General features: G+C 65.0%; 111 protein-coding genes and 3 pseudogenes (1 of these 114 cut by a window edge). 57 read left to right on the top strand and 57 right to left on the bottom strand.

The window, feature by feature from the left end; all coding sequences use genetic code 11:
• The 3 genes from ACVMIH_RS05475 to ACVMIH_RS05465 all read right to left on the bottom strand — a co-directional run.
• Positions 1 to 246: the 5' end (the start) of a penicillin-binding protein 1A gene (locus ACVMIH_RS05475; protein WP_456860954.1), read on the bottom strand. The gene continues 2256 nt to the left of window position 1, outside the view; 246 of the gene's 2502 nt are visible here — the first part of the coding sequence; it begins with the start codon at positions 244 to 246; its stop codon lies off the left edge, out of view.
• Positions 247 to 483: 237 nt separating this feature from the next.
• The gene (locus ACVMIH_RS05470) at positions 484 to 1794 is read right to left on the bottom strand and encodes an N-acetylmuramoyl-L-alanine amidase (protein ID WP_057020002.1); all 1311 of its coding nucleotides are present in this window, start codon (positions 1792 to 1794) and stop codon (positions 484 to 486) included.
• Positions 1795 to 2409: 615 nt separating this feature from the next.
• On the bottom strand, positions 2410 to 3141 hold the full coding sequence (locus ACVMIH_RS05465; RefSeq protein ID WP_199805339.1) for a hypothetical protein: 732 nt from the start codon (positions 3139 to 3141) through the stop codon (positions 2410 to 2412).
• Between the two features lie 21 nt (positions 3142 to 3162).
• Here ACVMIH_RS05465 and ACVMIH_RS05460 point away from each other — a divergent pair, with 21 nt between their 5' ends.
• The gene (locus tag ACVMIH_RS05460) at positions 3163 to 5694 is read left to right on the top strand and encodes an Rne/Rng family ribonuclease (protein ID WP_456860952.1); all 2532 of its coding nucleotides are present in this window, start codon (positions 3163 to 3165) and stop codon (positions 5692 to 5694) included.
• Between the two features lie 106 nt (positions 5695 to 5800).
• A complete protein-coding gene (locus ACVMIH_RS05455; RefSeq protein ID WP_050386559.1) occupies positions 5801 to 7033 on the top strand; it encodes an NAD(P)/FAD-dependent oxidoreductase in 1233 nt (410 codons plus the stop codon).
• Positions 7034 to 7043: 10 nt separating this feature from the next.
• On the opposite strand, the gene ACVMIH_RS05450 is transcribed toward ACVMIH_RS05455, so the two are convergent.
• Both ACVMIH_RS05450 and ACVMIH_RS05445 read right to left on the bottom strand, forming a co-directional pair.
• A complete protein-coding gene (locus tag ACVMIH_RS05450) occupies positions 7044 to 8378 on the bottom strand; it encodes a dicarboxylate/amino acid:cation symporter (protein WP_057020000.1) in 1335 nt (444 codons plus the stop codon).
• A 219-nt stretch (positions 8379 to 8597) separates the two neighbouring features.
• Complete coding sequence (locus ACVMIH_RS05445; protein WP_456860950.1) at positions 8598 to 9785, bottom strand: pyridoxal phosphate-dependent aminotransferase; 1188 nt, start codon at positions 9783 to 9785, stop codon at positions 8598 to 8600.
• A gap of 227 nt (positions 9786 to 10012) precedes the next feature.
• Here ACVMIH_RS05445 and ACVMIH_RS05440 point away from each other — a divergent pair, with 227 nt between their 5' ends.
• Both ACVMIH_RS05440 and ACVMIH_RS05435 read left to right on the top strand, forming a co-directional pair.
• Entirely contained in the window at positions 10013 to 11419 is a 1407-nt protein-coding gene (locus ACVMIH_RS05440; RefSeq protein ID WP_057019998.1) for a M48 family metalloprotease, read from the top strand.
• Positions 11420 to 11506: 87 nt separating this feature from the next.
• Positions 11507 to 12274, top strand: coding sequence for a DsbA family protein (locus ACVMIH_RS05435; protein ID WP_456860948.1), 768 nt, complete (start codon positions 11507 to 11509; stop codon positions 12272 to 12274).
• A gap of 18 nt (positions 12275 to 12292) precedes the next feature.
• Here the strand turns inward: ACVMIH_RS05435 and ACVMIH_RS05430 are convergent, their stop codons facing one another.
• Positions 12293 to 12556 carry a hypothetical protein gene (locus ACVMIH_RS05430; protein WP_456860946.1) on the bottom strand — a complete coding sequence of 88 codons (264 nt, stop codon included), beginning with the start codon at positions 12554 to 12556 and terminating at the stop codon, positions 12293 to 12295.
• A gap of 110 nt (positions 12557 to 12666) precedes the next feature.
• On the opposite strand from ACVMIH_RS05430, the gene ACVMIH_RS05425 reads away from it, so the two are divergent.
• From ACVMIH_RS05425 to ACVMIH_RS05390, 8 genes are all read left to right on the top strand, one after another.
• On the top strand, positions 12667 to 13485 hold the full coding sequence (locus ACVMIH_RS05425; RefSeq protein ID WP_057019995.1) for a DUF1236 domain-containing protein: 819 nt from the start codon (positions 12667 to 12669) through the stop codon (positions 13483 to 13485).
• 337 nt (positions 13486 to 13822) lie between these two features.
• A complete protein-coding gene (gene aroQ, locus ACVMIH_RS05420) occupies positions 13823 to 14296 on the top strand; it encodes a type II 3-dehydroquinate dehydratase (RefSeq protein ID WP_057019994.1) in 474 nt (157 codons plus the stop codon).
• Positions 14297 to 14348: 52 nt separating this feature from the next.
• Positions 14349 to 14846: an acetyl-CoA carboxylase biotin carboxyl carrier protein gene (accB, locus tag ACVMIH_RS05415; RefSeq protein ID WP_057019993.1), complete on the top strand. Its 498-nt coding sequence runs from the start codon at positions 14349 to 14351 to the stop codon at positions 14844 to 14846.
• Between the two features lie 24 nt (positions 14847 to 14870).
• The gene (gene accC / locus ACVMIH_RS05410) at positions 14871 to 16229 is read left to right on the top strand and encodes an acetyl-CoA carboxylase biotin carboxylase subunit (RefSeq protein WP_456860944.1); all 1359 of its coding nucleotides are present in this window, start codon (positions 14871 to 14873) and stop codon (positions 16227 to 16229) included.
• A 99-nt stretch (positions 16230 to 16328) separates the two neighbouring features.
• Positions 16329 to 17858 (top strand): sensor histidine kinase, encoded by a 1530-nt coding sequence (locus ACVMIH_RS05405; protein ID WP_456860942.1) that lies wholly within the window; start codon positions 16329 to 16331, stop codon positions 17856 to 17858.
• Positions 17855 to 18295, top strand: coding sequence for a response regulator (locus ACVMIH_RS05400; protein WP_057019991.1), 441 nt, complete (start codon positions 17855 to 17857; stop codon positions 18293 to 18295). The genes ACVMIH_RS05405 and ACVMIH_RS05400 overlap by 4 nt, the downstream gene beginning before the upstream one ends.
• Positions 18292 to 19383, top strand: a complete 1092-nt coding sequence (locus tag ACVMIH_RS05395) for a sensor histidine kinase (RefSeq protein WP_057019990.1) — start codon at positions 18292 to 18294, stop codon at positions 19381 to 19383. The genes ACVMIH_RS05400 and ACVMIH_RS05395 overlap by 4 nt, the downstream gene beginning before the upstream one ends.
• Positions 19384 to 19610: 227 nt before the next feature.
• Positions 19611 to 20246, top strand: a complete 636-nt coding sequence (locus ACVMIH_RS05390) for a hypothetical protein (protein ID WP_057019989.1) — start codon at positions 19611 to 19613, stop codon at positions 20244 to 20246.
• A gap of 25 nt (positions 20247 to 20271) precedes the next feature.
• Here ACVMIH_RS05390 and ACVMIH_RS05385 read toward each other — a convergent pair whose 3' ends face one another.
• From ACVMIH_RS05385 to ACVMIH_RS05355, 7 genes are all read right to left on the bottom strand, one after another.
• The gene (locus ACVMIH_RS05385; protein ID WP_245311740.1) at positions 20272 to 20598 is read right to left on the bottom strand and encodes a BA14K family protein; all 327 of its coding nucleotides are present in this window, start codon (positions 20596 to 20598) and stop codon (positions 20272 to 20274) included.
• Positions 20599 to 20609: 11 nt separating this feature from the next.
• Complete coding sequence (locus tag ACVMIH_RS05380; RefSeq protein WP_057019987.1) at positions 20610 to 20918, bottom strand: hypothetical protein; 309 nt, start codon at positions 20916 to 20918, stop codon at positions 20610 to 20612.
• 8 nt (positions 20919 to 20926) lie between these two features.
• Entirely contained in the window at positions 20927 to 22399 is a 1473-nt protein-coding gene (locus ACVMIH_RS05375) for an efflux transporter outer membrane subunit (RefSeq protein WP_057019986.1), read from the bottom strand.
• A complete protein-coding gene (locus tag ACVMIH_RS05370; protein ID WP_057019985.1) occupies positions 22400 to 25684 on the bottom strand; it encodes an efflux RND transporter permease subunit in 3285 nt (1094 codons plus the stop codon).
• Between the two features lie 3 nt (positions 25685 to 25687).
• Positions 25688 to 28795 carry an MdtB/MuxB family multidrug efflux RND transporter permease subunit gene (locus ACVMIH_RS05365; protein ID WP_057019984.1) on the bottom strand — a complete coding sequence of 1036 codons (3108 nt, stop codon included), beginning with the start codon at positions 28793 to 28795 and terminating at the stop codon, positions 25688 to 25690.
• A complete protein-coding gene (locus ACVMIH_RS05360) occupies positions 28792 to 30111 on the bottom strand; it encodes an MdtA/MuxA family multidrug efflux RND transporter periplasmic adaptor subunit (RefSeq protein ID WP_456860938.1) in 1320 nt (439 codons plus the stop codon). The genes ACVMIH_RS05365 and ACVMIH_RS05360 overlap by 4 nt, the downstream gene beginning before the upstream one ends.
• A gap of 177 nt (positions 30112 to 30288) precedes the next feature.
• Positions 30289 to 31734, bottom strand: coding sequence for a DASS family sodium-coupled anion symporter (locus tag ACVMIH_RS05355; RefSeq protein ID WP_229191249.1), 1446 nt, complete (start codon positions 31732 to 31734; stop codon positions 30289 to 30291).
• A gap of 223 nt (positions 31735 to 31957) precedes the next feature.
• On the opposite strand from ACVMIH_RS05355, the gene aat reads away from it, so the two are divergent.
• Positions 31958 to 32638: a leucyl/phenylalanyl-tRNA--protein transferase gene (aat, locus tag ACVMIH_RS05350; protein WP_076832236.1), complete on the top strand. Its 681-nt coding sequence runs from the start codon at positions 31958 to 31960 to the stop codon at positions 32636 to 32638.
• 383 nt (positions 32639 to 33021) lie between these two features.
• Here the strand turns inward: aat and ACVMIH_RS05345 are convergent, their stop codons facing one another.
• A complete protein-coding gene (locus ACVMIH_RS05345; RefSeq protein WP_057016162.1) occupies positions 33022 to 34050 on the bottom strand; it encodes an IS110 family RNA-guided transposase in 1029 nt (342 codons plus the stop codon).
• Positions 34051 to 34214: 164 nt separating this feature from the next.
• The gene (locus ACVMIH_RS05340; protein WP_253608831.1) at positions 34215 to 35213 is read right to left on the bottom strand and encodes a DUF2155 domain-containing protein; all 999 of its coding nucleotides are present in this window, start codon (positions 35211 to 35213) and stop codon (positions 34215 to 34217) included.
• A 246-nt stretch (positions 35214 to 35459) separates the two neighbouring features.
• On the opposite strand from ACVMIH_RS05340, the gene ACVMIH_RS05335 reads away from it, so the two are divergent.
• From ACVMIH_RS05335 to ACVMIH_RS05320, 4 genes are all read left to right on the top strand, one after another.
• Positions 35460 to 36239, top strand: a complete 780-nt coding sequence (locus ACVMIH_RS05335; protein ID WP_456860936.1) for an SDR family NAD(P)-dependent oxidoreductase — start codon at positions 35460 to 35462, stop codon at positions 36237 to 36239.
• Between the two features lie 111 nt (positions 36240 to 36350).
• A complete protein-coding gene (locus tag ACVMIH_RS05330; RefSeq protein WP_456860934.1) occupies positions 36351 to 37292 on the top strand; it encodes an alpha/beta hydrolase in 942 nt (313 codons plus the stop codon).
• A gap of 164 nt (positions 37293 to 37456) precedes the next feature.
• Positions 37457 to 38680, top strand: a complete 1224-nt coding sequence (locus tag ACVMIH_RS05325; protein ID WP_456860932.1) for a citrate transporter — start codon at positions 37457 to 37459, stop codon at positions 38678 to 38680.
• A 114-nt stretch (positions 38681 to 38794) separates the two neighbouring features.
• Positions 38795 to 39229 carry a hypothetical protein gene (locus ACVMIH_RS05320; RefSeq protein WP_229193149.1) on the top strand — a complete coding sequence of 145 codons (435 nt, stop codon included), beginning with the start codon at positions 38795 to 38797 and terminating at the stop codon, positions 39227 to 39229.
• A gap of 245 nt (positions 39230 to 39474) precedes the next feature.
• Here ACVMIH_RS05320 and ACVMIH_RS05315 read toward each other — a convergent pair whose 3' ends face one another.
• Together ACVMIH_RS05315 and ACVMIH_RS05310 are read right to left on the bottom strand one after the other, a co-directional pair.
• Positions 39475 to 39693, bottom strand: a complete 219-nt coding sequence (locus ACVMIH_RS05315; RefSeq protein ID WP_229193148.1) for a hypothetical protein — start codon at positions 39691 to 39693, stop codon at positions 39475 to 39477.
• Between the two features lie 122 nt (positions 39694 to 39815).
• Positions 39816 to 40754 (bottom strand): GlxA family transcriptional regulator, encoded by a 939-nt coding sequence (locus ACVMIH_RS05310; protein ID WP_057019977.1) that lies wholly within the window; start codon positions 40752 to 40754, stop codon positions 39816 to 39818.
• Positions 40755 to 40894: 140 nt separating this feature from the next.
• Between ACVMIH_RS05310 and ACVMIH_RS05305 the strand changes: the two genes are divergently transcribed.
• On the top strand, positions 40895 to 41581 hold the full coding sequence (locus ACVMIH_RS05305) for a DJ-1/PfpI family protein (protein ID WP_057019976.1): 687 nt from the start codon (positions 40895 to 40897) through the stop codon (positions 41579 to 41581).
• Between the two features lie 373 nt (positions 41582 to 41954).
• Here the strand turns inward: ACVMIH_RS05305 and ACVMIH_RS05300 are convergent, their stop codons facing one another.
• Positions 41955 to 42365, bottom strand: a complete 411-nt coding sequence (locus ACVMIH_RS05300) for an NADH:ubiquinone oxidoreductase subunit NDUFA12 (protein WP_057019975.1) — start codon at positions 42363 to 42365, stop codon at positions 41955 to 41957.
• A gap of 269 nt (positions 42366 to 42634) precedes the next feature.
• On the opposite strand from ACVMIH_RS05300, the gene ACVMIH_RS05295 reads away from it, so the two are divergent.
• Entirely contained in the window at positions 42635 to 43189 is a 555-nt protein-coding gene (locus tag ACVMIH_RS05295; RefSeq protein ID WP_253590373.1) for a BA14K family protein, read from the top strand.
• Between the two features lie 67 nt (positions 43190 to 43256).
• Here ACVMIH_RS05295 and ACVMIH_RS05290 read toward each other — a convergent pair.
• A pseudogene (locus tag ACVMIH_RS05290) lies at positions 43257 to 44118 on the bottom strand (DMT family transporter).
• 180 nt (positions 44119 to 44298) lie between these two features.
• Here ACVMIH_RS05290 and ACVMIH_RS05285 point away from each other — a divergent pair.
• Complete coding sequence (locus tag ACVMIH_RS05285; RefSeq protein ID WP_026192708.1) at positions 44299 to 44703, top strand: response regulator; 405 nt, start codon at positions 44299 to 44301, stop codon at positions 44701 to 44703.
• Between the two features lie 19 nt (positions 44704 to 44722).
• On the top strand, positions 44723 to 46960 hold the full coding sequence (locus tag ACVMIH_RS05280) for a CHASE3 domain-containing protein (RefSeq protein ID WP_141342640.1): 2238 nt from the start codon (positions 44723 to 44725) through the stop codon (positions 46958 to 46960).
• A 6-nt stretch (positions 46961 to 46966) separates the two neighbouring features.
• Here the strand turns inward: ACVMIH_RS05280 and ACVMIH_RS05275 are convergent, their stop codons facing one another.
• The gene (locus ACVMIH_RS05275; RefSeq protein WP_456860929.1) at positions 46967 to 47860 is read right to left on the bottom strand and encodes a DMT family transporter; all 894 of its coding nucleotides are present in this window, start codon (positions 47858 to 47860) and stop codon (positions 46967 to 46969) included.
• Between the two features lie 803 nt (positions 47861 to 48663).
• Between ACVMIH_RS05275 and ACVMIH_RS05270 the strand changes: the two genes are divergently transcribed.
• Together ACVMIH_RS05270 and ACVMIH_RS05265 are read left to right on the top strand one after the other, a co-directional pair.
• Positions 48664 to 52437, top strand: a complete 3774-nt coding sequence (locus ACVMIH_RS05270; RefSeq protein ID WP_456860928.1) for a vitamin B12-dependent ribonucleotide reductase — start codon at positions 48664 to 48666, stop codon at positions 52435 to 52437.
• Between the two features lie 571 nt (positions 52438 to 53008).
• Complete coding sequence (locus tag ACVMIH_RS05265) at positions 53009 to 53857, top strand: SDR family NAD(P)-dependent oxidoreductase (RefSeq protein WP_456860926.1); 849 nt, start codon at positions 53009 to 53011, stop codon at positions 53855 to 53857.
• 130 nt (positions 53858 to 53987) lie between these two features.
• Here the strand turns inward: ACVMIH_RS05265 and ACVMIH_RS05260 are convergent, their stop codons facing one another.
• A complete protein-coding gene (locus tag ACVMIH_RS05260; RefSeq protein ID WP_456866389.1) occupies positions 53988 to 54383 on the bottom strand; it encodes a lysozyme inhibitor LprI family protein in 396 nt (131 codons plus the stop codon).
• 86 nt (positions 54384 to 54469) lie between these two features.
• Positions 54470 to 55177, bottom strand: coding sequence for a L,D-transpeptidase (locus tag ACVMIH_RS05255; RefSeq protein ID WP_456866387.1), 708 nt, complete (start codon positions 55175 to 55177; stop codon positions 54470 to 54472).
• Between the two features lie 352 nt (positions 55178 to 55529).
• Here ACVMIH_RS05255 and ACVMIH_RS05250 point away from each other — a divergent pair, with 352 nt between their 5' ends.
• Together ACVMIH_RS05250 and ACVMIH_RS05245 are read left to right on the top strand one after the other, a co-directional pair.
• On the top strand, positions 55530 to 56225 hold the full coding sequence (locus ACVMIH_RS05250; RefSeq protein ID WP_456860924.1) for a hypothetical protein: 696 nt from the start codon (positions 55530 to 55532) through the stop codon (positions 56223 to 56225).
• 283 nt (positions 56226 to 56508) lie between these two features.
• Positions 56509 to 56763, top strand: coding sequence for a hypothetical protein (locus tag ACVMIH_RS05245; RefSeq protein ID WP_456860923.1), 255 nt, complete (start codon positions 56509 to 56511; stop codon positions 56761 to 56763).
• Between the two features lie 205 nt (positions 56764 to 56968).
• Here ACVMIH_RS05245 and ACVMIH_RS05240 read toward each other — a convergent pair whose 3' ends face one another.
• Complete coding sequence (locus tag ACVMIH_RS05240; RefSeq protein ID WP_456866385.1) at positions 56969 to 58093, bottom strand: metallophosphoesterase; 1125 nt, start codon at positions 58091 to 58093, stop codon at positions 56969 to 56971.
• A gap of 501 nt (positions 58094 to 58594) precedes the next feature.
• Between ACVMIH_RS05240 and ACVMIH_RS05235 the strand changes: the two genes are divergently transcribed.
• On the top strand, positions 58595 to 59383 hold the full coding sequence (locus ACVMIH_RS05235) for a hypothetical protein (RefSeq protein ID WP_456860921.1): 789 nt from the start codon (positions 58595 to 58597) through the stop codon (positions 59381 to 59383).
• A gap of 13 nt (positions 59384 to 59396) precedes the next feature.
• Here the strand turns inward: ACVMIH_RS05235 and ACVMIH_RS05230 are convergent, their stop codons facing one another.
• Positions 59397 to 59537 carry a hypothetical protein gene (locus ACVMIH_RS05230; protein ID WP_456860920.1) on the bottom strand — a complete coding sequence of 47 codons (141 nt, stop codon included), beginning with the start codon at positions 59535 to 59537 and terminating at the stop codon, positions 59397 to 59399.
• A gap of 84 nt (positions 59538 to 59621) precedes the next feature.
• On the opposite strand from ACVMIH_RS05230, the gene ACVMIH_RS05225 reads away from it, so the two are divergent.
• Complete coding sequence (locus ACVMIH_RS05225; RefSeq protein WP_456860918.1) at positions 59622 to 60617, top strand: LLM class flavin-dependent oxidoreductase; 996 nt, start codon at positions 59622 to 59624, stop codon at positions 60615 to 60617.
• A 38-nt stretch (positions 60618 to 60655) separates the two neighbouring features.
• On the opposite strand, the gene ACVMIH_RS05220 is transcribed toward ACVMIH_RS05225, so the two are convergent.
• Positions 60656 to 61873, bottom strand: coding sequence for a S1C family serine protease (locus ACVMIH_RS05220; RefSeq protein ID WP_456860916.1), 1218 nt, complete (start codon positions 61871 to 61873; stop codon positions 60656 to 60658).
• Positions 61874 to 62147: 274 nt separating this feature from the next.
• On the opposite strand from ACVMIH_RS05220, the gene ACVMIH_RS05215 reads away from it, so the two are divergent.
• Positions 62148 to 62498, top strand: coding sequence for a zinc ribbon domain-containing protein YjdM (locus tag ACVMIH_RS05215; RefSeq protein ID WP_076832150.1), 351 nt, complete (start codon positions 62148 to 62150; stop codon positions 62496 to 62498).
• Between the two features lie 11 nt (positions 62499 to 62509).
• On the opposite strand, the gene panD is transcribed toward ACVMIH_RS05215, so the two are convergent.
• From panD to ACVMIH_RS05180, 7 genes are all read right to left on the bottom strand, one after another.
• A complete protein-coding gene (gene panD / locus ACVMIH_RS05210; protein WP_456784779.1) occupies positions 62510 to 62899 on the bottom strand; it encodes an aspartate 1-decarboxylase in 390 nt (129 codons plus the stop codon).
• 242 nt (positions 62900 to 63141) lie between these two features.
• A complete protein-coding gene (locus ACVMIH_RS05205; protein ID WP_057019963.1) occupies positions 63142 to 63444 on the bottom strand; it encodes a putative quinol monooxygenase in 303 nt (100 codons plus the stop codon).
• Between the two features lie 112 nt (positions 63445 to 63556).
• Positions 63557 to 64840 carry a cystathionine gamma-synthase family protein gene (locus tag ACVMIH_RS05200; protein ID WP_076832148.1) on the bottom strand — a complete coding sequence of 428 codons (1284 nt, stop codon included), beginning with the start codon at positions 64838 to 64840 and terminating at the stop codon, positions 63557 to 63559.
• Between the two features lie 183 nt (positions 64841 to 65023).
• A complete protein-coding gene (locus ACVMIH_RS05195; protein WP_057019961.1) occupies positions 65024 to 65284 on the bottom strand; it encodes a PepSY domain-containing protein in 261 nt (86 codons plus the stop codon).
• 128 nt (positions 65285 to 65412) lie between these two features.
• The gene (locus ACVMIH_RS05190; RefSeq protein ID WP_456784778.1) at positions 65413 to 66150 is read right to left on the bottom strand and encodes an ROK family protein; all 738 of its coding nucleotides are present in this window, start codon (positions 66148 to 66150) and stop codon (positions 65413 to 65415) included.
• Between the two features lie 228 nt (positions 66151 to 66378).
• The gene (locus tag ACVMIH_RS05185; protein WP_456784777.1) at positions 66379 to 67116 is read right to left on the bottom strand and encodes a DUF6065 family protein; all 738 of its coding nucleotides are present in this window, start codon (positions 67114 to 67116) and stop codon (positions 66379 to 66381) included.
• A 9-nt stretch (positions 67117 to 67125) separates the two neighbouring features.
• On the bottom strand, positions 67126 to 68838 hold the full coding sequence (locus ACVMIH_RS05180; RefSeq protein WP_456860914.1) for an autotransporter domain-containing protein: 1713 nt from the start codon (positions 68836 to 68838) through the stop codon (positions 67126 to 67128).
• Positions 68839 to 68843: 5 nt separating this feature from the next.
• On the opposite strand from ACVMIH_RS05180, the gene ACVMIH_RS05175 reads away from it, so the two are divergent.
• Positions 68844 to 69029, top strand: coding sequence for a hypothetical protein (locus tag ACVMIH_RS05175; protein WP_456860912.1), 186 nt, complete (start codon positions 68844 to 68846; stop codon positions 69027 to 69029).
• A gap of 1095 nt (positions 69030 to 70124) precedes the next feature.
• Here the strand turns inward: ACVMIH_RS05175 and ACVMIH_RS05170 are convergent.
• Positions 70125 to 71063, bottom strand: a complete 939-nt coding sequence (locus tag ACVMIH_RS05170) for a LysR family transcriptional regulator (RefSeq protein ID WP_456860911.1) — start codon at positions 71061 to 71063, stop codon at positions 70125 to 70127.
• Between the two features lie 116 nt (positions 71064 to 71179).
• On the opposite strand from ACVMIH_RS05170, the gene ACVMIH_RS05165 reads away from it, so the two are divergent.
• Positions 71180 to 71986 carry an alpha/beta fold hydrolase gene (locus tag ACVMIH_RS05165; RefSeq protein WP_456860909.1) on the top strand — a complete coding sequence of 269 codons (807 nt, stop codon included), beginning with the start codon at positions 71180 to 71182 and terminating at the stop codon, positions 71984 to 71986.
• A 272-nt stretch (positions 71987 to 72258) separates the two neighbouring features.
• On the opposite strand, the gene ACVMIH_RS05160 is transcribed toward ACVMIH_RS05165, so the two are convergent.
• Together ACVMIH_RS05160 and ACVMIH_RS05155 are read right to left on the bottom strand one after the other, a co-directional pair.
• Positions 72259 to 72927 (bottom strand): FMN-binding negative transcriptional regulator, encoded by a 669-nt coding sequence (locus tag ACVMIH_RS05160; protein ID WP_456860907.1) that lies wholly within the window; start codon positions 72925 to 72927, stop codon positions 72259 to 72261.
• A gap of 86 nt (positions 72928 to 73013) precedes the next feature.
• Positions 73014 to 73256, bottom strand: a complete 243-nt coding sequence (locus tag ACVMIH_RS05155) for a hypothetical protein (protein ID WP_057019953.1) — start codon at positions 73254 to 73256, stop codon at positions 73014 to 73016.
• A 589-nt stretch (positions 73257 to 73845) separates the two neighbouring features.
• Here ACVMIH_RS05155 and ACVMIH_RS05150 point away from each other — a divergent pair.
• The 7 genes from ACVMIH_RS05150 (at position 73846) to ACVMIH_RS05120 (ending at position 77003) form a co-directional block, all read left to right on the top strand.
• Positions 73846 to 74019: a hypothetical protein gene (locus tag ACVMIH_RS05150; protein ID WP_016840760.1), complete on the top strand. Its 174-nt coding sequence runs from the start codon at positions 73846 to 73848 to the stop codon at positions 74017 to 74019.
• A gap of 10 nt (positions 74020 to 74029) precedes the next feature.
• On the top strand, positions 74030 to 74902 hold the full coding sequence (gene pdxY, locus ACVMIH_RS05145) for a pyridoxal kinase PdxY (protein WP_456860905.1): 873 nt from the start codon (positions 74030 to 74032) through the stop codon (positions 74900 to 74902).
• 18 nt (positions 74903 to 74920) lie between these two features.
• Positions 74921 to 75547 carry a LysE family translocator gene (locus tag ACVMIH_RS05140; RefSeq protein ID WP_076832123.1) on the top strand — a complete coding sequence of 209 codons (627 nt, stop codon included), beginning with the start codon at positions 74921 to 74923 and terminating at the stop codon, positions 75545 to 75547.
• Positions 75548 to 75595: 48 nt separating this feature from the next.
• On the top strand, positions 75596 to 75889 hold the full coding sequence (locus ACVMIH_RS05135; protein WP_456866383.1) for a tRNA-binding protein: 294 nt from the start codon (positions 75596 to 75598) through the stop codon (positions 75887 to 75889).
• 140 nt (positions 75890 to 76029) lie between these two features.
• Positions 76030 to 76260: a DUF6894 family protein gene (locus ACVMIH_RS05130; protein WP_028332292.1), complete on the top strand. Its 231-nt coding sequence runs from the start codon at positions 76030 to 76032 to the stop codon at positions 76258 to 76260.
• A 9-nt stretch (positions 76261 to 76269) separates the two neighbouring features.
• A complete protein-coding gene (locus ACVMIH_RS05125) occupies positions 76270 to 76443 on the top strand; it encodes a hypothetical protein (protein WP_229193178.1) in 174 nt (57 codons plus the stop codon).
• Between the two features lie 323 nt (positions 76444 to 76766).
• Positions 76767 to 77003, top strand: coding sequence for a hypothetical protein (locus tag ACVMIH_RS05120; protein ID WP_016840755.1), 237 nt, complete (start codon positions 76767 to 76769; stop codon positions 77001 to 77003).
• 89 nt (positions 77004 to 77092) lie between these two features.
• On the opposite strand, the gene ACVMIH_RS05115 is transcribed toward ACVMIH_RS05120, so the two are convergent.
• Entirely contained in the window at positions 77093 to 77278 is a 186-nt protein-coding gene (locus ACVMIH_RS05115) for a hypothetical protein (RefSeq protein WP_016840754.1), read from the bottom strand.
• Between the two features lie 128 nt (positions 77279 to 77406).
• Here ACVMIH_RS05115 and ACVMIH_RS05110 point away from each other — a divergent pair, with 128 nt between their 5' ends.
• Positions 77407 to 78135 (top strand): class I SAM-dependent methyltransferase, encoded by a 729-nt coding sequence (locus ACVMIH_RS05110; protein WP_456814344.1) that lies wholly within the window; start codon positions 77407 to 77409, stop codon positions 78133 to 78135.
• A 104-nt stretch (positions 78136 to 78239) separates the two neighbouring features.
• On the opposite strand, the gene ACVMIH_RS05105 is transcribed toward ACVMIH_RS05110, so the two are convergent.
• The 3 genes from ACVMIH_RS05105 to ACVMIH_RS05095 all read right to left on the bottom strand — a co-directional run bounded on the left by ACVMIH_RS05105 (position 78240) and on the right by ACVMIH_RS05095 (position 79742).
• Positions 78240 to 78446, bottom strand: coding sequence for a hypothetical protein (locus ACVMIH_RS05105; RefSeq protein ID WP_057019948.1), 207 nt, complete (start codon positions 78444 to 78446; stop codon positions 78240 to 78242).
• A gap of 104 nt (positions 78447 to 78550) precedes the next feature.
• Positions 78551 to 78727, bottom strand: coding sequence for a hypothetical protein (locus ACVMIH_RS05100; protein WP_456814343.1), 177 nt, complete (start codon positions 78725 to 78727; stop codon positions 78551 to 78553).
• A gap of 433 nt (positions 78728 to 79160) precedes the next feature.
• The gene (locus tag ACVMIH_RS05095; RefSeq protein ID WP_141343298.1) at positions 79161 to 79742 is read right to left on the bottom strand and encodes a septal ring lytic transglycosylase RlpA family protein; all 582 of its coding nucleotides are present in this window, start codon (positions 79740 to 79742) and stop codon (positions 79161 to 79163) included.
• Between the two features lie 381 nt (positions 79743 to 80123).
• Here ACVMIH_RS05095 and ACVMIH_RS05090 point away from each other — a divergent pair, with 381 nt between their 5' ends.
• Positions 80124 to 81200 carry a hypothetical protein gene (locus ACVMIH_RS05090; protein ID WP_310884733.1) on the top strand — a complete coding sequence of 359 codons (1077 nt, stop codon included), beginning with the start codon at positions 80124 to 80126 and terminating at the stop codon, positions 81198 to 81200.
• 74 nt (positions 81201 to 81274) lie between these two features.
• Here the strand turns inward: ACVMIH_RS05090 and ACVMIH_RS05085 are convergent, their stop codons facing one another.
• Entirely contained in the window at positions 81275 to 81904 is a 630-nt protein-coding gene (locus ACVMIH_RS05085) for a L,D-transpeptidase (RefSeq protein ID WP_016843930.1), read from the bottom strand.
• Positions 81905 to 82079: 175 nt separating this feature from the next.
• On the opposite strand from ACVMIH_RS05085, the gene ACVMIH_RS05080 reads away from it, so the two are divergent.
• Positions 82080 to 82463 (top strand): hypothetical protein, encoded by a 384-nt coding sequence (locus tag ACVMIH_RS05080; protein ID WP_016843931.1) that lies wholly within the window; start codon positions 82080 to 82082, stop codon positions 82461 to 82463.
• Between the two features lie 85 nt (positions 82464 to 82548).
• On the opposite strand, the gene ACVMIH_RS05075 is transcribed toward ACVMIH_RS05080, so the two are convergent.
• Together ACVMIH_RS05075 and ACVMIH_RS05070 are read right to left on the bottom strand one after the other, a co-directional pair.
• A complete protein-coding gene (locus ACVMIH_RS05075; protein WP_141340489.1) occupies positions 82549 to 83331 on the bottom strand; it encodes an SDR family NAD(P)-dependent oxidoreductase in 783 nt (260 codons plus the stop codon).
• 34 nt (positions 83332 to 83365) lie between these two features.
• A pseudogene (locus ACVMIH_RS05070) lies at positions 83366 to 83957 on the bottom strand (NADPH-dependent FMN reductase).
• Positions 83958 to 84149: 192 nt separating this feature from the next.
• Between ACVMIH_RS05070 and ACVMIH_RS05065 the strand changes: the two are divergent.
• Positions 84150 to 84401: a hypothetical protein gene (locus tag ACVMIH_RS05065; protein ID WP_057019943.1), complete on the top strand. Its 252-nt coding sequence runs from the start codon at positions 84150 to 84152 to the stop codon at positions 84399 to 84401.
• Positions 84402 to 84566: 165 nt separating this feature from the next.
• Complete coding sequence (locus tag ACVMIH_RS05060; protein WP_456860903.1) at positions 84567 to 86648, top strand: methyl-accepting chemotaxis protein; 2082 nt, start codon at positions 84567 to 84569, stop codon at positions 86646 to 86648.
• A 149-nt stretch (positions 86649 to 86797) separates the two neighbouring features.
• On the opposite strand, the gene ACVMIH_RS05055 is transcribed toward ACVMIH_RS05060, so the two are convergent.
• Complete coding sequence (locus tag ACVMIH_RS05055) at positions 86798 to 87961, bottom strand: acyl-CoA dehydrogenase family protein (RefSeq protein ID WP_016843936.1); 1164 nt, start codon at positions 87959 to 87961, stop codon at positions 86798 to 86800.
• A 236-nt stretch (positions 87962 to 88197) separates the two neighbouring features.
• Positions 88198 to 88875 (bottom strand): nitroreductase, encoded by a 678-nt coding sequence (locus ACVMIH_RS05050; protein ID WP_141340487.1) that lies wholly within the window; start codon positions 88873 to 88875, stop codon positions 88198 to 88200.
• A gap of 150 nt (positions 88876 to 89025) precedes the next feature.
• Between ACVMIH_RS05050 and ACVMIH_RS05045 the strand changes: the two genes are divergently transcribed.
• Positions 89026 to 89274 (top strand): hypothetical protein, encoded by a 249-nt coding sequence (locus ACVMIH_RS05045; protein ID WP_021079659.1) that lies wholly within the window; start codon positions 89026 to 89028, stop codon positions 89272 to 89274.
• A 125-nt stretch (positions 89275 to 89399) separates the two neighbouring features.
• Here the strand turns inward: ACVMIH_RS05045 and ACVMIH_RS05040 are convergent, their stop codons facing one another.
• On the bottom strand, positions 89400 to 89645 hold the full coding sequence (locus ACVMIH_RS05040; protein ID WP_076832093.1) for a hypothetical protein: 246 nt from the start codon (positions 89643 to 89645) through the stop codon (positions 89400 to 89402).
• A gap of 71 nt (positions 89646 to 89716) precedes the next feature.
• Positions 89717 to 90550, bottom strand: coding sequence for a helix-turn-helix domain-containing protein (locus ACVMIH_RS05035; RefSeq protein ID WP_456827521.1), 834 nt, complete (start codon positions 90548 to 90550; stop codon positions 89717 to 89719).
• Positions 90551 to 90997: 447 nt separating this feature from the next.
• Between ACVMIH_RS05035 and ACVMIH_RS05030 the strand changes: the two genes are divergently transcribed.
• From ACVMIH_RS05030 to ACVMIH_RS05020, 3 genes are read left to right on the top strand one after another with little or no spacing between them, the layout of a single operon-like run.
• Complete coding sequence (locus tag ACVMIH_RS05030) at positions 90998 to 91792, top strand: DUF2336 domain-containing protein (protein WP_456860901.1); 795 nt, start codon at positions 90998 to 91000, stop codon at positions 91790 to 91792.
• A gap of 4 nt (positions 91793 to 91796) precedes the next feature.
• Entirely contained in the window at positions 91797 to 92099 is a 303-nt protein-coding gene (locus ACVMIH_RS05025; RefSeq protein WP_057019938.1) for a PilZ domain-containing protein, read from the top strand.
• Between the two features lie 50 nt (positions 92100 to 92149).
• Complete coding sequence (locus ACVMIH_RS05020; RefSeq protein WP_057019937.1) at positions 92150 to 92341, top strand: hypothetical protein; 192 nt, start codon at positions 92150 to 92152, stop codon at positions 92339 to 92341.
• A 25-nt stretch (positions 92342 to 92366) separates the two neighbouring features.
• Here the strand turns inward: ACVMIH_RS05020 and ACVMIH_RS05015 are convergent, their stop codons facing one another.
• Positions 92367 to 93242: an MBL fold metallo-hydrolase gene (locus ACVMIH_RS05015; RefSeq protein ID WP_057019936.1), complete on the bottom strand. Its 876-nt coding sequence runs from the start codon at positions 93240 to 93242 to the stop codon at positions 92367 to 92369.
• Between the two features lie 110 nt (positions 93243 to 93352).
• Between ACVMIH_RS05015 and ACVMIH_RS05010 the strand changes: the two genes are divergently transcribed.
• From ACVMIH_RS05010 to ACVMIH_RS05000, 3 genes are all read left to right on the top strand, one after another.
• Positions 93353 to 94264: a dienelactone hydrolase family protein gene (locus ACVMIH_RS05010; protein ID WP_082653994.1), complete on the top strand. Its 912-nt coding sequence runs from the start codon at positions 93353 to 93355 to the stop codon at positions 94262 to 94264.
• A 65-nt stretch (positions 94265 to 94329) separates the two neighbouring features.
• A complete protein-coding gene (locus ACVMIH_RS05005; RefSeq protein WP_168857004.1) occupies positions 94330 to 95304 on the top strand; it encodes a glycerophosphodiester phosphodiesterase family protein in 975 nt (324 codons plus the stop codon).
• A 76-nt stretch (positions 95305 to 95380) separates the two neighbouring features.
• A complete protein-coding gene (locus tag ACVMIH_RS05000; RefSeq protein ID WP_057019935.1) occupies positions 95381 to 96013 on the top strand; it encodes a DapH/DapD/GlmU-related protein in 633 nt (210 codons plus the stop codon).
• A 1-nt stretch (position 96014) separates the two neighbouring features.
• Here the strand turns inward: ACVMIH_RS05000 and ACVMIH_RS04995 are convergent, their stop codons facing one another.
• A complete protein-coding gene (locus ACVMIH_RS04995) occupies positions 96015 to 97637 on the bottom strand; it encodes an ABC-F family ATP-binding cassette domain-containing protein (protein WP_057019934.1) in 1623 nt (540 codons plus the stop codon).
• Positions 97638 to 97796: 159 nt separating this feature from the next.
• On the opposite strand from ACVMIH_RS04995, the gene ACVMIH_RS04990 reads away from it, so the two are divergent.
• Positions 97797 to 98240 (top strand): DMT family transporter, encoded by a 444-nt coding sequence (locus tag ACVMIH_RS04990; protein ID WP_016843015.1) that lies wholly within the window; start codon positions 97797 to 97799, stop codon positions 98238 to 98240.
• A gap of 10 nt (positions 98241 to 98250) precedes the next feature.
• Here ACVMIH_RS04990 and ACVMIH_RS04985 read toward each other — a convergent pair whose 3' ends face one another.
• Positions 98251 to 98955, bottom strand: a complete 705-nt coding sequence (locus ACVMIH_RS04985; RefSeq protein ID WP_057019933.1) for a GrlR family regulatory protein — start codon at positions 98953 to 98955, stop codon at positions 98251 to 98253.
• 285 nt (positions 98956 to 99240) lie between these two features.
• Between ACVMIH_RS04985 and ACVMIH_RS04980 the strand changes: the two genes are divergently transcribed.
• From ACVMIH_RS04980 to ACVMIH_RS04965, 4 genes are all read left to right on the top strand, one after another.
• On the top strand, positions 99241 to 100332 hold the full coding sequence (locus ACVMIH_RS04980; RefSeq protein WP_057019932.1) for a hypothetical protein: 1092 nt from the start codon (positions 99241 to 99243) through the stop codon (positions 100330 to 100332).
• Positions 100333 to 100477: 145 nt separating this feature from the next.
• Positions 100478 to 103252 (top strand): xanthine dehydrogenase family protein molybdopterin-binding subunit, encoded by a 2775-nt coding sequence (locus ACVMIH_RS04975; protein WP_057020063.1) that lies wholly within the window; start codon positions 100478 to 100480, stop codon positions 103250 to 103252.
• Complete coding sequence (locus ACVMIH_RS04970) at positions 103249 to 103773, top strand: (2Fe-2S)-binding protein (RefSeq protein ID WP_028332318.1); 525 nt, start codon at positions 103249 to 103251, stop codon at positions 103771 to 103773. Before ACVMIH_RS04975 ends, ACVMIH_RS04970 begins: the two co-directional genes overlap by 4 nt.
• 11 nt (positions 103774 to 103784) lie before the next feature.
• Complete coding sequence (locus tag ACVMIH_RS04965; protein WP_456860898.1) at positions 103785 to 104402, top strand: Isoquinoline 1-oxidoreductase subunit; 618 nt, start codon at positions 103785 to 103787, stop codon at positions 104400 to 104402.
• 16 nt (positions 104403 to 104418) lie between these two features.
• On the opposite strand, the gene ACVMIH_RS04960 is transcribed toward ACVMIH_RS04965, so the two are convergent.
• From ACVMIH_RS04960 to ACVMIH_RS04940, 5 genes are all read right to left on the bottom strand, one after another.
• The gene (locus ACVMIH_RS04960; protein WP_092086355.1) at positions 104419 to 104568 is read right to left on the bottom strand and encodes a hypothetical protein; all 150 of its coding nucleotides are present in this window, start codon (positions 104566 to 104568) and stop codon (positions 104419 to 104421) included.
• 63 nt (positions 104569 to 104631) lie between these two features.
• Positions 104632 to 105453, bottom strand: coding sequence for a tetratricopeptide repeat protein (locus tag ACVMIH_RS04955; RefSeq protein WP_141340479.1), 822 nt, complete (start codon positions 105451 to 105453; stop codon positions 104632 to 104634).
• Positions 105454 to 105485: 32 nt separating this feature from the next.
• Entirely contained in the window at positions 105486 to 106172 is a 687-nt protein-coding gene (locus tag ACVMIH_RS04950; RefSeq protein WP_456860896.1) for a substrate-binding domain-containing protein, read from the bottom strand.
• A gap of 5 nt (positions 106173 to 106177) precedes the next feature.
• Positions 106178 to 106882, bottom strand: a complete 705-nt coding sequence (locus ACVMIH_RS04945; RefSeq protein ID WP_057020062.1) for a hypothetical protein — start codon at positions 106880 to 106882, stop codon at positions 106178 to 106180.
• A 182-nt stretch (positions 106883 to 107064) separates the two neighbouring features.
• Positions 107065 to 108099 carry a glutamine synthetase beta-grasp domain-containing protein gene (locus ACVMIH_RS04940; RefSeq protein WP_024581543.1) on the bottom strand — a complete coding sequence of 345 codons (1035 nt, stop codon included), beginning with the start codon at positions 108097 to 108099 and terminating at the stop codon, positions 107065 to 107067.
• A gap of 539 nt (positions 108100 to 108638) precedes the next feature.
• Between ACVMIH_RS04940 and ACVMIH_RS04935 the strand changes: the two genes are divergently transcribed.
• Positions 108639 to 108845, top strand: coding sequence for a DUF2735 domain-containing protein (locus ACVMIH_RS04935; protein WP_456860894.1), 207 nt, complete (start codon positions 108639 to 108641; stop codon positions 108843 to 108845).
• 90 nt (positions 108846 to 108935) lie between these two features.
• On the opposite strand, the gene ACVMIH_RS04930 is transcribed toward ACVMIH_RS04935, so the two are convergent.
• Positions 108936 to 109247, bottom strand: coding sequence for an MliC family protein (locus tag ACVMIH_RS04930; protein WP_057019926.1), 312 nt, complete (start codon positions 109245 to 109247; stop codon positions 108936 to 108938).
• 85 nt (positions 109248 to 109332) lie between these two features.
• Here ACVMIH_RS04930 and ACVMIH_RS04925 point away from each other — a divergent pair, with 85 nt between their 5' ends.
• Positions 109333 to 110076 (top strand): tyrosine-protein phosphatase, encoded by a 744-nt coding sequence (locus ACVMIH_RS04925; RefSeq protein ID WP_076832061.1) that lies wholly within the window; start codon positions 109333 to 109335, stop codon positions 110074 to 110076.
• Between the two features lie 84 nt (positions 110077 to 110160).
• On the opposite strand, the gene ACVMIH_RS04920 is transcribed toward ACVMIH_RS04925, so the two are convergent.
• The gene (locus ACVMIH_RS04920) at positions 110161 to 110367 is read right to left on the bottom strand and encodes a hypothetical protein (RefSeq protein ID WP_035634033.1); all 207 of its coding nucleotides are present in this window, start codon (positions 110365 to 110367) and stop codon (positions 110161 to 110163) included.
• 134 nt (positions 110368 to 110501) lie between these two features.
• Positions 110502 to 111191: an SGNH/GDSL hydrolase family protein gene (locus tag ACVMIH_RS04915; RefSeq protein ID WP_057019924.1), complete on the bottom strand. Its 690-nt coding sequence runs from the start codon at positions 111189 to 111191 to the stop codon at positions 110502 to 110504.
• A 125-nt stretch (positions 111192 to 111316) separates the two neighbouring features.
• Between ACVMIH_RS04915 and fabG the strand changes: the two are divergent.
• Positions 111317 to 111998: pseudogene (gene fabG / locus ACVMIH_RS04910) on the top strand (3-oxoacyl-ACP reductase FabG).
• Positions 111999 to 112032 lie beyond the last annotated feature (34 nt).

Genomic DNA, 112032 nt, shown 5'->3' with positions numbered 1-112032 from the left:
CACGAGCTTCGGCACCGCCTGGATCGGCAGATAGAGCCGGCGCTCCTTGGAGTATTCGCCAAGCAGCGCGCCGTCGGCGGCATGCACGCGGGTCATCACCGGCGGCTCATAGTCCTGCAGCTGCGAGTAGTCGGGCAGATCCTTGGAGAAATGCCAGATGGCGCCAGCGACGGCGGCGACACCGACCAGGAACACGACGGTTCCGGCGGCGAACAAGAAACCCATAAACCGCACGAGCAGGCGCATTATCGACGTTCCGTTCCTACCCTCCGGCGCTCAGTCGTCAGAAGCGCCTGTCCAAAAGTGCGAAAGCCTCACACAACGAAGCTTTGGCCCAGCGAGCCACCTTGCGCACGCGAGTATACAAGAGCCGCCGGACAATATGGTCGATTCTGCGGACCTGCGGTCCATTGTCTATACCGTCGCGGCTGTGGCCAAACTAGGGCTTCGGCGCAACGGCCCCGGCTTTTCAGCGAGCCGATTTCACTTTGCCGACCCGGCAGTTGCCAGCCGTTTGGCGAAGAACGTGTCGATCGCCTGCACCATCGAGCCGACCGCCTTGTTCCGCCAGCTCTCCGAGACCAGGTGCTCGAGGTCCCCCTTGTTGGAGACGTAGCCGATCTCGACCAGCACGGACGGCACGTCGGGCGCCTTCAGCACCCGGAAGCCGGCCGATTTGAGCGGATGCTTGTGCATCCGCACCGTGGTCTTCATCTCGTCCATCAGAAGACGGGCGAAGCGATTGGAAAACGTCTTGGTTTCACGCTGCGCGAGGTCGATCAGGATGTCGGCGACCTCGGTCGGTTCGTCGGTCAGGTTCACCCCGCCGATGGCGTCGGCCTTGTTTTCCGCCTCCGCCAGCCGTTCGGCCTCGGCGTCGGAGGCCTTGTCCGACACCGTATAGATCGTGGCGCCCTGGGCATCGCCCTCGCGGCGCGGCAGGGCGTCGGCGTGGATCGAGACGAACAGCGCCGCGGACTGGGAGCGCGCGATCTTCACCCGATCGTTGAGCGGGATGAAGGTGTCGTCGGACCGCGTCATGACCACCCGATACTTGCCCGACTTCTCGATCCGGTCGCGCAGGGCAAGGCCAAAGCCGAGCACCAGGTTCTTCTCGGTCTGGTCGCCGGATTGCGTGCCGTTGTCGATGCCGCCGTGACCGGGATCGATCACGATCAGCGGGCGCGCGTCGGTGACCGCGACCGGCGGCAGCGCCGCCGAGGTGACGGCCGGAATGGTGGCGGTGGTGGATTCGGAAATCGCCGGTTTCGATTCGGGCCGGCTCGCGGGCGCCAGCGACTGCACGAAGCTGGTGCGGTCGACCTCCTCGAAGTCCAGCACAAGCCGCGGCGGCTGGCCGTTGGCGGCGTCGAGCACGTAGGAATTCGCGATCTTCACCGGTCCGGTCAGGTCGAACACGATCCGCGAGCCGCCGGGCATCACGAGGCCATAGCGGAACGCCTTCACCAGGCCCCGCCCCGCCGAGCCGGTGCCGGCCGCGAGCTGGAAGTCGACCTGCGGGATATCGACCACGACGCGGTAGGGGTCAGCCAGCGGGAAGGCGCGAAATTCGATCTTGCGGTCGAGGTCGAGGATGAATCGGGTCTGCTTGGCGTCGCCGGCGAGCCTGGCGCCGGATGCGACCGGGAAATTCGGGGAGCTCGCGGCCGGCGCAGGCGGGCTGTTCTGCGGGCCCTCAGCGGCGCTCGGGGCGCCGGCAATGGCAAACACCGATGTTGCGGCGCAAAATAGCCCGCATCCCAGAAAAACAAGGTGTTTTGCGCGGTTCGCCACCCGATTCGTAGCCTCCCAGCTGCTTCTTACCGCATTAGAACCACACGGTTAATCGCCCCCTAATGACGCTCCGGCGAAAAGAACCGAGTGTTGCGGCGGCGTGACGCTTCCCTTGCACGCGGCGGTCAATCCACGTATGTACGGGGTGCTGACGGCTAGTACTCCCGGTTGTGTCGCGTTCAGCCTCCCGGTGCAGCGGTGGAACCTTCCCGATCGAAGATCCCGCCGTGTTTTTCCGGTCCCTCCCCAGCCAGCGCCGCGCGCGGCTGACACGGAGTGGCGGATTCAAGCCCGAGCGGCGTCCGGTCCCAGGCACACTCCCTCGCCAGAGGGACGGTTTGAGACACGGCATAACCGATTATCCGGTCCCTTGGGGCCTCGATATGCGATGGCCGGCAGGCGCTTCGGCGCCAGACGGGGCTTTCAGCAAAAGATACGGCGGTATTTTTCGCCGCCAACATGTTTAGACGGGCCGACGCTTAATGCGCCAGACTGCATTGCCGACCAGGATCCCCCGAATGATCGCGCTGACGCGAGGTGAAAACTTCGCCCGTCGCATCATCCCGGTGAGTTCCCGTCCGGCGCTGCGCCGCGAGATGCGTTTCGGCCTTCCCCTCACCCCCGAATCAGGTGGACCGTCGCGTCACCGGGCGGCGCAGTTTGCGCGCGCCATGATCCGCGCCCGCCGCCGTCAAGAGCTCCAAAATGCCCAACAAGATGTTGATCGATGCCACCCACCCGGAAGAGACCCGGGTCGTTGTGGTCCGTGGCAATCGCGTCGAAGAGTTTGATTTCGAGACCGCCCAGCGCAAACAGCTGCGCGGCAACATTTATCTCGCCAAGGTTACGCGCGTAGAGCCGTCGCTGCAGGCCGCCTTCATCGAGTATGGCGGCAACCGGCATGGCTTCCTGGCCTTCAGCGAAATCCATCCCGACTATTACCAGATCCCGGTCGCCGACCGTCAGGCGCTGATCGAGGCCGACGAGCGCGCCCATCGCGAGGCCGAGGAAGAGCACGAGAACCGCGGCCATCGCCGCCGGTCGCGCCATCGCAATGCCCGTCGCCGCGGCCATGGCGAGCGCGTCCAGAGCGAGGTGATCGAGGGCGCGAACGACACCCAGGCGCTGCCCACCATCGAGGCCCACGAACATCCCGTCGATGCCGAGCATCATGAACATGATGCCGGGCACCACGATCACGGCGTGGTCGCCCACGAAGGCCACGAGCATGAGGCGCATGATCATGCGCATCACGAGGACCATGAGCATCACCATGATCATGACTACGACGATCATGGCCACCACGATCATGGTCACGACGACCATCACGACCACGATCATGCCCATGATCACGACCACGCCCCCGAGGTGAGCGAGGCGGCGGTTGCCGACGCCCCCTCCGACCCCGTCGTTGCGGTGGTCGAAGCCTCCGCCGCGTCGGCCGCGCCTGAGACCGTCGAGACGATCGAGGTCAATCACGAGCCCGAGCGCGCCCATGAGGAGCAGATCGAGGAAAACGCCGCGCATGCCGACGACGCGCCGCGCGTGGCTTCCGACGAGCTTCACGCCGCCGCGGATGAACACGCGGTCGCCGAATATGGCGCGCTCGCCGAGGTGGTCGCGCCCGAGACCGGGCCTGGCGACGAGGCCGGCGAAGATGACGAAGAGGATGAGGGCGAGGAAGGCGAGGAAGAGGACGTCGTCGAGTCGGTCGGCGGCGACGACGTGCTCGAGGAGGTTCCGGAGCGCCCGTTCCGCCCGCGCCGCCAGTACAAGATCCAGGAAGTGATCAAGCGCCGGCAGGTGATGCTGGTGCAGGTCGTCAAGGAAGAGCGCGGCAACAAGGGCGCCGCGCTGACCACCTATCTGTCGCTCGCCGGCCGCTACGCCGTGCTGATGCCCAACACCGCGCGCGGCGGCGGCATCAGCCGCAAGATCACCTCCGCCCAGGACCGTTCGCGGCTGAAGGAAGTGGTGCAGGATCTCGACGTGCCCGAGGGCATGGGGATCATCCTGCGCACCGCCGGCGCCTCCCGCAGCAAGCCGGAGATCAAGCGCGACTTCGAATATCTGATCCGGATGTGGGAAACGGTGCGCGACCTGACGCTGAAGTCGCAGGCGCCGACGCTGGTCTACGAGGAAGGTTCGCTGATCAAGCGCTCGCTCCGCGACCTCTACAACAAGGAGATCGACGAGATCCAGGTGGCCGGCGAAGCCGGCTACCGTGAAGCGCGCGACTTCATGAAGATGCTGATGCCGGCCAATGTGCGCGCGGTGAAGCAGTATCGCGACGGTCAGCCGCTGTTCTCGCGCATGGGCGTCGAGAGCCAGCTCGACGCAATGTTCTCGCCGACCGTGCAATTGCGCTCCGGCGGCTACATCGTGATCAACCAGACCGAGGCGCTGGTCTCGATCGACGTCAACTCCGGCCGCGCCACGCGCGAGCACCATATCGAGGACACCGCGCTCAAGACCAATCTGGAAGCGGCGGAAGAAGTCGCGCGCCAATTGCGCCTGCGTGACCTCGCCGGCCTGATCGTCATCGACTTCATCGACATGGACGAGAAGCGCAACAACCGCGCGGTCGAGCGCAAGCTGTCCGACTGCCTGCGCCAGGACCGTGCGCGGATCCAAGTCGGCCGCATCTCGCATTTCGGCCTCTTGGAAATGTCGCGCCAGCGCATCCGCGCCAGCGTGCTCGAAAGCTCGACGGAGCCCTGCCCGCAATGCGGCGGAAGCGGTCACGTCCGTTCGGTCTCGTCGGTGGCGCTGCAGCTGTTGCGCGGCATCGAGGAAATCCTGATGAAGGGCGCGACCCACAATCTGGTAGTCCGCACCCGCACCGACGTCGCGCTCTACGTGCTCAACCACAAGCGCGGCCATCTGCGCGACCTCGAAGACTCCTTCCGGGTTTCGCTGTCGATCGTCGCGGACGCCACGGTGCATGGCCAGCAGTCCTACATCATCGACCGCGGCGAGCAGGTGCATACGCTCGAAGCCGCCAAGGCGCTGCTCGCTGCGCAGGCTGCCGCTGCGCCGGCCCAGGCCGAAGAGGCCGATGACGAGGAAGAACTGTTCGAATACGAGGCCGAGCTCGAAACCGACGAGACCGAGGGCCTCGCCGATGAGCGGGCGGCCGGCGATGAATCGGGCTCCGCCGAGGGCGAAGGCGACGGTCAGCGCCGCAAGCGGCGCCGCCGGCGCCGCGGCCGCGGTGGCGGCAGCGAGGCGCGTGAAGGCGCCCAGCAGCCGCGCGAGGACGGCGATCTCATGCATGTCCTGCCCGAAGGCACCGAGGCGGTTGCGGCCGCCGATGCCGAAGGTGATGAGGACGAAGGCGACGAGCAGCAGAGCGCTGCCCGCGACGACCAGGCCGGCAATGGCGATCGCCGTCCGCGGCGCCGCGGACGCCGTGGCGGCCGGCGCCGGCGCGGCAGTGGCGGACCGGATGACGGTCTCGCCGGATCGATCTCCGATGAGTTGAGCCCGGCGGCGACGTCGGAGGCCTCCGACGCAGTCGCCGATTTCGATAGCCATGATATGGAGCCGGCTCCCTCGCTGGCGCAGCCCGAACTGGTCGCCGAGCCGCCGGAGTGGCAGCCGACCGAGGTCGCGCCTGTCGAGCCGGTCGCGGCACCCGAGCCCGAAACCCCCGCGGCGTCTGCCGCCGAGGACACTGCCGAAGGTGACCGCGCGCAGCGTCGCCGCTCGACGGTGCGCGAAAAGGTCAACTTCGCATCGACCCCTCAGCCCGAGGCATCAGCGGCGCTGGTTCAAAGCCCGCCGGAGGAAGCTGCCCCTGAGCCGGCCGCGGCTGCTCCGGAGCCGGCACCGGCCGCTGCGGCCGAGGCTCCGGCCCGCAAGGGCTGGTGGTCGCGCCGCTTCGGCGGCGGCAACTAGCACCACCTGCAAGTCAAAACGCCCGGCTCACGCCGGGCGTTTTTATTGAACAGGCAATCCGTTCGTCAGATGCCGGCGCAACGGAGCCTGACGGAGACGGATCCCAATGCAAAGCGCGATCGTTCTTGGCGGCGGCATGGTGGGTGTCAGCACGGCGCTGCATCTGCAGCGCCGCGGCTGGTCGGTGACGCTCGTCGACCGCAAGGAACCGGGCCGCGAAACCAGCTACGGCAATGCCGGCATCATTCAGAGCGAAGCGGTTCGGCCCTACCCGATGCCGCGCGATCCCGCCATCCTCGCCCGGATCGCGATGGGGCGCACCAACGACGTGCGCTACCGCCTGGCGTCGCTGCCGCAGCATGCCGGCCCGCTGCTGCGCTATTGGTGGAACTCGACGCCCGAGCGGCACCGCGAAGCCACCATCGCGTGGGCGCGCCTGATCGCCTACGCCACCGCGGAGCACGACACGCTGATCCGCGATGCCCATGCCGACAATTTGATCCGCCGCGCCGGCTATCGCCTGCTGCATCGCGACCCGGCCGCGCTCGAACAGGCCATTGCGATCGCCGAGGAGAACCAGCGCGACTTCGGCGTGACGTTTCGCGTGCTTGATGGCCGCGAGCTCGCCAAGGCGGAGCCGTTGCTGCGCGACGACCTGCCCGGCGCCATTCACTGGCTTGGGCCCTGGACCGTGTCGGACCCCGGCGGGCTTGTTTCCGCCTATGCCGGACTGTTCGAACGTCTCGGCGGCACGCTGCTGCGCGGCGATGCGCAGACGCTGACGCAGACGACGTCCGGCTGGTCGGTCGACACCAGTGGCGGCCGGATCGATGCCGCCCACGTTGTGGTCACGCTCGGCCCGTGGTCACCGCAATTGCTGCGCAAGTTCGGCTACCGGATCCCGCTAGTACGCAAGCGCGGCTACCACATGCACTACCAGGGCGGCCGCTCGCTCGACCTGCCGCTGGTCGACACTGCAAATGGCTACGCGATGGCGCCGATGGCCAAGGGCATCCGCATCACCACCGGCGCGGAGCTGACCAGTCCCGACGCACCGGCGACGCCGATCCAGCTCGGCTACGCCGAAGCGGCGGCGCGCGAGCTGATCGAGATCGGCAGCCGCGTCGAGCCCGAACCGTGGTTCGGCACCCGCCCCTGCACAACCGACATGCTGCCGGTGCTCGGGCCGGTGCCGCGGCATCGCGGGCTGTGGGTGAATTTCGGCCACGGCCATCAGGGCTTCACGCTCGGCCCCGCGACCGCGCGGGTGCTGGCCGAAACGATGAACGGCGAGGCATCCGCGGTGGACACCTCGCCGTATCGGCTGGACCGGTTCTAACTAAGGAGAACTAGTCCGTCGTCAACGCGGTCTCCATGTCGGTTGGGTCGACCTGTTTGGCGAGATTGGCATTGAGCTTGTCGCGGTCGAGCTCACCCTCCCACCAGGCGACGATCACGCAAGCCACGCCGTTGCCGCACAGATTGGTCAGCGCGCGGCACTCGCTCATGAACTTGTCGATGCCGAGCACGATCGCCATGCCCGGCACCAGCCGCGGATCGACCACCGCAAGCGTCGCCGCCAAGGTGATGAAGCCGGCGCCGGTGATGCCGGAGGCGCCCTTCGAGGTCAGCATCGCCACGATCAGGATGGTGATCTGCTGGCTGAAGGTGAGATCGAAGCCCAGCGCCTGTGCGATGAACAGGGTCGCCAGCGTCATGTAGATGTTGGTGCCGTCGAGGTTGAACGAATAGCCCGTGGGCACCACGAGGCCGACCACCGATTTCGAGCAGCCGAGCCGTTCGAGCTTCTCCATCAATGACGGCAGCGCGCTCTCGGAGGACGAGGTGCCGAGCACGATCAATAGCTCGTCCTTGATGTAGGCCAGGAACTTGAAGATCGAGAACCCCGCGATCCGCGCGATGATGCCGAGCACCACGAACACGAACAGCGCGGCGGTCAGATAGAATGTCGCGATCAGCCCCATCAGGTTGAGGATCGCGCCGGTGCCGAACTTGCCGATGGTGAAGGCCATCGCGCCGAACGCGCCGATCGGCGCCGCCCGCATCACGATCGAGATGACGCCGAACACGGCGTGCGCGGCGTCGTCGATGAACGAGCGGATGGTGTGGCCGCGCTCGCCGAGGCCCATGATCGCGAAGCCGAACAGCACCGAGAACAGCAGCACCTGCAGGATCTCGCCCTGCGCGAATGCACCGACCACGGTGTCGGGAATGATGTGCAGCACGAAGTCGACGCTCTTCTGCGCCTCCGCCTGCTTGGCATAGCCGGCAACCGCCTGCGCATTCGCCGCCGCATTGCCGAAGCCGGCACCCGGCCTGACCAGATTGCCGACGAGCAATCCGATCACCAGCGCGAAGGTCGAGACGACCTCGAAATACACCAGCGCCTTGACGCCGATGCGGCCGACCTTCTTGGCATCTTGTATATGGGCGATGCCCGACACCACGGTGCAGAAGATGATCGGCGCGATCACCATCTTGATCAGCTTGATGAAGCCGTCGCCGAGTGCCTTGATCCACTCGTTGGTGGCAAGGCCCGGCCACAACCAGCCGACCAATGCGCCGAGCACGATCGCGATCAGGACCTGGACATAGAGAACTTTATACCACGGCTTGCTGCCGGCGCTCGCCGGCGCAGCCGTGACAACGGTTGCCGTTGCCATGTGTCACTCCCCCTCAGAAATGGCGGAAACAGCCAAGATCAACTTGGCGGTTCAAGTCAAATGGAACTGTGTGGGCCCTGCCGCTTATCCGCGATGATCCGCCCGCCACAGTGCCGGCGAAACCACGGCACTGCGCTGCGAAACCGATCCGAAAGGCAAAGCGAACGCCGGAAGGCTCTTGATGGCTCTTGGAGTTTGAAGGCTCCTGGAGTTCGCGGGCTATTTAAGCCAATGCGCGATCCGTGCAACTGCTTCCTGCATCTCTGCCGCCGAGCGTGCATAGGAAAGACGGATGAAGGCGCGGCCGTGGATCGGATCGAAATCGACGCCGGGGGTCGCTGCGACATGCGCCTTCTCGAGCATCTCGCTGGCGAAGGCGAAGCTGTCGGAGGTGAAGTCGGAGACGTCGGCATAGAGGTAGAACGCGCCGTCAGCGGGGAGGAATTTGGTCAGGCCGGCCTTCGGCAGCCCTTCGATCAGGATGCGGCGGTTCTCCTGATAGCCGCGCTTGATCGCCTCCATCTCCTCACGGCCTTCGAACGCCGCTTCGGCCGCGATCTGCGACAGGGTCGGCACCGAGATCGACAGGTTCTGCTGCAGCCGCTCGATCGGCCGCACCAGCACGTCGGGCACCACCATCCAGCCGACACGCCAGCCGGTCATGCAGAAGTACTTCGAGAACGAGTTGATCACGAGCGCGTTCGACGACAGCTCTGCGGCCGTCACCGCAGGGAAGGCGTAGTCGAGCCCGTGATAGATCTCGTCGGAGATGAAGCGGATGCCGGCGCTGTCGGCGGCCGCCATCAGGCTCGACAGCGCCTCGCGCGGCATCATGGTGCCGGTCGGGTTGGCAGGGCTGCCGACCAGCACGCCCTTCAGCGGCGCCTTGCGATGGGCGGCGAGCAGCGCCTCGCCGGTCAGGGCATGGCGGGTGTCGCCGGAGGTTTCGATCAGCACCGGCTCGCAGCCCAGCGCGGTCAGGATATGCCGGTACGGCGGATAACCCGGCACGGTCACGGCGACCCGGTCGCCCGGCTCGAACATCGCAAGAAACGCCAGGATGAATCCACCCGACGAGCCGGTCGTGACGATGATGCGCTCAGCGTCTACCGCGCAACCATACGTGTCGCTGTAGTGCCGGGCGATGCGTGCGCGCAGCGAGGGAATGCCGAGCGCCGAGGTGTAGTCGATCCGCCCGTCCGCAAGCGCGGCCTGCGCGGCCGCGATCGCCGGCTTCGGCGCGCCTGCGGCAGGCTGCCCCACCTCCATATGGATGACATGGCCGCCGGCGGCCTCGATTCGCGCGGCCGCCGCCATCACGTCCATCACCATGAACGGCGGAACATCGCTCCGTCCGGACGCTGTCAACAGGCTGCCTACACGGTCTCTCGGTGTCGCTTCACGCATGGATTTCTGCTATTGCACGGCCGCTGCCGAATTCGGGTTCCCGTTACCGGCTGCCGCCCCAGACTGGCCGCATTCGGTGGCTCCTTATAACGCTTTCAGGCCTAGTGAATACCCGGTTCGCGTGAAGAAGAACTGCAAAAACAACAGACTGCGCCACGCGCCTGATCCGGTCGGGCCCGGAACACGGACTTGTGCCGGCGCGTCCAGTCATCGCCGATAGATCGCCAATGCTGTTCCGCCTCGCGCTTCGCACCAGGACCTTCAAGCTGACCGCGCTCATGACCGCGGTTGCGCTCGCGGTCGGCCCCGTGGTCCCTGCGCGAGCCCAGCAAAAAGGCCCGCCGGTGCTGCGCGACACCGAGTCCGAGCAGCTGTTGCGCGAATACACAAGGCCGATCCTGCGCGCCGCCGGTCTGGAGAAGCAGAACATCCAGATCGTGATCATCAACGACGGCTCGTTCAACGCCTTCGTCGCCGACGGCCGGCGCATCTTCGTCAATTACGGCGCGCTGCTGCAATCGGAGACGCCGAACCAGATCATCGGCGTGCTGGCGCACGAGACCGGCCACCTCGCCGGCGGCCATCTCGCCAAGATGCGCGAGCAGCTGGCGCAGGCCCAGACCCAGATGATCATCGCGATGCTGCTCGGCGTCGGCGCGCTTGCCGCGGGTGCGGGCGGCCGCGGCGGCGGCAATGGTCTCTCCAGCGCCGGCGCCGCGGCGATCTCGGCGCCGCAAGCGGTCATTCAGCGCACGCTATTGTCCTATCAACGCCAGCAGGAAGAGAACGCCGACCGCGCCGGCGTCAAGTTCCTGAATGCGACCGGACAATCCGCCAAGGGCATGTACGAGACGTTCAAGCGCTTCACCGACGAGAGCCTGTTCGCCTCGCGCGGGGCTGACCCTTATCTGCAGTCGCATCCGATGCCGGTCGATCGCGTCTCCGCGCTACAGGAACTGGCGCGCTCCAGCCCCTATTGGGACAAGAAGGACGATCCGGCGCTGCAGCTGCGCCACGACATGATGCGCGCCAAGATCTCGGGCTTCATGGAGCGGCAGGACACGGTCTACCGCCGCTATCCGCTGTCCAACACCAGCCTGCCGGCGCGCTATGCACGCGCGATCACGACCTATCTGCACGGCGATCTGCGCTCGGCGATCGCGCAGATCGACGGCTTGATCCAGGTGCAGCCCAACAATCCCTATTTCCATGAATTGCGCGGCCAGGCGCTGCTCGAAGGCGGCCGGCCGGCCGAAGCCATCGCGCCGCTGCGCCGCGCAGTGCAGCTCTCCAGCAATTCGCCGTTGATCGAGATGCTGCTCGGCCAGGCGCTGGTCGCCTCGGACAACAAGGCCTACACCGACGAGGCGATCAACATGCTGCGTGCCGCGGTGGCGCGCGAGCCCGAGGCGCCGCTCGGCTATACCCAGCTCGCGATGGCCTATGGCCGCAAGGGCGACTATGCCCAGGCCGACCTCGCCTCGGCGCAGGCCGCCTATCTCCGCGGCGACACCAAGACCGCCCGCGATCTTGCGTCACGCGCCAAGACGCGGTTCGCGATCGGCACGCCCGGCTGGGTCAAAGCTGACGACATTGTGAGCGCCAAGCCCATGCCGGGTCAGAAAAACAACTAGAAATAAACCGTAGTTCCATAGAACGATCACCTAAACCGGCTCACGGCCCCGCCGTTTTTTTGAGCCACCGCGAACAAGGATTTTGTCATGCCAGCGCTTCGTTTTCTTGCCCCTGCCCTGCTCGCGCTCGGCGTTTGCGCCGTGCCGCTTCCGGCGTCCGCGCAGAGCTTCACCGACACCCAGCGCGGCGACATCGAGACCATCGTGCGCAACTATCTGATCGCGCACCCGGAGGTGCTCGAGGAGGCGATGAACGAGCTGAGCAAGCGGCAGGCCGCCGCCGAAGCCGAGAAGCATGAGCAGAGCGTCGCCAAGAACGCCGACACCATCTTCAATTCGCCGCGCGGCGTCATGCTCGGCAACAAGGACGGCGACGTCACCTTCGTCGAGTTCTTCGATTACAATTGCGGCTACTGCAAGCGCGCGATGTCCGACATGCTCGATTTGATGAAGGCGGATCCGAAGCTGAAGGTCGTGCTGAAGGAATTCCCGGTGCTGAGCCAGGGCTCGGTCGAGGCCGCGCAGGTCGCGGTCGCCGTGCGCATGCAGGATCCGACCGGCAAGAAGTATCTCGATTTCCACCAGAAGCTGCTCGGCGGCCGCGGCGCCGCCGACAAGGCGCGCGCGCTGGCGGTCGCCAAGGAGGTCGGTCTCGACATGGCGAAACTCGAGAAGGATATGGCGAGCCCCGAGGTGAAGGCGACCATCGAGGAGAACTTCCGCCTCGCCGAATCCATGGGCATGAATGGCACGCCGAGCTACGTGATCGGCAAGCAGGTCGTGATCGGCGCCGTCGGCGTCGACAACCTCAAGGAAAAGATCGGCATCGCCCGCTGCGGCAAGGCGACCTGCTGATCGCCGCTCCGACAGCGCTCATCGCGTACAAGATCCGGCTGCGATGCAGCCGGATTTTTTGTTGCCTTCACCCGAACCGATTCCGCGCGGGTCGCAACCAAGGGCCGTCACCAACGACGCAAGTCGCGCGAAGCCGAAAATATAGCGCGACCTAATCTCGAGATCGAAGAGCATTTCGGCGGCTTCAATTTCGGCGGCGGCAACGGCCAGCTCGATCATGCGGGCGCGGAGTTCGACTGGGCCTGCGGTTGAAGCAGCCGCGCATTCATCTCGCGCGTTCATCGCGCATTCACCTCAAGAACAAACCGCAAGGAACCGCAAATCAACAGGAACATCGCACATGCTCTCCCGTTGTCGGCGCGGGCAATGCTGAAAAACGAGGAGGAATTGCGATGTCTAACCGCTTTCTGATTTCGGTCGCGGCGGCGGCTTTGATCGCCGGCACCGGTTTCGCGAACGCACAGGGCGCCGGCGGCGCCAACAAGGAAACCGGGGCCGGTGGTGGTGCGACCACGCAGCAGTCTGCACCGTCCGGTGGTGCGTCATCGGGCACCATGCAGCATGACAAGAGCGGCATGAAGGGTTCCGAGCATTCGACGACCGGTGAGTCGAGCACCAAGGGTGCGGAGTCCGACAAGTCCGGCACGGCCACCAAGGGCGCGCAGGACAGTACCCAAAAGTCGAAGGGCATGAGCTCGGAGAACGAAGCGACCAAGGGCTCCAAGGAGGGCTCGAAGGACATGAAGGCCGAAGGTCGCGACAAGAGCGGCAACATGAAAGCCGAGGAGCGTGACAAGAGCGGCAAGATGAACGCCGAGGGCCGCGACAAGAGCGGTGCCGGTGCCACGACCAACCAGAACGCTCAGACCAAGAGCCCGGCCGACCCCAACCGCGCGCAGACCAACGACACGAGCCGCACGCAGACCACGACCGGTAACGCGGCAACGTCGGCCACCGCGGCTCCGCCGGCCGAGAAGCGCAGCCAGATCACGACCGCGATCAAGTCGGAGCACGTGACCGAAGCCACCAACGTCAACTTTAACGTGTCGGTCGGCACCCGCGTTCCGGCTGACGTTCACTTCTACCCGGTGCCGGAGCGGGTCGTGACGATCTACCCGCAGTGGCGCGGCTATCAGTTCATCCTGGTCAAGGGCCGCTACGTGATCGTGCAGCCTGAGACCCATGAGATCGTCTACATCATCGAGGGCTAAACCGGCCTCGGTGCGAGGGCGCCCAAACGGGCCCTCGCCTTCATCTCGACCCCGCCCCCTTCGGGGCGGGGTCTTGCTTTCGGCCGCACCCCGCATCACGCAGTGGATGGCGGGCCGGAGCGCCCGCCAAGGGCAGCTTCCGCAAGATTTGGTTAATCAGCATTTTCCGCAGGTTAGGACAGTCATCTAACAGGGTGGAGGAAGTTGTTGAAGACGTTCTGATTTCACCTAAAGACTTCCCCTTCGGCCGGTTGTTACCTATAACCCGGCCCACTCCACCCCTTGTCGGACCCCCTCTCGGAACCTTTGGCCGGAACTCTTGGCAGGAAACTCTGGAATGGCTGCTGCCGGAACGATCTATGTGCTGAACGGCCCGAACCTCAATCTGCTGGGGACGCGCGAGCCGGAGACCTACGGCCATGCCACCCTCGCCGATGTCGAGAAGCTGTGCGCGGACACCGCGCGCCAGTTCGGGCTGAGCGCCGACTGCCGGCAGTCCAACCGCGAGGGCGAACTGATCGACTTCATCCATGAGGCCCACGCCAAGAAGGCGGTCGGCATCATCATCAACGCCGGTGGCTACTCTCATACCTCGATCGCGCTGCATGACGCGCTGATCGCGGTCAAGATCCCCGCGGTCGAAGTTCACGTCAGCAACATCCACGCCCGCGAAAGCTTCCGACACCACTCGTTCACTGCTAAAGCCGCCTTCGCGTCACTTTGCGGCTTCGGCATCGACGGCTACCGGCTTGCGATCATCGGCCTCGCCACCAGGATCGGCGTCAAGATCGACGCCAAGCCAAAGACTTAATCGTCAATCCTGACGTTCCCCGTCACCAGACAAAGATTTTGGATCACAGAGCATGGCGCGCCAGCCAGACGACAAATCAACCGCAAAAAAGAACGACTCCAAGAGCGACGACAGCGCCCTCATTCGCGAACTCGCGCTGCTGCTTGCGGAAACCAATCTGACCGAGATCGAGATCGAGCGTGCCGGCCTGCGTGTCCGCGTCGCGCGCAACATCAGCATCGCGGCCTCGGTGCCCGCCGCCTCCGTGGCGGGCGTTGCCGCACCGGCCGCCATTGCCGTCCCGGTGGCTGCGGCTGCGACCGATCTCGCCAAGCACCCGGGCGCCGTGCCGTCGCCGATGGTCGGCACCGCCTATTGGGCGCCCGAGCCGGGCGCCAAGCCGTTCATTGAAGTCGGCACCAAGGTCTCCGCCGGCCAGACGCTTCTGATCATCGAGGCGATGAAGACGATGAACCAGATCCCGTCGCCGCGCGCGGGCACCGTGACGCAGATTCTCGTCGAGGACGGCCAGCCGGTCGAATTCGGCGAGCCGCTCGTCATCATTGAATAGCTTCCGTCAACACCAGGCGCTGCGATGTTCGACAAGATCCTCATAGCCAATCGCGGCGAGATCGCGCTTCGCGTGCTGCGCGCCTGCAAGGAGCTCGGCATCTCGACCGTCGCGGTGCATTCCACCGCCGACGCCGACGCCATGCATGTGCGGCTCGCCGACGAGAGCGTGTGCATTGGCCCGCCGCCGTCGAAGGATTCCTATCTCAACGTGCCGGCGCTGCTCGCGGCCTGCGAGATCACCGGCGCCGACGCCGTGCATCCCGGCTACGGCTTCCTGTCTGAGAACGCGCGCTTCGCCGAGATCCTCGCCGACCACAATCTGGGCTTCATCGGACCGAAGGCCGAGCACATCCGACTGATGGGCGACAAGATCGAAGCCAAGAAGACCGCCAAGCGCCTCGGCATTCCCGTGGTGCCCGGCTCGGACGGCGCGGTGACCTCGGACGCCGACGCGCTCGCGATCGGCAGAGACATCGGATTCCCGGTGCTGGTCAAGGCGGCGGCCGGCGGCGGCGGCCGCGGCATGAAGGTCGCCCATACCGAGGCTGACCTCGCGCTCGCGCTCTCGACCGCGGCCAACGAGGCCAAGTCGGCGTTCGGCGACGCCTCGGTCTACCTGGAGAAATACCTGCAGAAGCCGCGCCACATCGAGATCCAGATTCTCGGCGACGGCCGCGGCGGCGCCATCCATCTCGGCGAGCGCGACTGCTCGCTGCAACGCCGTCACCAGAAGGTCTGGGAGGAAGGCCCCTCGCCCGTGCTCGCGGCGGCGGCGCGCGCCAGGATCGGCGAGACCTGCGCCAAGGCGATGCGGGACATGAAATATCTCGGCGTCGGCACCATCGAATTCCTCTACGAGGACGGCGAGTTCTATTTCATCGAAATGAACACGCGCATCCAGGTCGAGCATCCCGTCACCGAAAGCATCACCGATATCGATCTCGTGCTGGAGCAGATCCGGATCGCCGCCGGCGGCGACCTTCCGGCCAAGCAGGACGACATCGCGATCATCGGCCACGCCATCGAGTGTCGCATCAATGCGGAGAACCCGCAGACCTTCCGTCCCTCGCCCGGACGGATCACGCAATTCCATCCGCCCGGCGGCCTCGGCGTGCGGATCGATTCCGCCGTCTATCAGGGCTATGTGATCCCGCCCTATTACGACTCGCTGGTCGGCAAGCTGATCGTGCACGGCAAGACCCGCGGCGAGTGCCTGATGCGGCTGCGCCGGGCGCTGGACGAGATGGTGGTCGACGGGATCGAGACGACGCTGCCGCTGTTCCGCGCGCTGGTGCGCGAGCCCGACATCATCGAGGGCGACTACCACATTCACTGGCTGGAGCAGTACCTCGCCGGTCAGCCGTCCGACGCCGCAAAATAGTTCGGAACTCCGTGGAACCCAGCCCTTCCTCAGACGTACTATAGGGTTATTGGCTTTCCACGGGGACGCGTTGAATCCCACTCCCATAGCGAGATCGTCGTGACGGTCGTTTCACGACGCCGGTCGACGTTACAGATCCTCCTGCTGTCGGCGGGATTTTTCGTGCTGGTCGCGGTCAGCGTGGCGTCCGTCCTGCTGGTCAACAAGGCGCGCGAGGACAACGCCTGGGTGATTCACACCGTCGAGACCGACAGCCAGATTGCCAACCTGCTGCTCGACGTCAGGCGCGCCGAAAGCGCGACCAGGGCATATCTGCTGACGTCAGCACCACAATACCTGTCCGAGTACCAGTCCGCGGCAGCGGGAGTCCCGGCCGCGCTCAACCATCTCCAGATGATGACCGTGGATAATCCGGCGCAGGTCGCCAATGCCGCGAAGCTCAAGGCCGCCGTCGAGCAACGGCTAGCCGAGTTCGCGCTCAGCATCGAGCGCGTCAAGAACAACGACACGGCGACCAGCATCGACGTCCTGCGCAAGGCCACGTCGACCGATGCAATCGAGGCGATCGCCCGGATCGGCCGCGACATCCGCACCGAGGAGGATCGTCTGCTGGTGCTGCGCACCGCGACGGCGGACAAGACCCAGGTGCTGGCCTCCTCCGTCACGATCGCCGGCTCCTGCATGGTGCTGGCGCTCGCCGCTCTCTCGGTGGTGCTGCTGCGGCGATCGTCGCGGGCGCGCGACGAGGCTGAGGCCAGGTTGCGCGACAGCAACGTCAATCTCGAAACCATCGTTGACGAGCGCACCTCCGACCTGCGCGAGGCCAACGAGGAAATCCAGCGCTTCGCCTATATCGTCAGCCACGATCTGCGCTCGCCGCTGGTCAACATCATGGGCTTCACCAGCGAGCTCGAGGAACTGCGCGGCGACATCTTCAAGCGGATCGCCACGCTCAATCGCGCCGCCTCGCTGGCGCCGGCGATGCCGGAAGACGCGACCGATGTGGCCGAGCCAGAGCTCGAAGGCTCCGACAAGCAGCTATCCGACGACTTCAATGAATCGCTCGGCTTCATCAAATCGTCGATCGCCAAGATGGATCGCCTGATCAGTGCGATCCTCAATCTCACCCGCGAGGGCCGCCGCGAGTTCAAGCCCGAACGCATCGATCTGCGCGAGCTGATCGACGGCATCGTCAAGACGATGGCTCACCAGGCCGTCGAGGCCAACGCGACCGTCGAGGTCGGCGCGCTGCCCAATATCGTCAGCGACCGCCTCGCGCTGGAGCAGATTTTCTCCAATCTGATCGACAACGCCCTCAAGTACCTCAGGAACGGCGTTCCCGGCGAGATTTCGATCGAGGGCCGCACCAAGCTCGGCTTCGCGATCTTCGAGGTCACCGACAACGGCCGCGGCATCGATCCGAAGGACCACCAGCGCATCTTCGATTTGTTCCGTCGGGCCGGAACCCAGGACAAGCCCGGTCAGGGCATCGGGCTTGCCCATGTCCGCGCACTTGTGCGCAGACTGGGCGGCACCATGTCGGTAGCATCGGAACTTCACAACGGCAGCACCTTCACGATCACGCTGCCTATCAATTGGTCAGGCAAGAACCGGGACAAAGTGACATGAGTGATCCAGTCACCATCATCATGATCGAAGACGACGAGGGCCATGCCCGCCTGATTGAGCGGAATATCCGGCGCTCGGGTGTCAACAATGAGATCATCCCGTTCACCAACGGTACAGAGGCGGTCAACTACCTGTTCGGCAAGGATGGCAGCGCCGTCGAGCGCAAGGGCCAGGCCCTGCTGATCCTGCTCGATCTCAATCTGCCCGACATGACCGGCATCGATATTCTGAGGCGGGTCAAGGAGAACAAATATCTCAAGTCGACGCCGGTGGTCGTGCTGACCACGACCGACGACTCCCAGGAGATCAAGCGTTGCTACGAGCTGGGTTGCAACGTCTACATCACCAAGCCGGTGAACTACGAAAGCTTCGCCAACGCCATTCGTCAGCTTGGCCTGTTCTTTTCCGTGATTCAGGTGCCGCCGGCTGCCGTATGACCAGCGCAACGCCGACACTGCTCTACATCGACGACGACGCGGCGCTGGCGCGCCTCGTCGAACGCGGGCTGACGCGCGCAGGCTACAAGGTCGTGCACGCCGCAAGCGGCCAGGAAGGCCTCGATCGGCTCGCCCAGGGCGGCATCGACGTCGTCGCGCTCGATCAGTATATGCCCGGCCTCGACGGGCTGGAGACGCTGGAGCAGATCCTCAAGATACCGGACGCTCCGCCGGTGGTGTTCGTCACCGCGTCGCAGGATTCGGCGATCGCCGTCACCGCACTGAAGGCCGGCGCGGCGGACTATCTGGTCAAGGACGTCAGGGGCGAATTCATTCCCCTGCTCCAGGTCGCGGTGAACGGCGCGATCCGGCAGGCCGCGCTCCAGAAGGCGCGCGACGAAGCCGAGGCCGAGGTGCACGCCTCGCGCGACCGCTATGCCGCGCTCGCCGCGGAGCGTGAGGTTCTGCTCCGCGAGGTCAACCATCGCGTCGGCAATTCGCTGCAGATCATCGCCTCGTTGCTGCATCTGCAGGCCAACTCCGCGAGCCAGCAGGATGTGAAGGCCGCGCTCACCAACGCGATGGGGCGCGTCGCGGCCGTCGCACAGGTGCACCGCCGCCTCTACACCTCGCACGACTTCAAGACGGTGATGCTCAACCAGTATCTCGAGGCGCTGCTCGAGGATCTCCGGCGATCGGCCGAAGGCAACAAGATGTCGCGGCTGACCTTGAAGGCCGACCCGATCGAGATCGATCCCGACCGCGCGGTCGCGATCGGCATCATCGTCAACGAGCTGGTGATGAACGCCGTGAAATACGCCTATCCCGACGGCGCCGGCCCGATACATGTCGAGCTGAAGCCGCAAGGCGACGATCTGCAGCTCGCGATCAGCGACGACGGGGTCGGCTTTTCCGACACGGCCGATCCGCGCGGCACCGGCATGGGCCAGCGGATCGTCAGCGCGATGGCAGCCAAGCTCGATGCCAGCGTCGAGCGCGACCCCGGCCACAAGGGCACCCGCTTCGTGGTGCGGTTCGCCCGCGTCAGCCCGGCGCTCGACAAATCGACAAGCGCCGCCGCCAGCTAATGCCGCCAATTTCAGCAAATTCGATTGATTTGTCCGGTTCGCTTTAACGACTGCGTCATGCTGTTGATCGATCGCTGCCCGCCAAGCCTGACCGTTTAAGAAAGTTCTGGGCGTCCTTTGCGATGCTTGTGCCGACTGCTTGGCAGGAGCGGCACGCGATGTTCGGGCGCAGGCCAATTTTTGGAAAGAGGCAAGAGACGACCCAAGAGACGGCCCAAGAGACAGCCTTGGGCGAGCTCAAGGAGACCGTGCGTCCGGCGCCGGGCGCCGAGGGCGCGACGCCCGCTTTTCACAAGCAGCAGTGGGATCACCCGCTGATCGGGTCGATGCTGCGCGATGCAGGCTTCGCGCCTGCTGACGAAGCCAGCATCGTGCCGACGGCAGACAATCGCCTTGCCGTGTTCGCGGCGGCCAACAGGCGATTGCAAGACCGCACCGAGACCTTCAACCGCGACATGACGGCGCGGCACGGCCACTGCCACGCGGTGCCGTTCCTGGTCATCGACCAGAAGATCTGGGATGGACCGCATGGCGCGTTTCTCTACGCGCAGATGGGGCTGATCGGCTACGACGAGTGGAACGTGATCATGCTGGCAGGAGATCCGCAGACCACGGCGTCATGCGGCCTGGCAGGCCATCCCGGCTTCCTTCCATCCGTGACGCAAGTCATCACCGAGCATGTGATCGCGTGGAAGGCGCGGCACAACGCTCTGCTCGAGACATTCGGGATCACCGCGACCGGCGGCCGGGATATCCCGCACGAACAATACGAGATGGAAAAGGACACCCTGCGCAACGAAATCATCGACAAGGCCGGCTGGATGAAGCCGCGCATCATCGACGAGCTCTTGCGCAAGGCCTAGAGGCATCAAGCCTCTGCGAAGCGCCTTACTCGTGCCTGCCGCGGTGCCGGCGTGTGCGCTGCGGACGGCAATCCTGACACGGTGCGCCAAACACCACCTGCGACGGATACGGCCGCGCGGAGTGATATGGCGTCGAGCCGAACAGGCCGGCCGCGCCGAACCCCGCGCTGAAGGGATCGGCCGCGAAATTGCCGGGGAAATAGCCGTTGCTGCGAAAATCGCGGTCGTCGTCCCTGCCGTCGAAATACGCGCCGCCGGTGCTGCCATAGCGCAGCGGCCGCTGCTGGGCCGACGCCGCGGCTACGCTCAGCGCGATGGCGGCGCAGGCGATCAATCCTCTCATGGCGATCATGGCCAGAACCCTCATTGCGGAAGGGGGCCCCAGTCGCCCTTCCAGGCGATCAGGCGTCCCTTGCCGAATTGCAGATAGAGCCCGTCGCTGCGCCTCGACAGCACGCTGCCCCTGACATTGGGCAGCGCGACGAACAATTCATTGCCCGGCGTGCCGCGCACGTAATTCAGGGGAACGCCGAGCGACCGGCTGGCCTGGTCGGCGCTCATGCCGAAGGCGAGCGGAACGCTGTTCGGTGGCCGCTGCTGCGGGCGGGACGCGCCGGTCGATGCGCCGAGCCCGATGACGAGGGCAACGAGGAGTGTCGCGAAACGCTGCATGGCTGACCTCATGGCACTGCCGCCGCCAGCGTACCGGCGGGCGTCCAGCCGCCGCCGAGCGCCTGGAACAGGCTGCTCGCCGCGAGCAGCTTGTTGAGCCTGACCGTGACCAGATTGTTCTCGGCAGTGAACAGCGTCTGCTGCGCCTGCAGCACCGTGATCAGGTTGACCGTGCCGCCGCGCAGCTGCGTCTCGGCGACCTCGAACGCCTTGCGCGAGGCGGCGACGACGTCGGACTGCAGGCGCTCCTGCAATGTGTACTTCTGCAACGCGATCAGCGCCTTTTCGACATCGGCGAAGGCCGACAGCACCGCCTTGCGATAGGCCTGCAGGTTTTGCAGCTGCTGCCCCTTGGCGAGCTTGAGCTGGCTCTCCAGCAGGAAGCCGTCGAACAGCGGCTGGGTCAGCCCGGCGGCGAGCGTGTAGTACCAGGCGCCGGGCGCGAACAGCGCGGCGAGCGCCGCGCTCTGGAAGCCGGTAGTGCCGGTCAGCTGGATCTGCGGAAAGAATGCCGCGCGCGCCGCGTCGACGCTGAAATTGGACGACGCCAGCTGCGCCTCGGCCTCGCGGACGTCAGGCCGCTGGTAGAGCAATTCCGACGGCAGTCCCGGCGTGACGCGCGGCACCGCGATCTGCGTGGTGGACCCGCCGCGCACCTTGAAATCGGCCGGCGCGCGCGCCACCAGCACGGCGAGCGCCGCGGTGTTCTGCCCGACCGTTACCTCGAGCGGCGGGATCGCCGCGCGCTGCGCGGCGACCAGCGCCTCCTGCTGCGACAGATCCAGCTGCGAAGCGGTGCCGCCCGCAAATTGCGACTTGATCAGCGCAAGGATGCGCTCGGCCGCCGCGAGGTTGCGGCGGGTGACCTTGATCTGGTCCTGCGCCGCCAGCAGCTGGAAATAGGTGTTGGCGACCGTCGCCATCGTGGTCAGCGCGACCACCTCGCGATTGTAGCGCGCGACGGTCGCGCTCTCCTCGGAGGCCGACAGCGTCGCGCGGTTCTTGCCCCAGAAATCGACGATGTAGCTTGCGCTCAGCCCCAGGCTGTACTGCGAGAAGGTACCGCTGGTGCCGAACGACGAACTGGATCCCGTTGCCACGCGCTGACGCTCGGCATTCGCCGATCCGGAGATGGACGGCAGCAGCGCGGCGCCGGACACGCCGACCTGGGCGTCGGCCTGCACGATCTGGGCGATCGCCACCGCGATGTCGAGATTGTAGAGCTGCGCGGACTCCATCAGCCCGGTCAGCTCGGGCGAGCGGAAGCCGCGCCACCAGGCGAGCGCCGGAACAGCCGCGTCGGCATCGCCTTTGGCCGCAGTCTTGTAACTCGCCGGCACTTCGAGGCTGAGCTCCGGCTTCTCCGCCCCGGGAATACAGCCGGACAGACCGAGGCTGAGGCCGCCGAACGCCGCCACGCGCAGAAACCGGATCGGCTTGCGCATCAACTGAAGATTTCGCAACGCTGTACCTGTCGGCATTTACTCGCCCGGTTGAAGTGAGGAGCCCGGCGTCCGCATCGCGCCGCCGCGGCGCGCGCGCTGGGCCCACAGGCGGAACCGGTCGAGATAGAGGTAGATAACCGGCGTCGTGTAGAGCGTGAGGACCTGGCTCAAGATCAGGCCACCGACGATGGCGATGCCGAGCGGCTGCCGCAGCTCGCCGCCGTCGCCCATGCCGATCGCCAGCGGCACCGCCCCGAGCAGCGCGGCCATCGTCGTCATCATGATGGGGCGGAAGCGCAGCAGGCAGGCCTCCCGGATCGCCTCGAGCGGCTCCAGCCCGCGCCTGCGTTCCGCCTCCAGCGCAAAGTCGATCATCATGATGGCGTTCTTCTTCACAATGCCGATCAGCAGGATGACGCCGATCAGCGCCATGATACTGAACTCGGTCTTGAATGCCATCAGCGCCAGCAAGGCGCCCACACCCGCCGAGGGCAATGTGGACAAGATGGTCAGCGGGTGGATGTAGCTCTCGTAGAGCACGCCCAGCACGATGTAGATCGCCACCAGCGCGGCCAGGATCAGGAACGGCTGGTTGCTCAGCGAGTCCTGGAACGCCTTGGCGGTACCCTGGAAGGTGCCGCGGATCGTGGCCGGGACCCCAATCCGGTTCATGGTCGCCTCGATGCTGCCGACCGCCGTGCTCAGCGACACGTTCGGCGGCAGGTTGAACGAGATGGTGTTGGCGACCAACAGACCCTGGTGATTGACCGCAAGCGGCGTCGCGCCCTGCTTGAATGCTGCAACTTCCGACAGCGGGATCATGGTCTCGCTGCTGGTGGAGACGGCCGATCCGGTCGAGGCAACGCCCTTCCCGGTCGAACCGATCGAGTTGGTGGCCTGGTTGCGCGCGGCCTGGGCGTTGGCTGCACTGGCCGCGCTGGAGTTGCCTGGGGCGACGACCGTGCCTGCCACCGCGTTGGTCGATTGCGAGCCGCCGACCGATCCGCCGGACGTGCTGATATAGACGTCCTTCAGCGTCTCCGGGTTCTGCCAGTAGCGCGGCGCGACCTCCATGATGACGTGATACTGGTTGCGCGCGACATAGATCGTCGACACCTGCCGCTGGCCGAAGGCGTCGTAGAGGGTGTTGTCGATCTGGCTCACCGTGATGCCGAGCCGGGCCGCGGCGTCGCGGTCGATCACGAGATCGGATTCCAGGCCCTTGTTCTGCTGGTCGCTGTTGACGTCGGCGAGATCAGGATCGCGCTGCAGGGCCGCCGCGATCTTCGGCGTCCATTCATTGAGCTCCTCCAGCGTCGATCCCTGCAGCGTGTACTGATACTGCGCGTTCGAGGCCCTGCCCCCGACCCGGATGTCCTGCACCGCCTGCAGGAACAGGCTCGCGCCCGGCACCACCGACATCTCGCGGCGCAGCCGCGCGATCACGCCGTCGGCGCCGATCTTGCGCTCATCAAGCGGACGAAGCGAGACGAACACGAAGCCGGAATTGGTCTGCCCGCCGCCGGTGAAGCCGACCGCCGTCTCAACCGCCGGATCGCGCTTGATGATGCCGACGAACCGCGCGAGCTTCTGCTGCATCAGCTGGAACGACACGCTCTGGTCAGCCTGGATCGAGCCGACCAGCCGGCCGGTGTCCTGCTGCGGGAAGAAGCCCTTCGGGATCACGTCGTAGAGATAGAAGTTGAGGCCGAACACCGCCGCCAGGATCAGCATCACCGACAGCGGATGCGCCAACGCCGCGGTCAGCGTTCTGCGGTAGAAATTTAGCATCGCCTCGAAGAAGCGCTCGCTCGCCCAATAGAGCCGGCCATGGTTGCCGGCGTCGGGCTTGAGCAGCACGGCGCACATCATCGGCGTGGTCGCCAGCGAGACCGCGAGCGAGATCAGGATCGAGATCGAGATCACCATCGCGAACTCGCGGAACAGCCGCCCGACGATGCCGGCCATCAGCAGGATCGGGATGAACACCGCGATCAGCGAGATGCTCATCGACAGCACGGTGAAGCCGACCTCGTTGGCGCCCTTCAGCGCCGCCTCGAGCGGGCTCAGCCCCTGCTCGATGTAGCGGGTGACGTTCTCCAGCACCACGATGGCGTCGTCGACCACGAAGCCGGTCGCGACCGTCAGCGCCATCAGGGAGAGGTTGTCGAGGCTGTAGCCGAACAGGTACATCGTCCCGAAGGTCGCAACCAGCGACACCGAGACCGCCACCACCGGAATGAAGGTGGCCCGCGCATTGCGCAGGAAGGCGAACACCACGATGATGACCAGCAGCACCGCCAGAACCAGGGTTCGTTCGACGTCCCGGAGCGAGGTGCGGATGGTGGTCGAACGGTCGACCGCAAAGCCTATATCGATCGCCGGCGAGACTGACGCCTGCAGCTGCGGCATCACCCCCTTCACGAGGTCGACGGTACTGATGATGTTGGCGTTCGGCTGCCGGTAGAGGATGATCAGCACCGCCGGCTTGCCGTTCGCGAGACCGGCATTGCGCAAATTCTCGACGCCGTCGGCCACCTCGCCGACGTCGGAGAGATGAACCGGCGCGCCATTGCGGTAGGCCACGATCAGCGACTTGTAGTCGCCAGCCTTGTTGGCCTGGTCGTTGGCGTAGACCTGGTAGCGCTGGTCGCCGACGTCGATGCCGCCCTTCGGGCTGTGGGCGTTGGCGCTCGACAGCGCCGCGCGGACGTCTTCCAGACCGATGCCGTATTTGTAGAGCGCCTGCGGGATCAGATCGACGCGCACGGCCGGCAGCGAGCTGCCGCCGACCACGACCTCGCCGATGCCCTCGACCTGCGACAGCTTCTGCGCCAGCACCGTGGAGGCGGCGTCGTAGAGATCGCCGCGCGTCAGCGTATCCGACGTCAGCGTCAGGATCAGGATCGGCGCGTCGGCCGGGTTGACCTTGCGGTAGGTCGGATTGCTGCGCAGGCTGGTCGGCAGGTCGGCCCGCGCCGCATTGATCGCGGCCTGCACGTCGCGCGCCGCACCGTTGATGTCGCGGTTCAGCCCGAACTGCAGCGTGATGCGGGTCGCGCCCACCGAGCTCGACGACGTCATCTCGGTGACGTCGGCGATCTGGCCGAGATGTCGCTCGAGCGGACTTGCGACCGTGGTCGCGACATCCTGCGGGCTGGCGCCGGGCAGCGTCGCCTGCACCGAGATGGTCGGGAAATCCACCTGCGGCAGCGGCGACACCGGCAGCTTGAAGAACGCGACAATGCCGGCCGCCGCAAGCCCGAACGTCAACAGCGTCGTTGCCACCGGCCTACGGATGAAGGGCGTTGACGGATCCATGGCTCAACGCGACCCGCTCGCCTCGCCGATCTCGTCCGCCCGCCCGGCAAACCGCAGCGCGAGGCGATCGAACCAGAGGTAGATCACCGGTGTCGTGAACAGGGTCAGCAGCTGGCTCACCAGGAGGCCGCCGACGATCGAAATGCCGAGCGGATTCCGCAGCTCGGACCCCGCGCCGCTGCCGAGCATCAGCGGCAGCGCGCCGAGCACAGCTGCCATCGTCGTCATGATGATCGGCCGGAACCGCAGCAGGCAGGCCTGATAGATCGCCTCCCGCGGCGGCTTGCCCTCGTTGCGCTCGGCATCGAGCGCGAAGTCGATCATCATGATCGCGTTCTTCTTCACGATGCCGATCAGGAGGATGATGCCGATGATCGCGATGATCGTGAGATCCTGTCCGGCCATCATCAGCGCCAGCAGCGCGCCGATCCCGGCCGAGGGCAGCGTCGAGAGGATGGTTAAAGGATGGATGAAGCTCTCATAGAGCACGCCGAGCACGATATAGACCGTGATGATCGCGGCGAGGATCAGGAACAGCTGGTTGGACAGCGAGGACTGGAACGCCAGCGCCGCGCCCTGGAAGCTCGTGATCATGCCGAGCGGCTGGTTGATGTCGGCCTGCGCCTGCTTGATCGCCGTCACCGCCCCGCCGAGCGAGGCGCCGGGCGCCAGGTTGAACGAGACGGTCGCCGACGGGAACTGGCCGAGATGCGAGATCTGCAGCGGCGCGGTCTCCACCCGCATCTTGGCCATCACCGACAGCGGCACCGGCGTCGAGCCCACCGATGACGGCAGGTAGATCGACGACAGAGAGTCCAGCGAAGTCTGCAGCGACGGATCGGCCTCGAGGATCACGCGGTACTGGTTCGAATTGGTGAAGACGGTCGAGACGATGCGCTGGCCGTAGGAATCGTACAGTGCGTTGTCGATCGTCGCCGGCGTGATGCCGAATCGCGCCGCCTGGTCGCGGTCGATGTCGACGAACACCGAAAGCCCCTGCGCCGAAATATCGCTCGTGACATCGCTGAGCTGGGGCAATTCCCGGAGCTTGTCGACCAGCTTCGGCGTCCATTCCGCAAGCTCGTTCGGATCGGCATCCTGCAGGATGAACTGGTACTGCGTCCGGCTCACCGTGCCTTCGATGGTGAGGTCCTGGACCGGCTGCATGTAGAGCGTGATGCCGGTCAGCGCCGCCGTGCTCGCCTTGATCCGGTCCATGATCGTCGAGACATTGGCCTTGCGCTGCTCATGCGGCTTCAGATTGATCAGGATGCGGCCGCTGTTCAGCGTGGTGTTGGTGCCGTCGACGCCGATGAACGACGACAGGCTCTGCACGTCCGGATCCTTCAGGATCGCGCTGGCGAGCCGCTGCTGCCGCTCGGCCATCGCCGCATAGGACACCGATTGCGGCGCCTCGGAGATCGCCTGGATCACGCCGGTGTCCTGCACCGGAAAGAAGCCCTTGGGGATAACGACGTAGAGCAGCGCCGTCAGACCAAAGGTGGCGAGCGCGATCAGCAGCACGAAGGTCTGGCGATCCAGCACCCAATTGAGCATCCGGGCGTAGATCGCAATGACGGCATCGAAGCCTTCGCGGCTGAGCCGCTGGAAGGTGTTTTCCCGCGCCATGGCCTCCGGCTTCAGTAGCTTGGCGCAGGCCATCGGCACCAGGGTCAGCGACACCACGGCCGAGATCAGGATCGTGACCGACAGCGTGATGGCGAATTCGCGGAACAGGCGGCCGACGACGTCGCCCATGAACAGCAGCGGGATCAGGACCGCGATCAGCGATACCGTCAGTGAGATGATGGTGAAGCCGATCTGCTCCGACCCTCGCAGCGACGCCTCGAGCGGCGACTCGCCCTCCTCGATGTAGCGCGAGATGTTCTCGATCACGACGATGGCGTCGTCGACCACGAAGCCGGTCGCGATCGTCAGCGCCATCAGCGACAGATTGTTCAGGCTGAAGCCGAACAGATACATCGCGCCCAGCGTGCCGACCAGCGAGAGCGGCACCGACAGGCTCGGGATCAGCGTGGCGCGGGTCGAGCGCAGGAACACGAAGATCACAAGCACGACCAGAATCACGGCGAGCGACAGCTCGTATTCGACGTCGCGCACCGAGGCCCGGATCGTGACGGTGCGGTCGGTCAGGATATTGAGGTCGATCGCGGCCGGCAGCGTGGCCTGCAGCTGCGGCAGCAGGTCCTTGATGCCCTGCACCACCGAGATGACGTTGGCGCCGGGTTGGCGCTGGATGTTGAGGATGATCGCCGGCGTCTCGTTCATCCAGGCGCCGAGCTTGTCGTTCTGCGCGCCGTCGACGACGTTGCCGACATCGCTGAGGCGGACCGGCGAGCCGTTCTTGTAGGCGATGATCAGCGAGCGGTAGTCGCTGGCATTGCGGATCTGGTCGTTGGCATTGATGGTGTAGGCGCGCATCGCGCCGTCGAAGTTGCCCTTCGGCGTGTTGACGTTGGCGTTGCCGAGCGTGGTGCGGAGATCGTCGATGTTGAGGCCATAGGCCGCGAGCTTGCGGATATCAGCCTGGATGCGCACCGCGGGCCGCTGGCCGCCGCTGATGCTGACGAGGCCGACGCCCGGCAGCTGCGAGATCTTCTGCGCCAGCCGCGTGTCGACGAAATCCTGTACCTGGGTCAGCGGCATGGTCTTCGAGGTCAGGCCGAGGGTCAGGATCGGCGCATCGGCCGGATTGACCTTGGCGTAGATCGGCGGCGCCGGCAGGTCCGACGGCAACAGATTGCCCGCGGCATTGATCGCGGCCTGCACCTCCTGCTCGGCGACGTCGAGCGAGATCGACAGGCCGAATTGCAGCGTGATCACGGACGAGCCCGCCGAGCTCACCGAGCTCATCTGGGTCAGATTCGGCATCTGGCCGAACTGCACCTCGAGCGGCGCCGTCACCGACGAGGTCATCACGTCGGGGCTCGCGCCCGGATAGAAGGTCTGCACCTGGATGGTCGGGTAGTCGACCTCCGGCAGTGCCGCGACCGGGAGAAATCTGAATGCCAGCATGCCCGACAGCATGATGGCGATCATCATCAGGGTCGTCGCTACCGGCCGCAGGATGAATGGCCGCGACGGGTTCATTTCTTCTGCCCGTCCTCGGACCGCTTGTGGTGGCCGCCTCCGGGATCAGCGCCGTCCTTACTATCTCCCTTGCCGTCTCCCTTCGCGGCCCCGTTCGCCGCCCCCTTGGCCGCAGCGGCAGGGTTCGCGGCATCGGCGGGGGAGCGCACCACCACCTTCGCACCCTCGCGCAGCTTGTCGGCGCCGTCGATCACGATGCGATCGCCGGCCACGAGCCCGGACAGCACCTCGACCCGGTCGCCGTCGGTGACGCCGAGCTTGACCGGCCGAACCGAGACCGTGCTGTCGGCGTTGACGAGATAGACGAAGGTGCCGGGGACACCGCGCTGGATGCCGGCGGTCGACATCGTCGTCGCATCCTTGTGGGTATCGAGCAGCAGGCGGACGTTGACGAACTGGTTCGGAAACAGCGTGCGCTTGTCGTTCTCGAACTGCGCCCGCAGCTTGATGGTGCCGGTGGTCGCATCGATCTGGCTGTCGAAGGTCTGCAACGATCCCTCGGCGAGCTTGTTGGCGCCGCTGCGGTCATAGGCCGCCGTCGGCAGCACCGCGCCCTCCCTCAACCGCTTCGAGACCGCCTGCAGATTGTCCTCCGGCAGCGTGAACAGCACGCTGATCGGCTCGAGCTGCGTGATCACGACGAGGCCGTTGGTATCGCCGGGCGTCACATAGTTGCCGAGATCGACCTGGCGCAGTCCGACGCGCCCGTTGACCGGCGACACGATGTGACAATATTGCAAATTCACCTCGGCCGACTTCACCGAGGCGCGATCGGCCTCCACCGTGCCCTGGTACTGCGCGACCAGCGCGACCTGGGTATCGAGCGTCTGATGCGGCACGGCGTTCTGCGCGGCGAGGTTCTGGTAGCGGGTGAGATCGACCTGGGCGCCCTTCAGCTGCGCCTCGTCGCGGGCGAGCTGGCCCTTGGCCTGCGCCAGCGTCGCCTCGTAGGGGCGCGAATCGATCTCGGCGATCAGGTCGCCCTTCTTGACCTCATCGCCCTCCTTGAAATCGATCTTCATCAGATAGCCGCTGATCTGGCTCCTGATCGTCACGGTCGCGAGCGACGTCACGGTGCCGAGCGCATTCAGGCTGACGCCGATATCGCCCTTGCCGATCGTCTCCGGTACGATCGACATCGGCCCGGCGTTGCGCCCGCCACCGGCCTGCGGCGGCGCGGCCTGCTGCCGCGTCCACCAGACGATGCCGGCAAGCACCGCCAATACGAGACATCCCGTCAGAAACCCCCGCCAACGCGATCCTCGCCTGGTTCGCTCGGGCGCCACAATCGACGGGTCTTTGATCTGCTGGTCCATAACCTGCCCACGAAGAAACACGAATGAGCTCGCGCGGCTCTATGTGTCCCCTGAACTCCGCGCGCGCCACATCCGACGAAGCATTTTGAAGGCTTCTGCCGGACAAAGCGCGTTAAGAATTGTAAGGATAGCGGCTCTTCCCGGTCGGCCGCTGTTTCTCGCTGGATTGTGGCTATTTTACCCGATCATTTGTAACCAGGGCAACACGATCAGCAACAATCCGGCAAAGTAGATCAGGCCGAAGATCAGCCCGAATTTCCAGAAGTCGCCTTTGCCGATATAGCCGCTGCCGTAATACATCGGCGCCGGTCCCGTGGCATAGGGCGAAATCACGCCCATCAGGCCCAGCGAATAGACGCAGAGCAGCATCAAGGTCTGCACCGACAGGCCGGGAATGCTAGAGCCGACGGCGAGCACCACCGGCAGCACCGCGGCGGTATGCGAGGTGATGCTCGAGAAGAAATAGTGGATCCAGAAGAAGAAGGTGACGAGCAGGATCATCCCGACCAGCGGCGACGTGCCGGAAAGCGGCTTGGCATAGCCCTCGGCGACCCATTTGATGAAGCCGATCTCGTTGAGGCCGGACGACAGCGTGAGCAGCGAGGTGAAATAGAAAAATACCTCCCACGCACTCTTCTCCGCGACGATGTCCTCGAACGCGATCACGCCGGTCAGCAGCATCAGCGAGATCACGACGAACACGACCGTGGTCGCGTTGATGAAGTTCGAGCCGAGCAGCGGCACGCTGATGTTGGGATTGGAGCCGCAGATCCACAGGAACATCGCGAGCACCACCAGCACCGCCATGATCCATTCGTGCCGCGACGGCGGCCCCATCTTGGCGAGCTCGCCGTCGCTCCAGGTCACGATCTCGGGGCTCTCCTTGATCTCGGGCCGGCAGACCAGATAGCTGAGCAGCGGCACCAGCAGCAGCAAGAGGATGCCGAGCGGCGCGAACCCGATGAACCATTGCGACCAACCAACCTCGATGTTGACGAGCTTCTTGGCGATCGAGAGCGCGGCGGCGTTCGGCGCCAGCGCGGTCAGGAACAGCGAGCTGGTGACGGCCGTGGTCGCGAACGCGGTCCACATCACGAAGGTGCCGATCTTGCCCGCGGTCGGGCCGGGCTCGGAGCCGTAGATGCGCGGGATGTTGCTGACGATCGGATAGATGGTGCCGCCGGAGCGCGCGGTGTTGGACGGCGTCGCCGGCGCCAGCACGAGATCGGAAAACGCCACCGCATAGCCCAGCCCGATGGTGCGGCGGCCGAGGCCGCGCACCAAGAGCAGCGCCAGACGGCGGCCGAGCCCGCTCTTGCGATAGCCGATCGAGAACACGAAGGCGCCGACGATCAGCCACACCGTGCTCTCGGAAAAGCCGCCGAGCATCCAGCGCAGCGATTTGTTCGGGTCGTGCTCGACATAGCCGCCGATGCCGGCGACCGTCAGGCCGATCAGACCGACCGCGCCGACCGGCATCGATTCAAGGATCAGCCCGGTGATCACGGCGGCGAACACCGCGAAATAGTGCCACTGATTGGCGTTCAGCCCCGAAGGCACCGGGACCAGATAGATCACAAGCCAAACCAGCAACGGCGCAAACGTCCGCCATGACCATTTCATGCAGCGTCCCCCTCACCTGTATCGATTGTCGGGCGCGCAAGCCGCCGTGTCCCGGCAGCGCCGCCATCTTTTTGTTGCAATCTAGCACGACCGCGCAGTCCGTCTCGGGAAACTGCTGCGGAACGGCGCGGCTTGTGGAGGAACCAGCGCGTTTCGTCAACACGTAGCGTCCCGGTGGCAGCCCCCATCGCAAGACCGCCCGCGCTTTGCTATCCTTGGCGGTATGACGTCACGCGACTCCGCCTCCTCCGAGATCACGCCCGAGGTGCTGCTGCGCGCCTATGCCTGCGGCATCTTCCCGATGGCGGAGAGCGCCGACGATCCGACCCTGTTCTGGGTCGAGCCGGAATTGCGCGGCGTGATTCCGTTCGACGGCTTCCGTGTCGCCTCCCGCCTGGCGCGCACCGTGCGCTCCGATGCCTTCACGGTCACCGTCGATACCGCGTTCAAGGCCGTGATCGCCGGCTGCGCGGCGCCGCAGCCCGGCCGCGACGACACCTGGATCAACAGGCGCATCCGCGATCTCTATGTCGGGCTGTACGCGTCGGGCCATTGCCATAGCGTCGAGGTCTGGCAGGACGACAATCTGGTCGGCGGGCTCTACGGCGTCAGCCTCGGCCGCGCCTTCTTCGGCGAAAGCATGTTTCACACCACGCGCGATGCATCGAAGGTCGCGCTGGTGCATCTGGTGGCGCGGCTGATCGCGGGCGGGTTCGAACTGCTCGACACGCAATATGTGACGGAGCACCTGAGGACGTTCGGCGCGATCGAGATCTCGCGGCGCCGCTATCGCGCGCTGCTCGACAAGGCGATCACGGGCGCGCCGGCGGATTTCCGCAAGCTCGACGCCACCCAGCCGGTCAAAGGTGCCGACGCGCTGGCAATCATCGCCGAGCGCAATTGAACGGTTGATCGCGTAGCCCGGATGAAGCCAACGGGTCGCGCGAACGCGCGCCCGATGACAGGCTCCGCGCAATCCGGGACAAGTCTCTCCGCGGAGAGAAACCCGGATTTCGCTGCGCTCCATCCGGGCTTCTGTAACGGGCCTTGGTTAGTCAATCCCTTTTCGCGTCATCCACTCGCCGGGCACTTGCTTCTGTACGGGATCGGCGCGAAGGCCGTCGCCTGATGGGGTGCATTGAGGAGCCGGCCGGCCAATCTACGGATTGCGTGGTCGTGAGCCACTTCCCGGATGGCGGCCTGACCGGATCCATCGTCCCAGCGGAGGGACTTCGCTCGGGGAGAGCCTGGTGTCGTGGCCCGCCCGGAACCGATTGCTGCTCCTGGCTAGATGGCCTTGGTCATCGGGTTGAACGGTTTGGTGTCGGCGAGCATGCGATGCAGGATCACGGCGAGCTTGCGAGCCAGCGCTACCTTGGCCTTGCGCATGCCTGCGCGCCGGGCGATCCGCATCGCCCAGCTCTTCAATGCCGAGCAATTCTTGACCGGCTTGGTCAGCATGACGTGAGCTGCCTGGTAGAGTGCCTCGCGCACGGAGGCATCCCCGATCTTGCTGATGCGGCCGGTGTAGTCGGTCTCACCGGACTGGTACTTCTTCGGGGTGAGCCCAAAGTGGGCTCCCGTGGCCTTCGAGGAGCGGAAGCGCTTCGGGTCGTCGATCGCCGCGGCATAGGTGAGCGCCACGATCGGACCAACGGACGGCGTTGTCATCAGGAGCTTGGCGGATGGATGCGTCCTGGCGAGCTTCTGGGTGTGCTTGTCCAGGCTCTTGAACTCCCGCAGCAGCACCGCATGGGCTTGGAGCAGCGCCGCCGCGACCAACTCCAGTCCGGGATGGCCGGTCACGAGCTCGCGGATGCGTCCGGCGAACGTGCGCTCGGTGGTCGCACCGACCTTCAGGCCAAAACCGCGAAGTATGCCGCGCAGGCTGTTCTCGACATCGCGAAGCTTGGATTGCAGCAGCTTGCGCGCCGTCAGGATGGCGCGGGTCTCCTGCGCCGCGACCGACTTGCAGTGCACCGGCCGGAACCAGCCGAGCCGCATCAACTGCGCGATCCGGCGGGCATCGTTGCGGTCCGTCTTCACCGGCATCGACTTGAAGGCTTCGCGAACGTGCCGCGTTTCCAGCAGCTCGACCGCAAGCCCTGCGTCTCGCAGACCCGCATACAGCCATTGCGACAAGGGGCCTGCCTCCAGCCCGATCCGTTCCAGTACCAGACCCAGCGACCGGAACCAGGCGATCAGCGCCGCCGGCTCGCTCGCAACCTTCGTCTCGCGCAAAATCTTGCCTGTCCCATCGACAAGGCAAACGCTCGAGCATTCCAAAGACACGTCAATTCCTGCATAGTGGTACATGGTCGTCCCTTAATGATGCTTGGAGCGGGCTTGCCCGACTCCGTTGAACACCATCAGTTTGAGGGACGACCGCCTTCCAACCAACAGGCCGCTCGCGAGCGCGCTTCCAAATTGCGCCGTAGCGAGCGGGCGGCCGGCCCGTTACCCCATCTACGCCGTGCTTGCTAGTTCCCAAACAATCCGCCGAACAACCCGCCCGGCCGCTGCTGTTGCTGGGGCGGCGGAGGTGGCGGCTGCTGCTGGTATTGCGGCTGTGGCGGCGGACGCGGTGCGGCCTGCTTCGGCGGCGCGCGCTTCTGGGCCGGCGGTGGCGGAGGCGTCGGCGCCTTCGGCGGATCGGGCGCGGCGGTCACGATGGTCTGGTCCGGCCCTTTGCAGTCGGTCAGCCAGATGTCGTAGATCGGATGCTCGACGCCGTGCAGGCCGGGACTCGCCGCGAACATCCAGCCCGAGAAGATCCGCTTCACCTCGCCCTGCAGCGTGATCTCGTCGACCTCGACAAAGGCATCGGTGTTGGCGGCTTCCGTCGATGGCCTCGTGTAACAGGCATCGGTCTTCACCCGCAGCGCGCCGAACTGCACGGTCTCGCCGATATCCTCGTCGAAATTGATGATGCGCCCGGTGATCTTGTCGAGACCGGAGAAGCTCGCCTTCTTGTTGGTGATCTTGGTCGACGGCGGCTCCTGCACGACCTCGTCGCCCGGCTGCAACGTGGCAGGCGTCTGCGGCGGGGTGCCTGGGGGCGTGCCCTTGGGACGCTGCCCCGGCGGCAGCGGATTGGCGCCGGGCGGTGTATTGGCGACGGCGGGACCGCCGGGTTGCGGCGGCTGCACCGCGACACCGGGCTGGGTGCCCTGCGGAGCCACCGTCGAGCCCGGCGGCGGCGCCAGCGGCTGTGACTGCACGCTGCCGGGCGGCGGCACCGCCTGGCCTGGCGGCAGCGCCCGCGGCTGTGTCGGCAGCAGGCGGCCGCGCGGCAATTCCGGCACTTCCTCGTCGTCGTCGCTGGGAGGAGCCGGCTGACCACGCGGGATCGAGCCGGGCGGACGCGGCGCGGGATCGGAGAAAATCGTTCCGATCTGCGCGCGCGCGGGCGGCGCAAGCGAGATGGTTGAGGCGGCAACCAGGGCCGCAAAGCCAGTCAGGGCAACGGTTCGAAGCATCTCGCGCGGCTTTAAAGGGCGAATCGGGCTCGCGACAGTCTACCTTGATATCGGCCGCTCGCAGGCCACCGGTTAACACGCCGAATACGGCGGGGAAAGGGCACCCGGCCACCTCTCCCCGGTCCACTGGGCAGCCTCTGGTCACTCCTGGGAACACGTGTGATAGTCCTCACGCTGAAGGCACGCCGCCGCGCGTGAAAACCAGGAAAATCCGGATCGAACCGGACCAGCCAGAGGAAACCCACCATGCCCGATCGCATCAGGCTCGACGGCCGGGTCGCCGTCGTCACCGGGGCTGCCGGCGTCATCGGAACCGCCTCGCTTCAACTGCTCGCCGAACGGGGTGCGCGGATTGTCGCAGTCGACCGCAAGGGCGCCGATCTCAAGGCCGCCATCAAGGACCTGCCCGCCTCGGCCGAGGCCCTCGCAATCGAAGCCGACGTCACCGACGAGGACGAGGTCAAGGACTATGTCCGCGCCGCGGTCGACCGCTTCGGCACCATCGATGCCTTCTACAACAACGCCGGCGTCGAGGGCGACATCAGGCCGATCCCTGAATATTCGCTGGAGAGCTTTCGCCAGGTGCTCGACGTCAACGTCGTCGGCGTCTTCCTCGGCATGAAGCATGTGCTGCCTGTGATGCTGAAGCAGAACCAGGGCAGCATCATCAACACCGCCTCGATCGCGGGCCTGATGGGATCACCGATGATCGCGGTCTACAGCGCGAGCAAGCACGCGGTGATCGGGCTGACCAAGAGCGCGGCCTGGGAATGCACCGGCACCAGCGTGCGGGTCAATTGCGTCTGCCCCGGCATGATCGAGAGCCGGATGCTGAGCACGATCCTGCAGGGCCGCTCCGGCGGCAACGCGCCGCCGCCGATCGAGAAGATCGTCGACCGCATCCCGGCGCGCCGGCTCGGCCTCGCAAGCGAGGTCGCCTCCATCGTCGCTTTTCTTGCCTCCGACGAGGCGAGCTACGTCTCCGGCTCCGCCTACACCGTCGACGGCGGCCGCACCGCCGCCTGACACAACCGTCATTCCGGGATGGTGCGCAAGCACCAGACCCGGAATCTCGAGATTCCGGGTTCGATGCTTCGCATCGCCCCGGAACGACATCACCAAAAGAAGGTCCTCCCAATGCCCGTCGTTCTCGATCCCGATGCCGCTGCCGTCTACAAGGCGTTTCAGGAGTCCGGCCGTCCCGCCTATGAGACGCTGACCGCGCCGGAAGCGCGCGACTATTACCGAGCCGCCCGCGTCGTCTCCAATCCCGAGCCGCCCGCGCTGGAATCGAGCAAGCCGCTCGCGATCCCGGCGCCGCACGGCACGATCCCTGCCCGCATCTACACGCCGTACACGCTGCGCAAGAAAGACGGGCTCGCGCCCTGCCTGGTGTTCTTCCACGGCGGCGGCTGGGTGATCGGCGACCTCGATACCCATGAGGTGGTTTGCCAGAAGCTTGCCCATGAGGGCGAGCTGATCGTGATCTCGATCGATTACCGCCTCGCGCCCGAGCATCGTTTCCCTGCCGCGGTCGATGACGCCGTCACCGCGACCCGATGGGTCGCCGCCAATGCCGGGGATCTCGGCATCGACGTCGCGCGCCTGATCGTCGGCGGCGACAGCGCCGGCGGCAACCTCGCGGCGGTGGTTGCCCTGACCGCCCGCGACGGCGGGCCGAAGCTCGCGGCCCAGCTGCTGATCTATCCCGCGACCGATTTCTCGCGGAAGCATCCCTCGCATCGCGAGCCCGAGACCAGCATCCTCCTGACGCATTCGGTGATCGGCTGGTTCGCCAACCATTATCTCGGTGACGCCGACAACAACGACTGGCGTGCCTCGCCGGCGCGCGCGAAGGACTTTGCCGGCTTGCCGCCGGCCTATGTGCTGACCGCCGGCGCCGATCCGCTCCGCGACGAAGGCGACGAGTATGCGAAATTCCTCAAGGACGCCGGCGTGCCGGTGACCTACCGGCATTTCCCCGGCCAGTTCCACGGCTTCTTCACCATGGGCAAGCTGCTCAATCAGGCCAATATCGCGGTGACCGAGATCAGCGCCTGGCTGAAGACGCTGGGCTGAGCAATCGGACCCGCGGCGACGTGGCTGGCGTCGTTCCCGATCGGGGCTCGCGAGCGCATCGCGAGCCTCTTGCGGCGTTAGTGCGCCTTGAAGTTCCCCACGCCGCGCGATAGTGCCGCCGTCAGCGCTTCACGCCGCCGGGCACTCCAGCCATCGAGATCGACTTGCTCACGCCACTCCTCGTCTACGGTATCCCGCTCGATTTCATCCTGTTCGCGCTGACGCTGCTCGGCGTCGCGATCTTCCATCACCACACGCTCGCGGTGGCGCTGACGGGCCTTGCCGCGATCGTCGCCTACAAGCTGCTGTTCGCGGGCTTTGCGAAATTCGGCGCGGGCCTGCCCGGTCTTGCGCATCACATCGAGCATGAGTGGGTCACGCTCGCCAACCTGTTCCTGCTCCTGATGGGCTTTGCGCTGCTGTCGCGCCATTTCGAGGAGAGCCGCATTCCCGACGAGATGCCGGCGCTGCTGCCCGATGACTGGAAGGGCGGACTGATCCTGCTGGTGATCGTGTTCGTGCTGTCGGGCTTCCTCGACAATATCGCGGCCGCGCTGATCGGCGGCACCGTGGCCCGCCACGTGTTCCGTGGCCGCGTCCATATCGGCTATCTCGCGGCGATCGTCGCCGCATCGAATGCCGGCGGCGCCGGCAGCGTCGTCGGCGACACCACGACGACGATGATGTGGATCGACGGCATCAGCCCGCTCACGGTCGTGGAGGCCTATGTCGCAGCCATCGTCGCGATGCTGGTGTTTGCGGTGCCGGCCTCGCTGCAACAGCACCGCTTTTCGCCGATCGTGAAGGATGCACCGTCCGGCCTCAGAATCGACTGGGCGCGGGTTGCGATCGTGGCCGTGATCCTGCTCGCCGCGCTGACGGCCAATGTGACGGCCAATCTGAAGTTCCCCGCGCTGCTCGATACGCTGCCCGTGCTCGGGCTCGCGGTCTGGGCCGCGATCCTGGTCACCTCGGTGCTGCGGCGGCCGGACTGGTCGGTGATGCCCGAGACGCTGAAGGGCACCGTCTTCCTGCTCGCGCTGGTGACGGCGGCCTCGATGATGCCGGTCGAAAAATTGCCCACCGCATCGTGGCAGACCGCGCTCGGGCTCGGCTTCGTCTCGGCGGTGTTCGACAATATTCCCCTGACCGCGCTGGCGCTGAAGCAAGGCGGCTATGACTGGGGCTTCCTCGCCTACGCGGTCGGATTTGGCGGGTCGATGGTCTGGTTCGGCTCGTCGGCGGGCGTTGCAGTGTCCAACATGTACCCGGAAGCCAAATCGGTGGTCCGCTGGATCACCCAAGGCTGGCCGATCATGGCGGCCTATGTCGTCGGCTTCTTTGTGATGCTCGCACTGCTTGGCTGGCATCCCGACGCGCCACATTGACGCAACACAATGCTGCAGTGCACAATTGCGCTTACCTCAAAACTGTGGAAAATCGAGACAATTCCGTTGACATTGCTAAACTCCATTCGCCGTAACAAGTTATGGAGAGTTCGCATGAGTGTTAGTGCAGAAGTCCTCGCCCGCGCTCCGTCGGAGCAGATGGAGGACGAAATCAACACGGTGACTTCGCATCGACCACGCAGCAACATCCGGCCCCTCTCGCCGATGCCGGACTATGTCGAGCATCGCAACGGCGTCAACGAGGTGGGCAAGCTGTCGGCCGAGGCGGTCGTGCGCGAATATGAAGCGGCGGTGAAAGAGATCGAGGCCCTTGGATCGGAACTGCAACTGGCCGCCAAGAACTGCGAGGTCATGGTCGCAGGCGTTCATGACATGATCGCGGAGATCAAGGAGTTCGCTGCCGGTTACCGCGATCAGGGCAAGCGCTTCTTCCTGCAGATCGAAGCCGTCTCGCTGATGACCGCGGAGGTCAGGGATACCTGCGAAGCACTCAAGAAGAAGATCGCAACCGATACATTGGGCCAGTGATCTTTCGGTTGAAGCACGGTTCGCGATCAGAGCATCCGTGGATCTCTGCGATCGTGGGCTGATCCGGTATTGGTGAATGACTGCGCTATTCCGGCGCGGCGGAACCGTTAGTTCTATTCAAGACCAAGTCGCTCAAGACTAAGTCGTTCAACATCTTGCCCCGCTTCGGCGGGGCTTTTTGTTGCGAGACGAGTGATCTCAGCACGGGTCGCGTGCTCGAACCGGCCGGACCTTTGTCCATGACCTTAGCGCGCGTCAGCGGCACGCCCGGTCATGTCCGTCGCCGGTGGCAAATCGGATATCGCGGACCAGCGATCGCTGAAATCCTTGGCCGGGAGCGTGTCCGTGCCGGCGACGGCAATGCCGTCGGTCCGGGGCGCGTGCGACTTGATGGTCGCGGCGGTCGCGGTGACAGCCAGCAGGGCGACAGCCACGAACCCGGTAATCGTTCGATGCTTTGTCATTAGAACCTCCTCGGGTCCCCAATGCCCACTTAACGTGGGTCACGGGAACCCTCGTCAGGTTCATCACTGCAAAGACGACATGGATCGCGTGAAATCGGACAACGAGCTTGTCCCAAACGCGCCTACCCGGCCCGCGCCGCACGCCGTAGCGATTGCGGCGGCTGGCCGAAGGCGCGGATGAAGGCGCGGCGCATCCGCTCAGGATCGCGGAAGCCGGTGATCTCGGCGACGCGCTCGATCGCCTCGCCCGACGACTGCACGCGCTGCCGCGCGACTTCGATCCTGAGCCGCTCGACCGCTTTCGACGGCGTCGTGCCGGTCTCCGCGATGAAGGCGCGGGTGAAATGCCGCGAACTCATCCCGGCCTTGTCGGCGAGGTTCTCGACCGTCAGCGGCGCATCGAGATGCTCGCGCGCCCAGGCGAGCAGCGGCCCGAACCGGCCGTTCGGCGTCTTCAATTCCAGCAGCGAGGAAAACTGCGACTGCCCGCCGCTGCGCCGATGATACAGCACGAGTTGCCGCGCGGTGTTCTGCGCGACCTCGTCGCCATAGTCCTCGGTGATCATCGCGAGCGCGAGGTCGATGCCGGCGGTGATGCCGGCCGAACTCCAGATATTGCCGTCGCGGACGAAGATCTGGTCCGGCTCGAGCTTGATCTTCGGATAGGTCTTCACGAAATGCGGCGTGCGCTGCCAATGCGTAGTGGCGCGGCGGCCGTCGAGCAGGCCCGCCTCGGCCAGCACATAGGCGCCCGAGCAGACGCTGGCGACGCGAATGCCGCGGCCGGCCATCCGCCGCACGAATGACAGCGTGGCTGGACAGGTCGCCGGCGTGCGCACACCGTTGCCGCCGGCAATGATCAACGTCGTGATCGCCGTCGATGGCTTGAAGCCGCGTGCGAGCATCTCGACACCGGACGAAGAGCGCACCGGTCCTGCCTTCACCGCAAGCGTCCTGATCGCCGGCGCGTTGTTGGCGAAGCGCGCCGCGATCTCGAAGGCCGCGATCGGCCCGGCCGCGTCGAGCAGCTGGAAGTCGGGAAAGATCAGGATGCCGATCATCGCCAAATCCTCGCGGGTGACGTTACTTTCCTGGCAGCCCTCTCTCAGGAGCCTTCGTCCGAAAATGAGGGAAATACGCCATTTTGGACGAGAGGCCATCATGACATCGTGGTTCCGTCAAGCGCTATTTGGAGCCCCCGATGACCGAACCCCTGCAGATTGGATTGCTCGTCTTCCCGAAGGTGACCCAGCTCGACCTGACCGGTCCGCTGCAGGTGTTTTCCTCGGTCCCCGGCGCCAAGGTCCATCTGATCTGGAAGCGCATCGAACCCGTTCCGACTGATTCCGTCATGGTCCTGACGCCGACCACGACCTTTGCCGATTGCCCGCAGCTCGACGTGATCTGCGTGCCCGGCGGCTTCGGCACCGACGACATGGTCGGCGACGAGGAGATGCTGGCCTTCCTGCGCAAGCAGGCCGAGGGTGCGAAATACGTCACGTCGGTCTGCACGGGATCGCTGGTGCTCGGCGCGGCCGGCCTGCTCAAGGGCTATCGCGCCACCACGCATTGGAGCTCGATTGATTTCCTGTCGGGCTTCGGGGCCATTCCGACCAGGACGCGCGTCTGCGTCGACCGCAACCGCTTCACCGGCGGCGGCGTCACCGCGGGCATCGACTTCGCGCTGACGCTGGTGTCGGAGCTCGTCGACCGCAAGACCGCGGAAGCGATCCAGCTCAGGCTCGAATACAACCCGGCCCCGCCGTTCAACGCGGGCTCGCCGGAGACCGCACCGGCCGAGATCCTCGCTTTCATGAAAGAGCGGATCGCGCCGTCGCAGGCGCGCCGCGCCGACTTGATGGGCCGTGCCGCGGCACGGCTGTCCTGACCTGATTGCCGCAAAGAAAAAGGCCGCCCGGTTTCCCGAGCGGCCCTTCCTGTCTCACGGTAGCCTCACATTTGCGGGCGATTTCAGGACGTCTGTACCGGGGGCCTATCTCCCGGCCGCATCCAACTCGGAGGCCGCTGCACATCGGGACAGTCGCGATCTGGAGCCCGATCCGACGCGATGGTTTCCCATCTCCGTAAGATGGCCCTATTGAGCCGCGAACCCGCGCCCGGCGCAAGCGGGCAGCATCGGCTGCAGCCCACCTGTCCCCGCTGTTACCGTTGTTCACAGGCGCGCGCTTGCGCTGCCGGGCGCGTGTGCGATGCACGCTCGTCGTTACGCACGTGCACGTCAGAACAACAATGCGTGAAAGTCAGCTTCCCGGCGTCCAGGCGTGATAGTCGCCGGTCGCCTTGGGGCGGCGGCCGCTCGCCAGCGTCGAGCCGGACGGGCGGTAAGCCTGCGCGGTGCCGGTCAGGTTCGGCAGATGCGGCTTCTCCCATTCGCGCGCCTGGTAGCTCTCCTCGGTCGGCGGCACATCAACCGTGTGATGCAGCCAGCCGTGCCAGCCGGCCGGAATGCGGGAGGCTTCGGCGTAGCCGTTGTAGACCACCCAGCGGCGCTCGAAATGCAGCGTCGGGTCGATCTCACCGCCCTTGGTGCGGTAATAGCGGTTGCCCTGCTCGTCCTCGCCGACCAGTTCGCCGAATCGCGAGGTCCACAATTGCGTGCCAAAGGTCTGGCCATTCCACCAGGTGAAGAATTTCAGCAGGAATTGTTTCATGCGTGGCCGGTCGTCGGTTCGAGACTATGCGGCTCTGATGCCACCTCATTCCCCAAATGTCCAGCCGCCGCCAAGGTAGCCCCGCACCCCTCGGACAGCCCCCGGTTTATGCACCCGTTTGGCGACCAAATGACGCGCTCACGAGGAGTTTTGTTCAGCTGCCATACATGAGCCGCCGGCTACGCGAAGATGACCCACAATCAATGTGGAGCACGGGAACGTCCGACCACAGAGATGGTTAGACATTCACCGTTTTGATGGAGTCCAAAATGATTAATATGAAGGTTCTGAGCACCGCCGCGGCTCTGGCGCTTGCGCTGCCGTTGGCTGTGGCGCCGACCGTTTCGTTCGCCCAGTCTGCCGCACAGATGGGTGCGATGGGCGGCGGCGGCGGCCACGTTGGCGGCGGCGGTGGTGGCGGCTTTGGCGGCGGCCGCGGAGGCGGAGGTGCCATGGGCGGCGGCGGTGGCGGCGGCTGGCACGGCGGCGGTGGCGGTGGTCACTGGGCCGGTGGTGGCGGCGGCGGTTGGCGCGGCGGTGGCGGCTGGCACGGCGGGTATCATCGTGGCGGCGGATTCTGGCCCGGCGCGGTGGCCGGTGCGGTCGTCGGCGGCGCCCTCGCCTCGGGCGCTTATTACGGATCCGGCTATGGCTACGGCCCCGGCTATTATGACGACAGCTACGGCTATTACGATGAACCGTCTGTCGCCGTGGAGGTGCCGAGTGGCGGCGGCGCCAGCTACTGCGCGCAGCGCTACAGGTCCTACGATCCTGCCTCGGGCACCTATCTCGGCTATGACGGCCGGCGGCATCCCTGCCCGTAATGAAGGCCTGAATTCTTGATTGCAAAAGGGCGGCGCCAGCGCCGCCCTTTTTTCATGTACGCAAGTCTTATGTGCGCAAGGCGACCGCGACGGCCGCGAACGTCACCACGAGCGCTGCGATGTCGCTCGTGCTGAGCGGCTCGCGCAGCATCGCCGCTGCCGCAAGCACGCCGACGACGGGGACCAGCAGCGTGCCGATCGACGCGGTCGCCGCCGGCAATCGCTCGAGCGCCGCAAACCAGCAGACATAGCAAAGGCAGAACTGGATCAGCGTCATGTAGATCATCGACGCCCAGCCGAACTGCGACAGCGTGGCGAGCTGCGGCTGCTCGATCATGATGCCGATGATTGCGATCGGCACGCAGCCGATCGCAAGCTGCCAGGCCGCGAGCGACAGCGGCGGCATCGCGAGCTTGAACGATTTGGTCAGCACCGTGCCGAGCCCGACGCAGACCGCGCCGGCGAGCGCGAACAGAATCCCCGGCAGCTTGCCGAGGCTTGCGTCGATGCCGCCGCCGCCGATCAGCACCGTTCCCGGCGAGCGCCACCGCAAGCGCAAGCGCACGCGGCAGCGACACGCGCTCGCCGAGCACCGGCCAGGCCACCAGCGCGACCCACACCGGAATCGATATCCCGAGCACGGCCGCCTCGCTGGCCCGCAGCCAGATCAGCGCGAGGCCCATGGACGCGACCCAGCCGCCGATCGACAGCGTCGACACCAGAGCAAGCCGCAACCACATGCCGTCGGGCACGCGCAGTGTCTGTCCCCGCACCAGCGCGACCAGGCCGAGTGCAACCGCGCCGACCACGCCGCACAGCCCGCGCGCGGACAGCGGCGGCCACTGTCCCCAGCCGATCGAGGCGACCACCAGGAATGCGACGCCAAGCGGTGACAGCGGGGCGCGGCCGGCGATGGGAACTGCGGTCATGGACCTGTCGTAAAGGGGATGGACAAATACAGGTGATGTGTCACGGCTAGCTGGAAATCTGCTTGTCAGCAAACAGCATATGCATTCTATGATACAGACTTTCCGTTTAGGTTCCGCCTTAATTGACGAACAGGCCAAGCGAGTCGCCGGCACGCGAGGCCGTTAGAAAGAGGATGCATCGTGCCGAGCGTTCTCGTGGTTGATGACGACCCGATGGTGTGCGTTGCCATCGAGGTGTGTCTGCAACGCCAGGGCTTCGAGGTGACCGTCGCCGATGGCGGTGAAGCCGGCATGCGCGCGCTCGAGCAGGCCACCTTCGACGTCATGCTGGTCGACGTCTTCATGCCGCATATGCGCGGGTTCGAGGCGATCCGCGTCTTCCACGAGCGTGCCCCCGATATTCCCGTCATCGCGATGTCCGGCTATGCCTTCGCCAATGCCGATCGCGCGCCGGACTTCCTACGGATGACGATCGAGCTCGGCGCGTCCGCCTGCCTGCGCAAGCCGTTCACCCCGCAGGCGCTGATTGCCGCCGTTAACGAATGTCTTGCGAAGTATGCACCTTCCGCTCGTCTTTCGAAATAATTGCTCGTACTAATCGTCGATGGCTTCCCAGCGTCTCATTCTCGGCAGCGGCCTTGCGATCCTCCTCGTCATCAGCGCGGCGTCGATCGGGTTGGACGTCAAGTCGCGCAGCGAGATTGATTCGGTCGATCGCACGCTCAGCATCCTGAAGCGCATTTCGGACGCGCGTCAGCTGCCGCGCAGCGTCGAGAGCGCGGCGCGCGGTTTCGCGCTGACCGGCGATGCGTCCTTTGCCGACGAGTTTCGCGAGCAGAGCGCAGCCCTCACCGCGGCCTTCGACGATCTGATGGCGGCGGTGACGTCGGCCCCCGAGGAGGCGCAGCTGATCACGGGCACCAGGGTCGAGGTCCAGCGTGCCATTGCGCTCGGCGCCGAGCTGATCAGGTTGCGCAGCGCGGGCGACACGGCCGGCGCCGCGGCGCTGGTCTCCGCCGGCGAGAGCCGCGCGCTGACCGACAAGGTCGGCGCGGCGCTCGACCGCCTGGTCACCGAAGAGCGCCGCCTGCTCCGGATTCGCACCGACCAGTCCAAGACCAATGGACGGCTGCTGCTGATGATCGATCTCGCCGGCGTGGCGATGATCCTGCTGCTCGCGATCGCGCTGACGGTGACGGCCCGGCGCGCCAGCCGCGAACTGCAGGGCGCGCTCAGCGCGACCAAGGCGACCAATCTGTCGCTCGAGGGCAAGGTCGCCGATCGCACCAAGGATCTCGGTGCCGCGCTCGAAGAGCTCCGCCGTTCCACCTCGGTGATGGAAACCACCTTCCGCACCATGGCGGAGGCGGTGCTGGTGATCGACAGCGCCGGCACCGTGCTGCTGTCGAACCCGGCCGCCGAGAAGATGCTGCGCTACAAGCCGGGCATGACGGTCCGGCAGCTGCGCGCCATGAGCAACGTGTTCCAGTCCGACGGCGTCACGCCGATGCAGGCCGACGACATGCCGTCGGCCAGGACGCTGCGCGGCGAGGAATTCGACGGGCTGGAATTCGTCGCCAAGCCGGTGCGCGGCGCGCCGGAGATTCACCTCGTGGTGTCGGGCCGGCCGCTGCGCGATGGCGACGACACCGTCACCGGCGCGGCGCTGATCTATCACGACATCACCGCCTCGCGCGAAACCGAGCACAAGCTGCAGCAGGCACAGAAGCTCGACGCCATCGGCAAGCTGACCGGCGGCGTCGCGCACGACTTCAACAACATGCTGACGGTCATCACCGGCACCACCGAGACGCTGGTCGACAGCCTGCGCGCCCAGCCGCAGCTCGCGAAAACCGCCGAGCTGATCGACCGCGCCGCCGAGCGCTGCCGCGAGCTGATCCAGCATCTGCTCGCCTTCGCGCGCCGCCAGCCGCTGGAGCCGCGCACCGTCGACATCAACGGCACCGTGGTCGACATCGCCAAGCTGCTGCGGCCGACGCTCGGCGAGCAGATCGAGATCAGTTCGGTGCTGGCACCCGATGTCGCCAGCGTCCATATCGATCCGTCGCAGCTTGCCAACTCGCTGCTCAACATGGCGATCAACGCCCGCGACGCGATGCCGAACGGCGGCAAGCTGCTGTTCGAGACCAGCAACATCGTGCTCGACGACGCCTATGCGGCTGTCAATCCCGACATCACGCCGGGCCGCTACGTGCTGCTCGCGGTCAGCGACACCGGCACCGGCATGTCGCACGCGGTGCAGGACAAGGTGTTCGAGCCGTTCTTCACCACCAAGGAAGTCGGCAAGGGCTCCGGCCTCGGCATGAGCATGGTCTACGGCTTCGTCAAGCAGTCCGGCGGACATATCAAGATCTACAGCGAGGAAGGCCACGGCACCACGATCAAGCTCTATCTGCCCCCTGCCCGCGGCCAGGTCGAGGTCGAGGCGCCCCCGCCGGAGCCGGTGCGGCGCGGCAGCGAAGTCATCCTGGTGGTGGAAGACGACCAGCTGGTGCGCAACTACGTCGTCACGCAGCTAGGCGCGCTCGGCTACAAGACCATCGCCGTGCCCGACGCCCGCGCCGCGCTGGCCCTGGTCGACAAGGGCGAGAAGTTCGACCTCCTGTTCACCGACGTGATCATGCCCGGCGGCATGAACGGCCGCCAGCTCGCCGACGAGGTGCAGAAACGCCGCCCCGGCATCAAGGTGCTCTACACCTCGGGCTACACCGAGAACGCGATCGTGCATCACGGCCGCCTCGACGAGGGCGTGCTGCTGCTGGCCAAGCCCTACCGCAAGGCGCAGCTCGCCAGCATGCTGCAGCAGGCGCTCGGCGAGTGATGTGAGCTACCTCGTCGCCAGCGCGACGCCGGCGAGGGTGAACAGCAGCGCGACGATCTGGCTTGGCCCCAGCGGCTCGTGCAATGCGACCGCGGAGGCCACCACGCCGATGACAGGCACCGCCATGGTGCCGATCGCCGCGACCGAGGCCGGCAGGCGGGCGAGCGCGGCGAACCACGCGACATAGGCGACGCAGAACTGGATCAGCGTCGAATAGACCAGCAGCCACCAGCCGACGGTCGTGATGCGGTCGACATGCGTGGTCTCGATCATCATGCCGACGATCGCGATCGGCACGCAGCCGAGGCCGATCTGCCAGGCGGCGGCCGGGATCGGCGGCATCACCAGCGGATATTTCTTCGCCAGCACCGTGCCGAGCGCAAAGCCGAAGGCGCCGCCGAGCGCCATGATGATTCCCGGCAGCTTCTCCTTGCTTGCGGTGATGCCGCTGCCGCCCATGATCGCGGCGAGGCCTGCAAAGGCCATCACCAGCGCGATGGTCCGCAGCAGCGTCGGCCGCTCGCCGAGCACCGGCCAGGCCAGCAGCGAGGCCCATACCGGCATCGTGTAGGCGATCAGCGCGGCCTCGCTCGCCGGCAGCCAGAGCAGCGCCAGCCCCATCAGCACCATCCAGCCGGTGACGTTGAGCGTCGCATAGAGCACGAGCCGCGGCCACAGCCGTTTCTCGACATGCAGGCTCTGGGCGCGGATCAGCGCCAGCACCGCCAGCAGCACGGCGCCGATCACCCCGGTGGTGCCGCGCAAGGTCAGCGGCGGCAGTTCGCTGAGCAGGAACTTGGTGGACGGCCAGTTGAACCCCCAGCCCACCGAGGTGATGGCGAGGAACATCAGGCCGGCGGGCGCAAGGCGCGGCCGCGCGGAAGGCTTCTGGACTGTCATGGAACCCGGCGGGGATGTGAGTCGGCCTCACCTTGCCCGCGATTTTGTCGCCCGACCATCACGGCTCTGACATGCCTGATCCGTACTTTGCCCGTAGGCCTACGTGAGTCCCCAAAATTCAATCCGGGACCGCGAATAAAAACTTCGCCTGTGAACAGCGGGGCGAAGCTCCGATCCACAGGCGATAGGAATTTTTTGGCTTGGGAATCCCTGAGGACTCACCGATAGTTGGCTCGATCACAGGCGCGGCACCGACCCCTGTTATCCCCCTCTTTCCACCATATTTAGTGTTTGATTCAGAAACTCGTACTAGTCCTTGACGGGCGTGACGGACATGGCCTAACTTTCAACCTGTTCGGCGCGAGTGTGTTTGGGTCCCCGCCGGTCGCTCCCACAAGGGTTCCAAAATGACCACTCCGCCAGGCCTTCGGGCCGCGGGTGAAGGGCTTTTCTGCCCTGATTTTGGGGCCGCCGTCGGGGACGACAAACGGGCCGCGAAGGACCCGGAAACAGAGGCCGTAACCGGCCCGCAAGAAGCGTACGCGTGACGTGTCGCGTGAAGCGTTTGGGGCGTTGAATGCATGACCCGGAGCACCCGACCAGTCGGGCGCCGCCGGGACGATGCCGCCGCAGGACCGGTCATACCGGCGCCCAGCGGATGAGAGAAAACAGGCCGGATCCACCGGCTGAGCTGCGGATGACGGGAGGCGTGCTGACGCGTGTTCCGAAGTCCGCGAACAGACAACATTCCGGCACCTGCGGGGAAACGTGGGGCCGGGCAGAAGAAGAGACGGGGCTCGACCATGCGAATCGAACGACGCAACACCACCAGCGGACAATCTCCCTACGCCGGGATCAATTTCCGCCTGACCACCTCAGAGATCCGCAATCCGGACGGCTCGGTCGTGTTCCGCGCCGAGAACGTCGAGGTTCCGGAGTTCTGGTCGCAGGTCGCCTCCGACGTGCTGGCGCAGAAGTATTTCCGCAAGGCCGGCGTCGCCGCGCGCCTGAAGAAGGTCGAGGAAGAGACCGTGCCGTCGTGGCTGTGGCGTTCGGTGCCCGACACCGAGGCGCTTGGCCTCCTGCCGGAGAACGAGCGCATCGTCGGCGAGACCTCGGCCAAGCAGGTGTTCGATCGCCTCGCCGGCTGCTGGACCTATTGGGGCTGGAAGGGCGGCTACTTCTCCACGGAAGAAGACGCCCTCGCCTTCTTCGACGAGCTCCGCTTCCAGCTCGCAAAGCAGATGGTCGCGCCGAACTCGCCGCAGTGGTTCAACACCGGGCTGCACTGGGCCTACGGCGTCGATGGCCCCGGCCAGGGCCACTATTATGTCGACTGGAAGACCGGCAAGCTGACCAAGTCGAAGTCGGCCTATGAGCATCCGCAGCCGCATGCCTGCTTCATCCAGGGCGTCGGCGACGACCTCGTCAACGAGGGCGGCATCATGGACCTCTGGGTGCGCGAGGCGCGCCTGTTCAAGTACGGCTCCGGCACCGGCTCGAACTTCTCGAGCCTGCGCGGCGAAGGCGAAAAGCTGTCCGGCGGCGGCCGCTCAAGCGGCCTGATGAGCTTCCTCAAGATCGGCGACCGCGCGGCGGGCGCGATCAAGTCGGGCGGCACCACCCGCCGCGCCGCCAAGATGGTGGTGGTCGACGCCGATCACCCCGATATCGAGACCTATATCGACTGGAAGGTGAAGGAGGAGCAGAAGGTCGCCGCCCTCGTCACCGGCTCCAAGATCAACCAGAAGCACCTCAAGGCCGTGATGAAGGCCTGCGTGAACTGCGAAGGCAGCGGCGACGACTGCTTCGATCCGGAGAAGAACCCTGCGCTCCGCCGCGAGATCAAGCTCGCGCGCCGCGCGCTGGTGCCGGACAACTACATCAAGCGCGTCATCCAGTTCGCCAAGCAAGGCTACAAGGACATCTCGTTCGACACCTACGACACCGACTGGGATTCCGAGGCCTACCTCACCGTCTCCGGCCAGAACTCCAACAACTCGGTGTCGCTGAAGGACGATTTTCTGCGCGCGGTGGAAACGGACGGTGATTGGAATCTCGTCGGCCGCACCACGAAGAAGGTGACCAAGACGCTGAAGGCCCGCGACCTCTGGGAGAAGATCGGCTACGCCGCCTGGGCGAGCGCCGATCCCGGCCTGCACTTCAACACCACGATGAACGACTGGCACACCTGCAAGGCGTCCGGCGACATCCGCGCGTCCAATCCGTGCTCGGAATACATGTTCCTGGACGACACGGCGTGCAACCTCGCCTCGGCCAACCTGCTGACGTTCTACAGCACCACCACCAAGCGGTTCGACATCGAGTCCTACGAGCACCTCTGCCGGCTCTGGACCATCGTGCTCGAAATCTCCGTCATGATGGCCCAGTTCCCGTCGAAGGCGATCGCCGAGCTGTCCTACGAATTCCGCACGCTCGGCCTCGGCTTCGCCAACATCGGCGGCCTGCTGATGACCATGGGCCTGCCCTATGACAGCAAGGAAGGCCGTTCGCTGTGCGGCGCGCTGACCGCTGTGATGACCGGCATCGCCTACAAGACCTCGGCCGAGATGGCGGCCGAGCTCGGCACCTTCCCGGGCTACAAGAAGAACGCCGCGCACATGCTGCGCGTGATCCGCAACCACCGCCGCGCCGCCCACGGCAACGCGGCCGGTTACGAGGCGCTCTCGGTCAACCCGGTGCCGCTCGATCACGCCTCCTGCCCGCAGGCGGACATCGTCACCCATGCCAGGCTGGCCTGGGATGACGCGTTGGCGCTCGGCGAGGTCAACGGCTATCGCAATGCCCAGACCACCGTGGTAGCGCCGACCGGCACCATCGGCCTCGTGATGGATTGCGACACCACCGGCATCGAGCCCGACTTCGCGCTGGTGAAGTTCAAAAAGCTCGCCGGCGGCGGCTACTTCAAGATCATCAACCAGGCGGTGCCGTCCGCGCTGCGCGCGCTCGGCTATCGCGAGAGCGAGATCGCGGAGATCGAGGCCTACGCCGTCGGCCACGGCTCGCTGTCGAATGCGCCCGGCATCAATGCCTCGACCCTGAAGGCCAAGGGCTTCACCGATGAAGCCATTGCCAAGGTGGAAAAGGCGCTGCCGACCGCGTTCGACATCAAGTTCGCCTTCAACAAGTGGACCTTTGGCGAGGACTTCATCCGCGACCAGCTCGGCATCGGCGCCGAGGCAATCTCCGCGCCCGGCTTCGACCTGCTCCAGGCCGTCGGCTTCACCAAGCGCGAGATCGAGGCCGCCAACGTGCACATCTGCGGCGCGATGACGGTCGAAGGCGCGCCTCATTTGAAGGCGGAGCACTATCCCGTGTTCGACTGCGCCAACCCCTGCGGCAAAATTGGAAAACGTTACCTCTCGGTCGAGAGCCACATCAGGATGATGGCGGCCTCGCAGCCGTTCATCTCGGGCGCGATCTCCAAGACCATCAACATGCCGAACGACGCCACGGTTGAGGACTGCAAGTCCGCCTACCTGCTGTCGTGGAAGCTGGCGCTGAAGGCCAACGCGCTGTACCGCGACGGCTCGAAGCTGTCGCAGCCGCTGAACTCGCAGCTCATCGCCGACGATGAGGACGAGGACGATGCGGTGGAAGCGCTCTACGAGAAGCCGATGGCGGCGCGTGCCGCCCAGGTTTCGGAGAAGATCGTCGAGAAGCTGGTCGAGCGCATCGTCGTGATGCGCGAGCGCGAGAAGATGCCGGACCGACGCAAGGGCTACACCCAGAAGGCGGTTGTCGGCGGCCACAAGGTGTATCTCCGCACCGGCGAATATGACGACGGACGGCTCGGCGAGATCTTCATCGACATGCACAAGGAAGGCGCGGCGCTGCGCTCCTTCATCAACAATTTTGCGATCGCAGTATCCCTGGGTCTGCAATACGGCGTGCCGCTGGAAGAGTATGTCGACGCCTTCACCTTCACCCGCTTCGAGCCCGCGGGCCCGGTGCAGGGCAACGACTCGATCAAGTACGCGACCTCGATCCTCGACTATGTCTTCCGCGAGCTCGCGGTGAGCTACATGGCGCGCTTCGATCTCGCCCATGTCGATCCGAACGAGTCTGGCTTCGACGCGCTCGGCAAGGGCGTCGAGGAAGGCAAGGAGCCGGATGAGGCCCCCGCCCAGCACCAAGCGACCAAGTACCTGTCGAAGGGCCTGACCCGGTCGCGCACCGACAACCTCGTCGTCATGCGCGGCGGCTCGGCCGCGGTGAGCCAAGGCGCCGACAACGCGCCCGCCGGCAACCGCGTCACCGCGCTCGCCTCCCACGGCGCAACCGCGCGCGGCGCCTCCGACACCGTCGAAGGCGCGGTCGCCCTGAAGCAGGAAGTCAGCCACGACCTCTCGCCGACCGAGAAGCTCGAGGCATTGAACTGGAGCAAGCCCGGCACTGCCGCAGCCGCCGCCCCAAGCAAGGCGGAACGTCGCGCCGAAGCCAAGGCCAAGGGCTACGAAGGCGAGATGTGCTCGGAGTGCGGCAACTTCACGCTGGTGCGGAATGGGACCTGCATGAAGTGCGATACGTGCGGCAGCACGACGGGGTGCAGCTAAAGCCAACTGCCACTTGCCGGATACATCGAAAAATCAAGGCTCTGGCTCGAGTTACCTCGAGCGCCACGCGATTGGTTGATTCTATTTTTGCCACAGTCGCGGACCTTGGGAAATGAGCGAAGCGGCATCCGGGACCGACACGCAGATCGTGGGATCGGCATTTACGCTTGCGGGCGACTTGCTCTGACTTCACGCGGCGCTTTATGCAGCCTCGTTCGCGGCGCCGTCTCCATGGCGCGCATATAGCAAGCGTAGCCACCCTTAATCATCAGGATTATTTTACGCACGGACGAAGGGCCGCGGGGTGTTCGCGAGGTACATAACGGCACGATCGAATAGAGTCATAGCAAGCGTAGGGCGGATTAGCCGAAGGCGTGATCCGCCCTTTCGCTGGAAACGAGCCCGGCGGGTTAGGCTTCGCTGACCCCAAGCTACGCGCTGGCCCTAGATTGCCTGAGCACAGAGCAAACATCCGGCACGCTTCCCAATCGCCCGAAAGTGCAGTCATATGCCTTCCCCGGGGACACTGGCCGTTTGGGGCAAGGTCCCGGTTTGCGGGGGGAGAATGCGCGTGAAAGAACTCGCTGGAAAGACCGCGTTCGTGACCGGTGCAGCATCAGGCATCGGACTGGGAATCGCGACCGCCTTGGCCCAGGCGGGGGCGAAGGTCATGCTCTGCGATATTGAGGAAGCGGCTCTCGCCACGGCGCTCGAGCAACTGAGGCGCACCAACGTCGATGTCGACGGCGTGAAAGCGGACATCTCACTCAAAGCCGAACTCGTGGCAGCCGCCGAAGCCACGACTGCCCGCTACGGCAAGGTGCACATCCTCGTCAACAACGCGGGCGTCGGCGGCGGTGGGCCCTATGGCACCTGGACCGACGGGTCGTGGGATTGGACCCTGGGCGTCAACCTGATGGCGACCATTTGGGGAATCGAGATTTTCGGGCCGTTGATCGAGCAGCATGGCGAGGGTGGACACATCGTCTCCACTGCCTCGATCGCCGGTCTTATTTCAGGGGCGAGCAATGCATACAATGTTTCGAAATACGGCGTTGTCGCGCTGTCCGAGGGCCTGCGCCTTGAACTCGCGCCGCGCGGCATCGGCGTATCGGTGCTGTGTCCCGGGTTCATCCGCACGCAAATCGTGAACTCAAGGCGCAACCTTCCCAAGCGCTTCGAGGGGGCGGTGCGTACCTTGCCGACATCGGGCCCAATTGCCGAGCAGATCAATCTGATCCGCCAACGCATCTCCGAAGGCATCGATCCCGACTATGTCGGTGAACTCGTCCGCGAAGGCATCGAAAACGACTGGCCCTATATCTTCACCGACCTCGAATTCGAGCCGATCGTCGACGCGCGCTTCGCCGCAATCAAGCAAGGCTTCGACCGGATCCGCGGGCGCACCCCGAAGCGATGAGCGCGCAGCAAGCGTAGCCGCGATGAGCCAAGCGTCGCGCGAAGGCGCGCGATGACAGGCTCCGCGACATCCGGGACCAGCATCACAGCACGTGACCACCCGACCCCGCATATCGCTTCGCTCCTGCGGGCTACCGGCTGGCACGCTTTTCAAGAAGCAGCGCGCGGTCGGCGATGTCCTTCAATTCGAACGCCTGGGAGTCGAGGAACGCGACGGACCCGTTGTCGGGGTCCGCTGCGAGGCGATGGGTTTCGCTGAGATGATGCTTCAGCCAGGCCCGCTGCTCCTTGAGCAATTGCGCGTGCGCCTCGCCCTTCGAGCTGGCGAGAAGGGCTTGATAGGCGGTGTTGAGCCTCGTGTCCCACTTGTCGATTTCGGTCTTGCCGCAATCGAGCATCTTCGTCGACACCCCTTCGGCCTTGTCCATGCACGCATCATACTCGACGCTTTGCTGCGCGCGGACCGATAAGGTCCCGAGCACGAGCATCGCCGCAACAATGACTAGTCTTCGCGAAAGCATCACCACGTCCAAATCACCCTGCCTGCGTCTTTCGACAACCATCGCCGCACAAAGGCGTCCCTGGCAACGCCTGGGGCCGCGGCCGACGCAGTTTACGCCGGCAGCACGATCACCTTCGTTTTGAGGGGCGTTCGCGAATAGAGGTCGATCATGTCCTGACTGAGGAGGCCGGTACAGCCGCTCGTAATACCGTTCCCGATCGTTTCGGGGGCGCTGGTGCTATAGATCGTGTAAAGCGTGTACACCCCATTTTGGTAGAGGTAGAGCACGCGCGCGCCAAGTGGATTGTCGAGACCCCCCGCCATGCCGCGAGCATATTTGCCCGCCTCCGGCTGGCGCGCGATCATCTCCTTGGGCGGCGTCCAGGTCGGCCATTCGGCTTTGCGCCCGACATAAGCCTCCCCGCTCCACCGGAACCCATCGCGGCCGACATTGGCGCCATAGCGGGTCGCGTTTCCTTCGCCTTCGATGCGGTAGACATAGTATTTGCTCGGATCGACGATGATCGTACCGGGCGCCTCAGCGCTGTCGTACTTCACCGTCTTGCGAAAATATTTCGGATCGACCTTGCTGACGTCGACCGCGGGGATCGGGAATTTCTCGCCGGGCACGGGCCCGTAGACCTTCTCCGCCTCGGCCAGGCTCATGTAGTCGGATGCACAACCGGCCAGGCTCAGTGCGGCGAGACCGGCAGCAGAGCCGGCCAGAAACGCCCGGCGATTGAGAAGCCGCGACCGAGGTCCGGGCAGAGCGCCCTCGCCCATCGCACCGGCGTCGGCAATTCCACGGTCCATGATCATGATTTCTGATTTTCCCTTGTCCCGTTGCGCGGCCGAAGCAGACTTTGGCATACAGTAGAAGGGAAAAGAAAAGTTCTTCGTCATTGTCTGAGGTTGACCAATAGATGGTCTTGTGAATCCTTCCGAGAACAATGCGAGAACTTCGGCGGATTACGCTTCCGCCTTCGCTCAATGAGCTAAAGGTCGGCGGGTTACGCCTTCGGCTAATCCGCCCTACGCGATGGCAACAACTGATTGATCACGTTTTCATGCGATTGATCTGCGGCGCTTTGTCGGACCAAATTAGTATGGAATCACCGCCCCGCTACCCTGCCGCATTCCATGCGGAAAATGAATCGAAGGTGAGAACCCAATGAGACGCGTTGTCCAGGCTTCGCTCGGACTCCTCGCATGGAGCATTCTCCAAACCTCGCCCGCATCCGGCCAGCTCAAGGGCAACGCCGACAACATTTGTCGGAACGGATATTTCCCGCGCGAGAGCACCGACTACAGGCTGGCGAAGATCAAAGGCGCAGCCGGCGACAGGATCTATTTCCGCGGCGACGGCAACGAGCGTTGCCCCGACGACCAAGCCTGTCGTCTGAAAACTTATGTCGTTCGCAACGATGAAGTCATTGTTTCCCGGACGTCAGGCAAGTTCGCATGCAGTTGGTTTCAACCTCGCAAGGGCACTGAGACGGTCGGCTGGATCGAGATCGAAAGGCTTGCGTGGCAGGGGGACATACGAGGACCGGCAGAACGGGATTGGCTCGGCGAATGGCGTGCCTACGACAACGTCATTCGCATCTCGAAATCGAAAGAGGCAGGTCAGCTGGCCATCAAGGGCGAGGCCATTTGGGGTTCGGGCAGCCGCACCCATTCCGGCGAGCTTGATGACGAAGCAAAACCTTCAGGCGATAAGATGAAATTCGGTGACGGGACGGACGAACTCGACTGTCAGGTCACGATGCAGCTCGTCGGCAAGTTACTGGTTGTCGGCGACAACCTCCATTGCGGCGGGACAAACGTCTCATTTTCAGGTGTCTACCAAAAGAGACCGACGCGATGAGCATCTCGCGGCTCGAAGGGCGGATTAGCGCAGCGTAATCCGCCCTTCGTCGCGGTAACGCCGAGCGGCGGGTTACGAGGAGTCTATCATCGGGCACGCGCTCCGCGCGATCCGTTGGCGAACCCACCCTACTCGTTACGTGCTTGTTCGTTTCGCTCAGGCCGCCTTCGCTGCACCTCGATCGCGAAGAGATTGGTGTGAAGCTGGCAAGATCATTGCCGCTGTCAGACCGAGATCGGCGGGACGAAATCGACCCGTTGCGGACGTAGATGGGTCGGCCATAATGTCTTCTTTTCAAGGCAATTCGGTCGGAGGCGAGATGGTCGATCCGTGGCCCGCAGATGCAAAGTTTCAAATGGGTGACTATGCCGCCAAGAAAGGGCGAGCATCATGGCGCGGTCGAATCGCTGGTTGGTATCGTACGGATTTGACCAGGCTCGGATATGCGATCGAGAGCTACTTCGAGCCCGGCTCGGTGCAGATTTACCCGGAGACGGCGATCGACGCATGGCAGCCGCCGGCCTTGGAACGTGAGTGACCGATTCTCACCCTCCTGCGACCTTCGGAACGTTTGCTCGTGCACGAATCGGAAGCCTCGTAGCCCGGATGAGCGAAGCGATATCCGGGACCGGCATCGCCATACGCCGACCGACCCCGCATGTCGCTTCGCTCATGCGGGCTACCGCTGCCGCCCTGGCCGAGAAACAGACCGGACACCGCGCATCGCATGCGCAACAAATCGATCAGACGCCTTCAGCCACGCGCAACGTGATCCGGGTCAATTCCGACGGGCGGCCGAGCCGCAAGGCAAAGCCCGGCCATAGCGCGGTGCCGTTGTTGACGTAGAGCGTCATCCCGTCGACGTCGTAGCGGCCCGAGACGAAGCCGGCATTGGCGCGCGCGGCGAGGCGATCGATCCCCAGGATCAATCCGCCATGGGTGTGTCCGGAGAGTTGCAGCGCGACGCCGAGCCGGGCTGCCTTTCGTGCGTCGCTCGGCTGGTGGTCGAGCAGGACGATGGGCGCGCCTTTCGGGGCGCCGTCGAGAACCGCGGCAAGGTCGCGGATGGAATGCCCCCGGTGGCGCGACGCGCGGTCGGTGATCCCCGCGATCACCAGGCGGCCGCCGCCGCGTTCGAGCACGATGTGCCGGTTCTCGAGCGAGCGCAGGCCGAGCGCTTCGTAGTGCGCCATCCAGCCGTCATAGCCGAAGATATACTCGTGATTGCCCGAGATCACGTAGACGCCGTCGGCGGCCATCAGGTCGCGCAGCGGCGCGATGTCGCCCCGCCGCGCATCGATGGTGCCGTCGATCAGGTCGCCGGTGATCGCGATCAGGTCGGCGCCGAGCTTGTTCGAACGCTCGACCACGGCGCGCGCCCACGGCGCGGGAAACAGCCGGCTGATGTGCAGATCGGTCAGTTGCAGGATGGTGTAGCCGTCGAACTGTAGCGGAAGTCCCCTTATGCCGACCTCGACATCCCTGAGCGGCGGAATCCGCATCGCCTGGTGCACGCCGATCGCGGCGGCTGCGCCCGCGAGCGCAGCAAGTGCGTAGCGGACGCCGTCGGGCGCGCCGACGAAGCCGCCGTGGATCAGCGCGGCCACCAGCAGCCCGGCATCGAGCGCCAGTTGCAGCAGCGCCAGCAGCATGATCGCGCCGAACGCCCAGTTGAACAGGACGACCACCGGACGCGGAAACTCCGGCGAGAATTCCGATCCCGACGACAGTCTGTTCCAGCGGTGAAACTGCAAGGCGACCAGCACCAGCAACGCGGCGACGATCTTTGCCGGGAGCGGCCAGTCGAGTGGCCAGATGAAGCGGGCCAGGATCAATAGACTGGTCAGGCCGAAGATAAGTTGGGGAATTGGTTCGCTCCGGATCGGATCGGTTAAGGCTGTGCGGTCGGCGCCCAGCGAAGGTAGGGTGGATCGGCCGCGCGCGTAAGCCGCCATCGTCAGCACATTTTCGGCAAGTCGCGCGTGGCCGAAACGCCCTGCGCTTCGGTCCCGGTAGCCCGGATGAGCCATCGGGTCGCGCGAACGCGCGCCCGATGACAGGCTCCACGACATCCGGGATCCGCCTCGCGAGAACACGCCACCGGCCCCCGCATATCGCCTCGCTCATGCGGGCTACGGGCTGCGCGCGTTGCTGTGGAGCGCAAAGCCGGAGGCCGCGTTGACGCCTCGGCGGAGGTCTCCTGGCACCTTCCCCATCAGCATTATCGGCCCCTCCCGAAAAATGAACTTGAACATCGCTCAATTTCATGTCAGATATTTGAACATTGTTCATTTTTGTCGGAGCCGACGATGCAAACGACCTTCCGGATGGACGGATTGACCGGGTCCGAACGGCCCGCGAAACCGTGGATGAAACTCGCCCCGACGATCATCACGATCGGCATCATCGCGGCATTCGCGGTGCACGGGCGCATCGCGCAGCCGGCCCACTACAACGATTTCGCCGACCACTCGGCCATCTTCGGCATCTCGCACGCAGCCGATGTCCTGTCGAACGCAGGCTTCGCCCTGGTCGCGATCTGGGGCTGGCTGGCGCTGCGCCCTCACCGCAACAGCGATCAGCTTCGCACCGGATGGCCGGGCTATCGCCTGTTCCTGATCGGATTGTTCCTGACCGCCTTCGGGTCCGCGTTCTTTCACCTCGCCCCCGGCAATGGCCGGCTGACCTGGGACATGCTGCCGATCGCGCTTGCCGGCGCGGGCCTGCTGGTCGGCGTCCGCGGCGACACCCGGCCGGAATCGAAGACGAACATCGAAGCGATCGTGCTCGGGCTTTACGCCGCCGCCAGCGTCGCGTGGTGGGTCCATACCGACCGGCATGGTGCGGGCGACCTGCGGCCCTATCTGCTGCTGCAGGTCCTCCCGCTCATCCTGATCCCGCTCTGGCAGTCGATCTATCGCGCGCCGCGTGCCGACCGCATCGCATTCGCCGCCGCGATGATGTTGTACGTGCTGGCCAAGATCAGCGAGGTGCTCGACCATCAGATCGCGAACACGCTCCATTTCGTCAGCGGACACACCTTGAAGCATCTGCTCGCGACGGCAGCCACGGCCGCAATCGTCTGGGGTCTGACGCGACGAATCTCCGATGGCGGCGGGCGACGGGGTCATTTCGGAATAATGGAAAAGTATCGCTGATTTGCCCGACGCGTCAAGTCGCTTTTCCGAGTGCCGGCGGCAACCTGCACCTTTGCATGGGGTTGTTTTCGATATTTTGGATGGGCAGCCTTGCTTCGTCGATCGCATCGGGCGGATTGACCGGCATGGCGACCGCATCCATATGCATCTGCATGAACCGGCTGTTCCCCGCCGTTTCGCATCCACCTGGACACAGCCAAATACCATCGGCTCCCGTCCCTAACGCTCCGGAGTCGCCGTGGCCGCCCTCTCCATTCTCGATCTCGTCCGCGTCACCGAGGAAACCGACGCGCGCGGCGCGCTCTATAACGCGCGCGATGTCGCCGTGCATGCGGAGGCTCTCGGCTATCGCCGCATCTGGGTGGCGGAGCATCACAACATGGCGGGCATCGCGAGCGCGGCGACGTCGGTCGTGATCGGGCACATCGCGGCGGGCACCAAGACCATCCGGGTCGGCGCCGGCGGCATCATGCTGCCGAACCACGCACCCTATGTCATCGCCGAGCAGTTCGGCACGCTGGCGCGGCTGTTTCCCGATCGTATCGACCTCGGCCTCGGCCGCGCCCCGGGCACCGACCAGCTCACGCTGCGCGCGCTGCGCCGCACGCCGGAATCCGCCGAGAACTTTCCGCAGGACGTGCTCGAGGTGCAGGCCTTCCTCGCCGCCGCCGGTCCCAACCAGCGCATCCAGGCGGTGCCGGCCGCCGGCACCGACGTGCCGCTGTGGATTCTCGGCTCGAGCAATTTCGGCGCGATGCTGGCCGGCGAGCTCGGCCTGCCCTACGCCTTCGCCTCGCACTTTGCCCCCGAGCTGCTGATCCAGGCGCTGCAGATCTACCGCGCCCGCTTCAAGCCGTCGGAGCAGCTCGACCGCCCCTACGCCATGGTCGGCGTCAACATCATCGCCGCCGACACCGACGAGGAGGCGCGGCGGCTCGCGACCACGCAGCAGATGTCGTTCACCAACATCTTCCGCGGCGCGCGCGGCCTCAGCCAGCCGCCGATCGACGACATCGAGAGCTACTGGTCGCCGGCCGAGAAGGTGCAGGCGATGCGGATGCTCGCGCGTTCCATCATCGGCTCGCCCGCGACGGTGCGCGCCGGCATCGACGCGCTGGTCGCCGAGACCGGCGCCGACGAGCTGATGATCGTGTCCGACGTCTACGATCACCAGAAGCGGCTGCGATCGTTCGAATTGATCGCCCAGGCCGGCGGGATCACACCGCAGACGTAGCCTGCAGGATGGGTAGTGGCCTACGCACTAACGCAGCCTCACTTCGGCGCGCCGGCGGGCGCCTGCGACTGTGCGAGCTGGCCGAGCGTCACGCTCAGTGAATTTGGCGCATTGTCCCGCAGCATCGAAAGCTTGACCGAACTGCCCGGCGCTCCCGCATAGACCTTCTTGGTCAGCTCGTTGGCGCTCTTGATCGGCTCGTCATTGACCGAGGTGATCACGTCGCCCCGCCTCAATCCGGCCTTCGCGGCCGGGCCGCCGGTCTGCACGCCGACCACGACCGCGCCGTGCAGATTGTTCGCACCTAAGCTTTCGGCAATGCCGGGGGTGATCGATTGAATCTGGGCGCCCATCCAGCCGCGCGTGACCGAGCCCTTGTCCTTCAGCTGCGGGATCACCGTCTTCACGGTATCGGCGGGTATCGCAAACGCGACGCCGACCGAGCCGCCGGAGGGCGAGAAGATCAGGCTGTTCACGCCGATCACCTCGCCATGCGTGTTGAAGCTCGGCCCGCCGGAATCGCCGCGGTTGATCCGCGCGTCGATCTGGACGAAATCTTCCGACGACCCCGTTTCCAGGTCGCGTGCACGCGCCGAGACGATCCCCGCGGTGACGGTGTTTCCGAGACCGAATGAATTGCCGGCCGCGAGCACCCAATCGCCGGTGCGCGGCGCTTGATCCGCGAGCCTGACATAGCTGAAGTCGGTCCGCCCATCGACCTTGAGCAGGGCCAGGTCGCTGACCGGATCCTTGCCCAGGACTTTCGCCTTGTAGACCTTGTTGTCGCTGGTGCGGACATCGGCGCGGTCGCTGCCGCCGAGGACGTGATTGTTCGTCACTGCGTAGCCGTCCGCCGAGATGAAGAAGCCCGAACCGATCGAGGTCATCTCACCCAACTTCGGCAGATTGCCCGGTCCGCGCCTACCGGGATTCGGAACGGCCCTCCCCGGCGTGTCCTGATCAGGCGAGCCGTCCGGCCCGAGAGAACCGCCTGGTGAGTCGCCGGGAGACGAGTCGTCGTCATCCGCCGCGGCCGCCACCTTGGCGTTGACGCCAATCACGGCCGGCCCGACCTTCTCCGCAAGGTCGGCGAACTCGCCGGGACCACCATTGCCGTGATCCGCTCGCGAAGTCGCCGGCTGTGCGTGGGCAAGAGTTGCGCTCACAAGACTAGCGCCCACCAGCAACGCCGACGTGAAGGCGGCGGTGACGAGCGACGTGCGAAGGCAGACGAAGGCTGGATTTCTCTGATTCATCTTCCGCGTCCATGTTTGGGATCAGCCGATTGCTCCTGGATGAATTGCCGGCCCGGACGCGACGATCAGTGAACCGTTCCCCGCAAGCACAGGGGCGCAATGCCGAGCGACGGACGGCAACGGATAGAGGCGCAGACCGTTCCACCGGCATCCGCGGGTGGACGAGTGGCTCGCCACCTTTGCGCCGCTTTGCGCATCAAATCGCCGGGTTTTTGCTTGCTTTGGCCGCCTGTGCCTCTACGGTGCGCCCGCAACGACGGAGACGATCTCGACTATGGACGCCGCAATGAACTGCCCGAAATGCAATTCCGAGCATGCCTATCAGGACGGCGTTCTCTGGGTTTGCCCGGAATGTGCCCATGAGTGGAGCAGCGATGCGGCCGCGGCCGCCGAGACCGCCCAGCAAGCGGGCGTGCGCGACGCGCATGGCAACCCGCTGACGGACGGCGACAGCGTCATCGTGATCAAGGACCTCAAGGTCAAGGGCTCGTCGTCGGTGGTCAAGGGCGGCACCAAGGTCAGGAACATCCGCCTCACCGAGGGCAGCGACGGACACAACATCGCCTGCAAGATCGACGGCATCGGCGCGATGAATCTGAAATCGGAGTTCGTCAAGAAGGCCTAGCGTAGCCCAGCTTACGCATCCGCCAATGCTTTCGCCGGTGAGGCGGCAGCCTTCGCGACGTGCCGGTTCTTGTCGTCGACCAGCACGACCCGCGGATGAAACTTGCGCGCCTCGTCGGCGTCGAAGCTGGCATAGGCGACGATGATGACCTTGTCGCCGGCCATGGCGAGCCGTGCGGCCGCGCCGTTGAGGCCGATGGTGCCCGATCCCGCCGGCGCCTCGATCACGTAGGTCGAGAAGCGCGCGCCGGTGTCGACGTTATAGATGTCGACGCGTTCATTGATGAGGAAACCGGCGGCCTCGATCAAATTGCGGTCGATCGCAATCGATCCCTCGTAATGCAAGTCCGCTTCGGTGACGTGCGCGCGATGAATCTTGCCCTTCATCAAAGTCACTTGCATCGAGACCATCCCGTATCGTTGCGTCGGAATTTTCCGCGCCGCCAATAACGGCGCGCCGCCTCCGCGTCAACGTTGTCCGGGTGTACGCTCGCTTCGAGCGCAGTTCCGCGACGATGGGTTTGTCCTGAAATCGTGGACCGCGCCGGGCTGCAATGCTCCGCGCCACCGAAATCGGAGAATGAATGCGCTGCGGCGGAGCCTTTCCGGAGCAGGCTATTATTTGTGACCCGGTAGCGAACGCCCTACTCTCGCTTGCTCGCAATCTCGTTCGCCAAGACCACTATCACCTCGCCGTCGAGGATCGGCTTCGCGACCTCAAAGAAGCGCGCCACAGCCGGCGAATTGTTGTGCCGGTCCATCGCCGCCTGATCCAGGTATCGCTCATACGTCGAAAATATCCGCGGACTGTCGACATCCTGCGAGACGTAGTAGCCGACGGTGGACGGCTCGTTGGCGCGGACATGCTCGACGACGTCGAGCAACGCCTGACGCATCGCCGCCTCATGGCCCTTCTTCGCGCGGATGATCGCCGTGATTGCCAGCATGCACTCTCTCCGGAGGTTGGTAGCCCGTAGGACGGGTTTCGTGGAGTTTATCATCGGGCCGCGCGACGCGCGGCCCCGTTGGCTCGACCCATCCTACACGCTTTTGACTGGCTCACACCCGGCTCAACGCCTGCGCGATGTCGGCCACCAGGTCGGACGGATGCTCGATCCCGATCGAGAGCCGGATTGTCGAATCCAGCACGCCGATCCGCTTGCGTATGTCGGCTGGCACGCCGGAATGCGTCATGGTGGCCGGCAGGCTCGCGAGCGACTCGGTGCCGCCGAGGCTGACTGCGAGCTTGAAGATCTGCAGCGAGTTGAGGAATTTCTCCGCCGCCTGCTGCCCGCCGACGATGTCGAACGAGAAGGTCGAACCGGCGCCGCTGCTTTGACTCGCGAACACGCGCCCCGCAGGCGACGCCGGATCGTGATGGCCGAGATAATGCACCTGCGCCACCTTGGGATGGTCGCGCAGATAGTCGGCGACGATCCGCGCGTTGCGGTCGGCCTTTTCCATGCGCAGACTGAGCGTTTCCAGCGAACGGCTGATCATCCAGCAGGAATGCGGATCGAGCTGGGTGCCGATCGCGCCGCGCAGCGCCTTGATGTCCTTCATCAGCTTCTTCGAGCCGAGCGCCGCGCCCGCGATCAGGTCGGAATGGCCGCCGACATATTTCGTCAGCGAGTACAGCGAGAGATCGGCGCCGTGCTCGATCGGCCGCTGAAATACCGGCCCGAGCAGCGTGTTGTCGCAGGCGATGATCGGCGTATGGCCCTGTGCCTTGCCGATCGCATCGGCGATGCGCCGCGTCAGCGCGATATCGACCAGGCCGTTGGTCGGATTGGCCGGCGTCTCGATGAAGATCATCGCGACACGGCCCTTCTTCATCGCCTCGTCGGCAGCGGCGCGGATGACACTCTCGTCGAGGCCGTCGGCAAAGCCCACGGCGTGAATCGAGAAGCCCGCCAGTGTCCTGGTGAACAGCGTCTCGGTGCCGCCATAGAGCGGCTGCGAATGCAGGATCACGTCGCCGGGCCGCGCGAAGGCCAGCACCGTGGTCGAGATCGCCGACATGCCGGAGGAGAACAGCGCGCAGCTCTCGGTGCGCTCATAGATCGCAAGCCGGTCCTCGACGATCTCGCTGTTCGGATGGTTGAAGCGCGAATAGACCAGCCCCGCCCCCATGCCCTCCGGAGGCTCGCGCCGGCCCGCGACAAAGTCGAAGAAGTCCTTGCCGTCCTCGGCGGTGCGGAACACGAAGGTCGAGGTCAGGAACACGGGCGGCTTGACGGCGCCCTCCGACAGCTGCGGGTCGTAGCCGTAGTTCAGCATCTGGGTTTCCGGATGCAGCAGGTGATTGCCGATATGGGTTTTGGACGGAAACGGTTTTGTCATGGCCGGTCTCCTGTTCACGGGCCGCCGCGCTGGCGGCGATTCCCGGAATGATGGGACCAGCATACCCCAGCTTTATGCCATTCAGCCAAAGCACGGCATCAGACAGTTCTGGATAACGAACGGCCGGCGTGCGCCCTGCTCCGCCGGCCGTTCCGAATTTTCACGCAGCGGTGAAGACGCGGGCTACCAGCCGCGATCCACGTTGCGCACCTCGCCGGTCCGCGCGTCGACATCGACCTTCATCCAGCGGCCGAGGCGGTCACGCCCCTCGACCTCCCACTCGTCGCCGAGGAACTGGGTATTGGACACCGTCACGATGCCGAGACCGGTCGCGACATCGAGCGCGGCCTCCATCGAGACCTGGCTGCCGGAATCGTAGGCCATCGCCGGCGTCGCTGCGCCGATCGCCAGGGCCGCGATCGCGGGAATAATGAAACTTCGCATGGCTCACTCCTCATGGAACAGGATGTTATGCCGCATAAAACGAGCGGCGCACCCATCAGTTCCGACAACAGGAGTGCGAAGCAGCGCGAAACTTCGGCAGTTGCGGCGATTTGGTGGCGGTTCCGGTTTCATCGACGCGCGCTGCTCGCCTTGCGCGCTCTCTTCTTCCACATTCGAAATCCGCCCTCGAATGCGTTGGCGTTGTCGCCGAACCTCACCTTGGGCGGCGGGTTGTCGACCTTGTCGGCATTGCCACCGCCGAGCACGATGTACTCGGGCTCCAGCGCGGCGGACAGCCGCGCGATGACGTCGTCGACGCTCTTGCGCCATTTCTTCCGGCCGCGGCGCTCGAGACCCGCGGCGCCGACATAATCCTCGAACGTCGCGCCCTTGCGGTACGGCAAATGACCAAGCTCCATCGGCTCGTAAACACCGTCGACGATCATCGCGGAGCCGAGGCCGGTGCCGAGGCCGAGAAACAGCATCCGCCCGCCCTGATAGCTGCCGATCGCCTGCATCAGCGCATCGTTGACGACCCTGGTCGGGCGGCCGAACGCGTGGTGAAAATCGAAGCCGGCCCAGCCGCGGCCGAGATTGTGCGGCTCGGTCAGCGGACGGTTGTGAACGACGGGTCCGGGATAACCGACCGAGATCACATCATACGACCAGTCCTTGGTGAGCAGCTTGACCTGCCGCACCATCTCGGTCGCGGACAGAGTTGGACCCGAGTCGAATTCGCGCTTGATGCGCTCCTTGTCGGTCATGACCTTCACATGCGTGCCGCCGACGTCGATCACGAGCACCGTGCGCCGCGGCGCGGGCCTGTTCGCTTTCTTGCTGGTCTTGTTGCCTGCCTTCCTGGCCATCAATCCGCTCTCCTATGCGCGCCGAGTGGAGCAGAGAAACGCATCGCGCACCACAGCGACGTTCTGCATTTGACTCCAATTTGTTCGCCAAGAACGAATCGGAATCGAACAAGTCAGGAGAGTCCAAATATTAAGAAGTCGTGTGCATCATCAACGGCGCGTAGCGATTGCGCTGCGGGGCGATGTGGGGCCGTGCGCTGCCCGCACAAATTCGGCCCGTCGGCCGGACTAATCCTTTGACACGAAGTCCTTCAAGCGAAGCCGGCTCCGGTGATCCGCATGCGTTTCCTCGCCCGAGGGATTGAGGCCCCGAAAATAGGTCTTTTGCCACCGCTGCTGCGTTGCCCCCGATCCCGAGTCCTGCAAGTCGGTATTGAAGGCGTTGCGGCCTTCGGACCACAGTCTGTACTCGCGCTCGATGTCGGGCGCTTTCGATAATGGCAACGTCTCCGGCTCGATCCGCTCAAGACTGCCACGCTCAATCGGAAAAAGATGGCAATAGGGCTCCCCCCGCTCAAATCGTATCTTTGTGTTTGAACGCGTGAATCGCCAGTTCATCGTGAAGGTGTACGGTGACCAATCCGTCTCGATGACCCCGCTCAACGGCGCAATGGCGTCTTTCGGCCTGTTGATGGGTCCGGTGACAAAAAGGTCGAAACCAGGATCGGTGCGGAACAGGCACGGGACGTGGAAGGTCAATACACCATGTCCGAAGTGACTCACAGCCGGCGCGTCGGTGCCGAGATCAGCCTTGACCCGAATGGTCTCCTTATGATTGAGCCCGTCCCAACGAGCCGAGAAGCCTGACGGACAGAGCAGTTCCCAGCCATGGGCGTTTGCAATGTTGAGTGGCAGGCAGCGGTACGCATAGCGCTGGTCGGAAGCATCCATCCAATCGCGCTCCGGCGATGCAGGCCGGATGTGAACCGCATGGCCGTCCATCGTATAGGCAATGAGCTTTGGCATCACCCAGCCTTATCGCGAGAACCAGCTGCTGCCGCTGCTTGGCGGACCAGTCAACTTATAGCTCAACCCTACGCGAACAATGTTTTCAGTCAATTTCGCCGAGTGGTCCCAAGCGTACGCGCTGAGCCCACCGATGTTCTGCGGTGCCGGGGCCGTCCGATCGCCGAGATCGACATAGAGATATTCGAACTTCGCGGTCCAAGGGCCGCTCACGACGGCCTCCCAGCCGACGCCCGCCGACCAGCCCGGCTTCACACGGCAGTCGGAGCCCGCAAATCGAAAGCCACTGAAGCCGGGAAAATCTGTTGCCGTCGAAAATGCATAATCCGCATAGGCGAGGCCCGCGGTCACGTACAGCATGTTCGATTGATTGGCCAGGAATCCCAGACGCCCACGGACCGTGCCGAGGTAATTCGAGCGAAAACTGTTCTCCCAGGTGGTTGATACGCCGGCCGCGAGCGGAAACGGCCCGCGCAGCTGGGACGATTGCAGATCTGTGTAGTTGATGTCGGTTTCTAGTCCGATGACCGTCTTGTCATACTGCACGTTGCAGGAAAGGCCGCCGCCGGCAGTCAGCCCTCCCGCGTTCCGGGTACTGATCGAGCCCGCCTGTTGAGCGGCGATTTCGGGAAGGACGCCGTTACGTTGCGCGAAATCGATGATGGCACCATTTGGATCGGAAGAGAATTGCGCCTTGGCTGAACCATACCCCGCATTCACGCCGACACTGCAGCCAGTCCAGCTGAACGGGGCGACTGGCGGCGGCGCCTTGACCGGCATATAAGCGGCCAACGCCGAGTTCGTCTCGTCGAAGCGCATCCGGAAATGCGCTTTCGCCTCCCAGGCATCGATCCCGGGTGTGAAGAATGACAAATAGCCGCCCGATAGCCATAGTTCGGCTTGCGATCCAAGTTGGGCGCGAACGCCGCCACGCAGCTGTCCATGCCAGCGCGTGAGCCCAATGTCGGTGCCGTCGATCGTGGTAACGGTATCGACAAGCTGTTGCGTGTCGTATCGCAACGTTGCCTGGACGAACGGCTGCAGTAGGAAACGCTGGTCGACCACGAAATCTCGATTGACCTCCACAGAACCTTCGACGTGGCCCCAGCTGTAGGCTTGGCCGGGGATGGGAAATCCCTGGCCGCTTGTAACGCCCCCGACGTCGTCGTGAGCATGAAAAAACGTGAACCGGGGCACGACGCGCGCCCATGGCGTATCGACAATCTGGGTCAGGCTCGCCGATAGAAACACGCGGTCGACAGGCATATTGGCACCATGGCCGAAAACGTCGAAGGCACGATCAAGCCGTGCGTAACCGAGCCAGGCATCAAACAGTGTCGTCGGGCTGACGAGCCATCCCAGGTAGGGTCCGCCGCCGATTCCCGACTGGTAAATCGATGCATTCAGTCCGTCGTAGGTGACTTTGGTGCTTTCAGGATTGAACGCAAAGCCGGCAACGAGATCCGGGCTGACACGGTAGTCGAGCCCGTATGTGAGTTCAGACAGCGTGCCGTACGACGTGAGTCCGACGATGCGGTCGGTGAAATTGACCTGGCGCGGTGTTACCCAAGCATGCCAACCGTGGCCGATCGACGCATAGGAAGGATTGGTGGCGATGCTTGCGTACTGGTTGAACCCCGCAAGGATCGCGTCCGAGATGAAGTAGCTGCGCGCAAAGTCCGTCCCCAACGCGCGTGCGAGGTTCGCATGCGGCACCGGCATTGGCGATGGCGGCGGAGGTGGTGGCGGCGCCGGTGGTGGTGGTGGCGGCGGTGGCCCCGGCGGAGGCGGTGGCGGCGGTGACGGTGGAACCGGAGTGGGTGGAGGTGGAGGCGGAGGTGGCCCCGGCGGCCCTGGTGGCGGTGGCGGCGGCGGCGGCGATATCGAACAGACCTGGTCACGGAACGCATTGACATCGTTTGATATGGATTTTTCGCCGATCAGAGGTCCTAGGACGCTGCCCCAGGCCCTGAACTTCTCATGATCGTCGAACGATGGCGGAAACACCTCGGTTGCAGTGTCCGTTCGCAGATCGAGGAAGGTAGGTCCTCCGGTAAGCGTTCCGCTCTTGCTGAAGCGCCACATGAATCCAGTCTGCGGATCGCCCTGCACGCTGCTCGCATTGATGCAATAGTCGTTGGTCGCGGAGCGATAGCCGTCGAAGCCCAGATGGATTCGGTCCGCGGCGACCGCGACGTTGCCGGAAACGAGCGACGCCGCGGTCCCCAATAAGAAGGGACGAACTCGCGTCTGCCAGTATCGCTCCGTCGGAGCGGAACATGCGTGCTGTCGGTTGGATCCTACGGAGGCTTCGGTTGACATCGTTGATGGAATCAAGGCCGAACGAGTTCGCGGTGCATCCATCCGCGGTCTCCACAAATCGGCCCCACTGCACGCTAACGCTTGGGGATGAAATATTCAGTCACATAATTGCGGCGTGATGAATTGCTACCTGAAATAGTTCCTTGATGTTGCCGCGTGGCAACGATTCACTACAATTTCCACGATAGTTCCTCGCAACCTCGCGCGATCGGCGCCGAACTCTCCGCATCGTCGCGCAAGCTATGGCATAAACTGCACCTTGCTCCCGTGGGCCGCACAACGATCGCGTTCGCGATCCGACTCCAGTTTGTTCGCGCAGAACGAATCGGAATCAGGAAAATCGGCGCGATCCAGATGTTAACAACGCACATACATCGACCGCATCCGAACAATCGATGTTGTATCATGATGGGATTATTGCTCTCGGCGTGCAACACCGCGGCGCATCTCAGGCACACTGCGTTCTCCCGCATCACTGATCGATCGATGAGTCGCACCACGGCCACGTTCCCGATCCGACTCCAGTTTGTTCGCGAGGAACGAATCGGAATCGAAAAATCGACGCAAAACGATACTTAACAAGAGGTTTGCGCGATTCGATGCCGCGGCGCTTCGTACGGCGGATGAGCGCAAGCGTAATCGGACATCCACCGACGACATCACCGCGTCGGGTTACTCCGCGCCCATTATCGGCCGCGCTTCGCGCGGACCGGTCGGGTCGCCCGCCCTGCACGCTGAGCGAGCCGCCAGCCTTTGAGGTGAAGCCAGAGCGCTTCGGCGACCGGTCCGTGCGAATGCTGGCGATGACGGACTGCCGCAAGATTTTCCTCGCGGCCCGGAAAATTCGGTCCGGCGATGCTGATCAGCCCGCCGTCCCGCAGCTCGTCCTCGATCAGCCATGCGGGCAGATGGCCCCAGGCAAGACGATGCAGGATCAGCTCCTTCTTCATCATCTGGTCCGGCACGCTACACTGATGCGCACCTTCGATCAGGAAGAAGTTTTCCGGCGACGCTCGCCGCGCCGTGTCGCGGATGACGCACTGCGCGAAGGGGCGCATCTGCTCCGGCGTGACTTTCTTCGTCCACGCAAACGGCAGAAAGCCGGGAGCGACGACCGGCACCATGGTCGTGCGCGAGAGCCTGATCTGTTCGAAGCGCGGATCGGACGGCTCCGCGCGATGAAACACCAGATCGGCGTTATCATCGATCAGGCGCTCGAGCGGTCCGCCGACCGCCTCATATTCCAGGTGCAGGCGCGTGTTGGGATAGCGGGCAAAGAACGCCGAGAGCATCTGCAGCACCGGCGGCCGCGGACACAGGTCGCCGATGACGATGCGCAGGACGACTTCTTCTCCGCCTGCAAGCTGCTCCGCATAGCCCCGCAGCAGATCGAGCTCGCGCAGCGTCACCTGCGCGCGTGCGTGAAACGTCCGGCCGGCGTCCGTCAGCCCGATACGGTATCCGCTGCGATCGAACAGCGTAAGGCCGAGTTGCTGCTCGAGCCGGGCGACAGCCGCAAACACCGACGGGTGCGACCGGTTCAGCGCCGTGCCGGCGGCCTGAAAGCTTCCCTCGGTCGCGACAGCGTCAAAGCAGCGCAAATCGTGCAGCTTGATCCGATCCATTGTCCATAAAACCTACAGAGATTGATCAATCTTAGTAATTTTTCTTCGAAGGCGCGAGTCCTAGCCTGGGTCGACGCGAAGCCTGCCGGCTTCCACCAGCACAAGGGACTGACGAGATGAGCGGCGATCGACACTTCACCACGGCGGATGGCTGCCGGATTGCGTACCGCATCGACGGTCCCGACGACGATCGGCCGGTGCTCGCGCTGTCGAACTCGATCGCCACCAACCTGCACATGTGGGATCGTTCGATGCCGGCCCTCAGCCGGTCGTTTCGGGTGCTCCGCTACGACACCCGCGGTCACGGCGGTTCGGACGCACCGGTGGGCGCCTACTCGATCGACCGGCTCGGCCGCGACGTGGTCGAACTGCTCGACGCCCTCGGCATCGATCGCGCACATTTCCTCGGTCTGTCGCTCGGCGGCTTCGTCGGGCAATGGCTCGGCATCTTCGCGCCTGACCGCATCGACCGCCTGATCCTCTCGAACACCTCGTCCTATCTGGCGTCCGAACTGCCGTTCGACGAACAGATCCGCGCGGTGCTTGCGGCCAAGGACATGAATGGAATCGCAGACGGCTTCATGCGCAACTGGTTTCCGGCGACGATGCTGGCCGCGCCGAACGAGGTCGTCGACGAATTCCGCAACATGGTGCTGACCACGCCGCCGCGCGGTCTCGCCGGATGTTACGCCGCACTGCGCGACGTCGATCTCCGCCGCGCCATCTCGCTGATTGCGGCGCCGACCCTCGTCATCGGCGGCGAGAGCGACACGGTCACGCGGGCCAGCCACAGCGCTGATATCGCCGCGACAATCACCGATGCCAAGCTTGTCCTGCTGCCCGGCGTTCACATCCTCAATATCGAGCAGCCGGATCGATTCAACAGCGAGGTCGTGAGCTTCCTGGCGCTCTCCACCACATGACTGCGTAGCCCGGATGAGCGAAGCGACATCCGGGACCGCTCCAAGAGTACGTGATCAGGCCCGCATACCGCTTCGCTCGTGCGGGCTACATGGATCACACACCACATGTTCCCCATTCGACTCCATTTTGTTCGCAAAGAACGAATCGGAATCGAACAAATCAGCGCGGAGCGATTCTTAACAACACGTTTGCGGATTCGATGCCGATCGGCTCTATGGCGCGGATTAGCGCAAGCGTAATCCGCCCTCTGTCGCGTAGAGACAGCGCCGGGTTACACGGAGCTGACCCGCCTTCCGCACGGTCCAATGTCGTATTCAAGCTCCGGCCGCAGCGCGCGCATCTTCTCCGCCAGCCTTTGGCTTGCCGTCTCCTCCGCGCGCGCGAGGCGATTGACCAGCGCGACATAATCCGCATCGCTCTTGTGCTGGTTCAGCTTTGACTGGCCCTCGATCTCGTCGACGACGATGTCGATCACCCTGATCCCCGCCAGCATCGCTTCGCGCTTGCTGGGCTCCATCTGCGTCAGGTCCCAGGGTTGCTTTTGCAGCCGCGCCTCGGAGACCGCGAGCAGCGCGTCGCCATGGCCGCGGTTCTCGCCGTGATCGCGCAGATGCGCGACGTCGGACAAATGCACCGCCTCGTAGAGCCAGGTCGAGACGTTGTCGGGTGAGACATACCAGTCGTTCGAGATGTAGGCGTCATCGCCGGAGACGATCAGGAGGAAGCGCCTGACACCGTCGGCGAGCTCGACCAGCGGATTCTTCGCGGTGAGATGGATCTGCACGATCACGCGATCGTCGCGCCGCTCGATCACGAACGGCACGTGGGACGCGCGCGGGCCGCGTGCATCGGCGGCGACGATGGCGCCGAAGCCGCGCGCCGCCGCAAAGGCGAGCGCGCGGTCTTGCTCAATGCGAAACTGGGGACGGAGGATGTGCATGGCGGCGGCGCTCGCGAGCTGGAGGGAGACGACCCAGCAAGGCTAGCGCAACTTTCGCCGGAGATCACCGCCATGCACGATCCGGCTCAGCAGATCATGGCATTGTCGCCGTGATCGCAGACGCCGCCGGGCTGGTCGCGAGGCAGCGCCTCGGACTCGCCGAAATGCGGGACCGCCATGCGCGGCGGACCGCCGCTCCAGCGGCCGGCGGCGGCATGGCTCTTCACGAGCGCGGATGGGCCCGCCGCCGGCACTTCGTGTGCCATGGCCGACGCCGTCAGCATGGCGAGCGCGGTCAGCGCGGCCGCAATCTGTTTGATCCCTGACATCAGTTGCTCCTGTTGGATTCGGCGCGCCGGCGCATTGTTCGCCGCCCGCCGATCGGTTCGCGCTCACATCATGATCGATCGCTCTGCCGTCTTATTCCGACGCCATGAGGCAAGCGTTTGGATGCAGGACAGTCCACCCACGCATCTTCTTCCACGTCGATCCGACACGATCGGTTGATCGCAGCGTGACAGACGAGGTCCCGACGCGAACCCGCAAATCAAACCCGGCTGCGCCGCCTGCGACAAAACAGCCCCACGGGCAACTCAGCAAAACCTGTCGATATCAGAATAAGAAAATATTCCGCTTACTGCCCTTTGCTCGCGGCCCATGGGTGCGATCAGACAAAACATGTCGCGAGAATGCGGATGTATGACTCGCAGCGCACCACACGTTCGATGTCGTCCCGGCGAATGGAGAAAGATGCGCGCGCCGACTCCATCACCGTCATGCCGGCAGTAAAGGCGAGGGCTTTGCCCAGGAATGATCGAGCTTAGCAATGCCGCGGAATCCCAATCCGCCGTTGAACTGACGGCAACTGGCAGGTTACGCTGTCTCCACGCTCACGCCCTCCCGCTGGAAGGATTCCCCATGAACGGCAATCGATATTATGGCGTCCGCGTCGAGGGCGCGAAATACGGCGTGGGGTTCGGCTCGGCGCTGGCGATCGCGATCTCCTACACCAAGAACCATTCGATCCTGTGGGCCATCATCCACGGTATCCTGGGCTGGCTCTACGTCATCTACGCCGCACTGTTCGGGTGATGCGCACAAGATGACCGTCATCTCGATCCAGTCACAGGTCGCCTGGGGCCATGTCGGCAACAGCGCCGCCAGCTTTCCGATCCAGCTGCACGGCATCGATGTCGTCGCCGTGCCGACCACGCTGCTCAGCAATCGGCCGGGCTATCCGACCATCCGCGGCCGGGTGCTCGACGTGCAGCTGGTCGCCGACCTGCTGCGCGGCATCGAGGAGCGCGGCGCGGTCGAGGCCGCGCGGCTGATCCTGTCGGGCTATCTCGGCTCGGCCGACATCGCGATGGACGTTGCCGACTTCGTCGAGCGCGCGAAGGCGGCGAACCCGGCCCTGCTCTATTGCTGCGATCCCGTGCTCGGCGACCGCGACCGCGGCATGTTCGTGCGATCGGACATTCCGCCGCTGGTGCGCGACCAGCTCTGCCCGCTCGCCGACATCATCACGCCCAACCATTTCGAGTTCGAATTCCTCTGCGGCGCGCGCGTGACGACGATCGATGACGTCGTCGCGCAGGCGAGCGCGCTGATGGCGCGGGGACCTGCGACCGTCGTCATCACCAGCGCCGAGCTGGCCGGCACGCCGCACAGCGAGATCGAGACGCTGGCGATCGAGCGCACTCAATCCGACAAGACTTGCGCCTGGCGCGTGCGCACGCCGCGGGTTCCGATCAGCCCGTCCGGCACCGGAGACCTGTTCGCCGCGCTGTTCGTCGCCGCCCGCGCGCGCGGCCTTGCGACGCCGGATGCGCTCAGCCACGCTGCGTCAGGCATCCACGGCGTGCTGGAGCGCACGGCGCAGAGCGGAACCGAGGAAATGCGCATTGTCGAAAGCGCCGGCGTGATGCTTGATCCGAAGCCGCGCTTCGCGGCGGTTACCATCGCCGCATCCTGACATCCGGGACAGGTCTTCATGATCGACATCACCACCCTCCTCACCTACGCCGCCGTCGTGCTCGGCCTGTTCCTGATCCCCGGGCCGGCGGTGCTGCTGGTGCTCGCGCGTTCGGTCACCGGCGGAGCGCGCGTCGGCGTCGCGACCGGGTTCGGGATCGCCCTCGGCGATCTCGTCCACACCGCGATGGCGACATTCGGCCTCTCGGCCGTGCTGATGACCTCGGCGCTGGCGTTCTCGGTCGTGAAATATGCCGGCGTGATCTACCTGATCGTGCTCGGCGTCCGCGCCCTGTTCGAGAAGAACGACGAGCTGGATTTGCCGGCGGCGCAGCCGGTCGATCCGCGGCGTGCGTTCCGGCAGGCGATCTGGGCGGAAATGCTCAATCCGAAGACCGCGCTGTTCTTCCTCGCCTTCCTGCCGCAGTTCGTGCACCCCGGCCACGGCTCGGCGGTGGCGCAGTTCGCGACCCTCGGCCTGATCTTCGTCGTGATGAGCGCGGTCTACACCTCGCTGCTGGCGCTCGCCGCCGGCCAGATCAGCCCGTGGATCAGTCGGCATCGCCGCATCGGGCAGTGGCAGGGCCGCGTGGTCGGCACGATCTATATCGCGCTCGGTGTCCGCCTTGCGTTCCAGGAGCGCTGATGTCCCCGCTCAAGCCGCAGGCCAGCTACGACGACTTCGCCCGCCTCGATATCCGGATCGGCGAGGTCGTCGAGGTGCAGCCGTTTCCCCGCCCGCAATCCGTCCTACAAGGTCGGCGTCGATGTCGGCGCCCGGCGAATCATGTGGTCGAGCGCGCAGATCACGAATTACGAGCCGGCGGCGCTGGTCGGCGCGCTGGTCGTGTGCATCTGCAATCTCGGGCCGAAGAACATCGCGGGTTTCACCTCGGAACTCCTGATCCTCGGCGCCAAGGACGCCAGCGGCGAGGTGATCGTGCTCGGCCCGCGCAGCGAGGTTGCGATCGGCGAGCCGATCTTCTGACGTCGGGCTGATCACGGCCGCGTGATTCAAATCGTCTGGATTCCCCGTAGTTTACCGATGGGGGATCACCCGGATTCTCCGTGCCCGCGCGCGCTGCTATTGCAACGCGCGAGAATCGCTTCGGCATGGGAATCGGAAGAATGTCCGCAGTTTTCTTTCACTGCTCCGACGACAAGCACGTCATCCTGGATCGCACCGGCGCCGCGATGGATCTGGCGGAGGCGCGCGTGTATGCGGAGCAATTGGCGCGCAGCTTTGTCATGACACCGAGCGTGGAGGACTGGCGCAACTGGGCAGTCCACGTCACCGACGACATCGGAACCGAGATCTTCGAGCTGCCGTTCACCGCCATCCTCGGCGAGCTGCACTGAGGGCATGCCATGAATGCGATGGAACTTGCCCTGCAGCCGTTGCGACGCCGCCTCGCCCGCCTCATCGCGCGCTGCGTCGCGCTGATCGATGGCGTCATCAATCCCTATCGCCCCGAATTGTACTACATGCGCGGACCAGGCCCGAAATGCCGCGCCCGGCGGCAAGCCGCACTGCGCGACTAGCTTCGCGGCATCCACAGCGAGAAAAGGCCGGCGGGCGTTACGCCACCGGCCTTCTCCTGCAGCTGCCGGTTCCCGGAGTCCGGTTCCGCTGCGATTCCACTTGGTCCTGAGCTTGCGACGACTGTTTTAATCAAATCTTAACGGCATGGCGGTGAGCTGGTTCAAAGGACTCCTTCGCCGTGCGGCGTGGCTTGTTCGTTCGTCGTGCTTGATGCGCTGCACATCGTTTTTGCGCCGATCGCACGTTGATTGTGCGCCACGCATCTTAGGGAATGCTCGACTCAGTGTTACCCTGTGATGCAAACCGAAACGGAGACTTCGGAATGCCGTACTACACCTTCGATCTCGTGGTGGGGGACGAGTTCCGCAATCAAGGAACCATCATCCTCGAAGACATCAGCCTCGCCTCCGACCGCGCCGACCAGCTCGCCAACGAGCTGTCGCAGGTCAAGCCGGAGCTGAAGGCGCGCGGCTGCGCGGTGCGCGTCACCGACATCGACCGGCGCGAGCTCTACCGCACGCCGCTCGATCCCGTGCCGCGGTGGCGCAGGGCGGGCTAGCGTCCGTCGGTTAGATCTGCGGCGACCGCGCTCGCCTCGCGCGGTCCCAGTGTTGTTGCGCGACGGCGGGGTCGCTGCCCCGCCCGCCGTCAGCTCTGATGCGGTCCGCGCATCATCTTCAGCGCGTCCTCGATATGGCGCCAGTCGCGCGCGTCGTCGGTCTCGCCCTTGCTCTCGCAAGCAACGGCGTTCTGCGCGGCCTGGGCGATCGCCTCCGGACCGTGCTTCAACAGCATCTGCCGCGCGATGGTGTGGATTTGCATCTCGGCTAACATGGCGCTCTCCTCGGCTGTCGACTGCTGACATCAGAAACCACTGAGCGCCGCGTCTGGTTCCAGCAGCGCGCCGGGCGCGCCACAATCAGCGGTTCCCACCCGGCGCGGCGGCGGCTACAGAGAGAGCCATGGCGCAGAACATCTACGACGATCCCGGCTTCTTCGCCGGCTACAGCCAGCTGCCGCGGCAGGTCCGCGGACTGCTCGGCGCGCCCGAATGGCCGGCGATCCGCGCCATGCTGCCCGATGTCGCGGGCAAGCGCGTGGTCGATCTCGGCTGCGGCTTCGGCTGGGTATCGCGCTGGATGCGCGAGCAGGGCGCCTCCGACGTGCTCGGCATTGACCTCTCGCAGAACATGATCGGCCGCGCCACCGCCATGACGCAGGATGCGGCCATCACCTACGAGATCGCCGACCTCGAGACGCTGGAGCTGCCGAAATCGACCTTCGATCTCGCCTACTCCGCCCTCGCCTTCCACTACATCAGGGATTTCGATCGCCTGGCGCGCATGCTGTATCGCGCGCTGGTCCCGGAGGGGCATCTGGTCTTCACCGTCGAGCATCCGGTCTACATGGCGGCGGCCCATCCGGATTGGGGGCAGGACGAAGACGGCCGCAAGACCTGGCCGGTCAACCGCTACTTCATCGAAGGCGAACGCCGGACCGACTGGTATGTGAAGGGCGTGCTGAAATATCACCGCACCATCGGCACCACGCTCAACGCGTTGATCGGCGCCGGCTTCACGCTGCGCCATGTCGAGGAGTTCTGCCCGACGCGGGAGCAGGTCAAGGCGATGCCCGAACTGGCCGACGAGCTCGAACGGCCGATGATGCTGCTGGTGTCAGCGCAACGCTAAAGCATGATCCGGAAAAGTGCGAAGCGGTTTTCCGAGGAGATCATGCTCTAACTGAAGAGCTAAAGCGCGATGAAGCTTCAACCCGAACTCATCGCGCTTTGGCGTCAAGCCGCGAGCAGCTTGTCGAACTCCTCGGGCGGGTATGATTTCCCGTCCTTGTCGGTGATCACCACCTGCCACCCTTCGCTCGCCCAGACCTTGGCCTTGGCGATGATGATGAAGGTGCTCTCGCGCTCGATCCTGACCGTTTCGTTCTCGCGTTCTGCGATCATCTTGTAGGCCAACGCTTGTCCCTCGCCGACTTGGTCCATCCGGCGTTTGTTGGCAGCGGCTTTGGGCCGGATTTCGCTGGGACTGTGACAATTTGGTGGAACCACCGGCGCAGGATCCGCCAGCGCGCAACGTTCGGTCGCGCCTATTTTCCCATCAAGGTCGGCATATCCAGCGCCAATGAGTTGACGCTGCGCGCGAATCGCATCTGCGGCCCCTCGAAGGTGCAGGTCACGGTGTCGCGAAACGCCGATTCCACGAAGGTCCAGGTCGTCACGAACGTGCGGAGGTCGCGCCAGGTACCGCTCGCGACCACGCGCATCAGGTCGGGCTGGTACTCGAATGCAGCTTGTTGCCGGTCATCGTCGCGGTGCCCTCGCGCGGCGCATCGAGGCCGACCTCGATCCGGTGCGTGCCTCTGCCGTCATCGAGCGTGCGAAGCCGTCAGTTTCTTGATTGTTGTTTGGCATGGCCGCACTCCAAAGCAGGACGGAGGTTATGGCGCCGGCTCGCCCTGTCGACGCATGCGGCGCGCATGGCGGCCACAAGAAAAACCCCGCCCTGGAGGGACACCAAGGCGGGGAAGGTTCATTGGGTAGAAATCCACGCGCCTGGAAATGGAGAGCGCGGGGAAGTAGCGGCAACAATTCTATTTGCCGCCGTCATTCGGACAACAGGATTAAAGCGCGCGCAACGCCGGGACTTTTTCCCGATCGAGCTGGCAAAAATCCCGAACCTGGCTTGCGCCACGCTATTTACTGCACCACGTCGAGCCTGACATTCGTGATGCCCTTGCCGATCATGCCGAGCGATTGCGCCGCAGAATGCGAGACGTCGACGATGCGCCCGGGGACGTAGGGTCCGCGGTCATTGACGCGCACGGTGACCGAACGACCGCTCTTGACGTCGGTCACGCGCAGCTTGGTGCCGAATGGCAATGTCGGATGCGCGGCGGTCAACTCGCGCCCGTCGAACTTCTCGCCGCTCGCGGTCGGCTGCTCCTCGCTGTAGAAGCTCGCGACGCCCTGCGACGCAATCTTGGTGTGGCCGGTCCTGCGCGAGGCATACGGCGTATGCTTGCGCGCCGTGGCGACACGTGTGCGTGTCGCAGATGACGCAGCCCGCGTCGGCTCGATCGACGCAGGCCGGCTCGCTAGCGCCTGTGAGCGCTGGCTGACAACGGAGGACTGCGCGCACGCCGCGAGCGACGCCGCGCCGATCATCACGGCGAGCAGCCGGAGCGGCTTTCGGGCATGCGCAAACAGGATCGGGGCCGCAGCACCATGCGCGCTGCATTTGACGCCGACGTACGAGTTGACTGCATCGTCGCGTGACATGTTGCACCCCCAACTTGCGCCCCCAGCCCAAGCCGAAAATCCAACGGCCTATCAGCCGAATCCAATCGGGGCGGAACGGTGGCGGAGCGCGGTCAGACCTGCCGCACGCGATGCGATTTCCCCTCGGATGTGGTGGATGCGCCACACAACCCGGACGCTTCACCCGGAAATACCGGCTTGAAGCGCCGCACTCGGGCCGTGGATGGCCACGCCCCCTCGCCCCCGGGTTTCGGTTCCCCAAACTCCCCAACCTCTCCACCCTCTCGCCTTGCTTTGGTCAAACCGGGCTGGAGTCGTGGGGACAGGGTCAGGGGTCAATACAGAGCGTAAATTTGCCGGCCGCCCATTTGCGGTTGACCTTGGAATGAAACGGGGACCGCCATGCAATCGACACTGAAAGACGCAGATCCACACGATATTTTCGCGATCGAACCGAGCTTCGCTCCGGTACGCCCGGACAACGCCGCCGCGCCTGCCGGAAGGACAGCGCCGGGGCAGCGCGAGCCCTATTTCGGCTCGAGCCTCGCGCCTTCGTCCACACCCCCGGTCGCGGCCGTCGCCTCGGTGCCGCCGGTCACGCCAATGTCAGTGGCGGCCGAGCCGGCCTATAGCGCGCCAAGCCATGACGGCCGACTGGACGACATCAGATTGGACCGCGCGCCGCGCCCCACCAGCAAATGGGCGATCCGCGCCTTCTGGTTCTGCTTCGCGATCGCTGGCGCCATGGGCACCGCGGCGTGGCAGCACTACGGCGATCGCGCCAAGCAGATCGCCGCCGAGTGGGCGCCTCAGATCGCTGCACTGACTTCGCTGATCCCAGGCAAGGCAGCCTCCGCCTCGGATCAGGTGAGTGCGCCGCCAGCACCGGCGGCGACAACCGATCAGGCGGCAGCTGAAGCTGCACCGGCCACTCCGCCACAGGACGTCGCCACGGCCGTGCCCGCCACGGCCGCGCCGGCGCCCGCCCCTGCCGCGGCACCGGCTGCCGCAGGAGCGCCGGTTGCGCCCGCTACCGCGGCGGCACCAGCCGCAGCGGCACCCGACCAGACGCAATTGCTGCAATCGATGGCGCGCGATCTCGCGTCGATGGGACAGCAGATCGAGCAGTTGAAGACCAGCATCGATCAGCTCAAGGCCGGCCAGGATCAGTTGGCACAGCGCGTCGCGAAGACGACCGAGACCAGGGCCGTCGAGCCGCGGCCGGTCGCTCCGCCGCGCCCGCGCGCCGCGGTCACGCCGCAGGCGGCGCCGCATGCCGCCGTTGCGCCGCCACCGGTGCGCCGGCCGGCGCAGGCCTATATCCCGCCGCCTCCACCGCCTGCATCAGCAGCACCGCTGCCGGCTCCCGCCGCCGCCCCGCAGGCGGTTGCGGCACCGCGGCCGGTGCAGCAGCAGTCCTCGGTTGTTGACGCGGATGATGGCGGCCCGGTGGTTCGGCCGCCGATGCCGCTGCGCTGAGCCTGACCGACCTTTAAAAAAGCTTGCGGCCGATCGCGATGACGCGATCGGCCGCAATACACTTTGTATTCGAATTACGCGCTCTGTCCCGGCGGCAGAACGACCACGGTCGCGCCCGGCTTGACCCGCTGATAAAGGTCGATCACGTCGCCATTGGTCATGCGAATGCAGCCCGACGAGATCGCCTGCCCGATATATTCGGGCTGGTTGGTGCCATGGATGCGATACAGCGTGTCCTTGTTGCCCTGGTAGAGGTAGATGCCGCGGGCGCCGAGCGGATTGGCCGGTCCACCGGCGACACGCTTCGGATACGGCCCGAGCCGCTCCTGGATATCCTGGGTCGGAACCCAATCCGGCCATTCGGCCAGGCGGCCGACGGTGGCGACGCCGGAGAAGGCCATCGCCTCCTCGCCGACGGCGACGCCGTAACGGATCGCCTTGCCGCCGGGCAGCACGTAATAGAGGTAGCGCGCGTCGGTATCGACCAGGATCGAGCCCGGCTGCTCCCGACGGGTGTACTCGACAATGTGCCGCTGGAACTGCTGCGGGATCTTGGCATCCGCATAGGGCGGATGCGCCAGCAATTGCCGATCGCGCGACGTCATCGCGACATCCGTCGCCGGCGACAGCGTCGCCTGCATGCAGCCGCCAAGCGCAAGCGATCCCACCAGCACCGCAGCAAGCCCCAACTTTGACACGATCATTCTCCCCTGCGTCAACTTGTGCCACATGCTGCCGAAATCGTGCTCAAATCGTGGCAGCGCAGGTTGGAACACGTCCGTTTGATCGGTTCTTTCCGTGAGTGTGTCCTGGCGGTTGCACTCGGTTCCCTTGGACGCTAGCCTCACAAAAAACGTCCAAAACCTCCGGAGGAAATTCATGCGTTACGCCCTGCTGATCGGCGGCCTGATTGTCGCAGCAACCCCTGCCCATGCCGATCCGCGCGCGGCCTATGTCACGATGGTGCTGCAGGCCTTTGCCGCCAAGGTCGAGTGCCCCGGCACCGATCTGGTTTATCAGGACCTCGTGCAGCGGGCGCAGGACATGCATCTGCCCGACGGCACCACCGAGAAGGTGCGCAAGGCGATCGCCTTCATGCATACCGGCGGCAAGATGGGCGAGAAGCAGGCCGACGACCTGATGACGGAGGTCGCGATCGCGACCCAGACCACCGACCTCGATCAGCGCCGCGCCGGCAGCATGACGACCTGGTGCCAGGACCAGAAGACGCGGCTTGCGGGTTACATCAGGACGAAGGAATAGAAAGCGTTTTCGAGCGAAGCCTGTCCCACACTTGATGCGGGATGGGCACCGGTTCGCGTGAAGAAAACGCGTCAGACAAGAATCCTCAATCGAGCTCCGGCGGCGCGAACCAGTTGGTCAGCGACAGGCCGCCGTCGACCACGATCGACGCCCCGGTGACGTAACCCGAGAGCTTGTGCGAGAGCACGGCAAGCGCCATCGGCGCCAGATCGTCCGCCTGGCCAAGCCGCCCGAGCGGAATGTGCTTTGCCAGCGCGGGATCGGCGACGAAGCCGCCGGCCGCGATCGCGCCGGGCACCAGCGCATTGACGCGGATGCCATAGCGGCCCCAGCTCTTGGCAAGCTCCTTCACCAGCATCGCCATGCCGGCCTTCGTGGTCGAGTAATGCGGCAGGTTGCGCGGCGTGCCGGCATGCAGCGAGGTGAGCAGCAGGAACGAGCCCGGCGTCTTCGCCGCGATCAGCCTGCGCGCCAGTTCGCGCGACAAATGAAAGCCGGCATCGAGATTGACCGCATGCATCTGCCGCCAGATCTCTTGATCGACGGCCATCGCATGATCGGCTTCGCGGCGCGGCGGCGAAGCACTGTGGACGAAATGGGTCACCTGCCCGAGCGAGGCTTGCGCATGCGCCAACAGGGCGTCGCACGCCGCGTGCTGCGCGAGATCGCCGGCCCACGCGACCGCGAGTTCGGGACGCGGCGCGGCCTTGATCGCCGCCAGAACCCTGTCCTCATACAGATCGGCAAACACCGTCCGCACACCTTCGCCGACCAGGGCCTGCGCAATGGCGCGGCCGATGCCGTTGCCCGCGCCGGTGACCAGGGCTGTCTCGCGTGCGGGATCGAACGGCGATGTGAAGAGGCTCATGATCGCGAAACTCCCGGGATTGGCAGACCTGCGCTCAGTAGGGCGGCGCCTTGCGCGCCCGCTGTGCCTTGGCGGCTTCGATCCACCAGGAAAAATCCTCGGCAAAGCGCGGAAAGGCGCGTTCGAGCGCCTTGCCGCCCTCGCCGATCGGCTTGCCCTCGGCCGATAGCGTCTGCGCGATCGGCCCCGCACCGATCGTGCTCGATACCACCACCATGCCCATCTCGGACAGCGTACCGTGCCAGGCGGTCGCGGCACGCACGCCGGCGAACCGCCCGGCCGAATAGCTTGCGATCGCCGCGGGACGCCAGAACCATTCCTCGAGGAAATGGTCGGTCAGGTTCTTGAGCCCGGGCTGAATGCCCCAATTGTATTCGCCGGTGACGAACAGGAAGCCGTCGGCGTCGCGGATTTTTTCCGGCGAGCGTTTCGAGCACGGCCGGCGCCTGCCCCTTGGGATGTTCCTTGTACATCCGGTCGAGCATCGGCAGGCCGACCTCCTTGGCATCGATCAACTCGACATCGTTGCCGCGGGCACGAAGGCCGTCGACGACGAAATGTGCCAGCCGGATGCCCATGCGATCCGAGCGATAGGAGCCGTAGAACACGAGTATGCGGTGGGTCATGGGGCGATCCTAGCACGGTGCGGCAACAGCGTCCTGCGGCGCGGGCGCGGTGAGCCGCCGCGCACAAGTGTTAACCGGCATGCCGGCTCGTTCCGCCAGCATTAAGCAATTCGTCGCAGGCCCTTCGCCGTGGCCAAAAATCGCCAGATTTGTTTTCTGGATATGTTTTCGCTTCGAGAAGGAGGAACCGACATGCGGATCGCAAAGCTGGTTTTCGCAGGCTCGCTCGCAGCCATCGCTGCCGTTGCCACGCCCGCGCTGGGCAAGAGTACCGAGCGGCAGAAGGCCGACGACAAATCCACGACCACCACCTCGTCCGGCTGCCAGGCCTATCAGCAGGCCGCCGATGGCACCTGGAACCAACTCCCCTGCGGCGAAGCGGGCTCGAACGGCGCCACCCAGCACCGCCCCGCGGCCAAGGGCGCTGACGACGACGAGCACTGACGTGTCACGCCTGCCGCCCCACGCGGCCGGGGCGATGCGGCGCCTTCGACTTTCGGACCAAACTGCCGGGACCGTTGCGGCGACTCCCGCATCATAAACCCAAGCTTAATGCACGCCCGCTACGGTTGAGGCCTCCCCTCTCTCGTCAAGAATGGCGCGCATCCCATGAAAATCGGTACTCTCCTGACGGCCGCGATCGTCTCATTGTCCGCGGTCGGCGGCGGACTGGCGGCCTATGTCGCGGTGACCAAGTACCAGACCATGGACAAGGTCTCGACCGCGCAGAGCCGGCTCGAAATCGTCCGCGCCGTCGGCGACATCCCGCGCTACATGAACTCCGAGCGCGGCATGTCCACCAACCTCTTGTTCAGCACCGGTGCGATCGACCAGAAGCAGATCACCGATCTCGACAAGCTGCGCAAGCTGACCGACGGCGCGCTCGCCAAGGTCAATCAGGTCCGCGCCACGCTGCCCGGCTCGCTCGACGACGGCGAAGCGGTTGCGAGCGCGATCGATGCGCTGAAGGCCAAGTTCGCCGCGCTCCGCGACGCGATCGAGAAGGCGATCGCAGGTCCGGTCGATGCCCGCCGTCCGGCGGCAACCAAGATCGTCGCCGACAACTCCGTCTTCAACGCCGGCGTCACCGTGCTGCTCGACGAGCAGGTGCGCCGCCTCGCCGGCCTTGACGGCAACGCCTACCGCCAGGCCAGCTACGCCAATGTCGCCTGGACGCTGCGCGACACCGGCGGCCTCAATGCCAGCCTGCACAAGGCGCTGGTCGGCGCCAAGCGGGTCGCGACCGAACAGGAAAAGCTGGAGCTGTTCCACAGCACCGGCCGCACCGAGCAGATCCTCTCGACGCTGCAGGAGTTGCGCAACAATCCGGCGACATCAGCCAATGTCCTGACGGCGCTGGGCAAGATGCAGGCCGACTACGTCGAGCGTTTCGGCAAGGCGCTGAAGCTCGCCAAGGAAGGCGCGATCTCCGGCAAGTATGAGCAAGACGTCGAGACCTATTACGCCGAATCCCAGATCGGCCTCGCCTCCATCATCACCGTGCGCGACGCATTCTACGAGAATGCCGAGCAAGGCCTTGCGGGCGCCTATTCGTCGGCGCGCTTCAGCTTCGTGGTGGCGCTGATCGGGCTGCTCGCGGTCGTTGCCGTCAGTGCCGGCCTGATCGTCATGGTCCGCCGCCGCATCCTCAACCCGATCGCGGCCCTCACCGGCCGGATGTCGCGTCTTGCCGCGGGCGAAGTTGCCGAGACGATCCCGGGCGCCGCGCGCAAGGACGAGATCGGCGCGATGGCCGCCGCCGTGCAGGTGTTCAAGGACAACAAGATCGAAGCCGATCGCCTCGCTGCCGAGAAGGAAGCCGAGAACGACGTCAAGATGCGCCGCGCCCGCGTGCTCGACGATCTGACCCGCGCCTTCGAAGCCAAGGTCACCGAGCTGGTCGGCGGATTGTCCGCGGCATCCTCGGTGATGGAGGACACGGCGCAATCGATGTCGGCCACCGCCGCCGCCACCAACCGCCAAGCCGCAATCGTCGCCGCGGCGTCCGATCAGACCTCGACCAACGTGCAGACGGTGGCGAGCGCCACCGAGGAGCTGACCTCCTCGATTTCGGAGATCGCCCGCCAGGTCGCGACCTCGACCGAGATCGCCGCGCGCGCGGTCGATCATGCCCGGCGTACCGGCGACACCGCGCGCTCGCTGGCCGAGGGCGCGCAGAAAATCGGCGACGTCGTGACGCTGATCCAGAGCATCGCGGCACAGACCAATCTGCTGGCGCTCAACGCCACCATCGAGGCGGCCCGCGCCGGCGAGGCCGGCCGCGGCTTTGCCGTGGTCGCGTCCGAGGTGAAGTCGCTGGCCGGCCAGACCGCGAAGGCAACCACGGAGATCTCCGAGCAGATCACCGCGATCCAGACCGCGAGCGACGAGACCGTGACGGCGATCCGGAGCGTCATCGACGTCATCACCGAGATCGACCAGATCGGCACCGCGATCGCCGCCGCGATCGAGGAACAGGGCTCGGCGACCAAGGAGATCTCGCGCAGCGTTCAGGAAGCCGCGCGCGGCACCCAGGAGGTCAATTCCAACATCTCCGGCGTGCAGCGCGCCGCCGACGACACCGGCGGCGCCGCGAACCAGGTGCTGGGCGCGGCCGAACAGCTCTCGACGCAGTCCAAGGACCTCGCCGGCCAGGTCAACCGCTTCCTGTCCGACGTGCGGGCGGCGTAACCGAGAGCACGTGGTGACCACGTGGCAGGTTTTCTCCTCGTCATTGCGAGGAGCGCCAGCGACGAAGCAATCCATGTCTCCACTGCGGCACGATGGATTGCTTCGCTTGCGCTCGCAATGACGGGTTTGCTTGAGGGCCGCGCGCCCTGCTAGCCGCCGCGCAGGCCGAGCACGCGGCGGGCGATCGCCTGGCGATGCACCTCGCTCGGGCCTTCGTAGACCCGCATCAGGCGGGCCTTCTGCCACAGCGCGTTCAGCGGCAATTCCAGCGTCACGCCGAGCGCGCCGAGCGTCTGCATGGCGTGGTCGCAGGCGTCATAGGCCATCTCGGTCGCGAACACCTTGATCATCGAGGCCTCGTGGCGGATGTCCTCGCCGCGGTCGGTCTTGTCGGCGGCCTCGCGCACCATCAGCCGGCACGCATGCATGCGCGTGGAGATATCGGCGATCCACCACTGGATCGCCTGGCGCTCGGCGAGCTTGACGCCGAACGTCTCGCGCTGTTTGGCGTGCTCGCACATCATGTCGAGCGCACGCTTGGTGATGCCGACGCAGGTCGATCCCATCTCGAGCCGCCGCGTGCGCAGCCGCAGCTGCATCGGCGCGTAGCCCTTGCCGACCTCGCCCAGCACGGAGTCCTTCGGGATGCGGCAGTCCTCGAACACGATCTCATAGGTCGAGCCGCCGCCGACCATCGGAATCTCGCGCTCGATGATGAAGCCCGCCGTGCCCTTCTCGACGATGAAGGAGGTGATGCCGCCCTGGCGCTGATCGTTGCCGACCCGCGCCATCACGATGATGAAGTCGGCGGCGCGCGCATTGCTGATCCAGATCTTGCGGCCGTTGAGCACCCACTGTTCGCCTTCGAGCACCGCGCGCGTCTTCATGCCCGCGGGATCGCCGCCGGCTCCGGGCTCGGAGATCGCGATCGCCGAGGCCATCCGGCCTTCGATATAGGGCTGCAGATATTTCTTCTTCTGCGCGTCGGTACCGACCGCCTGCAGCATGCGCAGGTTCGGCGAGTCCGGCGGCAGCACGAACGGCACGCAACTGCGGCCGAGTTCTTCGTGCACCGCAGCCATCGTGCGCGTCGGCAGGTCGTGGCCACCGAGATCCTCGGGCGCATCGAGGCCCCAGAGGCCGAGCTCCTTCGAGACGTCGCGTAGCCGCTTGCGCTGTTCCGACGTGAGCTCGGGGTGATCGCTGCCGGGCAGCTTCGATTTCAGATAGTGCGGCTCGAGCGGGATCAGTTCGCGATCGACGAATCTCGCGACGGTCTCGCGGATCATAGCTGTCTGTTCATCGTCGCTCATCTGGGATTCCTCGCCCGCGCTGTTGTGCTTCAAAAAACCAGTAGCGCATTTTTTACCGGCGAGAATAGCGGAAACGCGCAGCCACGCTCACGCTCGCGCGATGGTTTCACGGCGCGGAATTCAATATCCCGCGGCGTGGTCGGCGCGTACGCCAATGCGCCGGACACGCCCGTGCATCGCGCAGCCGATCGCGACGCACGAGGTTGTTATCCCCTGAGCAAGCGATCGACGCGGCGCTAATCGGCAAAGCCGACGTAGCGGACAAAATCGTTGTTGGCCTCGCGGTCGGAGCGCACCGCATTGGCGGCAAAGCTGTCGTCGGGATAGCCCATCGCGACGCAGGTCATGATCACCTCATCTTCCGGGATGTCGGCGACCTCGCGCACGATGTCGGAGCGCATGATGCCCTGGCCGTTGATCACGCTGCCAAGGCCGCGATCCCAGGCTGCCAGCACGATGCCGTAGCAGAGCGCGCCGAGATCGAAATGGCAGACCGCGCCCGGATCGAGGATCCGGTCGTAGGTCAGGACCAGCGACACCGGGGCGTCGAACTGGCGGAAGCCGCGCAGCACCCAGTCCTGCCGCATCGGCTTGTCGTCGCGGGCGATCCCCATCGCCCCGAACAGCTTCTTGGCGATGTCGACCTGGCGGCCGCGGTGCACGCCCTGGTATTCGCCATGGCTGACGATGTCGCGCTTCACCTTGGCACCGGCGACCATCTCTTCCATGTTGCGGCGGCGCACTTCCTCCAGCGGCGCCCCGGTCAGGACGTGAACGTGCCAGGGCTGGGTGTTCATCGAGGACGGCGCGCGCTTGGCCACCTCGATGATCTCCTCGACGGTCGCCCGCGACACCGGCTGCTTCTTGAACCCGCGCACGCTTTTGCGTGACTGTACCAGCGTCTCGAATTCCATTCCGCGCTTCCCCGATTTTGTTCCGCGCTGCGCGCGGAACTTCCTTGATCTGATCGGGTTATTTTATCGACAAAATCGGCCATGGGAACTTGATCGGGCCAAGAATCCCGTATCCAATCCGGCCACTGGTTTGGTTTAGGGAGAACCCAGATGAAGCGGATTTTCTTGGCGGCCGTGATCGCGACCTTTGCCGCCGGTTCGGCATTTGCACAGGACGCCTCCTGCGAGACGAAAGCCGTCGGCAAGGACGGCAAGCCGCTGGCCGGCGCGGCCAAGACCTCGTTCATGAAGAAGTGCACGACGGACGCCTGCGAGACCAAGGCAGTCGGCTCCGACGGCAAGAAGCTCGCCGGCGCGGCCAAGACCTCGTTCATGAAGAAGTGCCAGAGCGGCGCCTGAGCCTCTCGCCGACGCCTTTTCACCCCTCATCGGGACAGACTTCAATCGGGACAAACCATCGGGTCGCGCAGGGCGCGGCCCGAACGGCTATTGGCCGGTGGATCGCCCCTGATCGGCGGGCGCCCTCAGAACGATACGCCGACCCGCACACCCCTGCTCCAAACCCGCCGGCAACGCTTCCGGGTGTTGCCATGAAACATTTCGAAACGCTCCGGCAATTGGGTCGGCTTGGCAAATTCCAGGCAGGCCCCGCCGGCGGAATAGTCCACCAGCCGGCACTCGATCAGCGGCGCCTTCGGTTCAAGCTGGAGCTTGACCACACTGGACACGCATCCGCTCGGACGAACACGCGCAAATCTCCGGGGATGCATTGCCGTCGCCTCTGGTGAAATCGTACCCACAGGCTCGTCGGCGGCCGTTAAGATTCCGTTCAGATCGATGGTTACGAACCGTGTCCGCGGGACGGATCGGCGCGGGTGGCGCCCGGACGGCGCGAGGCGGCCAATGTTTCGGATGGCGCTTCCCCGAATTGCGACCGATAGCTGCGCGAAAAATCGCTCAAGTGCCAAAATCCGTAGGCCAGCGCGCACATCTTGACGCTGGGCGCACCGGCCAGCAGTTGCTGGCGCACCAGCCAGAGCCGGCGCAACCGCAAATAGCGATGCAGGCTGACGCCCCGGTAGCGCTGGATGGCGTCATGCAGCGTGCGCACCGACACGCCGATCTGCCTGGCGAGTTCGCCGCTGTAGATCGGGTGCGCCACGTCGCCTGCCAGAATTGCGCGCGCGTCGTTGAAGACCTTGAACTGGCGCGTCGTGTTGGCCCGCGTCGTCCACTTGGCCGGCACAATCTCGGCGAAGGCGTTGTCGATCGCGGCAAGCAGCGTCTCCTTGATCGACTCGCCGCTGGCGAACGGGGCATCATCGGTCGGCTGCGAGGTCACGAGCAGGATGTGCCTCACCACTTCGCGCAGCCGATCCTGCGCGCGTTGAGAAATTTCGTGAATGCTGAAATGGAGACCCGCCTGCGGCCAGCCACGATCGACAATCTCCGGCGTAAACATCACCGAGGCATATTGGCGGGGCGTCTCCTCCACCGACGAGTAGAACGCGCCGCCGCCACCGAGCACGATGACCGCGCGATCGCGCTCGACGCCGTTGAAGCGGATCGGGACCCCGTCATCCATCGTGAAGCCGGCCGCAGTGGTGTGCGGCGCAAGCTGTGCGTCGACGATCCGCGGAAAGGACTGCGTGTAGTTGAGCTCGCATCCCGGCAAACTCAGGATGACCTGCTCGGCCGAAATCTTCCGCGCAAGTGGCGTGAAATCAACATCCAGATTTCGGATCGAACTCCGGAATGCATCAACATCGTCAAAACGAAAGACTCTCGGCACCGGTAATGGCGCCGTCAAATGACCGCTCCCGTGAAATGCTCTTGAAAAATTGCGCGCGACGCGGCGCCTTGCGCGCCGGCCGCATCAATAAATTCCATGCACAAAATGCGAATCGTCCAATAGGTTCAATCAGGAAAAATGCGGTCCGTTCGTCGAACCGGACAATCCGCCAATGTAACGCGGCTGCCGAATTTCGATAGTCTTTAGCGGGATATCCACCGCCGCAATCGGCCCTCCCCATCAATTTCTATACCCCTATTAAAGATTCGAGGAGCAAATTGGCATCGGGAACGATGATGTTCCTCGTCGCGGACCATTTTAGAGACCGCAATGACAGTTATTGCCTCGCCCGATCTTATTGCCAAACTCGACTATGTCTTGAAAGCTGGCTCGCCCGACCTCCGCACGCGCATGCTGCAGGAGGTGGCCGGGTTGTTTCTCGAAGACGCTCACCGCCTCAGCGCGCACCACGTCGAGATGTTCGACGGCATCCTGGTCCGCCTGACCGAGAACGTCGAACTACGGACCCTGACCACGCTCAGCCGCTCGTTTGCCGATTTGCGCTTGGTGCCGCGGGAACTCGCGCGCCGTCTGGCCAACCATGACGACGCCGATGTCGCCGCTCCGATCCTGCGCAAATGCGAATGCCTCCCCGATGCCGACCTGATCGACATCGCCTGGATGCGGGCCGAGGGACACCTCTGCGCGATCGCAGGACGCAAGGCCGTCAATGCGGAGCTCACGGACATTCTCCTGATGCGAGGCGACAGCAGCGTGCTTCGGGTCCTCGCGCGCAATCCCGGCGCTGAACTGACCGGCGCGGGCCTCGCCATGATGATCGATGCTGCCGAGCGCGACGACGACATCGCCGACGGATTGATCTCGCGCAAGGATCTACCTCGCCGCGTTCTTGCCGACCTCGTTATGCGGTCCACGCCGCGCCAGCAGGTCCGGCTGCTCAAGCTTGCGCGGCCCGATCTTCAGGACACGATCCGCGCTGCAATCGATGCCAGCGCAGCCCGCGCCTCCGCGACCCCACCAGCCACAATCGACGATGCGGAGGCGCGGGCCACGGTAACGACGAAGCGCTCCCGGGCAGGAAGCGCTCTCAGGTCGTGTGAGTGATGCAATGACGTATGGTGACCGCAGGGCGGAACGCGTCAGGCTCGAGACGCGCTATCCCGTCAATCTCATGGGTGTCGACGGCACGTGGCGGCGGAGTTGCATCCTGCTCGACGTCTCGCAGAGCGGGGCCCGGCTCGAGGTCGACGGATCGCTCGATGTGCTGAAGGCCCAGGAGTTCTTCCTGGTGCTGTCCTCGCGTGGACTGGCCTTCCGCCGCTGCGAGCTCGTTCGCGTCGACGGTGCCGAGATCGGCGTGAGGTTCATCGAAGAGAGACGGCGAAAGGGACGCCCCGTCATTCCAAGGTGAGGATTGCAAAATGAGGATTGGCGCAACCGGCCCGAAGGGAAGTTGACGACATGACCGTACAGAGAGCGACCAACATCAGGGTATCGACCGCCTCCGCCGCACCGTTGCGCGGGACCATCGAGATCGACTGCGCCGGCAGCGTCGCGACGTTTGCGATCGACGAGGAAATGGCGCATCGCCTGTGCGCCGATCTGGAACGGTTTCTGACCCAGGTCCCGCGCCGGACCCGCGCAGCGCGGTGACCTTGAGCTGCCGACTGTCGCGCGCCTACTCCCGCTTGAAGCGATAGTCGAAGCGATCGCCATCTGCCTTGATCAGGCCGACCGTCGGGGCCGGAAAATGGATCGGCAGGATCAGCGTGTCGGTCTCGGCAACGGAGGCAAAGAATTTCCGCCGCGATATCGCCGACTGCTTCGGATCCCAATCGGGCTTGGCCGACCATTCCGGTTCGCGGCACTGGATTGCATGGTGCATCAGGTCTCCGGCGACCACCGCGCGCTGCCCCTTCGAGAAGATGTTGATGCAGCAATGGCAGGGCGAATGGCCCGGGGTCGGCGTCAGCGTCACGGTGTCGTCGAGCGCGTAGTCGTCGTCGACCAGGAGCGCCTGCCCGGCCTCGACGATCGGCAGGCAATTGTCGCGGAACACCGTACCGGGCGGATTGGCGCCCTTGGCGTTCTCGGCCTCCCAGGCCGCATACTCGCCCTTGTGGAAGACGTATTTCGCGTTCGGGAAGGTCGGCACCCAGCGCCCGTCGCGCAGCGTCGTATTCCAGCCGGTGTGGTCGATGTGCAGATGGGTGCAGAACACATAATCGATCTGCTCATAGGAGATGCCGAGCGCGAACAGCTCGTTGCGCCAGCGCTCCTTGCCCGGGAAGTCGAACGGCGGCGGGTGTCCCTTGTCCTCGCCGGTGCAGGTATCGACCAGGATGGTGTAGCGCGGCGTCCGCACCACGAAGGTCTGATAGGTGATCACCATCATGCCGCGCGCGGCATCGAAGACCTCCGGCTCCATCGTCTTCAGATGATGCTTGAACACATCGTCGTTGTAGGTCGGGAAGAAATCCTGCGGCCGCCGCCACGGTCCTTCGCGCTCGATCACCGCGTCGATCGTGATGTCGCCGATCCTGATCTGCTTCATGGTTGTTTCGCTCCCGGTTTTTTGTAAAGCGTAGCGGGCGGCACCTCGCCTCACAAGCCGAGCGCCGTGCAGCACGCCATGCGGCTTTGCATTGCTGGAGGGAAACAACCATGCCGCAATTCATCCGAAATCCTGCTCATGCTGCGGGAATGACCCATTGCGCGATTCCGATCGTCCTCCTGATGCTCACGACATTGCCGACAGTGGCGGCAGCCGCGCCCGACACCGTTTTCTTTCCGAGCGCCGACGGCAAGACCGAGATCGTCGGCTACCTGTTCAGGCCGCAAACGCCGGGCCCGTACCCTGCCATCGTGCTGCTGCACGGCCGCGGCGGCCCCTATTCGACCAACGTCAACAAGGACTGCACGCTGGTGTCGCGAACCAATCCGTCGGCGGCCTGCAATGCCGGCAGCCTGTCCAAGCGCCACGCGATGTGGGGACAGTATTGGGCCGACCACGGCTATTTCGCGCTGCTGCCGGACAGTTTTGGTCCGCGCGGCAAGGCGCACGGCTTCGGCCGCTACACGCATGACGATCCTGATCGCAGCGACGTCAATGAAAAGACTGTGCGGCCGCTAGACGCCGAGGGCGCGCTGAGCTGGCTGCGCAGCCAGAAGGAGATCAGCAGCAACCGCATCTTCCTGCAGGGATGGTCGAATGGCGGCAGCACCGCGCTGAACGTGATGCAGCGGCAAGGCGCGACGACGTCGGGGTATCGCGCCGCGCTCGTGTTCTATCCGGGCTGCGGGCCGGCCGCGCTGCTGGCGCAGACGCTCGGGTCGGCAGCACCGATCACGATGTTGCTCGGCACGGACGACGAGGAAGTATCGCCCGACCGCTGCCGGGACGTCGCCAGCCGCTCCGTTGCTGCCGGCAGCAAGATCGACGTCGTGGTTTATCCGGGTGCCACCCACGATTTCGACGATCCCGGCCGTCGCCGCCAGTCGAATCCCGCCAACAGCGCGGCGCTCCAGGACGCGATGGTGCGGGCGATTGCCGCAATCGACGGCTTGAAGGATTAGGCCGCCGCAAATCGACCAGAAAGCACCCCTACCCGGGCCGGCGATCCAGCAAGGAACCGAGTCGCTTGGGCAGGAAACTGAAATACGCGGCAGCGGCGATCGTTGCCGTCGCCGCCGCAATCTACCTCAACAACACGAGCCTTCTCGCAACGCATGCCGGCGGCAAGCCGGTGCTGCTCGCCCATCGCGGCATGGCGCAGCGCTTCGACGAGCGCGACCTCAAGAACGACACCTGCACCGCGGCGCGCATGCTGCCGCCGACCCATGACTATCTCGAGAACACGATCCGCTCGATGCGGGCGAGCTTCGAGCGCGGCGCCGATATCGTCGAGCTCGACGTCCATCCGACGACCGACGGCGAGTTCGCGGTGTTTCACGACTGGACCGTCGATTGCCGCACCGATGGCCAGGGCGTCACCCGCGAACAGCCGATGGCGCGGCTGAAGATGCTCGATATCGGCTATGGCTACACGGCCGATGACGGCAAGACCTTCCCGTTCCGCGGCAAGGGCATCGGCCTGATGCCGTCGCTGGACGAGGTGCTTAAGACCTTTCCGGATCGCCGGCTCCTGATCAACGTCAAGAGCCGCGATCCCTCCGAAGGCGAGAAGCTCGCAACGGTCTTGAACCGGCTCGCCGCCGAACGGCGCAAGCTGATCATGGTTTATGGCGGCGACGAGCCGATCGAGACGATCCGGCGGCTTGCGCCGGAGACCCGAACCATTTCGCGCGCGACGCTCAAGAGATGCCTCGTCCGCTATATCGGCTATGGCTGGACCGGCATCGTGCCTGATGCCTGCCGCAACGCCATCGTGCTGGTGCCGATCAACTACGCGCCCTGGCTATGGGGATGGCCGGACCGCTTCCTCAACCGCATGGCCGCGGCCAACAGCGCGGTCTTCGTGCTCGGGCCTTATCAGGGCGGCGAATTCTCGACCGGGGTCGACGATGCCGACCTGTTCCGGCGCCTGCCCGAAAGCTATTCCGGCGGGATCTGGACCAACGAAATCGAGACCATCGCCCGCCTCGCCGGGCGTTAGATCCGGCCTCCTCCTGTCATCTCTCCGTCATAGAAATTGTGCGACTGAAGCGGCTCGTCGCATCGAGGACAACGCTATGAACGCACCGAGCCTGACCTGCCCCAAGATCGCCGAAACCGTCATCGAGCCGACGGTCAAGCTGCGCGAGGTCAGGGTCGGACGTTGCTGTGAGGTTCTCGGCGACACCGCGATCGAATACACCGAGCTTGGCGACTACTCCTATCTCGGCAGCGGCTGCATCGTCGCCGACGCCGTGATCGGCCGCTTCTGCGCGATCGCGGCGCAGGTCCGGATCGGCGCGCCCAATCATCCGCTCGAGCGCCCCTCCCAGCATCGCTTCACCTATTGTCCGGAATATTACACCGCCTCAGCCGAGCGCGATCATGACTTCTTCAGGAACCGACGCGCGGATCGCGTCGTGATCGGTAACGACGTCTGGATCGGCCACGGCGTGATCGTGCTGCCCGGCGTCACTGTCGGAGACGGCGCGGTGCTGGCGGCCGGCGCCGTGGTCTCGCGCGATGTCGCGCCCTACACCATCGTCGGCGGCGTGCCGGCCCGGCCGATCAAGGAGCGGTTCAACCGCAAGATCGCCGCCGAGCTGTCGCAGATCGCCTGGTGGAACTGGCCGGCTGAAACCCTCTGGGAGCGCCTGCCGGAATTCCAGTCCGGCGACGTCGAGGCGTTTTGCGCGCGATGGCGGACTTGAGCTAGCTCCGCAGTCCCGGCGCTTCCTGGCCGGTCCGCGCGACATACTCAGTGTAGCCGCCGCCATATTGGTGGATGCCGTCAGGGGTCAGCTCGAGCACGCGGTTGGACAGCGCGGCGAGGAAGTGCCGGTCGTGCGAGACGAACAGCATCGTGCCCTCGAACTCGGAGAGCGCTGATATCAGCATTTCCTTCGTGGCGAGATCGAGATGGTTGGTCGGCTCGTCGAGCACCAGGAAGTTCGGCGGATCGAACAGCATCTTGGCCATCACCAGCCGCGCCTTCTCGCCGCCCGAGAGCACCCGGCACTTCTTCTCGACGTCGTCGCCGGAGAAGCCGAAGCAGCCGGCCAGCGCGCGAAGGCTGCCCTGGCCGGCCTGCGGAAACGCGTCCTCCAGCGACTGGAACACGGTGCGCTCGCCGTCGAGCAGGTCCATCGCATGCTGGGCGAAATAGCCCATCTTGACGCTGCCGCCGACCGCGACCGCGCCGTCGTCGGGCTCGGTTGAACCGGCGACCAGCTTCAGGAGCGTCGACTTGCCGGCACCGTTGATGCCCATCACGCACCAACGCTCCTTGCGGCGGATCATGAAATCGAGGCCGTCATAGATGCGCCTGCTGCCATAGGCCTTGTGGACGTTCTTCAGGCTGACGACGTCCTCGCCGGAGCGCGGTGCCGGCTGGAACTCGAACGCCACGGTCTGCCGTCGCCGCGGCGGCTCGACCCGCTCGATCTTGTCGAGCTTCTTCACCCGGCTCTGCACCTGGGCTGCGTGCGAGGCGCGCGCCTTGAAGCGCTCGATGAACTTGATCTCCTTGGCGAGCATCGCCTGCTGCCGCTCGAACTGCGCCTGCTGCTGCTTGTCGGAGAGCGCGCGCTGCTGTTCGTAGAACTCGTAATTGCCGGAATAGGTGGTGAGCTGGCCGGCGTCGATCTCGACCACCTTGTTGATGATCCGGTTGATGAACTCGCGGTCATGCGAGGTCATCAGCAGCGCGCCCTCATAACCCTTCAGGAACTGCTCGAGCCAGATCAGGCTTTCGAGATCGAGATGGTTGCTCGGCTCGTCGAGCAGCATGACGTCCGGACGCATCAGAAGAATACGCGCAAGCGCGACGCGCATCTTCCAGCCGCCGGATAGTTTGCCGACGTCGCCGTCCATCATCTCCTGGCTGAAGCCGAGACCCGCCAGCGCCTCGCGCGCGCGGCCGTCGAGCGCGTAGCCGTCGAGTTCCTCGAATTGGTGCTGCACTTCGCCATAGCGCGCGATGATGTCGTCCATCTCGTCGGCCTTGTCGGGGTCAGCCATCGCGGCCTCGAGTTCCCTGAGCTCGGCCGCGACCACGCTGACGGGCCCTGCCCCATCCATCACCTCGGCGACCGCGCTGCGGCCGGACATCTCGCCGACATCCTGGCTGAAATAGCCGATCGAGATGCCGCGATCGAGCGAGACCTGGCCCTCGTCCGGGATTTCCCGGCCCGAGATCATCCGGAACAGCGTGGTCTTGCCGGCGCCGTTCGGCCCGACGAGGCCGATCTTCTCGCCCTTCTGGAGCGCCGCGGAGGCTTCGATGAAGAGGATCTGGTGGCCGACTTGCTTGGAGACGTTATCGAGGCGGATCATGCTCTAATACTGGGGAACTGAGGGTTTGCGGCCTCTTATTCGATCTGGGACGTGGGTGGAAGCCCATTCCGCAGGTTCGTGCCGCGTTTCGTGCATGCCACGATCGTTGCCAATCGAATATGACATGAAGCGGTTCGACGATCGGTTTTGGGGCATCTTATGCAAGTCTGGTTTCTCTATCTGCTCGCGCTCGGCGCCGGCATCTGCGTCGCCGTTCAGCAGGTCCTGAACGGCAATCTCAGGTCCGCCCTCAACTCGCCGGCCTGGGCCGGGCTCGTCAGCTATCTCGGCGGGCTCGTGACGATGGCGGTCGTGCTGGTCGCGACCCGCGAGCCCGTGCCGTCCTGGAAGCTGGTGACGGCTGTGCCGTGGTGGGCCTGGAGCGGCGGCGTCCTCGGCGGCATCTTTATCCTGCTGATGATCCTGCTGCTGCCGCCGCTCGGCGCCGCGACCCTGCTGGCACTGGTGGTTGCGGGTCAAATGCTCGCGGGCATCGCGATGGACCATTTTGGCCTGTTCGGACTGGCGCAGCACCCGGTGTCGGTTTCACGGCTGGCCGGCATCGCGCTGATCATCGGCGGCGTGCTTCTGATCAAGGATTGACGGGCTCTCGTCAGGCGCGGCGCATCAGGCGCAATTCGGCGGACAGGCGAAGGCTGCGCTTGCCAGCCAGCGCGATGCCTTCGAGCTCGGCACCGTCCGCACGGCACGAACCGGCAAAACCGATGCCGACTTCATAACCGCCGAACACCGGGTACTCGCCCTTCGCCGGCGTATGCTCCTGGTTGACGATCTCGCCTCGCCAGCGGCCATCGGCCGACGAATACGAACCGAGATAGTAGAAGAACGCATCGCCGCCGAGGATGCGGCCGTCCATCAGCAGCATGACCCCGGTGAGCCCGGCATCGACACCGTCGAGCGCGCGCAGATGGATCGAGTACAGTCCGTTGACGATGCCGCCGGGACCGACCGCCCCGCGCGGCGGCAAGGCCTCGTCGTCGAGCGGCGCCAAATTCGCCCAGAACACGCCGTCCGGCATGGCGTCGGCCTTGCCCTCGAGCAGGATGGTGGAACCCTCGCTCCTGCCGCGCACCTTGATGACGGTGACGTCGGCGCCCATCAGCGGCTTGAAGTTCGGATCGTCATTGTGGCGCTCGGTGATCACCTCGGCGGCGATCTCGCCTTCCGTCACCTGATAGGTGCCGAGATGGGCAAAGGCCGAATTGCCGCCCAGCATCCTGCCGTCATGCATGCACATGATGCTGCGGCCGAATGCGCCGTTGATGCCGTACTCGACCTTGTAAAGTCCGTTGAGCACGCAAAAATCCAAAAAATAAAATTGATTCTATTCGCCCCATAGCACCAGGCCGAGCGCCGCACCATTGCGTCTTTTGGCGCAGGCACGCCCGCAATGTCCGGGTGTGGACAGCAGCCGATTCGTCGCTTAGCTGTAGGCACCGCCCGCGTCGTGCTGCGTCACGCGGGACCTGGTCTGCCGGTTCTCTACTCTCCCAGTTCATTGTGTCCAAGCATTTGCGCATTCCGCCAATGGTCGCGCGGCCGCACCCGGCCTCGACACAGGCGAGGCTTCGAGGAGCATCACATGATCAATCGCTTTGGCCTGGCCGCCGCGCTGGCGCTGCTGCTCGGCGGCGACGGCACAGCCCTGGCCCAGTCACTTCCCGACTATATGGGGCCGATCTCCGGTAAGACCTCATCAACTCCGGCCGACGTCGCGACCAAGGACGTGCTCGCGCTCAACACCGGCATGTTCGAGCTCTATGGCGATGCGGCGCGGATCTTCCAGAAGAACATCCTCGACAAACACCCCGTGATCTTCGGCCTGTTCTCCGGCGCCGGCGGCCGCCTGATCCTGTACCGGCCAGGCAAGCCGCCGACCGAGGCGCCGCAGGTGCCGATCGTCTATCAGCTGCTCAAATCGGTCGGCCACAGCACGATGGCGCTGGCCGAAGTGGTCGGCCCCTATGTCAACAATCCCGACGACAAGACATGGCGCGGGTCGATGCAGGCCTATCGCAGCCGGATGCAGTCGGCGCTCGACGGGCTCGATGCCACGCCGATGCAGGCGGACTGGCGCGACAACAACCGTGCCATCCTCAAGAACAACATCGCTTTCATGGATGAATGCCTCACCGCGGGCGCGATCCCCTTCGCGACGCTCGAGGCGTTCGGCAAGAAGCAGGCGCCGCTGCTCGCCAAGAACGTCGCCTGGGCCGCACAGACCCAGGTCGCGCACTGGATGACGGTCATAGCCGACTGGAAATCCCAGCTCGGCGCCGACTGGGACAAGACCTACGGCGCGAGCAACACGATCTATGTGGCGCGGCAGAACAACGTGATCTTCAGCGTGCTGGCGCAGTTCTTCGGGCCCGACGCCATCAACAGCCGCCTGATGCTGATCGAGACGATCTCCTTCACCACCACGCCGTCGGACATGCTGGAATCGCTGACCCGGATCATCGCGGATCGCTCGGTCGGCGCGCTGTTCTTCGGCAGCTATCACCTGATGGACTATGAGCTGATGGGGGGCGACGCGCGCGAGGCGATCATTGCCGAGACCAAGAAGCGCGGCATGACCGCCTTCCTGCCGCCGCTGGTGCCGTTCGGTTCCAAGCAGTGGCCGACGCTGATCACGCCAGGTCCGGGACCGGCCACCATCGCCGACCTGAAGTGAGCCCAAAGCTACGAGTGAGGCAGCTACGACCTATTGCGGCGTTGCGGTTGCGCTCGCTTTGCCGCAATACTTTTGCGTGTATTGCACCAATTGTTAAACCCCGGCGCGATATGCCGTCGTCGAGGTGTCGATGAAAGATCAGACCATGCGGCCTTCGCGACGCGATTTCGTGAAGTGGTTGTCGGCAGGCGGCATCTCGGTCAGCCTGTCGCATCTGGCGCTGGCGAAGGAACCGGCTTTCGCGACCCGCGAGACGCTACCCGGCCGCGGCCATTTCAACCCGGCGGAAAAGGGCGCCGGCCGTGTCGACGGCGTCGCCAAGGTCACCGGCGCAAAACTCTACGCGTCCGACTTCCGCGCCGCCGACATGCCGGGCTGGCCCGCGACCACCGCGCACGCCATCCTGGTCCGCGCCGATGACGCGACGCATGTCTATGCCGGCATGGACCTCGCCCGTCTCGATGGTCCGGCAAAGCCGTCGGTTATCGTGACCGCTGCCGATCTCGACCGGATCGGCACGCGGGTCCCGGAATTCTACACCGGCGACCTGTTCTGCCCGGTCGGCAAGACGCCGCTCTATCTCGGTCAGCCGGTCGCGCTGTTGATCTTCGAGCAGTTCGACGCCTTCGACCGGGCGCGCCTCGCGCTGCGCGACGGCGGCTTCGTCAAATTCGGCGACGAGACCGGGCCGGTCATCCTGCCGAACTACGGCGCGTATCGCTTCACGCGCGTGGCGGGCGCCTCGCCTGACGCGCCCGACGTCTATTCGCCGATCCAGGCCGGTTGGGTTTCGCCGAGCCGCATCCAGAACGCGGCGCTGCCGGTCTGGCTGCCGCTCGCCAAGGAGACCAAGGCCGACTACGCCAAGGCCGCAGCCCATGGCGAAGCGATCCGCGCCCAACTCGCCAAGGACGATCCGACACAGCTCGTGCTCGACCGCGAGTTCGAGACCCAGTCGGTCGATCCGATGTTCCTGGAACCGGAGAGCGGGCTCGCCTGGTACAGCGACAACAGCGGCAATCTCGAACTGGTGCTCGGCGTGCAGTCGCCCTATGAGGCGACCGAGTCGATCGCCTTCATGCTCGGCAAGGCTCGTCCGCCGTTCCGGCCCTCGCACATCAACGCGCAGTTCGCCCATGTCGGCGGCGGCTTCGGCGGCCGCGACCATACCCCGTTCGTGCTTTACGTGGCGCTGGCGGCGATGTTCTTCCCGGGCCGGCCGGTGCGGCTGGCGCAGGACCGCTACCAGCAATTCCAGGGCGGCATCAAACGCCACCCGATCAAGATGCGCTCGCGGATCGGCATCGATCGCGCCAGCGGCAGGATCACGGCATTTGCCGCCGATCATGTGCTCGACGGCGGCGGGCTGGCCAACTTCTCGGCCAATGTCGCGGTCGTTGCCGCGACCGCCGCGATCGGCATCTACGACATCCCGAAAGTCGACGTCACCACCGTGGCGCTGCACTCGCGCGGCGTCACCGCAGGCTCGATGCGCGGCTACGGCACGCTGCAGACCATGACCGCGCTCGAAGTCCTGGTTGACGAGGCGGCGAGCGAGCTCAAGGTCGATCCGATCGCGTTCCGGCGCAACAATGCGCTGAAGCAGAACGGCCGGACCATGACCGGCAATCCCTACATCGTGTCGGTGCGCACGCCAGACATCCTCGACAAGCTCGAGAAGCATCCGATCTGGCAACAGCGCGCTGGCTTCAAGCAGAAGGCGCCGGAGGGACGCCTGGTCGGCACCGGCGTCGCCTGCGTCACCAAGGATTACGGCTCGGGCGCGGATTGCTCGCTCGGCCGGGTCGAGATCGACCCCGAGGGACGGATCGCGATCCACTGCGACCACGTCGAGATGGGCAACGGCGTCGGCACCGCGCTCGCCAACCGGGTCGCGAGCCATCTCGGCGCCGTCGCCGACGAGGTCGCGGTCTCCCGGGTCGACAGCTACGACGCGCTCGGTCTCGTCACCTCGGGCGATCCCTACACGATGGATCAGAAGACCCAGGATCTCGCCGAGAAGAACCCGCGCTGGGTGCCGGCGATCAGTTCGGCAACCAGCGCGTCGATCGGCGCCCATGTCGGCACGCACTCGTCGGCCGAGGCGGCCCGCGTCATCTTCCGCTTCGGCCTGTGGCCGGCGGCGCTCGAGCTCTGGCACATCGCCAAGGCCGATCCCCGCACCCGCCAATGGGACAAGGCGCACTGGAAGGATGGCCAGCTGGTGCTCGACGATCTCGCGCCGCTACCCTTGCCAAAGCTTGCCGCGACCGCGCATGCGCGCGGCTTCGTCACCGGCGCCATCGCGCACAGCTTCTCGCGCTGGGCCTGGTCGCGCGCCCGCTTCCCGCTGTTCGGCGAGCAGTACCGCGCCGAGATCGACGCGCTCGCTATTCGTCGCGGCCGGAGCCAGTTCGAGCGGATCGACCGAACAAGCGTGAAATTTCCACCGACCGACAACAACCGGATCGGCACCGCCTACACCTCGATGTGCGGCACGCTGGTCCGCGTCGAGATCGAGCGCGCGACCGGCAGCTTGCGCATCGCCAAGGCCTACAGCGTGTTCGAATGCGGCCAGGCGCTGGTGCCTGAAGTGGTGCTCGGCCAGTCGCATGGCGGGTTCGCGATGGGCGTCGGCTACGCCCTGCTGGAAACCCTGCCGCCGTTCGAGGGCGGGCCCGGCAACGGGCAGTGGAATCTCGGCCAGTACCTGATCGCGCGCGGCTCCGACCTGCCGCTGCACGATCTCGAGATCGAGATGCTGCCGCCGCTGACGCCGGACGAGCCGCCGAAGGGCATGGCCGAGGTGGTGATGATCCCGATCGTGCCGGCGCTGCTCAACGCCATCAACGATGCCACCGGCCACCGCTTCCGCTCACTGCCGGTGACAACAAGCCTGCTCAAGGGAGCGCTGGCGTGACGACGCTCAACCTCACCATCAACGGCCAGAAGCACGGTCCGATCGAGGTCCGCGACGACCTCTCGATGAACGATTTCCTTCGGGAAATGCTCGGGATGACCGGCACCAAGTTCGGCTGCGGCGCCGCGCAATGCCTGAGCTGTGCCGTTATCATCGATAATCCCGACGGCACGAGCTACACCACCCCGACCTGCGTGGTGCCGGCGGCCAATTTCGACGGCAAGGCGATCCGCACCGTCGAGGGCCACGCCAGGGACGGCGAACTCTCGGCGTTGCAGCGCGCCTTCATCGACCACTTCGCGTTCCAGTGCGGCTATTGCACCGCCGGTTTCCTCAACGAAGGCCAGGTGCTGCTCGAACGGCTGGCGAAGACGCCGGTGGCGCGGGACCAGCTCGAGAGCGTCATTGCGGATGCGCTCGACGGCCATCTGTGCCGCTGCACCGGCTACATCAAGTATCATCAGGCGGTGCGCGACGTGATCCTCGCCGATTCCAAACGCTATCTGACCGCCAGCAAGTGAGCGCGCGAGCAATGCCATCGCAAACGCGGTTTCGGATCGTTGCGGTGCTGACGGCGCTCGCGACCAGCCTGTGCGCAGGCTACGCGGCGTCGGAAAGCGCGAGCCACGCCCTCGCCTCGCCGGAAAGCTTTGCCGGCATCGAGAATGTCGAGCAGCGCTCGGCGGCGATCTTCACCGAGCTCGGCAAGGTGTTGACGCATCCGCGCTGCACCAATTGCCATCCCGCCGGCGACAGCCCGCGGCAGGGCGACATCAGCCGCATGCATCAGCCGCCGGTGACGCGCGGTGCGGACGGCCACGGCAAGGACGCCATGCGCTGCTCGATCTGTCACCAGCACGCCAATTTCGACCCCGGTCGGGTGCCGGGACACCCGGAATGGCACCTTGCGCCGCGCGAGATGGCATGGGCCGGCAAGACCGTCGGCGAGATTTGCGCGCAGGTCCGCGACCCGGCGCGCAATGGCGGCCGCAAGGTCGAGGAGCTGATCGAGCATATCGGCAAGGACACGCTGGTGGGCTGGGCCTGGCATCCCGGCTTCGGCCGCGCACCGGCACCGGGCACGCAGGCGCAGGCCGGCGCGCTGGTCGAGGCCTGGGTGAAGACCGGCGCGGCCTGCCCAGCGCCTTAAGTCGCGCAACTCCGAACTAGTGGCGCTTGAAATACTGCACGTCGCGCTCGTGCTTCTCCGCCGCCGCGCGCGACTTGAAGGTGCCGAGATTGCGGCGCTTGCCGGTCTTCGGATTGACCTTGCGGGAATAGAGCCGGTACTCGCCGGAACTTAGTTTGCGGATCATCGCAACGCCTCGCCAATGCCTTTCGCATGTCAACGACATGCCGCGGAGAGCGTTCCAGTTCGGTTAGAAGCAGAGATTGGTCACGGCATTGCCGCGCTTGTCCTTGATGACATAGGGACAGCGGGCCCGCTCCAGCGCCTTCTTGGCATCCTCGTCGCCGAGCGCCGCCGCCCGCTCGTAATAGGCTTTCGCGGCATCGCTGTCCTTCGGCCCGCCGCGACCGGCCTGCGCGAAGGCGCCCATCCGCTCCAGCGCGCCCGGATGGTTCTGCGCAGCGGCCTTCTCGAACAGCGCCCGCGCGCCGACATCGTCCTGCGCGCCGCCCTGGCCTTCGGCCAGCATCATGCCGAGCTGGTACTGCGCTTCGGCATTGGTCTCGGCGGATTTGGCGAGCAATTCGCGCGCGCGTGCCGGATCAGCTGCCGCGCCGCCGCCGCCGAGCGCGGCGAGATTGCTGACGCCGCGCGCGTTGCCGGCCTGCGCCGCGCGCTCGAACAATTTGCGGGCCTGCGCCTCGTCTTTGGCAACGCCGGTGCCGTTGCCGTAGAGCACGCCGAGCTCGACCATCGCCGAGGTCGAGCCCTTGTCGGCGGCCTTGCGCCAAGCGCTTGCGGCTTCCGCCGTCTGCCGGTTGGCGGCATAGGCCCGGCCGAGCTGGTACATCGCGCGGCGCGACGATCTTGCGGCCACCGCGCAGTACTTGATCGCGGTCGCGATGTCGGCCGACGCGATGTCGGGCACGCCCTTCACGTCGGCCGGCTTGTCGGGATCGGTGGGATCGGCGGCGAGCCGGTCGCACAGCACGAGATCGGCGGATTGCGCGTGGGCGAGCACCGGCGCGGCCAGCGCAGCGACGACGACAATAGCTTGGAGAGGTCTGAACATGGGCGGCAGGTTGCGTCGCTGTGCGGGCAAATTCAAGGCTCAAGCCCGGTCTCGCGCAGCACCGGCGCCACATCGGCTGACGACAAATAGCGCAGCAGACGATCAGCCGCTTCCATGCGCTCCGACGTCGTCATACGGCCGGCGGAGAACACCGCCGGCGTCTGCAAACCCAGCGGAATTGGCCCGACCACCTCGATGCCATCGATCTGCTTCAACTCGCTGATCTGCTGGATCGCCAGGTCGGCTTCGCCAGTGACGAGCTTTTCCGCGGTGAAGCCCATCGGAATGATCACCGCCCGCGCGTTGATCGCCTCCACAATGCCGAGACGCTCGATCAGCTGCGCGAACAGGATGCCGCTGGCGCCGAGCCGCGAATAGGCCACCGCCCGCGCACCGAGCAGCGCCGCACGTAGCGCGGCTTCAGTCGCGATGTCGGGATGAGCCGCCCCCGCCTTCACCGCGACGCCGACATAGGAGCGCGCGAGATCAACGGCACTTTCCCGCGCAACGCGGCCCTCGCCGATCATCTCGTCGAGGCCCTGGCGGGTCAGGATCACGAGATCGGAGCCCTCGCCGCCGCGCAGGCGTTCGAGTAGTGCCAGCGTCGGGGCGAAATCGGCGTCGATCGCAACGCCGCTCGCCGCCTGATAGGCAGCGGCGAGCCGCGCGACCGCGCCCTTCAGCGCCAGTGTCGAAAGAACGCGAACCGAATTGCCCATATGGCCTATGCCCGCCGCATCAGCTTGAGCGCGGCCGTGAGGCGCAGGCTGCGCTTGCCGGCAAGCGCGGTCGCCTCCAGCACGGCGCCCTCGGCGTCGCAGGTGCCGGCAAAGCCGATGCCGACCTCGTGGCCGCCAAAGATCGGGTTCTCGCCCATCGCCGAAGTGTGCTCCTGATTGAGGATCTGGCCCTTCCAGCGGCCTTTCTCGGAGGTGTAGGTGCCGAGATAGTAGAAGAAAGCGTCGCCGCCAAGGATGCGGCCGTTGTTCAGCAGCATCACGCCGGTGAGGCCGCCGTCGACCCCGTCGAGCACGCGGATGTGGATCGAATAGAGCCCGTTGATGACGCCGCCCTCGCCGACCCCGCCGGCGAGCGGGATGTCCCCCTCGGTGATCGGCGTCATCACCGACTGGAACGGCACGCCGGGCAACTCCTTCAGCTCGCCCTTGAAGCGGTAGAGGTCGCCGTCCGGCCGGCCTTTGGCAATCAGCGTGGCGTCATCGGTACCGGCCATCGCGCGGTAGTTCGGATCGGGGTTATGGCGGACGGTCTGGATCTCGACTGCGACCTCGTCGCCGGCTTTCTCGTAGGTGCCGATATGGGCGAACGCCGAATTGCCGCCCAGCATCTTGCCATCGCCGACATACATCACGCCGCGGCCGACGGCGCCGCCGAGTTCGAACCGGACCTTGTAAAACCCCTCAAACAAGCGCCGCATCCCCGGCAGCCAAGATGCACCCGTTATCTAGCGCGGTTCATAACGCAGCGAAACCGGTTTCGGTGGAGAGCCGCCTGCAAACGCTGTCGTTAAAATGCAAAGGTCCGCCAAGGCAATCGCCCCAGCGGACCCTATTGCGGTACCGGATGGCTCCATCCGGGTCCGATAGCAGCTTAGGCCGCAGCCTTGGCGCCGGTCGGCACTTCGGAGATCGTCTTCAGGATCTGCGAAGCGATCTGGTAGGGGTCGCCTTGCGAGTTCGGGCGACGGTCTTCCAGATAGCCCTTGTAGCCGTTGTTGACGAAGGAGTGCGGAACGCGGATCGAGGCACCACGGTCAGCCACGCCGTAGCTGAACTTGTTCCAGGGCGCGGTCTCGTGCTTGCCGGTCAGGCGCTTGTCGTTGTCCGGGCCGTAGACGGCGATGTGATCCATCAGGTTCTTGTCGAAGGCCTTCATCAGGCTCTCGAAGTACTCCTTGCCGCCGACTTCGCGCATGTACTTGGTCGAGAAGTTGGCGTGCATGCCCGAGCCGTTCCAGTCGGTGTCGCCGAGCGGCTTGCAATGGAATTCGATATCGATGCCGTAGCTCTCGGTGAGGCGCAGCATCAGGTAGCGGGCCATCCACATCTGGTCAGCGGCGGTCTTGGAGCCCTTGCCGAAGATCTGGAATTCCCACTGGCCCTTCGCCACTTCGGCGTTGATGCCTTCGTGGTTGATGCCGGCGGCGAGGCAGAGATTGAGATGCTCTTCGACGATCTTGCGGGCGACGCTGCCGACGTTCTTGTAGCCGACGCCGGTGTAGTACGGGCCCTGCGGCGCCGGATAACCCTCTTCCGGAAAGCCGAGCGGACGGCCGTCCTTGTAGAAGAAGTATTCCTGCTCGAAGCCGAACCAGGCGCCTTCGTCATCCAGAACGGTGGCGCGCTTGTTCGAGACATGCGGCGTCTTGCCGTCGGGCATCATGACTTCGCACATCACCAGCACGCCGTTCTCGCGCGCGGCGTCGGGATAGCAGGCGACCGGCTTCAGCACGCAGTCAGAGCTGTGGCCTTCAGCCTGCTGGGTGGACGAACCGTCAAAGCCCCACAGCGGAAGCTGTTCGAGGGTCGGGAACGACGCGAATTCCTTGATCTGCGTCTTACCGCGCAGGCTCGGCGTCGGCGTATATCCGTCGAGCCAGATATACTCGAGCTTGTACTTGGTCATTGAACCTCTCTGTTGATGATGCAAAACCGTGAGGAACCGAAAGCCAGTCGGCCGCCGCACGCGTACCCGGCCACCATCGGCCGGCTCTTACTAAGCAATTAAAATGCCAGTCGCTGCACTGCGGTGCTCGCCCGGCCGCGGATGTCCACAGCGGAGATCGCATTTTTTTCTGCGACATAGCAGCGCGGCTGGCATGCGCCGCGGTCAGTCAAAATCTTCTCCCAGCGCCCTCGGCCGCCCGTTTCTGCAGCAAATTCGGCTACGGCATCGCCTGCCGCTTAATGCGGCGGCAGCGCCATGTGACAGTTCGTGTCCAACGATCGGGTGCCCCGCAACCATCGTCGCGGCTCAAGCGTTGGTCAGCTACATCCTGCCTCACAGGAAGCAAACCCGAATCTGCCCACGAATTAGCCAAACAATGACTATTTCTTGTTCACTTGCACCCCGCCCAGCCCGGGCCGATATCGAAAACACGGTAACCACACGCGAATGAGTCGGGCGCACCATGGAGGCTCGCTCCGGCCAAAGGAGACTTTGACATGATCACCACGGGCCAAAACCAAGGACCGATCCAGGGATCGGCAACGATCTATCAATTCCCGGCAGGAGGCCGCGCGGCTCTCGGCGGACGCCGCTACGGCGAGACGCGGACGGCGCTCGAACTCGAGGTAGAAACCTCGGCCTGCAGCGAGAGCTGGTACCATCAGGCGGCCATCGACGACGCCAAGCCGGGCCGCGATCACTGATGCCGATGCGATCGAGGGGCGCGACGCAAAAACGTCAGACAGCAGCAGAACAATAACAAGGGTCGGAACGCGAGCGTTTCGGCCCTTTTTTCATGCCAGCTCGCAGGCCGTCGCCGGCCGCCTTGCATGCCGGAGCCTGGCAAGCCCGGCCCGGCTGATCTCGAGCGTGACCCCGCCGCCCTTGTAGCGCGTGCCCGTCAGCGACAGGCGCTTCTTCAGCGTCACCGCCTTGCCGTCGAGTTGCAGATGCGCGCGCGTATCCCCGTTGAAGAACCCGGCAATGAATTGCGTGCCGTCGGCGCAGCGATAATTCCGGAAGGCGGACTGCGCCGACACGTTCGAGGAACCAAAGAGTTCGAAAAGAATTGCGCCGATGACAATGGCGCCCCCGCGATAAGTCATATTCTCCCCCCAACGGGCCGGTTATAGACCTGTCTGCGCCGCTATTCCTGCGCCAAGACCTCATCAGCTGCAACAGGCCCGCCCGATGTCCGAAGCCCCTGCCCGTCATCTCAATCTCGCCGGCGCCAGCAATTTTCGCGACCTCGGCGGCTACCAGACGCGCGACGGGCGGACGGTGCGCTGGCGCCAGATCTTCCGCTCCAACCATCTTGCGCATCTTACCGAGCAGGACGTCGCCGTGGTGCGCTCGCTCGGGGTCAGAAGCGCGTTCGATTTTCGCGGCGTCGCCGAGCGCGCCGAGGCGCTATGCGGCATGAGCGACGTCACCGTGCATTCGCTTCCCGTCGAGCCGACCGTGGTGGCTTCGCTGCGCGAGATCGCCAGCAACCGTCAGCTCTCGGAAGCCGATGCGATCGACGTGATGCGGGACTCCTACCGGGGCTATGTGCAGGACAACACGGCGCGTTACCGCACGCTGTTTGCTCATCTGCTGGAAGACCGCGCGCCGCTGGTGATCCACTGCACCGCCGGCAAGGACCGCACCGGCTTTGCCTGCGCGCTGATCCTGCACGCGCTCGGCGTATCCGATCAGGTGATCGCGGACGACTATCTCCTGACCAACCGGTTCTACAAACGCGACCCGGCCCACAGCACCGAGCTGCCTGACGACGTCAAGCAGGTGCTCGGCACCGTGCGCGCGGCATTTCTGGAGGCTGCATTCGAGGCGATCGATGCCGACTATGGCAGCCTCGACGGTTATTTCCGCGAAGGCCTCGGGCTCGGCCAGGCCGAGCGCAAGGCGCTTGAAGGCCGCTATCTGCAGGCCTGATCAGTTCGCCCGACTTTTCGCCCGACTTTTCGAGCGACGTGCACACCGGTTCGCGTGAAGAAAACCCGGCTGAACCAAAAAAGCTCAGGCCGCTGCGGCCTCGAGCTCGAGTTCCGCATCGAGGTCGGCAATCACATCCTCGAACGCCGAGATCGCCTGCTGGATCGCGGCGATCTGCATCAATTCCCAGCTGCCCACTGGTCCCTTGCGGTTTTGCAGCGCCACCACGAGATCGCGCCGCTGCTCCTTAAGCTGAACCAGCGGTAAACCGTGATCCGGAAGATTTCCCATTCGCATAACCCCTACCTTGGCTGGAGTTCCGCTTCTAAGGAAAGGGTTCTGCAAACGACTTACAGAACTGCTGCAAATTTTACCCAACAGGCCCTACCCCGTAGTCTTACGTAGTCGGGCCGACGTCGTTGGGCTTACGTGATCGCCTCCGGCTTCAAGGCGTCGTCGATCGCGCCGAACAGCGACTGGGTTACGCAATTGGTCGCCCATTCGCTGGTATGAAGCTGCCCGCCATCGTCGAGCTCGGCGAGTGGAATCCCGTCATCGGTCCAGCGCTTCATCAGCGCGAAGCGGCTGAACAGATTCACCTTCTTGCTTGCGGTCACTTCGGCGATCATCGGCATGATCACGTTGGCGAGATTGAGCGCAGCTTCCGTGCCGACGATCGCCTGCGTGTACTGGGAATCCATCACGACCACGTCAAGCGGAAGCGCAGCGAGCACGTCGAGCCCGGCCTCCAGCGCCGCACGCACCTCGGCCGGATTGTAGCTCTTGTAGACGGCGTTGGTGCCGACCTGCCAGATCACCAGCACGGGCGCCTCAGCCGTCACGTCGGACTCGATGCGCGAATACTCCTCCGGCGCCTCCTGCCCGCCGATCCCGCGATTGATCACGTCGATCATCCGGCCGAAGAAGCGTTGCCGCAGCAGCATCTCGAGCCGCGGCGGGAACGGCAGGATGTTGTCGGCGCCCGCGGTCGAGGACGATCCGAGCGCCACCAGCTTGATCTTGCGCTGATGCCGGAGCGCATCCGCGAAGTGCGGCAGCTTATGTCCGAACCTGACGAGATCGGGATGGGTTTCGCACGGTCTGGGTGTCGGCATCGCAAACATCCTTGAGGTGAATGAATTGATGAATGCGCGCAGTAGGCGGCGAAATTGGCGGCATTGCAAATGAATTCCGCCTGATCATAGTGGGCATTCGTTTGCTCGCGAATGCGGAGACCGCCATGCACGGAAAAGCCATCGTCATCACGGGCGCCCTTGGCGCGCTTGGCAAAGTGGTCGCCACAGAGGCGCTGGCGCGCGGCGCGCGCGTCGCCGGCATCGATCATGCCGCGTCAACGCTTGCGGCGACGGCCGACCATATGGAGCTGGGCGGTGTCGACCTCACCGACACGGCGCAGGCGACCGCCGCGATCGACAAAGCGGCCGCGCATTTCGGCCGGCTCGACGGGCTGATCAACATCGCCGGCGGCTTTACCTTCGAGGCGGTCGGCGACGGCGACCCGGCGACCTGGCAGCGCATGTATGCGATGAACGTGATGACGGCGCTCAACACCTCGCGCGCCGCTATCCCGCATCTCACCAAATCGGGCGCCGGACGGATCATCAATATCGGCGCACTCGGCGCCTTGCAGGCGGCCTCCGGCATGGGTCCCCTATGCCGCCTCGAAGGCCGGCGTGCACCGCCTTACCGAGTCGCTCGCTGCGGAACTGAAGGGCAAGGTCACGGTCAACGCGGTGTTGCCCTCGATCATCGACACCGCCGCCAATCGCGCTGCGATGCCGCAGGCCGACATCTCCAAATGGGTGACGCCGAAAGAGCTCGCCCAGGTGATCCTGTTCCTCGCCAGCGATGCCGCGAGCGCCGTCACCGGCGCGCTGCTGCCGGTGAACGGGCGGGTTTAGATGCGCTCCCTCTCCCGGATGCCTTTCGGGTCGA

It is taken from the genome of Bradyrhizobium sp. USDA 4503, assembly GCF_054055815.1.
Note: the sequence above shows the minus strand (reverse complement) of the source record. Positions and strands in the feature narration are given on the sequence as shown.

Bases quoted from the DNA above. Each gene is read 5' to 3' on its own strand.
- ACVMIH_RS05305 (WP_057019976.1), top strand. From the start codon at position 40,895: ATGACCGAACCCCTGCAGATTGGATTGCTCGTCTTCCCGAAGGTGACC.
- ACVMIH_RS05150 (WP_016840760.1), top strand. From the start codon at position 73,846: ATGAACGGCAATCGATATTATGGCGTCCGCGTCGAGGGCGCGAAATAC.
- ACVMIH_RS05385 (WP_245311740.1), bottom strand. From the start codon at position 20,598: ATGATCGCCATGAGAGGATTGATCGCCTGCGCCGCCATCGCGCTGAGC.
- ACVMIH_RS05335 (WP_456860936.1), top strand. From the start codon at position 35,460: ATGCCCGATCGCATCAGGCTCGACGGCCGGGTCGCCGTCGTCACCGGG.
- ACVMIH_RS05380 (WP_057019987.1), bottom strand. From the start codon at position 20,918: ATGCAGCGTTTCGCGACACTCCTCGTTGCCCTCGTCATCGGGCTCGGC.
- ACVMIH_RS05425 (WP_057019995.1), top strand. From the start codon at position 12,667: ATGTCTAACCGCTTTCTGATTTCGGTCGCGGCGGCGGCTTTGATCGCC.
- ACVMIH_RS05200 (WP_076832148.1), bottom strand. From the start codon at position 64,840: ATGACAAAACCGTTTCCGTCCAAAACCCATATCGGCAATCACCTGCTG.
- ACVMIH_RS05235 (WP_456860921.1), top strand. From the start codon at position 58,595: ATGAAACTCGCCCCGACGATCATCACGATCGGCATCATCGCGGCATTC.
- ACVMIH_RS05110 (WP_456814344.1), top strand. From the start codon at position 77,407: ATGGCGCAGAACATCTACGACGATCCCGGCTTCTTCGCCGGCTACAGC.
- ACVMIH_RS04915 (WP_057019924.1), bottom strand. From the start codon at position 111,191: ATGCCGACACCCAGACCGTGCGAAACCCATCCCGATCTCGTCAGGTTC.
- ACVMIH_RS05195 (WP_057019961.1), bottom strand. From the start codon at position 65,284: ATGCGAAGTTTCATTATTCCCGCGATCGCGGCCCTGGCGATCGGCGCA.
- ACVMIH_RS05370 (WP_057019985.1), bottom strand. From the start codon at position 25,684: ATGGATCCGTCAACGCCCTTCATCCGTAGGCCGGTGGCAACGACGCTG.
- ACVMIH_RS05270 (WP_456860928.1), top strand. From the start codon at position 48,664: ATGCGAATCGAACGACGCAACACCACCAGCGGACAATCTCCCTACGCC.
- ACVMIH_RS04920 (WP_035634033.1), bottom strand. From the start codon at position 110,367: ATGGGAAATCTTCCGGATCACGGTTTACCGCTGGTTCAGCTTAAGGAG.
- ACVMIH_RS05090 (WP_310884733.1), top strand. From the start codon at position 80,124: ATGCAATCGACACTGAAAGACGCAGATCCACACGATATTTTCGCGATC.
- ACVMIH_RS04975 (WP_057020063.1), top strand. From the start codon at position 100,478: ATGCGGCCTTCGCGACGCGATTTCGTGAAGTGGTTGTCGGCAGGCGGC.
- ACVMIH_RS05445 (WP_456860950.1), bottom strand. From the start codon at position 9,785: ATGCGTGAAGCGACACCGAGAGACCGTGTAGGCAGCCTGTTGACAGCG.
- ACVMIH_RS05180 (WP_456860914.1), bottom strand. From the start codon at position 68,838: ATGCCGGTGCCGCATGCGAACCTCGCACGCGCGTTGGGGACGGACTTT.
- ACVMIH_RS05355 (WP_229191249.1), bottom strand. From the start codon at position 31,734: ATGAAATGGTCATGGCGGACGTTTGCGCCGTTGCTGGTTTGGCTTGTG.
- aat (WP_076832236.1), top strand. From the start codon at position 31,958: ATGACGTCACGCGACTCCGCCTCCTCCGAGATCACGCCCGAGGTGCTG.
- ACVMIH_RS05185 (WP_456784777.1), bottom strand. From the start codon at position 67,116: ATGCCAAAGCTCATTGCCTATACGATGGACGGCCATGCGGTTCACATC.
- ACVMIH_RS05340 (WP_253608831.1), bottom strand. From the start codon at position 35,213: ATGCTTCGAACCGTTGCCCTGACTGGCTTTGCGGCCCTGGTTGCCGCC.
- ACVMIH_RS05100 (WP_456814343.1), bottom strand. From the start codon at position 78,727: ATGCGCGTGGTCGCGAGCGGTACCTGGCGCGACCTCCGCACGTTCGTG.
- ACVMIH_RS04955 (WP_141340479.1), bottom strand. From the start codon at position 105,453: ATGTTCAGACCTCTCCAAGCTATTGTCGTCGTCGCTGCGCTGGCCGCG.
- ACVMIH_RS05060 (WP_456860903.1), top strand. From the start codon at position 84,567: ATGAAAATCGGTACTCTCCTGACGGCCGCGATCGTCTCATTGTCCGCG.
- ACVMIH_RS05215 (WP_076832150.1), top strand. From the start codon at position 62,148: ATGGACGCCGCAATGAACTGCCCGAAATGCAATTCCGAGCATGCCTAT.
- ACVMIH_RS04935 (WP_456860894.1), top strand. From the start codon at position 108,639: ATGATCACCACGGGCCAAAACCAAGGACCGATCCAGGGATCGGCAACG.
- ACVMIH_RS05395 (WP_057019990.1), top strand. From the start codon at position 18,292: ATGACCAGCGCAACGCCGACACTGCTCTACATCGACGACGACGCGGCG.
- ACVMIH_RS04995 (WP_057019934.1), bottom strand. From the start codon at position 97,637: ATGATCCGCCTCGATAACGTCTCCAAGCAAGTCGGCCACCAGATCCTC.
- ACVMIH_RS05115 (WP_016840754.1), bottom strand. From the start codon at position 77,278: ATGTTAGCCGAGATGCAAATCCACACCATCGCGCGGCAGATGCTGTTG.
- ACVMIH_RS05010 (WP_082653994.1), top strand. From the start codon at position 93,353: ATGCCGCAATTCATCCGAAATCCTGCTCATGCTGCGGGAATGACCCAT.
- ACVMIH_RS05375 (WP_057019986.1), bottom strand. From the start codon at position 22,399: ATGCCGACAGGTACAGCGTTGCGAAATCTTCAGTTGATGCGCAAGCCG.
- ACVMIH_RS05365 (WP_057019984.1), bottom strand. From the start codon at position 28,795: ATGAACCCGTCGCGGCCATTCATCCTGCGGCCGGTAGCGACGACCCTG.
- ACVMIH_RS05125 (WP_229193178.1), top strand. From the start codon at position 76,270: ATGAATGCGATGGAACTTGCCCTGCAGCCGTTGCGACGCCGCCTCGCC.
- accC (WP_456860944.1), top strand. From the start codon at position 14,871: ATGTTCGACAAGATCCTCATAGCCAATCGCGGCGAGATCGCGCTTCGC.
- ACVMIH_RS04940 (WP_024581543.1), bottom strand. From the start codon at position 108,099: ATGACCAAGTACAAGCTCGAGTATATCTGGCTCGACGGATATACGCCG.
- panD (WP_456784779.1), bottom strand. From the start codon at position 62,899: ATGCAAGTGACTTTGATGAAGGGCAAGATTCATCGCGCGCACGTCACC.
- ACVMIH_RS05455 (WP_050386559.1), top strand. From the start codon at position 5,801: ATGCAAAGCGCGATCGTTCTTGGCGGCGGCATGGTGGGTGTCAGCACG.
- ACVMIH_RS05190 (WP_456784778.1), bottom strand. From the start codon at position 66,150: ATGGCCAGGAAGGCAGGCAACAAGACCAGCAAGAAAGCGAACAGGCCC.
- ACVMIH_RS05055 (WP_016843936.1), bottom strand. From the start codon at position 87,961: ATGAGCGACGATGAACAGACAGCTATGATCCGCGAGACCGTCGCGAGA.
- ACVMIH_RS05030 (WP_456860901.1), top strand. From the start codon at position 90,998: ATGACAGTTATTGCCTCGCCCGATCTTATTGCCAAACTCGACTATGTC.
- ACVMIH_RS05295 (WP_253590373.1), top strand. From the start codon at position 42,635: ATGATTAATATGAAGGTTCTGAGCACCGCCGCGGCTCTGGCGCTTGCG.
- ACVMIH_RS05430 (WP_456860946.1), bottom strand. From the start codon at position 12,556: ATGAACGCGCGAGATGAATGCGCGGCTGCTTCAACCGCAGGCCCAGTC.
- ACVMIH_RS04965 (WP_456860898.1), top strand. From the start codon at position 103,785: ATGCCATCGCAAACGCGGTTTCGGATCGTTGCGGTGCTGACGGCGCTC.
- pdxY (WP_456860905.1), top strand. From the start codon at position 74,030: ATGACCGTCATCTCGATCCAGTCACAGGTCGCCTGGGGCCATGTCGGC.
- ACVMIH_RS05050 (WP_141340487.1), bottom strand. From the start codon at position 88,875: ATGGAATTCGAGACGCTGGTACAGTCACGCAAAAGCGTGCGCGGGTTC.
- ACVMIH_RS05220 (WP_456860916.1), bottom strand. From the start codon at position 61,873: ATGAATCAGAGAAATCCAGCCTTCGTCTGCCTTCGCACGTCGCTCGTC.
- ACVMIH_RS04950 (WP_456860896.1), bottom strand. From the start codon at position 106,172: ATGGGCAATTCGGTTCGCGTTCTTTCGACACTGGCGCTGAAGGGCGCG.
- ACVMIH_RS04930 (WP_057019926.1), bottom strand. From the start codon at position 109,247: ATGACTTATCGCGGGGGCGCCATTGTCATCGGCGCAATTCTTTTCGAA.
- ACVMIH_RS05360 (WP_456860938.1), bottom strand. From the start codon at position 30,111: ATGGACCAGCAGATCAAAGACCCGTCGATTGTGGCGCCCGAGCGAACC.
- ACVMIH_RS05160 (WP_456860907.1), bottom strand. From the start codon at position 72,927: ATGCACATCCTCCGTCCCCAGTTTCGCATTGAGCAAGACCGCGCGCTC.
- ACVMIH_RS05465 (WP_199805339.1), bottom strand. From the start codon at position 3,141: ATGGGCATGATCGTGGTCGTGATGGTCGTCGTGACCATGATCGTGGTG.
- accB (WP_057019993.1), top strand. From the start codon at position 14,349: ATGGCGCGCCAGCCAGACGACAAATCAACCGCAAAAAAGAACGACTCC.
- ACVMIH_RS05275 (WP_456860929.1), bottom strand. From the start codon at position 47,860: ATGACAGTCCAGAAGCCTTCCGCGCGGCCGCGCCTTGCGCCCGCCGGC.
- ACVMIH_RS05045 (WP_021079659.1), top strand. From the start codon at position 89,026: ATGAAGCGGATTTTCTTGGCGGCCGTGATCGCGACCTTTGCCGCCGGT.
- ACVMIH_RS05020 (WP_057019937.1), top strand. From the start codon at position 92,150: ATGACCGTACAGAGAGCGACCAACATCAGGGTATCGACCGCCTCCGCC.
- ACVMIH_RS05065 (WP_057019943.1), top strand. From the start codon at position 84,150: ATGCGGATCGCAAAGCTGGTTTTCGCAGGCTCGCTCGCAGCCATCGCT.
- ACVMIH_RS05105 (WP_057019948.1), bottom strand. From the start codon at position 78,446: ATGGACCAAGTCGGCGAGGGACAAGCGTTGGCCTACAAGATGATCGCA.
- ACVMIH_RS04960 (WP_092086355.1), bottom strand. From the start codon at position 104,568: ATGATCCGCAAACTAAGTTCCGGCGAGTACCGGCTCTATTCCCGCAAG.
- ACVMIH_RS05250 (WP_456860924.1), top strand. From the start codon at position 55,530: ATGAGACGCGTTGTCCAGGCTTCGCTCGGACTCCTCGCATGGAGCATT.
- ACVMIH_RS05435 (WP_456860948.1), top strand. From the start codon at position 11,507: ATGCCAGCGCTTCGTTTTCTTGCCCCTGCCCTGCTCGCGCTCGGCGTT.
- ACVMIH_RS05155 (WP_057019953.1), bottom strand. From the start codon at position 73,256: ATGTCAGGGATCAAACAGATTGCGGCCGCGCTGACCGCGCTCGCCATG.
- ACVMIH_RS05075 (WP_141340489.1), bottom strand. From the start codon at position 83,331: ATGAGCCTCTTCACATCGCCGTTCGATCCCGCACGCGAGACAGCCCTG.
- ACVMIH_RS05015 (WP_057019936.1), bottom strand. From the start codon at position 93,242: ATGAAGCAGATCAGGATCGGCGACATCACGATCGACGCGGTGATCGAG.
- ACVMIH_RS05085 (WP_016843930.1), bottom strand. From the start codon at position 81,904: ATGATCGTGTCAAAGTTGGGGCTTGCTGCGGTGCTGGTGGGATCGCTT.
- ACVMIH_RS05280 (WP_141342640.1), top strand. From the start codon at position 44,723: ATGGCTTCCCAGCGTCTCATTCTCGGCAGCGGCCTTGCGATCCTCCTC.
- ACVMIH_RS05345 (WP_057016162.1), bottom strand. From the start codon at position 34,050: ATGTACCACTATGCAGGAATTGACGTGTCTTTGGAATGCTCGAGCGTT.
- ACVMIH_RS05440 (WP_057019998.1), top strand. From the start codon at position 10,013: ATGCTGTTCCGCCTCGCGCTTCGCACCAGGACCTTCAAGCTGACCGCG.
- ACVMIH_RS05245 (WP_456860923.1), top strand. From the start codon at position 56,509: ATGTCTTCTTTTCAAGGCAATTCGGTCGGAGGCGAGATGGTCGATCCG.
- ACVMIH_RS05300 (WP_057019975.1), bottom strand. From the start codon at position 42,365: ATGAAACAATTCCTGCTGAAATTCTTCACCTGGTGGAATGGCCAGACC.
- ACVMIH_RS04980 (WP_057019932.1), top strand. From the start codon at position 99,241: ATGATCAATCGCTTTGGCCTGGCCGCCGCGCTGGCGCTGCTGCTCGGC.
- ACVMIH_RS05450 (WP_057020000.1), bottom strand. From the start codon at position 8,378: ATGGCAACGGCAACCGTTGTCACGGCTGCGCCGGCGAGCGCCGGCAGC.
- aroQ (WP_057019994.1), top strand. From the start codon at position 13,823: ATGGCTGCTGCCGGAACGATCTATGTGCTGAACGGCCCGAACCTCAAT.
- ACVMIH_RS05310 (WP_057019977.1), bottom strand. From the start codon at position 40,754: ATGATCGGCATCCTGATCTTTCCCGACTTCCAGCTGCTCGACGCGGCC.
- ACVMIH_RS05170 (WP_456860911.1), bottom strand. From the start codon at position 71,063: ATGGATCGGATCAAGCTGCACGATTTGCGCTGCTTTGACGCTGTCGCG.
- ACVMIH_RS05320 (WP_229193149.1), top strand. From the start codon at position 38,795: ATGAGTGTTAGTGCAGAAGTCCTCGCCCGCGCTCCGTCGGAGCAGATG.
- ACVMIH_RS05000 (WP_057019935.1), top strand. From the start codon at position 95,381: ATGAACGCACCGAGCCTGACCTGCCCCAAGATCGCCGAAACCGTCATC.
- ACVMIH_RS05130 (WP_028332292.1), top strand. From the start codon at position 76,030: ATGTCCGCAGTTTTCTTTCACTGCTCCGACGACAAGCACGTCATCCTG.
- ACVMIH_RS05025 (WP_057019938.1), top strand. From the start codon at position 91,797: ATGACGTATGGTGACCGCAGGGCGGAACGCGTCAGGCTCGAGACGCGC.
- ACVMIH_RS05205 (WP_057019963.1), bottom strand. From the start codon at position 63,444: ATGCTGGCAATCACGGCGATCATCCGCGCGAAGAAGGGCCATGAGGCG.
- ACVMIH_RS05095 (WP_141343298.1), bottom strand. From the start codon at position 79,742: ATGTCACGCGACGATGCAGTCAACTCGTACGTCGGCGTCAAATGCAGC.
- ACVMIH_RS04925 (WP_076832061.1), top strand. From the start codon at position 109,333: ATGTCCGAAGCCCCTGCCCGTCATCTCAATCTCGCCGGCGCCAGCAAT.
- ACVMIH_RS05400 (WP_057019991.1), top strand. From the start codon at position 17,855: ATGAGTGATCCAGTCACCATCATCATGATCGAAGACGACGAGGGCCAT.
- ACVMIH_RS05230 (WP_456860920.1), bottom strand. From the start codon at position 59,537: ATGCAGATGCATATGGATGCGGTCGCCATGCCGGTCAATCCGCCCGAT.
- ACVMIH_RS05315 (WP_229193148.1), bottom strand. From the start codon at position 39,693: ATGACAAAGCATCGAACGATTACCGGGTTCGTGGCTGTCGCCCTGCTG.
- ACVMIH_RS05330 (WP_456860934.1), top strand. From the start codon at position 36,351: ATGCCCGTCGTTCTCGATCCCGATGCCGCTGCCGTCTACAAGGCGTTT.
- ACVMIH_RS05165 (WP_456860909.1), top strand. From the start codon at position 71,180: ATGAGCGGCGATCGACACTTCACCACGGCGGATGGCTGCCGGATTGCG.
- ACVMIH_RS05255 (WP_456866387.1), bottom strand. From the start codon at position 55,177: ATGATCATGGACCGTGGAATTGCCGACGCCGGTGCGATGGGCGAGGGC.
- ACVMIH_RS05140 (WP_076832123.1), top strand. From the start codon at position 74,921: ATGATCGACATCACCACCCTCCTCACCTACGCCGCCGTCGTGCTCGGC.
- ACVMIH_RS05080 (WP_016843931.1), top strand. From the start codon at position 82,080: ATGCGTTACGCCCTGCTGATCGGCGGCCTGATTGTCGCAGCAACCCCT.
- ACVMIH_RS04990 (WP_016843015.1), top strand. From the start codon at position 97,797: ATGCAAGTCTGGTTTCTCTATCTGCTCGCGCTCGGCGCCGGCATCTGC.
- ACVMIH_RS05120 (WP_016840755.1), top strand. From the start codon at position 76,767: ATGCCGTACTACACCTTCGATCTCGTGGTGGGGGACGAGTTCCGCAAT.
- ACVMIH_RS05175 (WP_456860912.1), top strand. From the start codon at position 68,844: ATGGCGGCGGAGGTGGTGGCGGCGCCGGTGGTGGTGGTGGCGGCGGTG.
- ACVMIH_RS05040 (WP_076832093.1), bottom strand. From the start codon at position 89,645: ATGCATCCCCGGAGATTTGCGCGTGTTCGTCCGAGCGGATGCGTGTCC.